This is a genomic window from Chryseobacterium pyrolae (assembly GCF_025153485.1).
GTDB lineage: Bacteria > Bacteroidota > Bacteroidia > Flavobacteriales > Weeksellaceae > Chryseobacterium > Chryseobacterium antibioticum.
Window position 1 is genome coordinate 1 of sequence record NZ_JANZQH010000008.1, and the last position, 115,343, is coordinate 115,343.

Sequence of the window (115,343 nt, forward strand, 5' to 3'; positions counted from 1 at the left end):
TTCCAATGATTAATATTTCAAAGATATTTTAACTATTTCAAATGATTTATTCTATTTCACAAACTTATCACAAGGATGTTTTCCGGATACTTTGCCTCGGGGTATCAGGGTATAAAAAATTAATAAAACTGTCCTGCAGTTCTGCTTTCTGTCTCAATTAATTCCGAACTCAGATTACTTACTTTTAAAAGCAGGCTCCTTATCCTTTTCAATGTAGATATAGCGGCTTTTTATGCCGTTCTGAAGCATTGATTTCTTTTTGTTGAGCTCTTCAACAGATTCTATACTTTCGTTCTTAAAAGTAGCTTTCTGTCCGTTTTTTATATTTTCCGAAAACATTCTTGTTGGATTTTCATAAATGTCTTCAACATACTTATTGAATTTCTCGTTGGAAATAGGGATGGCTGCTTTTCCGTAGTGGGTTTCTACAAACTCTTTGGTGTCAAATTCGGTGTTCAGTTTTTTATTGCTGATCAGTTTATAGATAAAATTTTTATCCGTGTCTTCAAGAATGAAAATCAGGCCGGGAAGCCCTCTGAATTTATACGGACCTTCCTTAATGTTCACCTCATTGGAAAACCATGCATTCCACGTTCTGCCACCGAAATCGGTGGTGGCTTTTTGAAGCTTATAGCCATTGTATTCCTGGGTTTCCTGAAGCAATTTCCATTTCATTTCGTCATTTGTACTGACAACGAAATAATCAAAAAAGTCTCTGTACCATTTATTTTTAAAAGAATTGGGTGCCCTCTCAATCACCTGATCTGTTTTTGTACTGTACCTCGAAACAGATGCATTTGCATTTTTATTGATGGAATCATAGTCTGCAAATTTTTTATCATAAAACTTGACAGATTTCGGACTGATATCAAGATTCATAAGATTTTGTCTGTACTCTTCAGAAGCATCTTTCCGATACTGAAGTTCATAAATAAATCTGTTGGTCTGTGACTGGTAGAATGAACCAGCATACAAAGCGAGCAGGAATAGTATTTTTTTCATGGTTTTTATTGATTCTGTTTAATAGCGTGACCAAAAATATAAAAAGCTGCGCGAAGTCGAAGACTTCGCGCAGCTTTTTTAGCAAATTTTTAATGACGTCAGGAAGCCTGAAGATGGAAGAGGTAAGTTTTTAGGACTAAAGAACAACTAAAGTTTTGCTTTATTCATCTCGTAAATTTCTTTATCACATCATTTTAGCAAACTGTATGAAGTTGTAAGCCTGGTAGTAACTTCCAGCCTCCCTCTTCCAGCTTCCAACCCATTAATTCTGCTTAATTCTCTTTGCAGACATATTTAAAAATCGCTTCACAAGGAAAACCGCTGAAACGGTAAGTCCCAATCCTAAAGCGATCCACATTCCGAACGCGCCCATTTCTAAAGTGACACATAAGAAATATCCCAAAGGAATCGTAATCACCCAGTAAGCGATAAATGTATAGATGGATGGGATTTTCACATCCTGAAGGCCTCTCAGCATTCCTAAGGCCGTTACCTGAACTCCATCTGAAAGCTGAAATAAAGCAGCGATAATCATTAATTTGGAAGCCAGCATAATCACTTCAACTTCTTCTTTTTTAGTGAAGAAAGTAGGAAGTATATTTCGTCCCAAAATGAAGACCAACCCACAAATACACATGAAAATAAAGGCTATTTTCAGGTTGTTGATCCCCACTTTTCTTAATTCAACAAAATTCTGCTCACCAAGCTTTTTCCCGATCATGACCGTGGAAGCCACACTGAATCCTACACACAGGTTGAAGGTAAATGAAGCCATACTCAACGCGATCTGGTGAGAAGCAATATCATGAGCTGAGATCAGTCCACAAATAAATGCCGCTCCCGCAAAAGCAGTTACTTCAAAGAACATCTGTAAAGCGGTAGGCAGACCCAGTTTCACCATCTTATCGAACATACTTTTAGAGAAAACCTGAATTTTTAAAGAAAAATCTTTGATATAACGTCTTGTTTTTTTCTCTTTAACTAATACTACGTAAAGGAAAACCACCATGAATATTCTGGAGATCAGTGTTGCTAGAGCCGATCCTTTTACCCCCATCTCAGGGAAGATCCAAAGTCCTTTGATGAAGACATAGTTCAGGATAATATTGATGACATTGGCAATGATTGTAGCCTTGGTAACGCCTATGGTATAGGAAAGACCTTCAGAAACTTCACGAAGCGTCTGAAATGCCATAAACGGGATCATACTGATTGCCATGATACCCAGGAAGTCTACCGTATTGGGAATGATCTTCGCAGGCTGCCCGGACTGATAGAGTAGTGGCATCCCTAGAAGTAAAAGTGCCATTAAAATAATTCCTACAGACATATTGATGACAAACCCATGGCTGAATACAGAATTAATCGTTCCGTGATCCTGCTTGGATTGAGCTTCTGAAACCAATGGGGGGATTGCAAATGAGAATCCAAGAGCCAATACAAACACTGAGAAAAATACAGCATTTCCCAATGAAACGGAAGCAAGGGCATCCGCACCTAAAAGTTTTCCGACAATAATGTTGTCGAACAAATTCACCGAGACCTGCCCCACCTGCGTAAGCATTACAGGAAGAGCCAGAGTCAGGCACTCTTTCGTATAGTTTTTGTTTAAAAAGTTCATAATAGTTTATGATTCATATAAAATTTAATATTTAAAAATAAGGCAAAAAAAAAATTTGCAGTAGGGCTACTGCAAATTGTTATAATATATTTAATGTTCAATTAAATTATTTCCTTACAAAACTTGCAACATCCTCCTCGGAAACAGAATTTCCGCCAAGAATAATTAATCTTTCCACCACGTTTCTCAGTTCTCTGATATTTCCAGTCCATGAAAGAACTTTAAGCGCGTCAATCGCTTTATCATCAAATTTTTTCACGGCAGTACCATGTTCATCGGCAATCATACCGGAAAAATGATCTACTAATAATTTGATATCTTCTTTTCTGTCATCCAATGGCGGAACATAGATTTCAATCACAGAAAGCCTGTGGTAAAGGTCTTCCCTGAACTTTCCTTCTTCAATTTCCTTCTGCATGTTTTTATTCGTTGCTGCAATTACTCTTACATCAACTTTTATTTCTTTATCACTTCCCACAGGAGAAACTTTGCTTTCCTGCAATGCTCTCAAGACCTTAGCCTGAGCAATAAGGCTCATATCTCCGATCTCATCCAAAAAGATAGTACCTCCGTTGGCTTGCTCAAATTTCCCTTGCTTATCCTTAATAGCTCCTGTAAAAGAACCCTTTACGTGTCCGAAAAGCTCAGATTCAATAAGCTCAGATGGAATAGCCGCACAGTTGACTTCAATCATTGGACCTCTTGCACGCTCACTTTGGTTGTGAATCGCGTGGGCTACCAATTCTTTTCCTGCACCGTTTGGTCCTGTAATCAGAACTCTGGCATCAGAGACCGCTACTTTTTCGATCATATCCTGGATTTTTTTCAAAGCAGGAGAATCACCGATCATCTGGTATTTTTTGTTGACCTTTCTCTTTAAGGTCTTATTTTCAGTTTGAAGATTTTTATTTTCCTTTTTAAGACTTTCTTTCGCTAAAGCATTTTTTACACTTGTGATCAGCCTGTTGATGTCGATAGGTTTGGAAATAAAGTCATATGCACCTTCCCTTAAACAGGAAACAGCAGAATCAATATCCGCGTGACCTGAGATCATGATAAATGTGCTTTCAGGTTTCAACATGATACTTTGCTTTAAAAGCTCTGTTCCTGAAAGTTTAGGCATCTTGATATCAGAGATCACCAATGCGAAATCTTCTTTTTCTATCTGTTTGTAGCCTTCAAGGCCATCTTCAGCGATAACAAATTCGTATTCGGTAAGTTCATCAGAAAGGATACTGTGTAATACTCCCGAGATTGCTTTTTCGTCTTCTACAATAAGGATTTTTTGCATAGTTGCAAATTTAGATTTTTTGATTCAATTATTAGCAAAAACCATACCTAAATATACTATTTTGAGTAATCTCTTCTGCCAAAAATAGCAGATCCAACCCTCACAGAATTGGCACCACATTCAATGGCAGCAGGGAAATCATCACTCATTCCCATAGATAAAGTTTTAAGAGTTTTTAATTGATTTAATTCATCAAAAAGTCCTTTTAAAACTAAAAATTCTCTTTTTACCTGTTCTTCATCATCAGTAAAAGTAGCCATTCCCATTAATCCGGTTATCTCAACATTGGAAAGTTTTCCGTCAATATATTTTTGAAACAAGGCTTTCGCCTCATCAATCTCAAGTCCGAATTTTGTTTCCTCTGCTGCTATTTTTACCTGAAGCAGTACTTTAATGATTCTGTTGTTTTTACCCGCTTCTTTACTGATTTCGGCCAGAAGTTTTTCAGAGTCTACACTTTGGATCGTATCAATGAATGGGGCAATATATTTAACCTTATTCGTCTGTAAATGTCCGATCAGGTGCCATTCTATATCTTCAGGCAGGAGAGGATATTTCTCCATAAGCTCCTGAACTTTGTTCTCACCAAAGACTTTCTGTCCCAGATTATAAACCTCCTGAACCGCCTCAACCGGATGGGTTTTTGAAACTGCCACAAGCTGAACTCCCAATGGAAGCTGGTTTTTTATCGCTGTATAATTTTCTTTAATATCCATGAATGCAAATTTCTGAATTTTAAAAGCAAAAAACTAATGAATCTGTAAAATAGTTGCTGACTGTTGCCCTTTGCTGGTTTGCCCGTTGTTTGTTGTCAGTTTAGCGCTAATGTAATTTATCCCACACCTCATTAAATTGTTACATTGCTACATTGCTACACTGATACATTGTTACATTAATTAAGAATATCATTAATCTTCGGATACTGGGAAATTTTTCTGAACACAAACTTGTTGCTTTTCTGAAGCTTTTCGATAAACATATCCAGCTCGTTGATAGAATCTGCATCTCTCAGGTACTGATCATGCGTAAGAAAAACAAGGTGTCTGGATGTTTTTTCAAGATCATTCAGGAAGATGCTGTCTACTTTTTTGATCATGGCTTCGTGGCTGCCTTTCAGGGTCATTTTTTGGGAAGGTCTCCATTCAAGATCCCATCCGATGACTTTGTAACCCGCTTTTTGAAGACCATTGGCCGCGTTTGTAGAGCTTTTAATGTCGGTCACATTAATATTGTTTAGCCTCCAGATATTTCTGCCCGGAGTTCTTGCTATCTTATCATGAAGCTTAAGACTGTCTTTGGCAATATCAAAATCACGAACTACTGCATCAGCACTTTTGTAGAAATCTGTGTATTTGTTGTGGGCATGAGTAAAACTATGATTGGCTAGTTCGATCAATGGATTGCTTTTTAAAAGTTCCAGATCATCTTTCTGTCTCTTGCTTCCATAGGCGTGTTTTCCTACCAGAAATGCCGTGGCGCAAACGTTTCTTTTATTTAAAATTTTAAGAAGATTTTCCGTACCCTGGTTAGGGCCGTCGTCAAAAGTAAGATAGATAATTCTTTTATCGGTTTCTACGCTCTCATCATCTATTTTGGGGACCATTTGTGTGGTGGGATGTTCCTGTGAGGTTATTTTTTCAAATTCTTTCACATCGGTTTTGCCGTTACAGCTGTTGAATACAATTGAGGCCGCACTCATCAATGCAGTCATCCCAAGAAAAGTCATGTTTCCTGACTTTTCCCCAAATTTTTTTTTCATAAAGATAATGGAGATTTAAATAGTTAAAAATCGTTAAAATATTGCTGAAATGTTAACAAATTATATGCCATGATCTGTTAAATTTCTACTTTTTAATTTTATTTTAAGAACTTTATTTTAAAGCAAATTTTGAATAAAATAGCAGGTCAGTAGATTATGTTTTTGAATTCTTTTGTTTTAACATTTATAAATGTTAATTCCATTTACTTTATCTATTTGTGTTGGTATTTCCGTATTCTTCCTATATTCGGGAATTATTTTAATTAGATGAATCTTAAATGACTATTTGTTATTCTCAATATCTCCAATTGACCTGTACACAAGATTTCAGGAAGCATTGGTCTGAAAAACATCAAGCTATTAAAGAATTTATTTTGAAGAATGGAAAAAGTTCTCGGCAGGAGAACTATTAATGTAGATACTTTAATAGAGAAATAAATACTTACTCTAAAATTTTCTTGAGATACAGTGCGTTTTTAATCGCAGCAGTTCCCCAGGTATTATTGAAAAATATAAATGCTTTTCTTTCGGAATGTTTGATTTTTTCCGCTAGAGTATCTATAAACTCTGAACTGTACTCAGATTTATAAAGAACAGGTTTTCCGTGGAGCCTGTAGTACAAAATATCAGGATGATTGATGATTATATCTTCAGGAAGATTTCCCGGAAAGCTTACTCCTGAAAACACAATGTTATTTTCTTTTAAAAGACTGAAAATTTCCTCTGTCCACCAGGATTCATGACGAAATTCAATGACGTTGGGATAATTAAAATCGAGACTGGCCAAAATCAGATCTATATTTTCCTGGGATTTTTTGAAAGATGGCGGAAACTGATACAGAAACCCGGCAAGCTTTTCTTTTAAGTGAGTCTGAATATGCGCACAAAATTCTGAAATGTCTTCTTTAGACTCTTTCAGACGTTTTTCATGGGAAATGGCTTTCGGAATTTTGATGAAGAATTTAAAATCATCGGGCGTTTCATCATGCCATTTCAAAAGTGTTTTGGCGGTAGGTTTTCTGTAAAAGGTAGAATTGATCTCCACCGTATTGAAAACCTGAGAATATAAGGTAAGAAAGTCTTTACTTTGGGCATTTTCAGGATATAGCGACCCTTTCCAGTCGTTATTATAAAATCCCGAGCATCCAATGTAAAGACTTTCTTTTTTCATGATTTTTATTTTATATCCGCATCCAGATTGACAGAGTTTAAACGCAATGAATTCAGAATGACAGAGAGTGAACTGACACTCATTGCTGCTGCTGCAATCATGGGTGATAATAATATTCCAAAGAAAGGATACAATAATCCTGCCGCTACCGGAATCCCCAGCACATTATAGATAAATGCAAAAAACAGGTTTTCTTTAATGTTTTTAAGGAGTTTTTCACTTAGTAATTTAGCTTTAGCGACCCCTAAAATATCGCCTTTCAATAATGTAATTTCGGCACTTTCCATGGCCACATCAGTTCCGGTTCCCATTGCAATTCCTACATTAGACTGGGCGAGAGCAGGGGAGTCATTGATACCGTCTCCGGTCATCGCTACGATTTTTCCTTGCTGCTGAAGTTTTTTAACCTCATTCAATTTATCTTCCGGAAGGCAGCCTGCTTTATAATGTTTGATTCCTAATTCATCAGCAACCGCTTTAGCAGTATGTTCATTGTCTCCGGTCATCATGATGACATCAATTCCTTCACTCATCAGGCGCTGAACCGCTTTTTTGGAAGTATCTTTAATTTTATCTGTAAAACTGATGAAGCCTAATACTGCTTTGTCCTGCGCAACATAAGAGATCGTATGTGCTTTTGACTGTATTTCAATAGCTTTTTCTTTTAATGTCTGTGGAATAGATAGGTTGCTGGAAATCAGAAGACTTTCATTTCCCAGATACACCGTTTTTCCACTGATGTTTCCCTGAACTCCTTTTCCTGAAATATTTTCAAACTGATCTACCTTTTCAGGGGTCAAATTTTCTTCTTTTGCTCTTTTGATCACCGCATTAGACAGTGGATGTTCTGAGTTTTGGTTAAGGGAAAAAGCAAGCTTTAAAATTTCGTTTTTATCTCCGTTTCCTGAAGTTTCAATATATTCTACAGAGGGTTTTCCTTCTGTTAAAGTTCCTGTTTTGTCAGTGATCAGAACATTCACTTTATGCATTTGTTCCAGCGCTTCTGCATTTTTGATCAGGATGCCGCTTTTGGCCCCTTTCCCGATTCCTACCATCAGGGACATGGGTGTGGCTAAGCCTAGTGCACAGGGACAGGCAACAATTAACACCGCAACTGCATTCACAAAAGCAAATAAACTTCTCTTTCCTTCCGGTCCGAAAAACTGCCATAAAACGAAGGTAAGAATAGCAATAAGGATCACTACCGGAACAAAAACTTTGGAAACCTTGTCTGTTAGTTTCTGTATGGGAGCTCTGCTTCGGCTGGCTTCATTCACCATTTTAATGATTTGCGAAAGAAGAGTTTCATCACCTACTTTTTCAGCTTTCATGATGAAAACTTTATTCCCGTTGATCGTTCCTGAAGAAACCCTGTCATCGATACTTTTCTCTACGGGTACGGGTTCTCCTGTGATCATACTTTCATCCACCAGAGAGGTTCCTTCTGTGATCTTTCCGTCAACAGGGATTTTTTCACCTGGTTTTACTTTCAGCTGATCTCCGATTTTCACTTGGGAAAGCAATACTCTTTTTTCTTCACCATTCACGATGAGATTGGCTTCATCAGGAGAAAGATTCATCAGTTCCTTGATGGCATTTCCCGTTTTTTTATGAGCAGCAGCTTCCATCAATTGTCCTAATATTACAAGTGTCAAAATCACACAGACCGCCTCAAAATAAAGCGGGATTTCATGATTGTGTCCCCTGATTTCATGAGGAATGATATCCGGAAAAGCCAGTGCAACAATACTAAATATAAATGCTGCAGCCACACCTAAAGCAATCAGACTGAACATATTTAGATTCCATGTTTTGAATGAAACCCAGCCTCTTTTCAGCAGGAACCACCCGGAATAAAACATCACCGGAAGGGTAAGTGCAAGCTCAATAAATCCCTGTATTTGATGAGAAAATGGAAAATTGATAAACATTCCGCCCATCGAAAGGATAAACACAGGAATGGTGAAGGAAAGGGAAATAAAGAATTTCTTTTTTAAAATGTTATACGTTTCATCCTCTTCATCATCGCCGTTGTCGGGCATTCTTACAAGGTCCATTCCACAGATCGGGCAGTCTCCAGGCTCATCACGAATGATCTCCGGATGCATGGGACAGGTATATTTCGCCGTTTTCTTTTCAGGGTATTTTACCAGATCCATTCCGCAGACAGGGCATCCTACGTTGGAGTCATAGGTTTTATCTCCCTCGCAGTACATTGGGCAGTAGTATTTTCCAGCCATATCATCGGTCACTTTCGGGGCTTCATGATGATGATTGTGGGAATGACTATGCTGATGGCTGTGAGAAGCAGCATTTTTTGCAAGATCTTTCGTGATTTCCTCCAGATGCATATGGCAAACCGGGCAGTCACCTTTTTCGTCATATACTTTATCCCCTTCACAGAACATCGGACAGTAATATTTTCCAATGCTGTCTTTAAAATTTTGTGGAAGATGTGAAGAAGAGTAGGTGGGCTTATGATTGGGATCTTTAGCATGTTTTTCCTCGATGGGTACAAGGTACATATTGCAGTCCGGACATCTTTCGCCCTGTTTGAAATAAACTTTGTCTCCTTCGCATTCCATGGGACAATAATAGACTGAAGAGGGAGAAACTCTATCCTGAGGCTTTACAAATGCAGTGTCAGGTTTTTTAGGGTCTTCCAATTTGTATTTTTCTCCTAAAGCATTATTTAAAACTGAAAGTTCGATTTCTTGATCGGAAGTGATGGTTGCGGTATGGGTTTCTAAATTGACATCGGCCGTAACTCCTTCAACGCTGTTGAGCTTTTCAGAAATTTTTTTCTGACATCCGGAGCAGGTCATTCCGAGTATATTGTATTGTCTTTGCATGATCCTTGAATTTATAGTACAAATGTCCAAAATGAATGGATAAGACTGTTATAAATTTAAGGATAATAGTTATAGAATTTTGCCAGTGTGTGTTTGAGAGTATTAGAGTTTTAGGGTTTGAGAGTAGAAGAGTGTATATTAAGATGGGGGTTTTAAGAGTGATGTCTATATTGTAGTGATTGAATATTGCGACTTAAAACACGTTTGCGCTCAAACTCTAAAAACCTCCGACTCTAACTCAACTCAAAAACTATCCAATGTTTTCCTTTGATGATCCTTTAGTTTTTTGAATTCTGTAGGTGTAAACCCGGTAATGTTCCTGAATTGGGAGGAGAGGTGCTGAACGCTTTTATAGCCAAGCTTTCCAGCGATTTCGGTAAGGGTGAATTCATTATAAAGAAGCAGCTCTTTTACCTTTTCAATTTTGTGAAGGATAAAAAACTGTTCCAGTGTAATATTTTCGTTCTGAGAAAAGGTTTTAGAAAGAGAACTGTAGTCTTTGTGAATCTTTGAACTTAAAAATTCAGAAAGAAGAAAGTTTTCATCAATGTCCAATTCGCTGATCTTAATAATGATTATATTTTTGATCTTATCAACAAGCTGATGAGCAGAATCCATAATCCTTTCAAAGCCTGTTTCAAGAAGATTTTTTTCTATGGCCAAAATTTTTTCAGCCGGAATATCAGTTCCAGTTGCTACTTCTCCCAACGTGATAGAGTGGATGGCTACATCTGCATCAGCGAATATTTTTTCTACTGCGGAAATGCAACGGTTGCACACCATGTTTTTGATAAAGATTTTCATGGTTGATTCAGCCTGTCTTTTACAAATTCGATCTGTGTTTTTCCATGTGGGGCAGGGTTTCCTTCATTGTCCAGATTCACCATCACAATTTTGTCTACGGTGATAATGGTCTGGTGGGTCATTTTGTTTCGTACATTGCATTTCAATGTAATGGATGACGAACCGAACTGTGATGCTTCAATACCTATTTCTATAATATCTCCCTGTTTGGCTGAGCTTACAAAATTGATCTCTGAAATGAATTTCGTCACCACTTTTGTGTTTTCCAACTGAATGATGGCGTAAAGGGCTGCCTCCTCATCGATCCACTGCAAAAGTCTTCCTCCGAAAAGAGAATGGTTAGGATTTAGATCTTCGGGCTTTACCCATTTTCTGGTATGGTAGTTCATGTTTTAATAATTTACTTCACAAATTTAGTGTTAAAAACCGGGTTTATCAAGGAAAGACTATGTACTGATCCAAAGTGAATGATTCATTTTCTCAATCATATTTTCTTGGAGCGCATGGCTTTTACTTTTTTTATCGTGTCATCACTTAAAAACTTTTGATATTCTTTACTGTCGGCTGGGAAAATAGCCACTTTTCCTTCTTCATTATGATGGATCCCGAATCCATAGCGTTTGGCCAAAGGAGAAGACCGCAGGCAAGGTTGTCCTTTAGAGAAAAACCGGATTCTTTCCTGTTCCTTTTCACTAGCTGAAATATCATTTTTTATTGCATAACATGTAAACACGATCTCATCGGAAGAATATCGGTAAGGATTTTTTATGATCTGCTCATACTGGAGACTGGCTAATGTTTTTATTTTCTTTTCTGGTGGTGCCTCAGCATGGGAAACAGGGCAGTCATCGGCAATCTCAATAAAGGTGTTGATGTAATTGGTGGTGTGCTTCATATATATTATGTTAAGAAGATTGAGTATTTAAATATAAAAATCGAATAGACCATATCTTCACTTCACATTATTCCCGGAATTCCAGAATGTCTCCGGGTTGGCAGTCCAGGGCTTTGCATATGGCATCAAGTGTACTGAAGCGAATCGCTTTTGCTTTGCCTGTTTTTAGGTTGGATATATTAGACAAGGTCAAATTTATTCTCTCAGAGAGCTCGTTCAGGGACATTTTTCTCCTGGCCATCATGACATCAAGGTTTATTATAATAGGCATAGTGGTATAATTATCGTTGTAATGCCTTTCTAAAGGCTTAATTGGATCGTTTTCTTTATTTGTTAACTAACTTTAACTTTACACAAATTTCAATAAAAATTTTGTTAATAACAATATTTATTTGTTGTTTAACAATAAAAATAAGGTGTTGATTCGGGACACTGTCGCAAATACTTTAAAAAAAGCTTTGATTTAAAATTTTAAATTGTATCTTGCATACGTTTATATTTGGAATCAATATTTGTTCATTAATTTATGTTGCTTTTCTTTTATATACCAAATTTTTATTAATTTTTAATTTTTATTTAAAATGAACATTTTTGTTTCAAACATCAATTACGCAACTAAAGAATATGAGTTGCACGATCTATTCGCAGAATTTGGTGATGTATCATCAGCTAAAATCGTTACAGACAGAGAAACTGGCCGTTCTAGAGGTTTCGGTTTTGTAGAAATGGGAGATGAAGAAGGAAAGCAAGCTATCGAAGCTCTTAATCAGAAAGAATTTAACGGAAAAGAGTTAAACGTATCTGAAGCTAAGCCAAGAGAAGAAAAGCCAAGAAGAAGCTTTGACAACAACAGAGGAGGTGGTTACGGAGGAAACAACAATAGAGGCGGCGGTAGCGGCTACGGAGGTGGAAACAGCCGTGGTGGTAACGGTGGCGGAAATCGTTGGTAAAAATATAAGGCGGCTTTTTTAGCCGCTTTTTTTATACATTATTTTGTCTCTTTTTAAAATACGTTGTTTTGCAGCCTATTTTAGAAAGGGACTTTTTTATTGATAGTATTCAGAGTAATTTGTTTAAACATCTAGGAAGTGGATGTATAGGTGTTTTTGTCTTTACAGCTTTTCTCTAAAGGATCAGAGAAGGGATGTTAAAAAGAATATTTTCATAAGTGGTGGAAACAGCCTTTGATTTATTTCTCTTTGATTAGCAGAACTGCATCATCATAGACGATATTGGATTGTTTACTATAGGGTGCCCTATCTCTTGAAATGTTTGAAAAAACTATTTTGATATGGTATTTTCCCAGGTCACTTTCCATAGAGATCTCTTTCAATTGTACGGTTTGTGTGGTGCCTGTGTTGTTTTCGAACAGTTTATTCATTGCTGAACTAAAATCTACTGCTTCTTTTGAATTAAGGATAACTTTTATGGTCCCTTTATTATTGATTTCCGTCTGGTTGTCTATCTGGAATGTATCTCCATTAATAGTTCTTAACTCCTGATCATAACTGTTGAAATTAATTAAGTATTCGTACCCTTTAATTGAGGCTACCTTCGTTTGGGATTTTAATATCAGACGTTCATAATCAGATTCGTTTGAAGTCTTATCTACGAGGGTAAATCCATTTCTCAGGGTATTATTAATCATTGAAGAACGTGGCTGCTCGAAGTCTCCTGCTAAAAGATCATGGGTTTTACCGTCAACAAGATTCAGTAAAAAATCCTTTTGTTTTCTTTCAGCCAGGAATTCAAATTTATTGGAAATTTCATCAACTAAAGTATCAGATATTTTCTTTTGAAAGTCTATTTTTTTGTTTAGCAAAAGTTTATTCTTGTCCAGTAGCATGATTAATTGATTTTGCTGACTTCTTTTCGCTACACTGAATGCATTTAAATAAGGAAAGATCAATGAGAAAACTCCAAACGCAAATAAGCTTATCGGAATGAATTTTATGCTTGCTTTTTTATTCAATACAAAATAAATGACCACAGCCAGCAACCATAAAGCCAATAGCAACACAAAGTATCTGGGTTCTGTATAACCATACTCTAAGATCCTCGTAAATATGGCCGTAAATAACAGGACAATTAAAGGAATTATAGTATAGTAAAACAGTTTTGAAAATATTTTGACCCATGATTTTGCCTTTTCTTCTTTAAGCGGATATACAAGAAGCAGGGCAAGGATTCCCACAATGCTGTAGGCGAGTACCAGATAGGAAACCCAACCTCTGGGAAGTTCCCAGTTAATGACTATTTTAAATGAATAAATATAAAGGATCACCAAATAAATGAAAAGCAGCGGGATGAGTACAAACTGGGTGAAAAACTTTAATATTACCGGATAGGCACCCTCTTTTTCAAGATAGCTCAGACCTGTCTCATTGAACAGGAGAAAGATAAAACTGCTTCCGAAAATGGCTAAGACATAAAATATATCAGCGTACAGATCATCACTAAAGTTAAAATCAAATAATTTATCAACGGCCAGAATAGCAAGCTCTACACCACCGGTAAGTACGCCGGTGAACACGGCAGTAAGAAAGATGTTGATGAAAAGATTTTTATTGTACTGCCAGAAATTGAGTTGTTTATCCTTTTCCAAAAAGGCAGCAAAAGAAACCAGTAAATGGGACAGCAGAAGGGTAATGGCAATGATGAAGCCATGGACTTCCGTGAAGTCTTTCTCTTTTGCAGGTAAGATGAAATAAAAGCCAATCAGGAATGCTGTTCCCAATATTTCCAGCAACAATCTTTTTCCAATCCTTTGTGAAAGGATTTTTAAAGCGAACATCAAAGAAATCCCCAGGCAGCAGCAAATGGTAAATTTGGCATGGATGAATAAAAAGTCATGGTCATATTTACTATCCAATATACGGATCGCTCCGATAGAGGAGAGTACTCCCATTAATAAAACCATCGGATAGCGAAGGATGACATCCTGCGCTTTTCCGGCTATTTCCTGGAATTTTGTTTTCATGACCTGTGTGTTTTATGTTTAGTCTTTTTTCTTCTTTTTCTTCTTGTCTTTATCCTTGTCCTTTGATTTTACTTTTTTGATTTTTTTAGGATTTAAGACCTCTTCTGCATACTCAAATTTAGGTTCTTCAATTTTTGCAGGAACAATCTCTATTTTAAGATCAAAGTAATTTTTCAGATCGTTCTGGGATATTAATTTCTCGTTATATAAAAAGTCAAGAATCTCCTTCCCTGAATTATTGAAAAAATTATGGGAAAGCTCTTTCAGTAGAAATTTTCTGTATTCCTCAGAAGGAACGACTACGGTATATTTAAAGATTCTACCTTCTTTTTGAGTGGTGATATATCCCTTTTCCACTAAAATTTTCAGGTAAGTAGAAACGGTATTCTGATGCGGCTTCGGTTCAGGATGCTGCTCCATGATGTCTTTAAGATAAAAAGATTCAAGCTTCCAAAACAGCTTCATAAAATTTTCCTCAGCAGCGGTAAGATGATTTATTTTCATAGAATTCTTAATGTTGAAATTGTATATTGCAATAAAGATAGATAAAAGATACCAAAAATGCTATTCCGGCGCCCATAAATACTTCCTTTACGGTATGTCTTTTTAAAATAATTCTTGTAATTCCCACTAAAGCAGCAATTCCCAGCCATATCAATCCGGCTTTCCAGTTCAGTGTGAAAAACAAGGCGGCAACAAATACATTAAAGGCTGTATGCATCGAACTTTTAATAAAAAAATTACTGATCTGCATCGTGAAAATTAAAATAAGAATAAAAAGCATTACAAGATCTATAGATCCGTTTCTGAAATAGCTGAAAATCAGATAAACGATGACACAGGCGGCAATAAAGATATATAAAGTCTTCCGTTGAACACGGTCAGAGACATCCATATTGGTGTATCTTCCGGTCTTTACGTTCCATACCAGCCAGATGACTACCGGAGCAATGATTATTAAAAATAGAGGAGCAAAGTAAAGAATAGAGTCTTTCAGTGAATATTCCCTTACACTCATATAAATGAAGAAAATAAATAAAGAAACAAGTGGATTAAAAAAATCTGAGATAATTTTTGAAATTTTATGTACCAGTAAAGGCTGTTTTTCTTCCATGTTCAAGTTTAAAATTCAAATATAACACTATAAGCAAAAAAACAATTAGTATGTATACGATAAAAACAAAGTTTTTTTTATAATTTTGCTCAAATATTCATCATAAAAAAGCAAGAGCTAGCACATGAAAGAATTTTCTAAAGAGGTATACCTGAAGTGGTATGAAGATATGACAATGTGGAGAAGGTTTGAAGACAAATGCCGTTCTCTTTATCTAAAACAAAAGATCAGAGGTTTTTTACATTTGTATAACGGTCAGGAGGCTATCCCTGCCGGCTTCACGCATGCAATGGATTTAACGAAGGATAGTATGATTACTGCTTACAGATGCCACATCCATCCAATGGCGATGGGAGTAGATCCTAAGAGAATCATGGCTGAACTTTGCGGTAAAGCTACCGGAACGTCCGGAGGTATGGGTGGTTCTATGCACATTTTCAGCAAAGAACACCGTTTCTATGGTGGACACGGTATCGTAGGAGGACAGATTCCTTTGGGAGCTGGAATTGCTTTTGCAGATAAGTATTTTGACAGAAAAGCGGTAAACATCTGTTTCTTCGGAGACGGAGCAGCAAGACAGGGATCGCTTCACGAAACATTCAATATGGCGATGAACTGGAAACTTCCTGTCGTATTTGTTGTTGAAAACAACCAGTATGCAATGGGAACTTCTGTGAAAAGAACAGCCAACCATGAAGATATCTATAAATTAGGATTAGGCTATGAAATGCCTTGTCTTGCAGTAGATGCAATGGATCCGGAGAAAGTAGCGGAAGCTGCTTACGAAGCGATTGAAAGAGCAAGAAGAGGAGATGGGCCTACTTTCATTGAAGCCAGAACATACCGTTACAGAGGACACTCTATGTCTGATGCTGAACCTTACAGAAGCAAGGAAGAAGTAGCTATTCATAAGAATAATGATCCTATGGAACTTGTAAAACATAGAATTTTGGAAAACGGATGGGCTACAGAAGCTGAATTGGAAGCGGTAGACAACAAATCAAGAGATTATGTGGATGAGTGCATCGAATTCATGGAAAACTCTCCATATCCGGACACAGACAAAATCTATGAATACGTGTATGCTCAGGAAAATTACCCATTCTTAGATAAATTAGAAAACTAAAATAATTTGCTGATCAGATGATAGATGATGTGTTAATTCAATATTCACTGTTCTTATCATCACATCATCACATTAACAAATTAATACAATAAATTATGGCAGAAGTAATTACGATGCCCCGCCTTTCCGACACTATGACGGAAGGTAAAGTGGCGAAATGGCATAAAAACGTAGGAGATAAAGTAAAAGAAGGAGATATTTTAGCCGAAATTGAGACAGATAAAGCTGTTCAGGATTTCGAATCTGAAATAAACGGAACTCTTTTATACATTGGTGTAGACGAAGGATCTGCTGCTGCTGTAGACTCTGTTTTAGCGATTATCGGAAATGAAGGGGAAGATATTTCAGGATTAACCGGTGGAGCTGCTGCTCCTGCTGCAGGTGGTTCTGAAGAAAAAAAATCTGAAGAAGAATCGAAAACAGAGAATAAGGCTACCAGTGTAGAACAAACTACTGCAGAAGTTCCTGCAGGCGTAGAAATTATTACAATGCCGAGACTTTCTGATACTATGACAGAAGGTAAGGTAGCGAAATGGCATAAAAATGTAGGCGATACCGTAAAAGAAGGTGATCTTCTTGCTGAAATCGAAACAGATAAAGCAGTTCAGGACTTTGAATCTGAATTCAATGGAGTCCTATTGAAGCAGGGTGTAGAAGAAGGTGGTGCAGCTCCGGTAGATTCAGTATTGGCGATTATCGGACCGGAAGGAACAGACGTTTCTGCGGTAGGTGCTCCAAAAGCAGCAGCTCAGTCCACTGAAAAACCTGCTGAACAGAAAACTGAAGCTAAAGCAGAAGAAAAGGCAGCACCAGCTGTAAGTTCTTCTTCTTCAGATAGAGTAGCAATTTCTCCATTAGCTAAAAAAATGGCTCAGGACAAAGGTGTTGATATCAACAGCGTTAATGGGTCAGGAGAAAACGGAAGAATCGTTAAAAAAGATATTGAAAACTATCAGCCTTCCCAGGCACAGGCTCAGCCTTCTGTTTCTGCTCCGGCAGCAGCTCAGGTTGCATTGAGCTTTGTTCAGGGTGAAGACACCGAAACGCCAAACTCTCAGGTAAGAAATATTATTGCAAAACGTCTTGCTGAGAGTAAATTCTCTGCTCCTCACTATTATCTGATGGTGGAGATTAATATGGATAAAGCGATTGAGGCCAGAAAAGAAATCAATTCTTTACCAGACACTAAAATCTCTTTCAATGATATGATCATTAAGGCGACTGCTGTTGCTTTAAGAAAACATCCGCAGGTGAATTCAAGCTGGGCAGGAGATAAGGTGATCCACAGAGGAAATATCAATGTGGGTGTAGCAGTAGCTATTCCTGATGGATTAGTAGTTCCTGTACTTAAAAATACAGATCAGATGAACTACACTCAGATTTCTGCAGCGGTAAAAGATATGGCTACAAGAGCTAAAAATAAAGGCCTTAAAGCGAATGAAATGGAAGGTTCTACATTCTCAGTTTCAAATCTGGGTATGTTCGGAATCGAAACATTTACAAGTATCATCAACCAGCCGAACTCTGCGATCCTTTCAGTAGGAGCCATCATTGAAAAACCGATTGTTAAGGAGGGTCAGATCGTAGTAGGAAATATCATGAAGCTTTCATTAGCATGCGACCACAGAGTGGTAGACGGTGCTACCGGAGCTCAGTTCTTACAGACTTTAAAAACATATCTGGAAAGTCCATTAACTTTGTTACTGTAACATCCCAGATTGTAAAATAACAAAACCTCTCACTTCGAGAGGTTTTTTTTGTTTGTATTGCAAAAATCAGGTTTTGATTCATTTTTGTTTTCCGGAAGTTTCTGCAGGAATGAAAACTGCTTTTGGCAAAGGTAGGAGACTACTTGCCGCCCTCTGCTTTATTTTTCCAGTAATCTAGTTGGTCCTTTAGTTCTTTGATGCGTTCTTCATACTGCTCAATAAGTTTTTCGGGAGTATTATAATTAATTGTTTGGCTTTGGATTATACCGCTTGCATTATCATTTGAAGAATTTGAAGAATCAGTATTGTTGTTAACCTGTACATATCCTTCTTCCGGTTTCAGAATGTCTTCCATGTTTACATCCAGGGAAGTGCAGATATTTTCGATGTGGTTCACCCAAGAATTGGTTTCCCCGTTTTCAATCCTTTGGTAGGTAGAGCGTGAAATATGCAGCTTTTCTGCCAGTTCTTCCTGGGAGATTCCCTTTTCCTCTCTATACTTTCTGATTCTCTTCCCGATGGTGGTATTCATAGCTCAATATATTTTGAATAGAACAAATATAATTTTTTTCCAAAAATAATCATGCATCAAAAACAGGGCATTGTTGTTTTATTTTTTTTCACATCTTTGGGATTATAAAATTTATTATATTTAACAACTTAAAAACAAACAAATGATTATGAGAAAAAAAATTATTCTCAGGCTGCTCTTACTGACAGCCTTTATGGCCCTGCTGTGGTCTTGCCAGCAGGAGCTCCAGCAAGCTGAACAGGAATATGATGCACAGCTTCAAAAAAACACTGTAGAATGGCTGTCACGTGCGCAGTTAGAGAAAAATCATCCTCAGGTACTGGATAAAATTAACCAGATATCTCCAAACACTGCCTCTGAAAATAACAAAATCTATACAGACGCAGAAAACGAATTTTCTATAGATACTGACGAGGCATACCTTGTGAAGGATGGCAATGGTACAACAACCTATACCTTTAAAATAAAAAGAGATTCTGAAAAAGATGAAGGATCTTTGGAAAACCTTATCTTAAAAGATATAGGAGACGGTAATTTCTTTGCCTATTTCATTACATACGATGCCGCTGCCCTTAGCAACAGCAGGGAAAAGCCCCTGTCTTCCGAAGAGCTTTCCCGCCATATTTCTTTATATGCGGTAGGGAAAAAGACTTCTGCCGAAATCTTTGGAAAGCTAAATTCCTGTCCTATGGTTTTTTATCCTGTAGGAACCTATGTATATGTTTCGGGGCATCAATGCATAGAAGGTTTGCATGATTATGGAGAGCCGTGCGCTTATTTGGGAACTTCCAATGCTGCCACACAGGGTGGCTACGAAGTAGTGTACAACATGACGGTACAGGAAACTCCCGGAAGCTGTGGCGGCTCTGGCTCTGGTGGGGGTATGGGAACTACTCCTGTGTATGGCGGTGGAGGCGGAAATATTAATCTGCCGGAGCTGAATGATCCTTGTGAGAAAACAAAAGCAATTGTTACTAAGCCTCAAATAAAGGATTCTCTTACTGCCTTGAAAGCTCATGCTCAAACTAATACAAAAAAAGAAAGAGGTTTTCAGGAGTTTAAAAGTGGTAGTTTAGTAAAAGGAAATGTACATGGAGATAATCTATTAGAATTTGGGATAGGATCAAATTCCTTAGGTACTGTACATACTCATCAGCCAAAGACAATTGGTATACTTGCCCCACAAGATGTCATGACATTTTTACATATTGTAAGACAGCAAGATCCTAGTAGTCTTGGAAATGCCTATAGTGGAACAGTTTCTTCCAGTGGTACTTATTTTATTAATTTTACAGGAACGGTATCTGATTTGCCTCCTGCTATGACGGAAGCACAAGAAAAAGCTTATGTTGCTGATTTGGTTAAAGCATACAAAGAATGGGAAGATGTTTTATCAGAAGATGACAGATATTCAATTGATTACTTAAAAGTAAATAAACCACAAGGTCTTGAAATTTTGTTTTTTAAATTATTAAAAAAAATGAATTTAAACGATAAGGTTCAATTAATTAAAGAAGAGAATGGAAATACTGCCACTATAAAAGAGAATACGAATGGAACAACAACACCTAATCCTTGTTAAAAAATATTTTATGAAAGCAAACTATTTAAAAACTTTGATTGCTATGCTTTGTATAGCTTCAACATATGCCTGTCAAGCACAACAAACGATATATCCTTTATTAACAGATACTTCAAATATACCTAATAATTCTTATATTAAAGATTTAGATAATGAATATGATTCATTTGTGGGAACTTGGAAAACAAATTTAAATAATAAGATTGTGATACTAAAAATTACTAAAGTTTTGCAAAAGTCACTACAAAAGCTAGATATATCATATTATTCGGATGTTTTAATTGTACAATATTCTATTCAGGATAATAACGGAAATATAATTGAAAATAATATAAGTTCAAATTTGAATGACTATAAAATTATATCAACATTATATAGTAAAAAAGCACATGTTGTCAAACTTTATTATCAAGGTGGTCAATGTCAAGTTGGTTGGGGAGGTATCAATTTAAAAATGATTGATCCCACTCATTTTAAATGGAATTATCAGCCTGAATCAACAGTTATTACAAATAAAAACTGTTCAGATTATCCAGCTGGTGGTATAAAAATAAATCTGCCATATGAACCTTCTGATATAATTTTCACTAAACAGTAATGAAAAATTTGGGACTATGTTTGGGAATTCTTGCTGTATTTTCATGTAAAGCACAGCAAGAATATCCTCTAAAGACGGATTATACAGAAATTCCTAATAACTCCTACTTAAAAAATTTTAACAACGAACTGAATGTATTTGTAGGGAATTATACTGCTAATTTCCAAGACAAAAAAATCACGCTATTTATTACAAAACAAAACTATCAGTTTTTTGATAGAGGTAAATATAAGTATTACAAAGATGTACTATCCATAAAATTCATTATTAAAAATTCATCAGGAACTATTCTTCAAGATACTCAAAATATTACTTTCCAGCCAAACCAATTGAAAAATACTATATATAGCAGATGGATGGAATCTAATAATAAATTACTATTATATTATGGAGGGACTAATTGTAGTGTAGGTTGGGGTGATATTTATCTACAAAAAATAAGTTCTACACAAATTTCATGGGAATACCTTCCAAATGATATTGTACTAGATGAGAATAGATGTCCAACTGGTACAGATATAAACATTTATCTACCTGAAGCGAAAGATTTAATCTTTACTAAACAATAGTGAAAGGTTTAATTATATCTTTAGGAATGTTTGTTGTGTTTTCTTGCAAAGCACAACAAACTTATCCTCTTAATACAGATTTTGAAGGAATACCGCAAGGTTCTTATTTAAAAGATTTAAATAATGAATTAACACCATATACAGGAGAATATAAAGCTAATTTTAAAGGAAATGAAATTATTTTATATATTACTAAAGAGGAGAATAGACTAATAGATAGAGTTGATAAAAAATTTTATAGAGATGTCTTATCTATAAAATACATAATAAAAAATTCCAGTGGAAATATTTTGCAAAATACTCAAAATATGAGTTTTCAGCCTAGTCAGGTCAGACATACTATTTATAGTATGAGAACCAGACCCAACTTAGGAAATATAACTTTTAGTTATGGAGGAACAAATTGTAGTGTGGGTAATGGAAAAATTATTTTGAAGAAAATAAATTCTACACAAATTTCATGGGAATATCGCCCTAATGATATTATCCTTGACGACAGCAAATGTCCTCCGGGAACAGATATTAATATTTATCTTCCTGAAACGAAGGACTTAATTTTTACTAAGCAATAAAATAAATTTTCAAATAATAAGATATGAAAAATTTATTTTTTCAAATATTTCTATTAATATTATTAGTGACCAGTATTTTTTATTCTGCTCAAAAAAGAATACTTCCATTAGATACAACTCCGAAAGACAGTATAAAAGCTGGTGATTATTTGAAAGATATTGATAATGATTATAAACCTTTTGTCGGAGATTGGAAGGCTGGTTTTGATAATATGACAATTCTTCTTAGAATACGAAAAGTTTCTAAGATGCTTTCAGAAGAAGGCTTTAGGGAAGATAAGAGAGAATATTTTGAAGATGTACTTGTCATGCAGCATGTCATTTTAGATTCAGCAGGAAATGTTATTGAAGATTATTTTTCACCTAATCTTAAAGTATATAAAATTTTATCTCAAAGATATAGTAAAGTTAGAAAAACGGCATTTTTTTACTATTCAGGAGCAAACTGCGGGTCAGGAGCCGGCGGAGTAGATCTAAGTATGGTAGATTCAACACACTTTACATGGAGCTATACAGGAATCTGCGGAGTTTGGGGCGGCTGTCCGAAGAACACAGATCTTACAGTACATATACCTACGAAAAGAGGATTAATATTTACAAAAATGTAAAGCAACTCTTTATTGAAAATAAAATCAAGATAAGGCTAGGAGAAAATAATTAATTTTCACAAAACAATAAAATAAAAAACCGCTGAAAGCGGTTTTTTATTTGCAGGTAAATCACTATTTTTGAATCATGATTAAAGCGAGTAATATCCATAAATCTTATGGGAATTTAGAAGTACTGAAAGGAGTTGATATTCACATTAAAACGGGTGAAGTGGTTTCTATTGTAGGCGAATCCGGAGCCGGTAAGTCTACGTTGCTTCAAATCTTGGGAACTCTGGATCATCCAAGCAATTCCAATAAGTACAATACGGAAATTAGCATTGCAGGAGAGTCTTTCATCAATATGAATGATAAGCAGCTTTCCAAATTCAGAAACCAGAATATTGGTTTTGTATTTCAGTTTCACCAACTTCTTCCGGAATTTACGGCTTTAGAAAATGTACTGCTTCCTACAAAAATAGGAGGAGCAAACGAAAAAGAGGCTTTAGACAAAGCATATGCTTTATTTGAAGATCTTAGAATAGAGCAGAGGCTGAATCATAAGCCCAACCAATTATCTGGAGGAGAAGCACAGAGGGTTGCGGTAGCAAGAGCTCTGATCAATTCTCCAAAAATTATTTTTGCTGATGAACCTACGGGTAACTTAGATTCGAAAAATGCTGATGATCTTCACAGATTATTTTTTGATCTGAGGGATAAATATAACCAGACTTTTGTCATTGTAACTCACAATCCAAACCTTGCTGAAATCACTGACCGGAAATTGGTGATGAAAGATGGAATGATCATCGAATAAATTCCTATTACTCTTAATGAAAAAGTTTATTTTCCTGTTCCTTTTTATTATATCCTGCTCCAAAGCTGAGTCTCAGGAAAATAATACGTCTGAGATCCTTCCGGCGGAAAAAGTTTTGGAAATTAAGAACTTTGTAAAAGGAAGAAATTATAATCAGGATATAGCTGTTTTTATTAATTTTAAAACCTATTCCGGGAAATACCGTTACTTTGTTTACGATTTAAAAAACAATAAAATATTGCAGAAAGCAGTTGTTTCCCATGGTTCAGGCTCAGTTGTCAAGAACTCAGATGCTTTAAAATTCAGCAACACAGAAGGATCATATCAATCCTCGCTTGGAAAATATGAAATTCTCAACAGCTATATCGGGAAATTCGGAAAAGCTTACAGATTGAATGGCCTGGATGATGGCAACAGCAATGCGATGCAGCGGGCAATCGTGCTGCATTCATTAGGATGTGTTCCGGATCAGGAATCCCAAAACCCAGCCTGTCTGAGTTTAGGATGTCCTATGCTTTCTCAAAATGCACTGATTCAAACGGCTAAGTATATTGATCATTCAAAACAGCCTGTTATCATGTATGCATTTTATTAAATTTATCCAAATGATTTAAAGGCTATAATTTGTAACTTCATCTCTAATCTCTAATCTCTAATCTCTAATCTCTAAAAGATGACCATAAAATTACTTGCTAAAGACGACAGACCCCGGGAGAAATTTTTACAGAAAGGTAAAAGTTCGCTTTCTGATTCTGAACTTTTAGCGATTATTATGGGAAGCGGAAGCAGGGATGAGAGTGCATTGGAACTGGCGAGAAAAATTCTATCATCGGTAAATAACAGTTGGCACCAGCTGAGTCTTCTTTCCAGTAAAGAACTGATGAAATTCAAAGGAATAGGGGAAGTAAAAGCACTTTCCATTATTGCAGCATTAGAAATAGGAAAAAGAAGAGCGGTTCAGGAAATTCCTGACAAGCCGGTGATTTCCAACAGTAAGGATGCCTATTTTATCCTTAAAAACCAATTATCAGACTTAAGAACTGAAGAATTTTGGGCTTTATTTCTGAATCAGAGCAATAAAGTTGTTCATACTTCACAGCTGACCCAAGGGGGAATAAGCCAGTCGATTGTAGATGTGAGGGTTTTGTTTAAAACTGCTCTGGATCACTTCTCTACAGGAATTATTATTGCCCACAATCATCCGTCAGGAAGTTTAAAACCCAGTAAAGAAGATATTAGCATTACCCAAAAAATAAAAGAAGCCGGAAAAACATTAAGCATCCAGCTTTTAGACCATATTATTATCACACAGGATACGTATTTTAGTTTCTCAGATGAAGGATTATTATGATTAGAAGAGTGAAATATAAAGAGATTGATTTTAAAAAATATACTGATTGTCTCGAAAATTCAGAGCAGAGAAAATACTCAGCATCGAAAGATTACTTAGATGTGACGACCAACAAACTGTGGGAGATTTTAGTTTATAATAACTATGAGGCTGTCATGCCTGTTCCTTTTGTCCTCAAAAATGGAATCAAAATAGTACATAATCCATTAATGTGCCAGCAACTCGGGATTTTTTCGGCCAAAGATGATAGGAAAATCAATGAAAAGTTTTTGCATTTTCTTCAAAAGAATTATCTCATAAAAGTTTATTATTTTAACGAAACCAATACTTTTGATTCAAAATTAGATACAAAGAAAAATTTCCTTTTATATCCTGGTAATTACACTGAAGTTTTTGCTAAATATTCGCCCAAAAGAAAGAGAAAATTGCGATTGGATGATGAAGTAGTACAAAATTCAGAGATCAAAGAGATCAGTTATCCGGAAGCGAAAAAATTTATAGAGGCTCATGTGGTAGGGCTGGATAAGGAAAATGATTCAGTCGCTTTACTGAATACCCTTGAAGCGTTTTATTCATTAAAACATTTAAAATTTCTGGCTTTTTACTATCACCATGAGATCACGAATATGATCGCTACCTATTCAGACTATGATACGATTGCTCTTTTAGGAACTTTTAATAACAAGAAATACATTAAAATGGCTGGAGCATCTACCTTAATAGACCAAGTGATCAAAGAAAATATAGAGCACTGTATTTTTGACTTTGAAGGAGGAAATCTTCCCAGTATTGAAGAATTCTTCCGCGGCTTCAGACCGGAATTGAAACCTTATTCCGTGATAGAGAATTCACAGAAAACTCTTGTCAGGAATTTTGCTTCATTAATGATGAGAGGGAAGTTTTTTTAGGATTATTATCATGTATTAATGGTTATTTAGAATGGTTTTAATTAGATATTATTTGTTACCTTTATCAAGTATTTACAACTAATAATTCAGCTATGCTTAAGCAGATCCGTTACTATAAACTGCCCTATGTCATTTATAATTTTTTTAATAAGAAAAAATTACAGCATAATATTTCCTTATACAAGAAATACGGCATCAATAAAAGTTATTTTTCCAGCATTTCCAGTGCAGATTTTGCCCATCTTCCAGCTGCAGAAAGAACGATTGTTCAGGAAAAACTGATCAACACTGAATTTTTCAAAAATTTGTCTTCCGAAAATAAGGAAAGTGCCTTACAGTATGATGATAACGGATATATGATCTTAAGAAATTTCATTAGCACAAATGACGCAGACAGGATCAACACTGAAATTGAAAAACTGATGGAAAACGGCACGCTGAAATTTATTTACGGTGGAAAACTGATGTTTGCCATCCACCATTCTGAGATTATTAAAAATATTGGTAGTAATAAAAACCTGATGGACTTTCTGTCCGTACTTTTAGATGGTAAGGCCAAGCTTTTTCAGAGTATTAATTTTATCAACGGCAGTCAGCAAAAAACACACTCAGATAGTATTCATATGACGACCTATCCACTCGGAGGGCTTTTAGGAGTATGGATCGCGCTGGAGGATGTAGATGAAACCAATGGGGCACTGCATTATATTCCCAAAAGCCATAAACTTCCTTATTTCCTGAATTCTGATTATGAAAATGAAGGGGATGCTGTACGTCTTGGCAAAAAAAGCTATAAGGCTTATGAAGAATTTTTAGCAGATAAAGTCAATGAATTAGGGTTAAAAAAGGAAATTTTTAAAGCGAAAAAAGGAGATATGCTCATATGGCATGCCAATATTCTTCATGGTGGAGAGCCGCATACCGATAAGAACAGGACCAGAAAAAGCCTTGTGTATCACTTTTTTGACGAAAACAGCGTGTGCTATCATGAAGTAACACAGAGACCGGCTTTATTTGAATTATAATCTAATTTTTTTTCTAGAAAATAATAAAACAGTTGAATAATAACCGTTGAACGAATAGTTTTTTTACTTTTGCATTCTTAGTCAGAAAACAAAAATGTAAATGAAAAAAAACGGAAATATTCTTGTTTTTATTTTTTCAATCTATTTATGCCTCATGTCATACTATCTGTATACCCATCAGTATTACAATGTAGATCTGGAGGCTTATGCTGGACTTATTTACAAAGCAGAATATCCTGATATGAAAATAGAGGATATCCATAAAAAGGTATATACGGAATTAAAAGGAACCAACCCTAAGCTTTTCGGAATTACTCCTCAGGATGAAGAAATTGCAAAAGGAGAGAACACCTATTATAAAGTCCTTTCGGAAAATCCTAAAGCCTACGGAGAGGAACTGCAATTGTTTTCAGTAAAGCCTTTTTATAATTTTGTGAACTTGATGTTCTTTAAATTAGGTTTTAAAATGACAACCTCTGTATTTTTAACCTCTATACTTTCTTATGTGTTGATATTGATTGTCATATTTTGTTATCTGATTAGAATTCTAAGAAATTATCCTTTAGCATTTATCATAACCATCCTAATATCTTTGTTCAAACCGCTTTTGGAAGCCAGCAGACATGCCTCGGCCGACAGCCTATCCTGTTTATTGCTTTTGTTGAGCCTGTATGCTTTTACAGTGAGGAAGAGTCATCTTGCGGCTACGATTTTTGCGATGCTTTGTGTTTTAACAAGACCGGAATATTTTATTTTGTATTCCTTCCTTTATATTGTGGCTTATTTGTATAAAAATATGCTTCAGATCAAAGCGACGCATCTGTTTTTGTCTTATGGCTACATCTTTCTTTCCTTCTTTCTGATCCAATATTTTAACCAGATTTCCTGGTCTACTTTATTCATGAATCAGTTTACGAAAGTTCAGATTTACCCAATATCCAACCCGGATTCTTTTTATTTTCCGGATTATTTAAACTTTATCAAGAAGTCAATGCCATTGGAGTTTAACGGTTCGTATTTTCCGCTGTTGCTTATATTCATTGTCGTAATTATGGCGAATAAATTTTCATTGAGCAGTAAGAAAAGTTGGGCACAGTGTTTATTTTTCGGGGCTATCTATCTCTCCGTATTTCTAAGGTTCCTGGTTTTTCCAAGTTTGGCAAACAGGATGATGATCGGTTTTTATCTCATCATTATACTGTCTCTGATCTATATTCAGAATTCTAAGACCGATATATTTAAAAACTCTTTAGAAGCCGGAAAATAATTAGTAATTTTGCGGTCTAAAATTATGGCTAGTTTTTCAGGATATTTACCGTATGCTTTTGCATTGATTATCGCAATCCCTTTTCTGGTTTTGCTGAGACAATTTGTACATTCGTACATTACCCTTAAAAATCAGGAGATCAAGCTTCTTTCTGTAAAATCAAATGCTGAAAATAAAGCGCATTCCTATGAAAGGATGACACTTTTTTTAGAGAGGATAAAACCATCAAACATGATCCAGAAATTTGATAAAGATCTGGCAGTGCATGAGTTCATATTTCTGACTGAAAAGACCATTAATGATGAGTTTGAATACAATTCTTCACAGCAGCTGTATATTACAAAAGCTTCTTGGAAGAACATTGTAGACTCTAAGAATGCTTTGATAGATTTACTTCACAAAACCTATGACGGACTGAATGGAAATGCAGATCTTGAAGAATTCAAAACCATTTTCATCATGAACTATATGGAAAGCGATGATTATATTGCTGCCACAATAGAAGACCTTAGAAGAGAAATTTTAATTATAACTTAAAAAATAACAAATAAATAATGATTCCAAATTTTAAAGCACATCCATGGCATGGGGTTTCTGCAGGAGAAGATGCGCCAAATGTTGTAAACGTATTCGTGGAAATCGTTCCTTCAGATACAATTAAATATGAAGTAGATAAAGAAACAGGATTTTTAAAGGTAGACAGACCTCAGAAATTTTCTAATATTATTCCCGCTTTGTATGGGTTTGTTCCAAGAACATATTGTCACAATGAAGTCATGAAACTGGCTGTAGAAGCTGGAGCTGATGATGTAACGGAAGGAGATCATGACCCGCTTGATATTTGTGTATTAAGCTCTCACAATATTCATTCCGGAGGATTATTAATGGAAGCTATTCCAATCGGTGGATTCAAAATGATCGATGGAGGTGAAGCAGATGATAAAATCGTAGCAGTAATGATCGGTGACCATGCTTTCGGACATTTCAGAGATATTGCTGAGCTTCCTGAAGCAGAAGTTAAAAGATTGATGCACTATTTCTTAACGTACAAGAACTTACCGGATGAGCCTGCAAAATGCAGAATTCATGAGGTTTACGGAGCTGAGCACGCTAGAAAAGTGATCATCGCTTCTCAAAAAGATTACGCAGAAAAATTCGGAGGCTAGACAACAGCATTCCAAAATATAATAAAGGCAGATGAATTTTCATCTGCCTTTTTGTTTTCAAAATAGAAGGCTTCTGGATTATATCCTTGCCAGATTAGTAAATGCTGAAAAGATTAAGTAAATTAATGCTTTCATCATATATTCTGTTTTGTGATGTTCTTTAAATCTACGAAAATATATTATAAGGCAAGGTTTAATAAAACCATAGAATTTTTATTATATTTATAAAACTAATTACTATTTATTAATATAAAAATAATAAACTATGGATTTGTTCTATTTAATTCCGGTTTTTGGCGTTGTCGCCTTATTGTATACTTTCCTGCAGAGTAACTGGGTAAGTAAGCAGAATGCCGGAAATGAGAAAATGAAAATAATCAGCGGACATATCGCTGACGGTGCCATGGCCTTTCTAAAGGCTGAGTACAAGATTTTAACCTATTTCGTAGTGGTAGTTTCTATACTGCTTGCTGTGATGGGATCCAGTAATGCCAATTCTCACTGGAGTATTGGGGTTGCTTTTGCCGTTGGAGCCGTATTTTCTGCTCTCGCAGGTTTTATCGGAATGAAAATCGCTACCAAAGCCAATGTGAGAACCGCAGAAGCTGCAAGAACTTCACTTTCCAAAGCTTTGAAGGTTTCCTTTACCGGAGGTTCGGTGATGGGAATGGGAGTGGCCGGACTGGCAGTTCTGGGTTTAGGATCTCTTTTTCTGATCATTAAACAGATCTTTGCTCCGGAGGCAACAGTTGATTCGCATGAAATGGAAAAAACGATTGAAATTCTTACCGGATTTTCTCTGGGTGCAGAATCCATTGCGCTTTTTGCAAGAGTAGGTGGCGGTATCTACACAAAAGCTGCCGATGTAGGAGCGGACTTGGTAGGAAAAGTGGAAGCAGGCATTCCCGAAGATGATCCTAGAAACCCCGCTACGATTGCTGACAACGTAGGTGATAATGTAGGAGATGTGGCAGGTATGGGAGCCGATTTATTCGGTTCGTATGTCGCAACGGTATTGGCAACAATGGTTTTGGGTAGAGAAACAATGTCTGATGATTCGTTCGGAGGATTTGCACCTATTCTCCTTCCGATGCTTATTGCAGGAACAGGGATTATTTTCTCTATGGTTGGAACTTTATTTGTAAGAATCAATGATAATGAAGGTTCGTCTACTTCTAGTGTACAGAATGCCCTGAATCTGGGGAACTGGGGAAGTATCGTGATTACAGCTATATCCTCTTATTTTCTGGTGAACTATCTTCTTCCTGAAAAAATGACGCTCAGAGGTCACGAGTTTACTAAAATGGGGGTTTTTGGAGCTATAATGGTGGGACTTGTCGTAGGAACCTTGATGAGTATCATCACAGAATATTATACCGCGATGGGTAAAAGACCCGTTGCCAGTATTGTAAGACAGTCTTCTACAGGACATGCAACAAATATTATCGGTGGTCTGGCTGTAGGAATGGAATCTACATTGCTTCCGATCCTGGTACTGGCAGGCGGTATCTACGGATCTTATTTATGTGCCGGATTGTACGGAGTAGCCATTGCAGCAGCCGGAATGATGGCAACCACCGCCATGCAGCTTGCCATTGATGCTTTTGGGCCGATTGCAGATAATGCTGGAGGAATTGCTGAAATGAGTGAACTTCCAAAAGAAGTCCGTGAAAAAACAGATATCCTGGATGCTGTAGGAAACACCACAGCAGCCAGTGGGAAAGGATTTGCGATTGCTTCTGCAGCATTGACGGCGCTTGCCTTATTTGCAGCCTTTGTAGGCATTGCTGGCATAGACGGTATTGATATCTACAGAGCCGATGTTCTGGCAGGATTGTTCGTAGGAGGAATGATACCGTTCATATTCTCATCCCTTGCGATTACAGCAGTAGGGCAGGCAGCGATGGCTATGGTAGAAGAGGTAAGAAGACAGTTCCGTGAAATTCCGGGGATCCTGGAAGGAAAAGCCCAGCCTGAATACGAAAAATGTGTAGCGATCTCCACAGATGCATCCATCAGAAAAATGATGCTTCCGGGAGCGATTACCATTATTTCACCAATTTTAGTCGGTTTTATTTTCGGACCTGAAGTTTTGGGTGGATTTTTGGCTGGTGCTACCGTATGTGGCGTTCTGATGGGAATGTTCCAGAATAATGCCGGAGGTGCCTGGGATAATGCTAAAAAGTCATTTGAAAAAGGTGTTGATATTAATGGTCAGACGTATTACAAAGGTTCAGAACCTCATAAAGCTTCCGTTACGGGAGATACAGTAGGAGATCCGTTTAAAGATACTTCAGGACCATCAATGAATATCCTGATCAAGTTGATGTCTATTGTTTCATTGGTGATTGCACCAACATTGGCAGTGATACATAAAGATAAAATTGAAGCCAATAGAAAGGCTAAACTAGAAAGTCTGACAAAAGCGTATAATGCCAGTTCATCCACAGCATATGCAGGGATTCAGGCAACACCTGTGTCTCCAAAAGAGGTTAAAGGACAACTTAATGAAAACGGAGATTTTGTCTATGAGACCGGAACCATCCAGGAAATAAAACTGAAAGGAGGAAAAACCATTACCTTGGGAGAAGGAAGCAGACTATTTCAATTGTATAATGCGGTGAATCAGAAAGATAAAACTGTCGTAGATCCTAATAACTGGTACACATTAGAAAATCTTTATTTTCAAACGGGATCAAGCGACCTGAAAGCCGGCTCAGAATTACAGCTGAATAATCTTGCCGAAATTCTAAATGCCTATCCTGATTTGAAAATAAAATTGGGTGGGTATACTGATAATACCGGAAATGAAGAAAGCAATCAGAAATTATCAAATCTAAGAGCTCAGACGGCAAAACTGAAACTTCTGGAATTGGGAATTTCATCAGACAGGGTAGAAGCGGAAGGCTATGGCTCGCAGCATCCTGTTTGTGAAGCAAATGATACCGATGAGTGTAAAGCCAAAAACAGAAGAATTGATGTAAGAGTACTTGCTCTTTAAAATCAAATCAACCTATATCCAAAGCACCGCCTCAGGCGGTGCTTTTTTTATGAATATCAAAACTTTGTCAATCAAATAAAGGTAGATATAGATAATCTGTGAAATCTAAGGAGTAAAAACAGAATGCTTTTTATGCTTAAAGATTTTTTTGCAGATGTTCCAGAGCATGGATGATCAATTCATCTTTTTTAGCAAAACTGAATCGTACATAATCTGAGTTCTGGCGTGAATTATAAAATGCAGAAAGAGGCAGGCAAGCTGTTTTTTTCTCTACCGTCAGCCATTTTGCAAACTCTACATCCGTCATTGTTTTAGAAACATTTCTGAAATTAACGATTTGAAACACGCTTCCTTCGGCTTTTCTTGTGGCTTCCAATGGCGTGGATGCAATCATTTCGTTAAATATATTCCTTTTGTGCTGCATTATGGCCCTGTTTTCGGATGAATCAAATACTTCCAGATATCTGGCAAGGGCATACTGAGCGGGAGCACTGGCGCTGTAAGAAATATACTGCTGATGGCATCTGAATTTTGCGGTCAGATCTTCAGAAGCCAGCAGATAACTGACTTTCCAGCCGGATGTATGGAACATTTTTCCAAAAGAGAAAATACAGAACGTCCTGTTTTTCAGCTCAGGATGGAGAAAAGAACTGTAATGTTCAAGTCCGTCATAGCAATAGGTATCGTAAATTTCCTCTGAAAGCAGATAAATTTCCTGATGCTTTATCAATTCATACAGCTGATTCCAGTCACTTTGTTTCAGAATTGTACCCGTGGGATTTTGCGGGGAATTCACAATGACTGCTTTTGTTTTTTCAGAAATACAGCCTTTAAATTTTTCCCAGTTGATGGTAAAATCATGTTCAAGATCATAATAGACAGGAGTGCCACCGTTTAATACAACAGAAGGTCCGTAAGTATAATAGGAGGGTTGAATAATAATTACTTCATCTCCCTGATTTAAAATACATTTAAGGGCGGTATATAAAGCAAAAGTTGCACATGGAATGATGGTGACCTCATTTTCCTTAAGCGCAATGCTGTTGGCTCTTGCCGCATTGTAGGTAATAATATTTTTTATCAACAAAGGATTTCCTGCAAGCGGCTCATATTGATGACACTGATGATCTGCAGCTTCTTTTAAAAATACTTTAAGACGGCTGTCAATCTCAAAATCGGGGAGTCCCAGAGAAAGATCAAAACTATTATGTTTTGTGGCAAGTTCAGACATTTCCGTGAAAAAAGAATAATGTGTAAATCCGTAAATTTTTTCCATCTATTTTGCAATTGTATCAAATATAAGGAAAATAAGTATTCATTAAATCTGATAAATTATAGATTGCAAAGTGTTATCTTTAAATGTATTCTGATATACTTTCTCATTAAAAAAATTGAGGAACTATACATCAATATGTATTTCTCCTTTTAAAAAAATAACTGCATTGCTTTTGATTATTGTTTTTTTATCTTTCAATTCAACCTCCATACTTCCCGTACGTGAAGAACTTTGAAAAGCTTTCAGAATTGTTTTATTAAGTTTTAATGCCCAGTATCTGCATAAAAAACTCTGTACACCACCGGTTGCAGGATCTTCATCTGAACCTGACCAGGGCCAGAAATAGCGGTATTCAAAATCATAACCAGGCTTTGATGAAAGGGAAGTAACAAGAACCCCACTAAAGGAACTTTTGATACTTCTTAAGACATTAAAATCAGGAGTCAGACGCTGCAATTCATCACTGCTTTCTATTTCTGCCATCAGGATATTATGTTCCTTGTTATATTCACAGTTAATAATATCCTTAATGCCGATAGCGGTTTTTATTTCTTCAGAAAGAACTGCTTTTTCAGTTTCATGCACCGGGAAAAACATTTCAATGTGCGAAAGTCTTTTAAATACTTCAAGAACTTGCCCAAAATGAGTGTGAAAAATAACCTTGTTCAGCTCAGGAAATTCGTTAAACAAAGCTTTTGCTGATGCTAAAGTAGCATGTCCACATAAAGGAATTTCAGTAACAGGAGAAAAGTAACGTATTGAGTAGACATCGGTTTGTTGATGGACGACAAAGGCTGTTTCCGAAAAGCCAAATTCCTTTGCCATATTAATCATATTATTTTCACTGATTGGATGTTCCAGAATGCAGACCCCTGCCTGATTTCCTTTAAATAAGGTATCTGTAAATGCATCCACGATAAATGACTTGATCCTCATAACTTTTAACATTTAAACCTACAAAGTAAGCTTAATTAGAAATTGAAACTGATTTGTTTATTCTATGATTGCAATTTGTATTTTTATGTTAATAAGTTCTTTCAAAATGACTTATCGAGATCAGATAATTTTAAAATTGCAATGTTTTTTATATTGTGATTTCATAGGAATAACGTTACCAGAGCATCCATATTCAATAAAATTTGCTATTTTTAAGCAAATTATTATCATATGAAAAAAATGCTTATTCCGTTGTTGGGTCTGGCTGTAGTGGTCAGTTGCGGAACAACGAAAACTTCCGAAGGAGCTTCAGCTCAGTCGTCATCTGTGGCAAATGCTGACAAAGCATTTCTGTCTGCATATAAGACGATTAAGGCTGATGAATTAAAGAAAAACTTATATGTTATCGCTTCCGACGAAATGGAAGGAAGAGATACTGGAAGTCCGGGGCAAAAGAAAGCGGGTGAGTATATGATTAATTATTATAAAAACTTAGGAATTACTCCTCCAAAGGCATTAGGATCCTATTACCAGAAGGTTCCTGCTGAATTTATGAAAAAAAGAGGCGGCGGAAATCTTCCTGATTCTGAAAATATACTTGCTTTCATTGAAGGAAGTGAAAAGCCTGAAGAAATAGTAGTGGTTTCTGCACATTACGACCACGTAGGAACTAAAAATGGAGTAGTGTACAACGGAGCTGATGATGACGGAAGCGGAACTGTAGCGGTTATGCAGATCGCAAAAGCCTTTCAGGAAGCTAAAAAGGCTGGAAAAGGACCAAAAAGATCCATTCTCTTCCTTCATGTAACAGGAGAGGAGCATGGTCTGTTTGGGTCCGAATACTACACCAGCAACCCCATATTTCCGCTTGCGAATACAGTAGTTGACCTGAATATTGATATGATTGGCCGTGATGATGTTGAAAACAGAGGAAAACAGTACGTTTATGTGATCGGTTCTGAAATGCTGAGCTCACAACTGAAGGTAATCAATGAAGCTGCCAATAAGAAAACGAACAATTTGGAATTGAACTATAAATATGATGATCCGGCAGATCCGGAGCAGCTGTATTACCGTTCAGATCATTATAACTTTGCTAAAAACAATGTTCCGGTAGCCTTTTTCTTCGATGGTATTCATGAAGATTATCACAAGCCGACAGATGATCCTGAGAAAATAGATTATCCGTTATTGGAGAAAAGAACACAGCTTGTTTTCGCAACAGCCTGGGAGATTGCCAACAGGACGGAAAGAATTGTAGTAGACAAGAAATAATTTAGGGTGTTGGATCATCGTAAAAGTGCAAATAAATTACTTTAGATAATGAGTGTTAATGTTTTTAAAATCAATTGTTTTCAATAAGTTTTAGCAGTATGCCGATTTATCGAAGGTAAAATTCTTGCGCCTTAAAAGCATCAGATAAATTAAAAATTGCGCCTTTGCGTTGACCAATATACACGATATTCAATAAAAACGGGCTTTAGCCCGTTTTTATAAAAAAAAATAAAAAAACCATACGGCTTTAGCCCAATATATCAATGAACATCATGATCCGTGAAGCCAGACCAGAAGACATTCCACAAATCCAGGTCGTAAGAAACTCAGTGAAAGAAAATATGCTTTCCGATCCTGCACTGGTAACCGATGAAGACTGTGAAGAATTCCTGTTTGAAAGAGGAAAAGGCTGGGTATGCGAAATAGAATCCCAAATTGTAGGTTTCTCCATTGTAGACCTGAAAGAAAACAATATCTGGGCACTTTTTTTACATCCTGACTTTGAAAAACTCGGGATTGGAAGGAAACTTCACGACATCATGCTCGACTGGTACTTTGAACAAACCCAAGAAGATGTCTGGCTGGGAACTGCACCAGGAACAAGAGCAGCAACGTTCTATCAAAAATCCGGATGGCAGGAAACAGGAACCCATGGAAAAGAGATCAGGTTTGAAATGACATTTAATAACTGGAAAAAAGACAATCGTGAAACAAGGGGTAAAATCTATCAGACCGTTTATTGGAGCTGAAAATTTTGAGATAAGCAGAAGTTTTTATAAAGACCTGGGATTCGAGGAAGTGATTTTGGAACCCAAATTATCGCTGTTTAAAAGACAGGAAACCGGTTTTTATCTTCAGGATTATTATGCTAAAGATTGGGTTGACAATACCATGATCTTTATGGAGGTTGACAATACAGATGATTTCTGGAAAGAACTTCAGACTTTACATCTTCCCGAAAAATATGAAGGCGTGAGACTTACGCCCGTAAGAACCATGGAGTGGGGAAAAGAATGCTTTGTACATGATCCGTCTGGAATTTTATGGCATTTTGGTGAATTTTTTTAATGAAGAAGGACATATGATTTACGCTTTTGATACTTATTATGAGGATTATGCGAACACTGTTTGCATTGCATTTGAAGACTGGACTTCCGAAAAAGAATCTGAAATTTTTATTGAAAAAACAGACATCACCTCCGACTATGAGAGTGGTGCATTCTATAAAAGGGAATTACCTTGCATTTTGAGTTTACTGAAGAAGATCGAACTAAAAGAAGGAGATCTTATTATAGTAGATGGCTATGTTACCCTTGACAACGACGGGAAAATGGGACTTGGAGGCTATTTGTACGAAGCTTTGGACAACAAATATCCAGTCATCGGGATTGCAAAGAACGAATTTGCATCACCCGACTCCCAAAGAAGAAGTGTTTTGAGAGGTGAAAGCAAAACTCCGCTGTTTCTTACAGCAAAAGGCGCAGAGGCTGATGAAATACTTCCTAAAATAGAGCAAATGTCCGGCTCTTATCGCATGCCAGCTCTTCTCAAAAAGCTGGATCAACTCTCCAGAACATAATCATTTTCATAAAATTAGATATAATTTCAATGGTGTTGGTCATTACACTTTGATAGCAGAAGTTTCAATTAGCATATTATCAATGTATTAGCGTTAATTATTTGCATGGGTTTTAAATTATTCCGCAAAAGGTGACAAATATCATTCGTTTCTTATTTTTATTAATTCTAAATAAATATAAATTTGTCTCAAGAAAATAAGGAATAAATGAAGAAATTATCTACTCTATCTGCTGTGGTATTCTATATGATGATGAATGCACAGTATTGTACTCCGGCATTTCAATATGGAGCCGACAGCAACATGATTACCAATGTTAGTTTTGGGACCATCAATAATACATCATCTTCTCAGTCCGGAAGCGCACAGGTATATGAAGATTTTACTTCCATGTCTACAGACCTTCAGGCAGGAAATACGTATCAGATCTCTGTAAAAGGACCATCAAGTACTTTTCCAAGTGATGTTGTTGTATTTATTGATTTTAACAGAAACGGGAATTTTGATGATGTAGGAGAAAGCTTCAATATCGGAAGGCTGGGAGCAGCTAATCCTTTCAATGCTATGACAATAACCGGTACTATTCTGGTTCCATCTAATGCTGCATCCGGTACCACTAGAATGAGAGTGCTTAAAAATACGAATACCGCCGCTTATTCTGATCCCAATGCTGCAAATTCAATCAATACAGCTTGTGATACGGGTTTAAGGGCAGGACAGACAGAAGATTATACCGTTAATATGGCAGGGAGTAATGTGGTTTTTCCTTCTCCATACTGCGGAGCTGAGAATGTAACAACCCTGACTGTAAGTGAAATTACAAAGGTAGAATTTGTAGGGATTTCCAGAGAAAGCCACATAGACGGAAACTCAGACGTGATTGAGAACTTTACAGGTACTGTTTTCAATGTGAACAGAGGAAGCTCTTACCCCATAACCATTACAGGAGGAACTCAGGGGCAGACGACCATCTCGGCTTATGCTTACATAGATCTTAATCATAATAATGTATTTGACGCGAATGAAGTATTTAATCTGGGCTACTTAGATAATTCTGACCCAATTCCCGGCAAACAGTCCGGAGTAACGTCCGGAACGATCGACATTCCTGCTGATGCCCTGCTTGGACAGACCCGTTTCAGAATTGTAAAAGCTTATGAATCCAGCTCATGGATGGGAACACTGCAAAATCTTCCGTGTCCTTCCGGATGGTTCATCGGACAGGTTGAAGATTATACTTTAAACATAAAGGCATCAAATCTGGCGACATCGGAAGTAGCAAAGAAATCGTCTGCCAAAATATATCCTAATCCTACATCAGGTTCTTTAACAGTGAAAACTGAGGCTGGATTGGAGAAATACGAAATTTACAATCTGGCAGGTCAAAAGCTGACAGAAGGCACATCTGACGTAATCAATATGGAAAGTCTTACCTCAGGAACTTATCTGATTAAGATCTACACCAGAGATAAAAAAAGCATCACCGAAAAGATCATCAAAAAATAAGAACACTTATCTAATCATATCCATATCAATTTTTGTTTTTTTAGACCGGCAGACTTTATCTGTCGGTTTTCTTTTTTTGGAGGAATAAGCTTTCTATAACGGTTTGGATTCCAGGAGGCCCAGCAAATCATGTTTTGACAATTTCTGGATACCAGTTCCTTCAGTCTGGAGCAGGTTTTGAGCCAATTCGCTTTTCTTTTTCTGAAGACTTAGAATCTTCTCTTCCACCGTATTCGAGCAGATCAGCCGTACAGCGATCACATTTTTAGTCTGTCCGATACGGTAGCTTCGGTCGATCGCCTGATTTTCTGCTGCAGGATTCCACCATGGATCTACCAGGTAAATATAATCTGCCTGGGTAAGATTAAGGCCCACACCACCGGCTTTTAAACTGATCAGAAATACCCTGACCTCTTCATTCTCCTGGAAATTATTAACGGCTTTACCTCTGTTTTTGGTTTGCCCGGTAAGGTATTCAAAAGGAATCTTTTTACGTTCAAGTTCAGCTTTAAGTAAATCCAGCATCTCTACAAATTGTGAGAAGACTAGGATTTTATGATCCTTCGATTTACTTTGTATCTGTTCCATCAATATTTCTATTTTCACGGCATGCTCATTGGAGTATCCTTCTTTTAAAAGTACTGGAGAATTACAGATCTGTCGGAGCCTGGTAAGTCCCGTCAGAACATGCATGCTGTTTTTATTCAGATCATCGTCATCATTGGCGGCAATAAATTCACGAAGTTCCTTTTCGTAAGCGTCATAAATCTTACGCTGCTCAGCATCCATTTCACAATAAATTACCATTTCTGTTTTTTCAGGAAGCTCTTTGGCAACTTGTTTCTTGGTTCTGCGAAGAATAAAAGGCTTTATTTTCTGCTGAAGTTCCTGTGCCCGTTTTCCATATTCAAATTTATCAATAGGAACCGCATAGATGTCTTTAAAATACTGTTTACTTCCCAAAAGTCCTGGACACGCAAAAGAAAGCTGGCTGTAAAGGTCGAACGTATTATTTTCAATAGGAGTTCCGGTAAGAACGATCCTGTTTCTCGACTGTAACAGACGAGCTGCTTTATATCTCTCTGAATTTGGGTTTTTAATGGTCTGCGATTCATCAAGGAAAACATAATTGAAGCGGAAATCTTTCAGAAAACGAATATCCGAAAGCAACATTCCGTAGCTGGTAAGCACGATTTCATACTCGGACAAATGCTCTGAGGCTTTTAGTCTGTCTGCTCCATAATGTGTCATCACCTTTACCGAAGGCGCAAATTTGCTGATTTCTTCTTGCCAGTTGAAGAGAAGGGAAGTAGGAACCACAACGAGATTGGTCGTATGTCCCCGTTTCTCCCTCTGAGACAGGATGAATGCAATGACTTGAAGCGTTTTTCCAAGTCCCATATCATCGGCCAGACAACCTCCAAAATTGAAACCATCCAAAAAGTCGAGCCAGTTCAGTCCGTCATGCTGATAATCCCTTAATACTGCATTTAATCCTTTAGGAACAGCTATTTGAGGAATATCTTTAACAGATGAGAACTGAAGCGAGTAGGAAGAAAGTTCCTGCTGCATTTCCTCACTTAAAACTTCTTTCTCAAACAGAGTGGAGACTTCCGTAAAATTGATCTTCGGAATTTTAAGGTTTTCAGCATCGATTTCCCCAATCCGGAAAAACTCATTCATTCTGTTGATCCATTCCTCCGGAAGAACACCAAGTGTACCATCATCAAGCTGTACAAACTTGCTTCTGTTGCGGATAGCACGGTGAAGCTGTTTTAAAGCAGCATCTTTCTGCCCAAAACTAACCTTAAGTTTAGCATTGAACCAGTCCAGTCCGCTGGTGATCTGAATATTGATTTTGGCCTGGTGTCCGTTAAGTTTATTGTTTTTGAGTTCGTTGAATCCCAGTATGATCACGCCTTCACTCCTCCAGGTTTCAAAAGCGTGCAAAAACCAATCCTCATCCAGAAACTTATCTTTGTGCAGATAAAAATAATCATAACCGTCCATCTGTGCTTCAAAATCCGGGTGCTGTTTCATAAGGAGAGACGTAAAACGGGCTTCTTCAGCATCACTTCGGCCAATTTTAAACACATTGCCATTCTGATCTGTACCGAAAAGCTGTTTTCTGGAATATACGGCAACTTCTGCCTGACCATACTTCATGACCGGAGTTATAGCAATATAATTTCCCTGCTGGCGAAGATAAATGATCCTTTCATTCCTGTGTTTTTTTTCTTCAAGCTGTACTGGAGTTGCTGTCTGTATATAGCTATAATTAATATGGATACGTTGTTCAAGTGAAGCGAGTACATTCTGCATAAATGCTTCGTATTTTGAGGAGTGGACGAGCAGGATCTCATTGTTGGCTTTAAAAAATTTAATGATCCTCAGCATATCCGGATCATCTACAAAACTGAAGGTATTCCGGCTGTAGACAAAATATTCATTCCTGATCATGACATTTTTAAACGGAATGGAAATATCATTGAACTCCAATTCACCTGTCACTTCATAAAAAGGATCTTTTTTGAATACAGAAAGCTGTATTTCTGCCTGTAAAACTTCAAGATGTACAGAGACCAGAGATTTTGCCGAAACGGTTTCCGACAGTTCCCGGTCATGATAATACGTTTCCAGGCCAAGCGGATTTTGTACGATAAGTTTTAAAGCCTCAAGTTCTGCCGGATTGTAATCTTCATTATAATTGTTCTGAAAAGCAGAGACAGCAGTGTAGAATTTAATATGTTGGGGTTCTTCGGCTTTCCAGATCAGCTGCATAGCATCAACGGGATTCACAGGATTCTTGATCTTTCCGCTCTGTGTGGTTTCAGATTCCATCAGCGAAAAGTTCAGATGACTGTAGTAACGATGTCTACCAATCACCAGTATCTTTCTTTTACCGTTTTCCTGTAAAGCCAGTTCCTCGATCACTGAAGAGCGTTGGGGAAGCAGATGTTGTTTAAAAACATCCTCATCTATTGGCAACATCTCTTTGATCTTAGGACGCACTTCAACTTTTCCTTCGGTGTATTCCAGCTCGAAATAAGCATCCAGATCAGGTTCATTTTCTAAGCCATAACTTTTAGCTTTAGTCATAAACAGCTTCTTGCGAAGAAAAGGATCAAAAAAAGTCCTGAAATTTTTATCTTCCAGAATACAGTGGATAATTTCTGTCTGATGCGCACAAAGTTTATCCTTGGGGCTGCTGCAGCTACAGGTACTTACTATAGAACTACCTATCTGGCTTATCGAAACATCTGGAAAATCCTTTAATGGAGAGGTCTTGGTGAAAATTGCATGATTATTTTCAATGACAGTAGGGTGTATTTCATGAAAATCTCTGATCTCCAGAAATGCACTCCCTGAGGTGTGTTTCAGAAGATCATAAACAGAAAGCGTAGTGATGCTTTTATTTTCAAGAATATATGCTGCCATAAGCACGCGAATTTACGAAAAAGCATGACAAAAATAGAAGGTATTGAGGATGAAGTGAAAAACCAATGATAGAGGTCGGTTCAACAGATATTAAAGGCTTATTCTATGCTTTGAATACCAATATAAATATTCAATTCTATTTTATCATACGATTAATAGATATTTTATCGTTATTATTGTACAATATTTGAATTCATGAAAAACACGAAATGAATTTAAGAAGATTATAATTTTTTTTTAATGACAAGCAAGATTATAGGGGTCGGCAATTATATCCCGCCGGAAACAATTACAAATTTATTTTTTGACCAGCATCATTTTATTAATAAAAACGGAGAGTCATTAAAGGAAGCGAATGATATTATTGCCAGAAAACTCAAGGAAATTACCGGCATCGAAGAAAGAAGGTATGCATCTGAACATCAGGTGACCTCTGATCTGGGACTGATCGCAGCACAGAGAGCGATAGAAAATTCTAAAATAGATCCTGAAACATTGGATTATATCATATTTGCGCACAATTTTGGAGACGTTCGATTTGGTACCGTCCAGTCGGATAGTGTTCCAAGTCTTGCCTCAAGAGTAAAACATCTGCTAAAGATCAAAAATAATTTCTGTGTGGCCTACGATGTCCTGTTTGGATGTCCCGGCTGGATTGAAGGGATTATACAGGCCAATGCCTTCATTAAATCCGGTATTGCAAAACGTTGTCTGGTTATTGGTGCAGAAACACTTTCCAGGGTTGTTGATGCTCATGACAGAGACAGTATGATCTACGCCGATGGAGCAGGAGCAGCCATTCTGGAAGCCAGCGAAGATAACAGTGGAATACAATCTCACTTATCTGCCTCATATACTTTAAATGAAAAAGACTTCCTGTTTTTTGGAAAGTCATACAATAACGAAAGCTGTCCTGATACCAAATACATCAAGATGGATGGTCGTAAGATCTATGAATTTGCCCTGGTTAATGTAGCGGATGCCATGAAGAAATGTATGGATGCCAGCGGATATTCTATAGATCAGTTGGATAAAATTATTATTCATCAGGCTAATGAAAAAATGGATGAGGCTATCGTAAAACGCTTTTATCAGCTTTACGACCTTCCCATGCCGGAAAACATTATGCCCATGGTGATTTCTAAATTAGGAAACAGCAGTGTAGCTACCATTCCGACTTTGCTTACCATGATCTTAAATGGAGAACTTCCTTCCCACGAAATAAAAGAAGGCAATGTTGTTTTGTTTGCCTCTGTTGGAGCAGGGATGAATATCAACTCATTTGTTTATAAATTTTAACTTATTATATCAGACAGGGAAGTAGTGATGTAAATCATCATGCTGTCCCATCTCTTATTTGAAAAAGGCTCAGATTTTTATGATCTGAGCCTTTTTTATTGGTCTTTCATTTATTCAAATCCGTTTTGGCTACACGTTAATCCAATTTGGCAACTCCAACCTTTATTCTAATGCTGACCTTTGTCCTGTTAATTTAATACAGAACAAAATGAAAACAATTTTTATAACAGGTGCTTCAACAGGATTAGGAAAAGCGGCTGCCCAATTATTCCAAAGCAGAGGATGGAACGTTATTGCAACCATGAGAAACCCGGAAGCAGATACGGAACTTAGCGGTTTGGACAATATAACCGTGCTTCCACTAGATGTTACCAACCTTGAACAGATCAAATCAACGGTTAACAAAGCTCTTGAACTGGGTACTGTAGACGTAGTATTCAATAATGCAGGATACGGTCTTATCGGACCTTTGGAAGCTTTGTCAGATGAGCAGATCTTAAAACAGCTTGACACCAATCTTTTAGGAGTAATTCGAGTGACACAGACATTCATTCCCTATTTCAGAGAGAGAAAAAGCGGAATGTTTATTTCTACCACATCAATAGGTGGACTGATTGCATTTCCTTTAGGGTCTACCTATCATGCCACCAAATGGGCACTGGAAGGTTGGAGCGAAAGTTTAGCTTTTGAACTGAACAAATTCGGAATTGATATCAAAACAGTGTCTCCGGGAGGAATTAAAACAGATTTTGTAAGCCGTTCATTAGATGCTGCAACAAGTCCCGCTTATGAAGAAATGACCAATTCTCTATTCTCCAAAATGGAAGGAATGATGGAAGCGGCTTCTGAACCCATACAGATTGCTGAAGTGGTTTATGAAGCTGCTACAGACGGTAAAAAACAATTGAGATATGTAGCAGGACAAGATGCCAAAGCATTATATGCACAACGTCTTGAGCTGGGAGATGAGCTTTTCAGAGAGCAGTTCGGAAAGCAGTTTATCTAAAGTACTTTAAATTTTGAGACGGCATAAGTAGGCTTTATTTATGCTGTCTTTTAAGCTAAATATTTAATACTTTTATATCATGGAAAAGAAAGACCATACCCCTTTGAAAATTTCGTCCATATCGGAACTTCACAATCTGCTGAAGCTCCCTAAACCACTTCATCCACTGGTGAGCTTAGTCGATAATACCAAAATGATTGTTAATAAAGAGTTGCTGAACAGAAGTTTTCATTTTAATTTCTATAAGATTTCCTATAAATTTTCTGAGCATGGAAAAATGGCGTACGGACAGGGATATTATGACTTTAATGAAGGAGGTATGATGTTTACGTCACCGGGACAGATCCTTTCTACCGATGTGGATGCAGAATACTGCGGCTATACTCTGCTGGTACATCCTGATTTAATACGGAGCTATCCTTTAGCTAAGAATATTAAGAAATTTGGTTTCTTTTCCTATGATACCAATGAAGCACTGCATTTGTCTGATCAGGAGAAAAGAATCATCATTGGATTGCTGGACAATATCAAAAATGAATTGAATACAGCTATTGATGAAGTCAGCCAGGATGTGATTGTTTCTTATATTGAGGTTCTGCTGAATTACAGCAACCGTTTTTATAAACGACAGTTTATCACAAGGAAAGCGGTGAATAGTGACCTGCTGTCCAAAATGGATATGGTTCTGGAAAACTATTTCAATAAACAGGAAACATTGAACAAAGGTCTTCCCACAGTAGAATTTCTGGCTTCTGAGCTTAATCTGTCTCCGCATTATCTAAGTGATATGCTTCGGAATCTTACCGGGCAGAATGCACAGCAGCACATTCATGAAAAACTCATTGAAAAGGCTAAAGAATATCTTACAGCAACCCGTTTTTCAGTATCTGAAGTAGCTTATGCATTAGGTTTTGAACATCCACAGTCTTTTAATAAACTGTTTAAAAAGAAAACCGATAAAACACCTTTAAGTTACAGAAAGTCATTTAATTAAATTCCCTGGTCTGAAAATGAAAGAGGAGTAGATTGTGGTGACCGCGTTTTAATTTTAATAATGATCCCACAATAGATTGTGACCTCACCAGGGATCGAACCTGGATCTAAAGTTTAGGAAACTTCTATTCTATCCGTTGAACTATGAGGCCTTTGACAGGAATAAAATTACTAATTAATTGAAATAAAAAAGACTTTGCTGATGCAAAGTCTTTTCCTTCTATAACCAATCTGACTATTTCTGGTTTAGTCTTTCATTATTTTAACTTTTTCAGAACGCTCATCTTTAAAATAAATCTGATGAAATAGAAAGCTATTATTCCTTAATCCATTGGGTGGCCGCAGCCACTTCAGCATCAGTATTGGCTTTTTCTGAAGGTGCTACAGAGATATCAGGCTGGATTTTTTCTTTATATTCTTTTCCTGTTCTGTCCATTTCATAAGAAACGGCTAAAAGTAAATTTCTTCCGTCGCTCAGCTTAAAACCTCTGTTAGCACTTGTATATCCTGCCGAAGGCTGTCCGAATGTTTTTACATTATCTTTTCCAATAAAGGAAATCGCTGTGGCTTCACCGCTGCTTGCAGTCCGGGAACCCATTAAAACGGCAATTTTTGCTTTAGGGTTTTGAAGCACATACGGGTTGAGAACAATGATGGCACCGCAGGTTCCATTGGCGTATTTCCATGGTGTTTTTTTCTTGCTGTCTACAAAATAGCCCAATACACCTTCACCAGTCAGTGGGCCCAGACCTGCAATCATTGGGTGCATATTGCCTCCCATATTCGTTCTGAGGTCTACGATCCAGCCTTTAATAGGGTAGTCTGTATCCAGTTTTCTGATCATGCTCTGAATCTTTCCTGCAAATGAACTTCCCATTTCCTTATTTAGAGATGAAAATGGCGGAACCATTACGTAACCGATATTTTGATCCAGCAATTGGGATTCAGGTTCTATCGCTGTGGGATTTGAGGTGCTTTTCTTATCAAAACTTTCTTTGGAATCTATAAAAGAATGATTGTCTCCGGCTTGTTTCAGATTCTTCATGATGTATTGGATTGCCAGAGCTGTATCATCTACAGTTTCCATGCCTTTTGAAATGATTTGCAGATGATTTTCAAGGGACGACCAGTTTATTTTATCTTTAAAAATTGAGTTTTTCTTAATGATATTTTTAAATTCATCAATATAGGTTAAAGCCTCTTTAGAAGCTATTTTTTCTGAAAAAGGAACTTCTGAAACTGAAAAATCATCAAACCATACCTTGCCATTACCTGATAAAAAGCCTCCAAAAAGAAAATTCTTTGCGTTGTCATCTACTACAAATTCTAAAGAATATTCTTTCCAGTCTTTGTTGGCTGTTATTTTATGATTCTGTGTCTCAGAATTTCCCTGATCGATCGTGATTTTTTCTCCATTTTTTACATACGCATACAATGCAATACTCCCCGTAATGTTTTCAGAACGAACATAACCACTGAGGCGTACTTTTCTAAATCCACTTCCCTGAATAGGAAGCATCTGTGAAAAAGTCTGCATACTGGCCGATGCATCTGCTGTATTTGAGATTTGGAGAGAATTTTTCCCAGAATATTTAACGACGTCATCTGTTTTCACCAGATAAAGATCATTGGGTTCAATTTTCCATGCTGAAGGAAGGCTGTTTTCAGTCTGTTCGAAATCAGGGTTTTGTAATTGGGCCTGTGTCCAAATTCCTGTTGTCAGAACAGCAATGCTCAATATGATTTTTTTCATTGGTTAATTTGCGACTAAAAATATAAAAGTCACTGTAAATACAATAGCTTGTTATGAAACTTTAACGCGACTCAACCCAAAATAGGATATTGAATATAGAGTACCTATATCATTATTAATAAAAGAATCCGCTCTTTAGGAGCGGATCCAGTAGATAAAAACATCTCATTTTTTTAATTAGACAACAATAAAAAGCACAGCCGACAATGCTGTGCTTAAATTTTTATTTCAAATTTAATTGCAATTTCAAAGCTGAAAAAAGCAAAAAATGATTTCATTTCAGTTGTATTACATAGTAAATGTAGCACTATTTTTAATACGAAACATGAATTTAATGTTAAAATTCACAAGTTATCCACATTTTATTGTGGATAAGTATGTAAGTTACTGTTCTTCAATGTACTTTAGTATCGTGTTTTTCAATGTAGCCTTCTCTTCATCACTGCCTTTGTCATCCATATGCCCGTGGTTGATTTGGGTGGGCAGTATAGTAATATGATATTTTTTCTGCTCTTCAGAGGATGGGAGAACGCCTTCATCAGCGGGATAATCATTAGACCGGAGGGTGTATACTTTTGGAAGTGAGGTTCTGGGAAGATACATCCTCCGGTTGTCCATGGCAATTATTTTATACACAAGAGATGGATGTTTATTGGCGAACAAGGCGGTCATATCTCCGCCGTTGGAATGGCCTATGAGCGTCAGGTGTTTATAGTCAAGATCCGGTCTGCTTTTTTTAAGTTCATTCAGAACAAATAAAATATTTTCTGCACCCCGTTCCCAGAAAGGCATTCTCACAATTTGTGGTTTTCCTTCCATAGGAATCAGTTCATCCGTTGGAAGCTCATGCTGGATGCTTACCGTGAAATATCCTTTTGAAGCGAGCATTTGGGTTAAATATGAGTAGACAAAATAATCACCTCCTTTATTGGCTCCGTAGCCATGACTGAAAATAACGACCTGTTGTCCGGAAATTTTCTGATTGGTTTTCGGGCTGTAGAATGCAACCGGAATTTTACGGTTTCGGCTTTGGTCAAAAAAAGTCAGTGTGTCCAGTTTGACTTCGAACGTTTTGTCTGAACTGATGTTCTTCCTGGACGTGCAGTTAGAGAGTGATAAAATAATGAAAGAAGTGAAGAGGATTTTATAGCTCATGTTTTTCATGTTAAAAGGATAGAGAAGTATTCAGATAATGGTAAATGATTGTTTTTTCGAAGATAAAAAAATGGGTTTAAAAATAGGCTTTAATCATCCACTTTTATTTCTTAATAATGTATTCATTGTCCTTTAAACCTACAGTAAGCAGAGTCCGTTTTTGTATAATGCCCCGGATTAGAAATTTATCATTTAAGTAAAAAAATAGAGAGCCATTTGGCTCTCTATTGATATTTAGTTGTCAAGTTTTTCCTTGATGTATTTCGCGGTGTGCGATTTTTTATCCTTCGCCAGATCTTCCGGTGTTCCGGCAAAAACCACTTCTCCTCCATATTTTCCAGCCTCAGGGCCAATGTCTATAATGTAATCCGCACTTTTAATAATATCCGGCTGATGTTCGATAACGATAACGGAATGTCCAAGATCGATCAAAGCCTGCAATGATTTCAATAACTTCTGGATATCATGGAAATGCAATCCTGTAGAAGGTTCATCAAAGATAAACAGCGTTTTGTCTGTGGTCACTCCTTTGACAAGGAATGAAGCCAGTTTCACACGCTGCGCTTCACCTCCGGAAAGGGTAGAAGAGCTCTGTCCCAACTGGAGATAACCTAATCCTACTTCCTGAAGTGGTCTCAGTTTCGTAACGATTTTATCTTCGTTATTATCTTTAAAGAATTCTAAAGACTCATCAACCGTCATATGAAGGATATCGGAAATGCTTTTTTCATCGAATTTCACTTCCAGGATCTCGCTTTTGAAACGGGTCCCTTTACATACTTCGCATTCCAGCTCGATATCTGCCATGAACTGCATGGAAACATTAATCACGCCTTCTCCTTTACATTCGTCACATCTCCCGCCGTCTACGTTGAAAGAGAAATGTTTCGGTTTGTAACCCATCATTTTTGAAACTTTCTGCTTCGCAAAAAGATCTCTGATGTCGTCATATGCCTTCAGATAAGTAACCGGATTGGATCTGGATGATTTCCCGATAGGATTCTGGTCAATCAGCTCAATATTTTTAATCAGCTTCTTTGGAAATTCTACAGAGTCGTAATCTCCCTTTTTGCCACCCATTCCAAGCTGGATCTGGATATCATTGGTTAGAATTTCCTTCATTAGCGTAGACTTTCCGCTTCCGGAAACTCCCGAGATCACCGTAAGGCTTTCCAGAGGGACATCTACGTCTATATTTTTAAGATTATTTTGTCTTGCTCCTTTGATGTGGATCCATTCCTTCGCTTTTCTTCGCTTTTTAGGAACCTCGATTTCCATTCTTCCGGTTAAGTATTTTGAGGTAAGGGTATCTGCATTTTTAAGATCATGATAATCCCCCGCAAACACCAGTTCACCTCCCAGATAACCTGCTTCCGGACCGATATCAATAATATAGTCTGCAGCTTTCATAACGTCTTCGTCATGCTCAACAACAATTACAGTATTTCCGAGATCGCGGAGATTCTTTAAAACTCCGATCAGGTTTTCTGTATCTCTGGAGTGAAGACCAATGGAAGGCTCATCCAGAATATAAATAGATCCTACCAGTGAACTTCCCAAGCTTGTTGCAAGATTGATTCTCTGACTTTCACCACCGGAAAGCGTATTGGATGTTCTGTTGATCGTTAAATATCCTAAACCTACTTTTAATAAAAATTCAATACGGGTTTTGATTTCGTACAGTAATCTTTTGGCAACATCCTGATCATGTTCAGAAAGTTTCAGTCCATCTATTAGAGGATACAATTCATCCAGAGGAAGCTCGATCATGGACTGGATATTGTGCCCGTCTATCTTTACCCAGCTTGTTTCCTCGCGTAGTCTCAGGCCTTCGCAGGTAGAGCAGAGTGTTTTTCCTCTGTATCGGGAAAGCATAACGCGGTACTGGATTTTGTATAAGTTTTCTTCAAGCATTTTGAAGAAATTGTTGATCGAAGGGAAACTGCTTTTTCCGTCACCTTTCCAAAGGAAATTTTTCTGTTCTTTGGTCAGCTGATGATAAGGTTTGTGGATAGGGAAGTCTTCTGCTTTTTTGATGAATGACTTTTTCCATTCGCTCATGGTTTCGCCTCTCCAGGAAACGACAGCATCTTCGTAAACAGATAAAGTTTTATTGGGAATAACAAGATCTTCATCTATACCGATTACTTTTCCATAACCTTCACATGCCGGACATGCTCCGTAAGGATTGTTGAAACTGAAAAAATGAACGTTCGGTTCAAGAAACTCCATACCGTCCAGCTCAAATTTATTGGAGAATTCTTTTACTTTTCCCGTATCTGCATTCTTCAGGGCACAGTAGCCGTGTCCTTCGTAAAATGCCATCTGAATAGAGTCTGCCAGCCTTTGAAGGAAGTTTTCATCTTCCTCATAAGAAAAACGGTCGATGACAAGATTGATGATCATTCCTTTTTCCGGAGTAAAACCGAAGCTTTCCAGATCTTCAATGCCTGCCAGGTTACCATTGATTTCAAGTCTGGTGAAACCGGCCAGCTTTAAAACTTTCAGTGCTTCTTTAAAATTATCTGCATCATATTCCAGAGGAGCTGTCAGTAAAAATGAAGTATCCTTTTTGGAAGCCTTGATAAAATCAATCACATCAGAAACGGAATCTTTTTTTACTTCTTCTCCTGAAACCGGAGAAAATGTTTTCCCGATTCTTGCAAAAAGAAGTTTCATATAATCATAGATCTCCGTAGAAGTTCCTACTGTAGATCGTGGATTGGATGAAATTACTTTCTGCTGGATAGCAATAGAAGGCGCAAGTCCTTTGATATCGTCTACTTTCGGTTTTTCTAATTTACCCAAAAACTGACGTGCATAGGAACTCAAACTCTCTACATATCTTCGCTGTCCTTCCGCATAAATCGTATCGAATGCCAGGGAAGATTTTCCGCTTCCGGAAACTCCTGTAATCACGATCAGTTTATTTTTGGGGATCAGAACGTCTATATGCTTCAGATTGTTAAGATGTGCATTCTTAACGAAGATCTGTTTTTTTATATCTATTTCTATTGTTTTAGCCATTTTTTATCTTTGAAAAAGATTGTTCGCCTCTTAAAAAATTAAGACCCACAAAATTACGAATTTTTAGTGAAAATAATACGTTTAATATATTTAGTCAACACAAATATATTATCCCGATTGAGACCTCAAAAAGAAGACTTATATATGGTGAACCGGAGCAATAATGGGGAATGGGTGATTGTTAACTATAAGGTTATATGAGTACCGCATTGCCATGAAGTTTTACACTAATCTATGATTTTCGTTATGTTTTCTATTTTCCTCTTGTTTTGTGTTTTAAAATTATTTAAAATTGTATTCATAAATATGTAATAAAGAAATGAGAAAGTTATTCAGAGATCTTGTTACACATTTAATGAGAAAAAGATAAAAAGTTACTTCCCACAAAAGATGCAGTATAAGCCATACTGCATCTTTTTTTTATGATAACTATCATTTGCCTGTCTTCGGGAACTCCCTTACTTTTGAAGCCATTATTAAAGAAACTGATTAAGAACAAAACTAGGACAACTATGATCAAGAAGATTGGAAGCATATTTTTATTGGGATCAATGCTCTGCGCTTATGCACAGGAAAAGACAACAGATATTGAAAGCATTGAATTTCAGGGAAAATTTATCTCTACCCCTTATAAAAGTGCCAATCAGAATATTACAGTGATTACCAAAGAAGATATCGCAAACTCCCCTGCAAAAAGCATTGACGAGGTTCTTCAGCAGGTTCCGGGAATGGATGTCAGAAGGAGAGGAGCCAATGGGGTGCAGAGTGATATAGGTTTCAGAGGAAGTTCTTTTGAACAGGTATTGCTGCTTCTGAACGGAATCAGAATGAATGACTCTCAAACGGGACACAATTCTATGAATATACCTGTAGATATGGATGATGTGGAGAGGATAGAGATCATCAAAGGTCCGGCCGCCAGAAGATTTGGGCAGAATGCCTATGCAGGAGTCATTAATATTATTACAAAAACGACACCCGGGAAACGGGTAAAAATAAGTGCTGAAGGCGGAGATTATGAAACGTATGGATTTGGCTTCAATGCACAGTTGGGAAATGAGAAATTCTCTAATGCTCTTCAGGCTAATTCAGCTTCATCACAAGGGTATATGTACAATACGGACTATGAGATCCGAAATGTTTTCTACCAGAGCAAACTGAATATTAAAAACGGGGATCTTAAGCTGCAGGCCGGTTTTTCTGAAAAGAAATTCGGAGCCAATGGCTTTTATGCGTCTAAAGATGCAAAAGAACAATATGAGGAAACACAGGCTTCTATTGTAAGTCTGGCACACCAGCAGACCTTTGGGGCTTTAAAACTGAGTTCTAATGTATACTGGAGAAGAGGTGAAGATATATATGTTTATACAAGAAGCAATCCTGGTTTTTACAGAAATATGCATATCGGGAATAATGTGGGGGGAGAAGTGAATTCCAGCTATCAGTGGGGATTAGGGACTACAGGTATAGGTGTGGAACTGAGAAAGGAATTTCTGGCGAGTAATAATTTAGGCGAGCGAAATCGTTTTGTTTCGCAGGTTTTCTTTGAGCATCATTTTTCATTATTAGATAAAAAACTGAACATCAGTCCGGGCATTTCATGGGCCAATTATTCCAAGGAAGGAAATTTTTTCTACCCGGGTTTAGATGTAGGGTATAATTTCAATCAGAATAATAAGATCTACGGAAATATTGCGAGAGTCCACAGGGTTCCGACATTTACAGATCTTTATTACGTAAGCAAAACGGAGCAGGGAAATCCCGATCTTCTTCCTGAAAATGCGGTTTCTTCGGAAGTGGGCTACCAATATCAAAACAGCAGAATTCTGGCAAAAGTGAGCGGGTTTATGAGAAACTCAAACAATTCTATAGACTGGGTTAAAAAAAGCCTCACTGATCCGGTGTGGTACGCTCAGAATGTAGGGAAAATTGACACAAAAGGAATTGAAGTAGAGTTGAGTCACAGAGCCTTTGACTGGTTGAAATACACTGCCGGATATACGTATCTGGACAGTAAAATGAAAGAATCTAATGAATTTGTTTCTAGATATATTCTCGACAATCTGAAGCATCAGGTCGTCGCAAAACTCGAAACCAGATTCCTGAAATATTTCACGAATGAACTGGTGTACCGATATAATGAAAGAATGAATCTGGGAACGTATAATCTCCTTGATGAGAAACTGAGTTTTGCTAAAAAAGACTTCTCCGTATATGTACTGATCAATAACCTTACGAATACAAAATATACGGAAGCTTTTGGAGTGGCTATGCCTCAGCGATGGTTTCATTTAGGCTTCTCATATACGATCAATATTAAGTAAATGTTAATTTGAAATGAATGAAAGTTAATATTAACAAATTGTTAAATAATTTATTTTTGCAAAAATTTTTTATGAAACTTTTTTTAAGTCTGAGTTTACTTTTGAGTATGACCTTTTTAAAAGCACAGGAACACATTTCCAGCTTCAATGCAGTGACTCTAACCTATAAGTTTCATCCGAAATTTTTCCTTTACGCAGAAGGACAGCTTAGAGGTAACGAAGATTATACCTACCCGGATTATTACGAGATCAAAGGGGGAGTGGGATACAATCTTACCAAGAATCACAAACCTTTCGTAGGTCTCGGTAGATATGTGAATTATAAAGAACACAGTCTGAGCAGAGAAGAATTCAGGGTATGGCTTCAGGACGTGATCGATTTGAAAAAAGGAATCGTGAAGTTTGAAAACCGTTTTCGCGCAGAGAAAAGCTGGTTCTACGAGCCAGCTACAGATAAAAGCTCACAAAGAATGCGTTACAGATACCGTCTTAACGTAAGTGTTCCCCTGAATGCAAAAACCGTTAAGAAAGGGACTGTTTTCGCGAATGCCTATGACGAAATCTTCCTGGTAAGTCCTATGAAGCCTACTTTCGCACGAAATAGAGTATACGGTGGTTTCGGCTATCAGATCGATGACCATTTCGGAATCCTGACGGGTTATCTTTGGCAGCGTGAATTTGAAGCGAAAGGCAATAAAAACCTTCACTTTATCTATCTTGCCCTAAACATCAATATCGACGGTACAAATCATCCTACAAAAACGTATGATTTCCCCGGAGCGGATTAATATTTCTCTATCAGATAATGGTAGGCCTTTAAATATTTATTGAACCTTTTGATGTCTTTAGGAGTAAGTTCGCGGTTTACCCTTCTTAGATCCATATTGTCACGAAGATCATTAAGCTTTACAGCCACAGCCAGGGGAGACCTTTCTGTTCTTTTAATAAATTCATCGTAATCTTCCTCAGGGTCAAATTTGGTCAGGCAGCTTACGGCAAAAATAATGTATTCGGGAAAGCCTTCAGCTCTTAAATACTCGAGGCTAAATTCTGTCGGATGATCTTCCACCACGTCATGCAGTACGCCTACAATCTTTTCATCCAGTGTCTTACCGTATCCCATGACACGCATCACGTGAGCAATGTACGGAGCATGGTATTTGTCGGTTTGTCCTTTGTGTGCCTTATCGGCTATTTTGATGGCTCTATTGAGCATTTCTTCTTTTGTCATTTCAAATAGAAAATAGAATACAAAAATAAAAAATGCCTTAAAAAATAAGACATTTTTATTGAGATTATTTTAGATATTATTAAAGATCGGTTTCATCCTCTACAGAAGCCCCTGACGCATTGTTTTTTACGGATTCTATGCCGTTGTCCATCCCGTTTTCGGATTCGTACATCTGGCTGGTTCCTATAATCTGCCCGTTTCCGGCTTTTAAATTGAAATAGCAGCGGTCGTCCTTTGCTGTATTTCTTTCAAATTTCGAATCATCCTGCGAATTGGTTCGTACAGATTCTATTCCGTTTTCACAGGACGATTTTGAACCATATCCCTGGCTTGTTAAAATCACTTGTCCGTTTCCTGCTTTGAGATTGAATTGAAATTCTTCGTTGGCTCTTTTAGAAATAATAAATTTTCCCATAGTAATTAATGTTTGTGGATTGATTTGTTTGTTTTTTTTGTTATTTGGAAGGCGTTGCCTTTTTTGGATCTGTGGCTGTTTTTTCCGGAGCAGCGGTGTTGAGTATTCTGTATTTTGAATAATCTTTCTTTGCTTCTTTTAGGGCCATATAGGCTGAAGTATCCTTTGGTATTACGGTCAATATTTTATATTGTTGCTTCTGATCTGCAGGGGTGTTGGCCGGTATTTCTTTTTTTAAATCTCTCAGGTGGCTCATCTTTGTGGTATCCATCTTTGGCAGAACCAGTTTTTTATCTCTTTTCTGCTGCGCGAAAACGGTTGTACACAATAATATCAGTGAGCATGATAATAATGACTTCATTTCTAGTTTTTATTTAGGATTATGATTACATGAAATTCCATTCAGGATTTTTAAACACTTTGTATTCATCTTTATTAATTAAAAGTAACAAAAAAATAAAAAACAGCAAAAAAAAGCTTCGCGAAGTCGAAGACTTCGCGAAGCTTTTCCAATCTGGTCAACCCAATGAATGCTTGATATTTATAAAAATTTCAGCCTTTAAAAATAATAAATTTTTAAATGTTTATAGAAATGAAGTACTTTTATATGGCCTGTCTGATCAGGTTTTAATGATTATTCTTTAAAGTTTTAACTAAAAAAATAGATGTTGCTGAATATGGAAATTAAGAATTTAGAAGGTGTTACAATAGAAGAACTGGTTGCTGTTTTCAATCTGTCATTTTCCGATTATATAGTGCCTTTTCAATTGACTTTGGAGCAGTTGAAGTCTAAAATTGAGGCAGAGGATATCAAACCTGATTTGTCTCTGGGTGTTTTTGATTCCGGTAAGATCGTAGGATTTATGCTTCATGGTTTAAGGATTGATGATTCTGGATCAACAGTATATAATGCCGGGACGGGAGTCATACCGGACTATAGAGGTCAAGGCCTTGTTGGTAAAATGTATGAAGAACTGATTCCTCAACTAAAAGCTCTTCATGTCAGGAAAATGGTTCTTGAAGTGATAAAGGAAAACCAACCTGCTGTTAGGGCATATGAGAAAATGGGATATGCTGTTTCCCGAAAACTGGATTGTTTTTCTGGTACACTTGATATTTTGAAAGAGAATAAAGAGGTTGTTATAAAGCAAACCTCTGAATTGAAGTGGAATGAATTTGTTCCTTCCTGGGAAATAGAACCCACTTGGCAAAATGCTGTTCCTACGTTAGAAAATATCAAAGAGCTTTGTAGCATTGCCATAGCTTATAAGCATAATGTACAGGTGGGATATGTGATATTCAATGCAGCTTCAGGAAAGGTTCATCAGTTTTCAGTATCTCCCGATTACCGGAATATGGGAATTGGAAGCAGTTTATTTTCATATATCAATGATACGGTCAAAGGCCGTGATGTGTATGTTTATAATGTAGATGATCGCTCCGTTTCCACTGTTTGCTTCCTGAAAAAAATCGGACTTTCTAAAAAGGTCGTACAGTTTGAAATGATCAGAGAAGTTTAAAGCATAACATAAAAAAGCGTCTTAAATCAAATTTATTTATAAAAAAACTAATAAGCTCTTTTAGCAATATAATGTGCTATTACGTTTTCAGTTAAAACTACTACATTCGGGTGATTAGTATACTTCGTGCAGGGTTTCAATAAACAAAAAAATATATTGAGTTATTTCAGTTTTTGATAACTGATGTGTTTGGGTGATTTTTTTTTTTAGAGAACAAAATTTTTAGTTATACTAAATAAAAATAAAAAATAGTTGGGAATCTGGAAAAAATCTTTATTTTTGGCTGCAATTAAAAAAAACAAAAACTATGAAATGGTACTTAAAAGTATTAAAACAGTATGCTGATTTTAAAGGGAGAGCCAGAAGAACCGAATACTGGATGTACATATTGTTTAATATGATCTTCGCAATTATAGCCGCAGTATTAGACAATCTTTTAGGATTGAAATTTAATCAGGAAATCCCTTATGGATTTATTTATTTGATTTACGCGTTGGCTACTTTTATTCCGGGATTAGCGGTTATGGTTAGAAGATTACATGATGTTGATAAAAGCGGGTGGTGGGTTTTTATATCTTTGATCCCAATTGTTGGAACTATTTGGCTACTTGTACTTCTGGCAACAGACGGAACTCCGGGAGCTAATCAGTATGGCGTAAATCCTAAAGAAAATTTCAATGAAATAAATGAAATTGGACAAAAACAGATGTAATTTTAAAAAAATTACAACCCATATTAATATAAGAAACGCTCCAAAAACTTGGAGCGTTTACTATTATATTTCAAACTGATATTTAGTAATGTCCTTTAGCGATATAGTTTGCTGCTACTTTTTCAGTTAAAGCCACTACATTAGGATGGTTTGTATATTTCGTGAACCTTCTTAATCCTGAAAGCATCATTCTCTGCTCATCACCTTCTGCGAAAGAAATAATTCCTTCTTTAGCCGCTGCGATGATTTTTTCAACAGCTTTATAAAGGTTAAGCTGTGCCATTGCTGCTTCTACAGAATCAGGAGAGAAGTGTTTCTCAGCTCTTAGAATGGCAGATTCTGCCATATAAAGTTGGTTCAGGATCTCAGAAGCATTCAATAATAGGTGCTGCTGTTTTTCAATATCCATCATATATTTTTGAAGGGCAGCTCCGGAAACCATTAGGAATACTTTCTTAAGGTTGGCAATGATTGCTTTCTCTTCAGCCATAAATGCAGAGTAATCAGGAACGTCAAATGAAGGAATTCCCATTAATTCTTTGCTGATAGCCATTGCCGGAGAAAGTAGATCCAGCTCTCCTTTCATCGCTTTTTTAATCAACATTCCAACCGCTAAAAGACGGTTGATCTCGTTGGTTCCTTCATAGATTCTTGCAATTCTGGAATCTCTCCAGGCTGCTTCCATTGGCATATCTTCAGAGAATCCCATTCCACCATATACCTGAATTCCCTCGTCAGCAGTATGTTGTGTTAAATCTGAAACGAAAACCTTCAAAATAGAAGCTTCCACAGCAAATTCTTCAACCCCTTTTAATTCAGCCTGTTGGTGATTCATTCCACCAGCAACCAATTCATTGATTTTATCTTCAACATCTTTTGCTGCTCTGTAAGAACCCGCTTCAGCAACGAAAATTCCGGTTGCCATTTCTGCTAGTTTCTTTCTGATTGCTCCAAAAGTGGAGATAGAAACGCCAAACTGCTTTCTTTCATTAGAATACTGAAGAGAGTGGTTTAAGATTCTTCTCTGTCCGTCAAGGTTAGCAGCTGCCAATTTGATTCTTCCAACATTCAATGCATTCAGAGCGATTTTGAAACCGTTGTTTCTCTCACCTAAAAGATTTTCAACAGGAACCTTCATATCATTAAAGAAAACCTGTCTTGTAGAAGATGAACGGATTCCCAGTTTGTGCTCTTCCTCACCGAAAGTAAGCCCTTCTGTTCCTTCTTTTTCTACGATGAAACCTGTAATATTTTTGTCATCATCAATTTTAGCAAACACAATGAAGATTTCTGCAAAACCTGCATTGGAAATCCACATTTTTTGCCCATTGATGATATAATGTTTTCCGTCTTCGGAAAGTTTTGCTCTTGTTTTTCCAGAGTTGGCATCAGAACCTGCATCCGGCTCAGTCAAGCAATACGCTCCGAATTTTGTACCTGTAGCCAAATCCGGAAGGTACTTTTTCTTTTGCTCTTCCGTACCATACAATAGGATAGGAAGGGTTCCGATTCCCGTATGAGCGCCGTAAGCTGTTGCCAAAGAACCATTCGCTCCCGAGCAGTAGTCACAAGCTAACATAGTATTAACGAAGCCCATTCCAAGGCCACCATATTCCTCAGGAACGGCAACTCCCAAAAGACCCATTTCACCCAACTGACGCATCTTTTCTTCAGTTAAAGCATAATCTTTTTTCTCAAATCTTTCTTTTTGAGGAATTACTTCTCTGTCGATAAATTCTTTTGCAGAATCACGAAGCATTTTTTGTTCTTCACTCAGTTCTTCAAGAGTGAAAATATCATGTGCAGGAATTTCCTTGATGAGGAATTCTCCTCCCTTCAGTGTTTTATTAAGTGTATTACTCATTATTTTATGATTTTAAATTTTAGATTATAAATTTTAAATTATTGATTCTCTGTTATAAATTTTCGGATGAAGTTTTGATGATTTTGGTCAAAATATTAATAATACTTTCAATTTCTTTCAAATAAGAGTCTATTTCAATTTGAACTAAATTTGAAGATTGATAAAGTCTTAGCCAATACTTTGTCTCTCTTGCTTCTCTATTGGCTATAGAAAGTTTTGAGATAAAATCTTTTTTAGATTGTGCAGCAATTGCTTCTTCTACATTTGCGCCAATTGAAGTTCCACAGCGAAGAATTTGTTTAGATAAAATGAATTCATTCTGAGATTTACATTGAGTATAAAATTTAATTATCCTTAAAGCAAAGTCAAAAGTTTTTGTCTGAATCAGATTGTCTTCTTTGAAACTCATTTCATCTAAAATTTATAATTTAAAATCTATAATTAATTAAAGAAGCTCAAAAATACTTGCTGCTCCCTGTCCGGTACCCACACACATAGAGACCATTCCGTACTTGTTGCCGCGTCTTCTCATTTCGTCAAGAAGCTGAACGGTCAATTTGGTTCCGGTACATCCAAGCGGGTGACCAAGAGCAATCGCTCCTCCGTTGACATTAAGAATATCTGGATTTAGGCCTAATTCTTTTTTGATCGCAACAGACTGTGATGCAAATGCTTCATTCAGTTCGATAAGTTCAATATCTTTTAATTGTAAACCTGCCTGTTTTAGAGCTTTTGGAATAGCATAAATAGGACCCATCCCCATAATTCTCGGTTCAAGACCTGCTGCAGCATACGCTACTAATCTTGCTTCAGGTTCAAGACCTAGTTCTTTTACCATTTCTTCACTCATCACTATTACGAAAGCGGCTCCGTCACTCATCTGAGAAGAGTTTCCGGCTGTTACACTTCCTCCGTTTTTAAATACAGGTCTTAGTTTAGCTAAACCTTGTAAAGAAGTATCAGCTCTTGGACCTTCATCAACAGAGAAATCAAACTTTTTAGTCTGCATTTTCTGATTGTCGTCCAAGAAATTATATTCCACAGGAATAGAAACAATCTGGTTGGCAAATTTCCCTTCCTGATTAGCTTTTAAAGCTTTCATGTGAGATTCAAAAGCGAATTGATCCTGTTCTTCTCTTGTAATATTATATTGTTTAGCCACTTCTTCTGCCGTATAACCCATTCCCCAGTAATAATCAGGGTTTGTTTTGGCAATTTCTGTTTCAGGCACCGGTTTGTAACCACCCATCGGAATATAAGACATCGATTCTGTACCTCCTGCGATGATACAATCTGCCATTCCTGCCTGGATTTTTGCTGAAGCAATAGCAATCGCTTCACTTCCTGATGCACAATATCTGTTTACGGTAACTCCGGGAACTTTATCGGTATTCAATCCCATTAAAGAAATTAAACGGGCAACGTTAAGGCCTTGTTCGGCTTCCGGCATTGCATTTCCTACGATAAGGTCATCGATTCTGTTTTTGTCTAATTGGGGAAGCTCAGCCATTAATTTTTCAATAACTGTAGCCGCCATCACGTCGGGTCTTGTGAATCTTAAACTTCCTTTTGGAGCTTTTCCAACGGCAGTTCTGAAACCCTTTACTATATATGCTTGTTTCATAAATTGTATAATGTATTAATGTATAATGTACAATGTATTTTAAAGTGTTAACTTGAATAAACTTGTTTCAGTTTAATAATCATATTTTGTATATACTGTATTTCAGTAAGTGTTTTTTGAAATCTGTCTTCCGGAAGAAATTCACATTCTTTTGCAATTATAATTTGAGTTTCAAATTCAAATGAAGAGCCCAATGCAATATTCAGAAAATGTGAAAATTGAGGCTTGGTATCTCTTCCTGCGCCTTCCGCTATGTTAGAAGGAATAGAATATAAACATCTTCTCGATTGGGAAGTAAGCCCAAATAATTCATCTTTTGGAAATTCTTTTGAAAAGAAATAATACGTTTTGCAAAGTTGAATTGATTTTTTCCAAACTTCGAGCTGTCTGAAATCGTGCATGTTAAAAATACTTTTTACGTTAATACTTTTTACATTTTACAGAAAAATTAGTTTCTCAACGGTTTTCCATTCTGCAACATATACTGAATTCTCTCCAGGGTCTTTCTTTCACCGCAAAGCTGTAAGAATGTTTCTCTTTCAAGATTCAATAAGTATTGTTCGGTAACGACTGTTGGTTCGGAAAGATTTCCTCCAACCATTACGTTGGCTAGTTTGTCTGCAATTTTCTTGTCGTGTGCTGAGATGAAATTTCCGGTCAGCATCTGGTCTGTTCCTACATAGAACATACCTAAGGCATCTTTACCCAGCACTTTCACTTTTTGCTCGATAGGTTGAGTATATCCCTGTTCTGCCAATAGTTTTGCTACTTTCTTAGCTTCTGCAATCTGTCTGTTTTTGCTAACGGAAACGATGTCTTTTCCTTTTTCAAGAATTCCCATATCGTAAGCTTCGTAAGCGGAAGTGGCCACTTTACCCATTGCGATATTCATGAAAGCTTCACGAAGTCTGTTATTTTTAACATCATCACTGTGGAATTCTCTTGAAGTTCTTAAGGTTAATTCTTTTGTTCCACCACCACCAGGAATTACACCAACTCCGGTTTCTACCAATCCGATATACGTTTCAGCTGCTGCAACCACTCTGTCTGCGTGCATGGTCATTTCGCAACCACCACCAAGGGTCATTCCGTGAGGTGCAACCACTACAGGGATAGAAGAGTAGCGAACTCTCATCATCGATTTCTGGAAATAAGCAATGGCCATATTCAAATCATCCCAGTCTTGCTCGATAGCCATCATCAGGATCATGGCAAGGTTGGCGCCCACAGAGAAATTGGTTCCCTGGTTTCCAACAACCAATCCGTCGTATTCTTTTTCAGCTAAATCAATGGCTCTGTTCAATCCGTCAAGGACTTCGCCTCCAAGAGAGTTCATTTTAGAACGGATCTCAAAGTTGATAATTCCGTCGCCCAGATATTCAATAGCCGCTCCGGAATTGCTCCAAAGTGTTTTGTTTTTTCTGATATTATCTAAAATAATAAAGGCATCCTGACCTGGAATTTTGTTGTATTCTCCTGAATTTTTATCAACGAAAATACTCTGACCTTCTTCATTTACTTTATAGAAAGTTTCTACATTTTTAACCCAGTCTGAAACTTCATAACCTGCGTCTTTTGCCAGTTCAATACCTTTTTGAACCCCAACCGCATCCCAGATTTCAAATGGACCGTTTTCCCATCCGAAACCTGCTCTCATAGCGTCGTCTATTTTGTAGACTTCGTCAGAAATTTCAGGAACTTTATGAGAAACGTAAGCGAATAATGCCCCTAACGATTTTCTGTATAATTCTCCTGCTTTATCTTTTCCACCAATTAAAACTTTGAATCTGTCAATTGGTTTATCAATATTTTTAGTTAATTCTAATGTAGGGAACGATGATTTTCCCTGAAGCTCATATTCTAAAGTATCAAGATTTAAAGCATGAATTTCAGATTTTCCTTCTGCATTTTTCACCTTTTTGTAGAAACCTTGTTCTGTTTTAGAACCCAGCCATTTATTATCCATCATGGTCTGGATATAGCTTGGAAGTGCAAAAACATCATTGAAATTATTGGCTTCGGTACCGCTTTGGCGAACGCCATTAGCAACCATCACCAAAGTATCAAGACCTACAACATCCGCTGTTCTGAATGTTGCTGATTTTGGACGCCCGATAACAGGACCTGTTAATTTATCAACTTCAGAAACGGTTAATCCTAATTTCTGTACGTTGTGAAGAAGATCCATCATGGAGAAAACTCCGATTCTGTTGGCAATAAATGCTGGAGTATCTTTAGCTAAAACTGTAGTTTTACCTAAGAATTTAGCTCCGTAAGTCATGTAGAAATCTACAATTTCCGGATCTGTATCATTGGTTGGAATAATCTCTAAAAGAGGAAGGTATCTTACCGGATTGAAGAAATGCGTTCCCGCAAAATATTTTTTGAAATCATCGCTTCTTCCTTCCGTTAAGAAATGGATAGGAATTCCTGATGTATTAGAAGATATTAATGTTCCCGGTTTTCTGAACTGTTCAATTTTTTCATAAACAGATTTCTTAATGTCAAGTCTTTCAACGACAACTTCAATGATCCAGTCTGTATTTTTGATCTTCTGAAGATCATCATCAAAGTTTCCTACTTTAATTCTATCTGCAAATTTTGGAGAATAGAGAAGAGCAGGACTCGCTTTTTTCAGTTTTTCAAAGTTTTCAGAAGCAATTCTGTTTCTTACCACTTTGTCATCTTTGGTCAAACCTTTTTTCTGTTCAGCTTCCGTCAGTTCAAAAGGAACGATATCCAATAGAGACACTTCCACACCAATGTTGGCGAAATGTGCCGCAATACCGCTACCCATAATTCCTGAACCAAGAACCGTTACATGTTTGATTCTTCTTTTCATTATAATTTATTTTCTGTTATTTAATAATTCGTTTGCAATTTTCATGATCTCGGACATGACCTCCTTAAAGGTTTCAATTTTCTCAGGAGCAATCTTCTCCATCACCTTCTTGTTGAAATTAACGACCACTTCTTTTGACATGTTTCTTGAATTCAGGCCTTTATCTGTAAGCTTGATGATCACCTCCCTTTTATCGGCAGTGGTCTTTTCCTTATAAATATATCCGTTGTCTTCCAGAAGCTTGATGATTCTGGTTAAAGAGGTGGGTTCAATCGCCATTTTAGGACCTAAGTTTGTACTTCGGGTACCTTCCTTGGGATCAATTTTAAGAAGGGTGAGGGCTTGTACAGCTGTAGAATCATGCTCTTGAGCAAGTTCTGTATACATTTTAGAAACAGCCAACCAGGTCTGTTTTAAAACTAAATCTACGTTTTCTATTTTTTCTCTATTATTATCCATCATTTATGTACGAATGGTGTTACCCAAATTTAGTAAATATTATGCATGCATAGTATTTATTAACGTTAAATTTTGTTAATAAGCTGATAGTAAGTAGGTTAAATTGTATGATTAGCATAATACTATGCATGCATAGTATGTGAAATATTTAGTAAAAATGAAGTATTAATGAATGTTTCTAACGAAATTAACTATTTTCTCGAAAGATTCGTATTGTTGCTTCGTGGTGCCACTGAGGATTTCCCAAAAACCATCTTTGTACTCAAAATGCAGTGATGAAAGGTCTTTTTCGAAGTTTTTCTGCAGCAAAGAATAGAGCATTTCCTTGTGGACCTGCGGAGCGGTAATGGAAGGAGGTATGAAATTCTCATTCACCTGAAATAAAGAAACATTGGTGAGTTCATCATGCTGAAGTAATACGTCTTCTACGAGCCCGGAAAAAAGCTGGTTATCCTTTACATACCATATTTTGTCTGCAAACTCTTTGGCCAGTCTCCAGTCGTGGGAAGAAAACAAAATAATTTTATTCTGCTCTTTGGCCAGTCTGCGAAGTGTTTTTAAGATGATAAGCTTGTTTTTTTCATCCAGATGCGTTGTGGGTTCATCCAGTATGATGACAGGAGAGCTTTGGGTAATAGCACGTCCGATAAATGCTTTCTGCAGATTTCCGTCTGAAAGGTTTTTAAGAAGAGTATGTTTGTACCGTGCAAGATCCAGCTCCTCTATAATATGCGAAACCTCTTCTCTATCCTCTTTTTTAAGTTCGAAATAAAAAGGATAATAGATGTATTTGCCTAATGAAATAAGGTCTTCAACCGTATAATGTTGCGGAACAGTAGATTTTGAAAAAACGACGGCAATATTTTCGGCAATTTCTTTAACGGAAAGGGTTTTAATATTTTTTTGATGAATTAAAATTTCTCCGCTCAACAGGGAAACCTGATGTAAAATAGATTTGATAAGCGTTGTTTTTCCTACACCATTATTTCCAATCAGAAGGCATACGTCGCCCAGTTTCAGATCCGCATTTGCATTTGAAATTAAGGTGGTGTCGTAGCCAATATTGGCGTTTCTGATTTCTAGGTGCATTGGCTTGTTGGTTATTGCGAAGGCGTAATTCTTTTTACAAAAATACTGTTTTTAAGACGCAAGAAATTCGACTCTGTCAAATTTTATGCTGTTATAATTTATAAATGATTGACCATTCTGGTGACACCGTTTTTAAAAACATCAGATTGGAAGTTTAATAGCAAACCTAATTTGCAATCTGTCATTTTTAAATAGGTCAAAAGCTGAGCTTTATGAGTTGAGTTGATATAGTCTACCGTTTTTATTTCTAATATTAATTTATTCTCAATGATAATATCTAACCTGAAGGCATTTTCAATTTTTAAATCTTCATATATAATAGGGAAGAGCTTTTGCCTATCGATCCGTAAACCTGTCTTTGATAGTTCATAAAAAAGACATTCTTCGTAAACGTGTTCAAATAATCCGGCTCCAAGTTTTTTGTGGATCTTTAAACCTGCATCAAAAACTACTTTTGATAATTCATTTTCTGTCATTGTGCTGTTTTTTTATATTAATAAAGGGATTGTTGGTAAATTACAAAGGCGCAAAGTTTTTAATTTTTATGCTGTTTTAAGGCGCAAGAAAATCAAAGATTTTTAGCAAGTATACCATTATAAATATCCAGTTACAATTTTATCGAAGATAAAATTCTTGCGCCTTAAAACATAATCCATATCAATTTCTTAGCGTCTTTGCGATACACCAACATATCAGATCTTTTTCGGAATTTCAGATAGATCAATTATTCTTAATTCTTTTAAAAATCTTTCATCTATAAAATCAGCGAGCGTAATTTTATTTCCCCACATATTTTACAAATCTTTCAGATCTTATTAACAGTTTAAAAATTAAAAATTCACTCATTCACTTTTATACCTTATTCTGTTTCAAAAGCATCAATAAAATCACAGGAATTCCAAATACAGAACTGATCACATTCAGAGGAATCTGTGTTTTTTCTGCTATTACAGAAAACAGCATCATGACCAGCATTCCGAGAAACATATTCAGGATCCACTGTTGCCATAATTTGGATGGATTATAGATTAGTCTGCAGAAATGCGGAACAATGATCCCTATAAATAATATAGGGCCCAGAAAGGCAGTTATAGAAGCCGAAAGTAGGGAAGAGGCTGCAATGATCAGGATCTTTAGCTGATTGAGATTGACTCCCAAACTCTGCGCATAAGAAGTTCCCAATGAATTTCCAATCAAGGGCTTTATTGTTTTAAAACAGAAAAACATTCCTACAAAAACCAGAACAGATAATACATAGATCTGGTTTCTGGTTACCATATTATTGGCTCCGAAAGACCATAAAATATAGTTTTTAAGACTTTGATTTTCTGCATAGAACTGCAATAAAGAAACGACTGCACCGGCAAATGCTGAAACAAGGAATCCAAAAATGATCAGATAGGATTTATCCTGAAATTTATTCGACATCGAAAGCAGGACAAGCATCAGCACAAGACTTCCTGCAATGGCTGAAAGACTGAGAAAACTGTTCTGCAGAAATTCGGGAATCAGGAAATCATGGGAAAAGAAAATGTAAAATGCTACGGATAAACTGGCTATAGACGTGATTCCCAATATATCGGGTCCCGCCAGCGGATTTTGAAAGTATTCCTGCATCAGAAAACCTGAAGTGGGAATTGAAATACCTGCCAGAAGCATCACAAGAACACGGTTAATCCGGATTTCAGCAATCTGACTTTGCGCAGAATCCTGAAAGAAATCCTGTAGGTTTAAACTTAAAAATCCTGTGTTCAGGTTGATGACCGCAGTAAAAATAATGGCGGCTGTCAGTAGTAAACACAGGATTTTAAATTTTTTTGACATTATTCAGAAAGAATCTGGATATTTTATTTTAAAAGGGCTTCGACTTTAGAATTCAATGTTTCTTCAGTCATCATGCCTAAGTACTCATCAGTTTTATCTCCTTTTCTCAAATAGGTAAAAGGAATTGAACCGCCGTCCCACTGCTTGAAATTAGCTTTAAAAAAAGTCTGATCTAATTTCTGACCATCTAAAAGAATGATGTTGGCAGCAAGATTATTTTCCTGTGCAAATTTTTTCACAGAAGTGTTCCACTCAGATTTATCATCAAGATTGATAAAAGTAAATTTTACCGGTTTGCCTTTCAGTTCCTCCATTTTGTTCTTAAAATGAGGGATTTCTCTCATACATGGTCCACACCATGTAGCGAAAAAGTTGGTCACATACAAAGTGTCATTCTTTTGCGCTAAATATTTCCCAAGATTCTCCGGAGAAAGTTCTTTTGCAGTATAGGCACCCGTTGCAGAAGCCGTATTTTCTGTTACCGAAACTGAATCTGCCACAGCCGTATCCTCCATTTTATGACCTTCTTTTTTACAGCTGTAAAGAGCGGTGAGAATAAGCGTGGATAAAATTATCTTCTTCATAAATTATTTTTTGACTATTTTTGAATTGAAGTATGGAACAACAAATCTATAAAGGGAAACTGATACAGTTTCATCCGTTAAAAGTAACGAAAAAGGAACAACTGACCAAAAATACTTTTTCTCTGGAATTCGATATTCCCGGGAATTTACAGGAGAATTTCAAGTTTGAAGCTGGACAGTATGTAAGCATAAAATTTATGGCGAACGGAGAGGAAGTCATCAATGATTATTCAATGACTTCAGCTCCCTATGAAAAAAAGATATGCCTTGGCATCAAGGTGAATTCATCAAAAGGAGCTACTTCAGAATTATTCAGGAATTATAAGGTTGGGGACGAATTGATGGTGGGAGAACCTTCCGGAAGATTTACCCTTGTTTCTAAGCCCAGCGAGTTCAGAACAATTGTCGCTTTTGCGGCAGGTATTGGAATTACTCCGATTTTAAGTCATTTTAAAAATATTCTTCATACAGAACCACGTACCAGACTTTTTTTGTTCTTTGGAAATAAAAGTTCGGAGGAGCTTATCTATAGAGAACAATTGGATCATCTTGCGAAAACCTGGGGAGAAAGACTACAAATTTTTTACTTTTTTTCACAGGAGAAAACGGCCGACCAGTTTTTCTTTGGAAGGCTGGATGAAAAAAAACTCAACCTGATCATTAACCAGATTCTGCATCTGGATGATACCGACGAGGAATCTACCATCTGGGATGCAGTAGATGAAGTGTTGATCTGTGGTAAAGGAGAGATGATAAAATCGTTGGCTAATGCATGCTATCATCACGGGATTCCGAAAAAGAATATCCATTTTGAGCTTTTTGAAGAATATAATGACGATATTTATCCTGTAGAAAAGGAATTTCCTTTGATTGAAGATGTAGAAGTAGCGTTTAAGATTTTTGGAAAAGCCTACGAAACACATCTTCCTGATAACAGGGAGAAAATCCTGCAACAGCTTTTGATCCAGAAATTTCCGGTTCCTTATTCATGTAAATCAGGGATCTGCGGAAGTTGTGAATGTTATCTTGAAGAAGGAGAAGTGGAACTTCTTGAAAATGAATATCTGACGGAAAAGGAAGAGGCACAGGGGAAAATACTAGCGTGTATGTCGATTGTAAAAAGTAAGAAAATAAAGCTTAACTTTGACCTTAGTTGAGAATTATTAGGAACATATTTAACTTAACTTTTGTATCAGCAGAAATAGGAATTCTGGTGATATGTCTGTGTAATGCCTGGGTTTTCGGGTTGACGAACGGGCGTACCTATACCAAAATATCAAAAATTCCTCCACGTGAAATTGCATTAGTTCTCGGAACTTCTCCCAAAATGAGATCAGGACTTTCTAATCCGTATTTTACGAAAAGAATGGATGCTGCTGCACTATTGTATCATCACGGGAAAATCAAGAAAATCATTGTAAGCGGAGAGAAAAGTAAGGGGTATAATGAGCCTGCTGCGATGAAGAATTATCTGGTCAATCAGGAAGGAGTTCCCGGTGATATCATTGTAGAAGATCCGAAAGGATTTAATACCTACAAAAGTATTCTGCGTTGTAAAGACGTTTACAAAAAGAAAGATGTGATCATTGTTTCACAGGGTTTTCATAACCTTCGTGCGTTGTTTTTTGCAAGGAATAACAATATGAATGCGTTGGGATTTGACGCGCAGGATGTTACAAAACCTGAAAGTTACTACAGAAACCAAGCCAGAGAAGTACTCGCTAGAGTGATTGCTGTAGTCTATTTCATATTGGGAATTTCTCCTGATTAGAAAGGATATCCGAATGCAATGTTCAGGGTAGGCTTGAAAGGCTGGAAATTCTTAAACCTCCATCGGTCTCCCTCAGGTTTGTTTGGGTCATAGATCTTATAAGCTAAGTCAAGTCTGAATGTGATATAGGCCACGTTTACCCTTAAACCCAATCCGCTTCCTATTCCCATCTGTCCTAAGAATTTATTGAATTTAAATTCATCCCCATAGCTGCCGCTTTCACCAGCTTTTCTAATACTCCAGGTGTTTCCTATATCGGTAAATACAGCCCCTTCATACATTTCATTAAATGGAATTCTGTATTCTATATTGGTAGTTAGCTTTACGTTGTTTGTCATATAAGTACGAACTCTTTCATCGATCTGAGAGTCGGAAGGACCAAGTCCCCCAAATGCTACCCACGCTCTGATATCATTCGATCCACCATTGAAATAAGACTTAATAACAGGCATATCTTTAGAGTTCCCGTAAGGAATACCCACTCCAATGAATTGACGTAAAACTAACGTCTGATTGCCATTAAATTTAAAATATTTTCTGGTATCAATATCAAATTTTACAAACTGGGCATAAGGAATTCCGAAGATCGTTCTCTGCGGGCTTGCTACAACACCTCCGGCATCTCTTTTTTGATTGAATATGCTTAAAATATTACCTGCAAGCTCTACTTTTCCATTAAAATAGAAGGCGTTCGGATAATCTTTTTTACCGATCTCACTATACACAAAATTATAGATCATAGAAGAAATAAGAATATCCTGAGTTTGTCTGTCTTTATTAACAAGAGTACCTTTGAATGCTGTAAGAAGATCCTGTCCTTTCTGATCAAGTGTTCCCTCATACTCAGTGTCTTCAACGATCTGTTTTGAAATATTATCTATGCTTAGCTGCCCTGAAAGGAACTGTTGTTCAAGCTGTGGTGGTTTAGTGGCAAAATAGCTTGCAAACATATCTTTTCTAATAAGCTCGTCATTGGCAAAATAATCATAATAAGCATCTTTGTTTTTCGTAAGACTGACCTGCGTATTGAAAAGAGTAAGTCTGTGTGATACCTGATCATTAACAGTGGCCTGATAATTCAATCCTGTATTAAAGTTAACTCTTCCCAAGCCGATGTTATTCTGTATGGATGCTCCCAAAAGAATGGAAGAGGTAGGTGTATATCTTTTCGGAAGAATCTTATAATAATTAAACGGCAGAAGAAGTCTTGGGAAATTCAGGGAAGCCTGCGCTGAAATTTCGTAAGCAAGATCTCTTTTATCAATATTTTTAGTACTTCTTATAGAACCGAATGTTCCGGAAATGCTGGTCGAAAGGTTTTCTGCCCCTCTGAAAACATTTCTCGTCGTAAGATCTACAGAAGGTGATACCCCAAGATTCAGGAGCTGGGAGTAGTTGATATCTGTTCCCAGTTTAAGTTCATATTTCGGAAGGGGTTTCAATAGATAAAGAACATCAACGATACTGTCATTAGGTGAAGTACCTCCGCCTCTTCTTAAAGAATCTCTGGCTTTCAGAATACTGAAGTTATTCATCGCAATGAAATTTCTTTTTGTAAGATCGAGGTTTTTTTGGTCGTAAACTTTCTTACTGTCCACAATGACTGCTCTCCACAAGGAGGATGTTTTGTAGCTGTTGTCCATTTTATGGAATCTGATTCTTCTTAAGCTGTCTTTGACTGTATTTTTAGGAAAATCACCCGCTTCATTAACGATGGCTACATCTATATTTCCTATTGTCGCTACTTTGTAAGGATGATCTGCTGAATCTTTATGGATCTCCAGCGTAAGGGGAACCTGTTTTTTACTTTTCAGGGAATCTGCTACAAAATAAATCTCTTCATTGGAGCTGTTAAATCTATAATATCCGTTTTCACGCATCAGATCAGTAATTCTTGTCACTTCTTTTTCAAGAACAGTCTGATCAAGCCTCTGTCCGGATCTGATAAGGCTTTTGTCGAGTTTCTGCCAGTAAAGACCTTTAACAGTAGGATCGGTAATATTATAATAGTAATCCTTAATATAGGTAGGATCGTTATGTTTAATAATGTAATTAACGGTTGCTTTCCTGGATGCAGAATCGAGAGAATGTTTTAAATGTACGTCAGCATCCCAAAAACCTCTGTAGGTAAGCCTTTTTTCGATAGATTCTGTGCTTTTTTCACTTCTGGTCTGATCCAGAATCACGGGTGGAGTTCCCCAACTGTGAAGTAAACGGTCTAAAAACAACGTTTTTCCCACACTGCTTTTCATATTATATTTAAGGAAAAGAGAATCTCTCAGTTTTTGATTTCTCATTTCGCTGGGATAGGTCATGTACTCATTAAGCAATGTATCATATTTAGGATTAGCCATATTATAAAATCCTAAACTCAGCGGAGCGAACAAAAGTTGCTTTTTATTGGGCTTTTGCTGTACGTAATCTTTCAGTTCATCATCGATGGATTCTCTCTTATCTTCAAACTCAAAGTTGTTCTTAGTAAGCAAATATTCACCTTCCGGAACTTTTTTTGTTGTACTACAGGCATAAAGGAGACCAACAAATGTTGCGAATGAAATAATTTTATAATATTTTTGAGGAGAATACTTATAATGCTTACAGCTCATACAATAAAAATTTTACAGTCTTTAGATAAAAAGAAGTTCAGACAAAAATACAATTTGTTTTTGGTTGAAGGTAATAAAATCATTAGTGAACTTCCTGAATCTAATTTTAAAGTTAAAGAAATATTTTCTACCGATCCGCAAAAACTGGACCGGAAAGATATTCCTGTTATCCAGATCACTGAAAACGAGCTGAAAAAAATCAGCTTTCTTAAAACGCCTAAAGATTCAGTAGCCGTATGTTATCTGTCGGAAGAAGAAAAGAAGGAGGATAAAAATGTTCAGTTAGTTTTGGATGGAATCCAGGATCCGGGGAATCTGGGAACCATTATCCGTTTGGCAGATTGGTTCGGAATAGAGCAGATTATCTGCAGCGAGGATACGGTTGATTTTTACAATCCAAAAGTGATCCAGGCTACTATGGGCTCTTTTACCAGAGTCAATATAGTGTATACAGATCTTGTTGAATATCTTTCGAAAACGGAGAATATGAATATAGGAACGGATATGGAAGGAGAAAATATTTATACTTTTGAAAGACCTGAAAAAATAAACCTGATCCTTGGTAATGAAGGAAACGGGATGCGACCGGAAACGGAGAAACTTCTGCAGAAATGCATCACCATTCCAAGGTTTGGAAAATCCCAGTCTACAGAAAGCCTGAATGTTTCTATGGCAGCGGGAATTATTTTGGGACAGTTGTTTAGTAAGTAGATGTCAGACGTGAGATATCAGATACCAGATTTTAATACGGGGTGATATATTGATCACCGACTTGTACATCTGAAATCTGATATCTGGCATCTAATGTCTTATAAATTTCTATATTAACTGTTCCAAACTGGAAACGCTTTTATTTTTCTGATACACCTCTAATTTCTTTCTGACATATTTCAGGGCAATAGGAGCGAGGTAGATCATTGCAGCACCCAGAAGTTTTTTCTTCCAGTTCGGGCTTTTCATGTTCTTTTTGGCATAATTGCCCACTACTGCAGTGATGCCTAATTTGATCAGGCTATCCGTGACATTACCACCCAATGCGGTGCTTGCAATACCTACAGCAGTTTCTTTATTGATGAACATATCCTTTACTTCAGAGGTCAGGTGTCTGGCAATAACATCTTTACGAAGAACTACTTTTTCATCGCCGTCTTCATCTACTTTTTCCTGCAGATACTGGTCTGTAAGGCCATTGGTGAATGCACTCAGACTCTCTTTTGTATTTTTAAAGGTAAGTAGGTTTTCAAGATCATTAACCTCAGCCTGGAGCAGCTTTTTCTTTCTTCTCAGTTCTTCAATGCTTTCGTATTTTCTGCTCATAGCTTAATGATTTAAAAATTTAATAACCTGATCTGCGACCATATTGACAAGCTTATTTTTAAAAGCAATAATAAACGCCATTACTATAACATAAAATCCAGCGACAATCAGGAATCCGTAAGACGTATTATCAAGTGCCTTACCGATAAGAAATGCCATTCCAAAATTAAAAAGGATAATAAAAAAAGTAAAAGCAACTAGCAGCACTACAAAGTAGGTAATGAGCCCTGCAGAAAGAGAGGATTTTTCGGTAGCTTCAATTTTCAGAAGATCTATTCTCTTTGATGCATATTCTTTAATAGTCTCTATCATTGTTTTTTTTTAAAGTTACAAAAAAAGGAACTTTCGTGCCAAAAGTTCCTTCCCATAATTTACTTAAAAAATAAATAGTTTATTTTTTAAGATCATTCAGTTCCGCTTCTACATCCTTTACTACGTCTGCAGTTTTTGAAACAATTTGATCTTTGTATTTGTCATATCCATCTTTGACCGTGTGGGCTACACTACTTGCTGTTTCCTTGAAAGTAGAAGAGATGTTACCATACTGATCTTTTACTTTTTCAGAAACTTCACCGTACTTGTTTTTAGCCTGGTCTTTTAGGTCTTCTGCTTTATCTTTGATTTTTTTTCTGGTTTCTTTACCTTCTTCTGGCGCATAAAGCATTCCTAAGATTACACCCGCTGCAGCACCTGCAAGAAGTCCTGCTAATATACCTGCTGTATTTTTTCCGTTTTTAGACATTTTAAGCTTTTTTAATAGTTAATAAATATTAGTTTTTTACTGCCATGAAATGTACAATTTGTATACCAAAGGAGGGCGTGTACCTATTAAAAATTGTTAAATCTTTTTGATGTGAGATAAAATCAGATCTATCGTTTCCTCTTTTGTAAGCTCTGTATTGTCAATAACAATAGCATCTTCAGCCTGCTTTAAAGGGGCGATTTCCCTTTCACTGTCGATCTTATCACGATCTATAAGGTTTTGCTTTACCTGATCTCTGTCTGCCTGAATTCCTAAGCTTGCCAGTTCAAAATATCTTCTGTTGGTTCTTTCGTCTATACTGGCAGTAAGGAAAAATTTATAGTCCGCATTTGGCAGAACTACTGTCCCTATGTCACGTCCGTCCATAATAATGCCACCTTTTTCTGCCAGCGAACGTTGTGAATGCAGCAGGAAATCGCGTACTTCTTTTTGTTTGGCAACAACGCTAACATTGTCTGAAACTGCATTGGTACGAATTTGTTTGGAAATATCAATATGATTGAGATAAAGAACCAGCTCGCCGTCATTATTTCTGAATTCAAGTTCTATCTGGTCTAATGAAGAGAACAGTTCCTGAAGATTGATGGAGCCATTCTCATCCATACAGTTTTGTAAGGCAAACCATGTAATTCCCCTGTAAAGCGCACCGGTATCCAGATGTATAAGACCCAGTTTATCGGCAATGACTTTAGAAATTGAACTTTTTCCGGTAGACGAGTACCCATCGATAGCTATTACAGGTTTTTTCATACCGCAAATTTCAAGAATTTTTTTAAAAAATCAAGACAACGCAGAAAAAAATATTTATTATTCTAAAAATTTTTTATTGAAAGCTATTCTCCTGCGTGACTGCTAAGGTCCATAGAGATGCCTATTTGGTTCACATTGGAAGAGTTATGATAGCGAACATGAGCGTAGTCTATACGGAATCTTCTCAGCTTAATTCCAAATCCCCCTGAAAGTCCTGAGAAGTTTCTCTGATCTGCTACGGCAAGCTCATTTCCTCTTTTTGCATTATAACCCAGTCTGATATTAAATGCTTTTTCCGGAAAAAGTTCTGCTCCGATAGAAAAGTGATCTGCCAGTTTTCTTCCGAAACCAACTTCCTGTCCGTTTACATTAAATTCCGAAGAAATATCAAACTGCTGAAGATCGTGGGCGGTAATGGTAACAGCCAAAGGAATGGCTTTAAGGATTCTTGTATATCCCATATCTACCCTGAACGGAAGATTTTCTCTTGTTCCGTTAAAAGATTTCAGTTGAAAACCAAAATTTCTCATAACAAGGGAAAGTACTTCTTTATTCTTTTTATTATGGTAGGTAACTCCTGCTGTCCCTGAAACTGCAGAAGAAGTATAGTTGTCGATTTTTGAAGTGATGAAATTGATGCCCCCACCAATGGTCCAGTCTTCTTCGAACTGATAGGCATAACCAGCGCCAATGGCTACGTCTGAAGCTTTGAATTCTCCATTTTCGTAACCGCTTTCATCGGTTCTGGGAATACTTCCGTAAGTCATGTATCTGGCATTGATGGTAGCCATATGCCCGTTATCGAAATCTCTGGCATAGGAGACTGTACCGTATTTAGAGTCAGCAAGGTAAGCTGCGGCGTTCACTGAAAGCTGTTTGTCTGAATCTTTATTTAATAGAGCCGGGTTTGCAATAGCAAAGGAAACATCATGGTCTCTGATAGAAATTGCATCACCGCCCAGGGCAGCCTGTCGGGCAGATACAGGGATGTTTAAGAAAGGATAAACATTTGTTCCTGTTTGTGCATAAGAAACAATTCCTGACAGAAATAATGAAAAAATGACAATTTTCTTCAATTCAATTTATAATTAATGCAAAAATAATCCTTTTTCGTACTTATCAAAATATTTCTGACATTATTTCTACGTAAATATTTTTCTTTTTTCAATATTTTTAATGATTATATTTGCAAAATCAAATTTCGGAGAAAATTACTCCGGTAAAGTTTATTAAAAATTAAAGATGAAATATAAAAGAATCCTTCTAAAACTGAGTGGCGAGGCCTTAATGGGGAACAGACAATATGGTATAGACAATGAAAGACTGCAGGAATACGCTGCTGAAATCAAAACCGTAGTAGACAAAGGCTGCGAAGTTGCGATCGTCATTGGAGGAGGAAATATTTTCCGTGGAGTAGCAGGAGCTGCAAAAGGAATGGATAGAGTGCAGGGCGATTATATGGGAATGCTGGCAACAGTAATCAACGGAATGGCGCTTCAGGGTGCTCTTGAAGATGCAGGAATCAAAACAAGACTTCAGTCTGCCATCGAAATGGATAAAGTAGCTGAGCCTTTCATCAAAAGAAAAGCAGTAAGACACCTTGAGAAAGGGAGAGTAGTGATCTTTGGTGCCGGAACAGGAAATCCTTATTTTACTACAGATACAGCTGCAACATTAAGAGCTATCGAAATCGGGGCTGATGTGATCTTAAAAGGGACAAGAGTAGACGGAATTTATGACATGGATCCTGAAAAGAACGCAGATGCTGTAAAATACAACTCCTTATCATTTGACGAAGTATATGCTAAAAACCTTAAAGTAATGGATATGACTGCCTTCACTTTAAGCCACGAAAATAAATTGCCGATTATTGTATTCGATATGAATAAAGACGGGAATTTAGAGAAGATTGTTGATGGTGAAAATGTAGGAACTTTAGTTGATTTATAGGTAGTCAGGTAACAGATAGTAGGTTACAGGTAATTTGAAGATTTAGAAATTACGGATTACTTATTATTCATTACTGATCATTTATATTTATCAATCATCATTTATAAAAATGTGTAATTTATCAAATTTTAACTATATAATGGAAGAATTAGATCTTATATTAGAATCTGTAAAGCACGACATGGATGGGGCTGTAAAGCACCTGGATCATGCATTTCAAAGAATTAGAGCAGGACGTGCTTCTACGTCTATGGTTCAGGATGTCATGGTAGAATATTACGGAGCTCCGACTCCGATTAACCAGGTTGCTAACGTTTCTGTGCCTGATGCGATGACGATTTCTATCCAGCCTTGGGACAGAACGGCTATCGGTGCTATTGAAAAAGCGATTATCAATTCAAATTTAGGTTTTGCACCTTCTAATAACGGGGAAAATATTATCCTTAACGTTCCGCCTTTAACAGAAGAAAGAAGAAGGGAATTGGCAAAACAGGCTAAAGTAGAAGCAGAAAATACAAAAATAACGGTAAGAAATGCAAGACAGGATGGTTTGAAAGAACTTAAAAAGCTGGAAGGTGTTTCTGAAGATATTCTAAAAGGCGTGGAAGACGAAATCCAGGGTTTTACTGACAAGTATGTGAAGCTTTGCGATGAGCATCTTAAGACCAAGGAAGCTGAAATTATGAAAGTATAATTTTCAAGCTTGCAAAAATATATAAAGCACCTTTTTACAGGTGCTTTTTTTATGTTACAACAGGGTGGTTTTGAAAATAGCAACGGCATTTCCTTTAATTTTTACCAGTTCCGGCTTTCCATTGTTTACCGTTACTTTTACATTCACCATTCCCAGACGATTAATCTGTTCACCTTGTCTGCCATTAAACTCGAAATAATCTTTCTGATAGTTTACCAGTTGATTCTGTACCAGATATCCTCCTAACGGGCCATTTGCATTTCCGGTTACGGGATCTTCTGTAATTCCTATGGCGGGGGCAAACATTCTTCCGTAGGTCAGGATATCCTCATGATCGGAATCGAATGTAAATACAAAATAGCCATTACATCCTATTTCCTTACTTAATGCAGTCAGAGCGGTCATATCTGGCTGAAGTCCGTTCAGTTTTTCTCTGCTTTTTATGCCAATCATCACTTTAGAATGGCCGGTAGAAGCGATCTGGATGGGACAGTTTTCTTCAAGGTCGGAAGAGTTCAGTTGTAGCGCGGAAAGCAGTTTTTGAGTGGTTTTATCATCGAATTCCGGGCTTAATGTAAAAGATCCCTGTGTCATGGTGATTTGATAATCATCATCTATTTTTTCGACTTCAACGGGAAGGATTCCAATTTTAGTACGGATCCGTAAAGTACAAGAGCAAAGATTATCCTCCAGGGCTTTGGCATAAAGTGCTGCAATCGTAGCATGTCCACATGACGGAACTTCTATAGATGGAGTGAAATACCGGATCATATAATCACTTTCGTCGTCTGCAGGCGAAAAAATAAAAGCTGTTTCTGAGTTATTAAGCTCCTTTGCTATTGCCTGCATGTTTTCATCACTCAGTCCATCTGCATTAAGGACAACACCGGCTGGGTTTCCTTTAAACTTTTCCGTAGTAAAAGAGTCTATCTGATAAATTAGGGTGTTCTTCATATCTAGAGTACTATTGAACTGTAAATATACTGAGTGTTTTTATTGAATAAGTTGTCAATTGATAATTATATTTTAAAAAAAAGTTTTTGACATCCGGATTCCTGGCAATGGGCATGATGAAGAAATTCAGGAATACTTGCAGGTAAAAAAAGAGACTTTCAATGGAAAGCCTCTCGGTATATTTTTATTTACAGTTTTCGTTGTAGTCGGTGATAACCTCTTCTACGATTTCCGGAACGTTGGACATTACATCATCGATCTGGCTTTTGATTAGTCTCCCAAGCCCTGATCTTTTCTTTTCATCATTTTTAAGAGAAGCATAAGAGCCGCTTGTCAGTTTGCCTTTGGCATAGCTGCAGTCCGCAATGATTATTTTAGCTTTGGCTAAAGTGAGTTCCTCAATTTTCCCTCCTTTTTTAGAGTAGATATAAGATGGGGAGTTTCTCATTCTTTCTGTTTCCTTTTCGGCGACTTCGATCTGGCCCCCGGCAGAGAATGTAGTAGGGTAGCCGTATAATTTATAGACTTTGATCTTACCGTTCTGTACCACTTCCGCAAATTGATTAGTCTTTGTCAGGTTATTGAATGCTTTGATATTTCCGCTTAAACCTCCGGTTGCCGTATTGAAGCCTTCTTTGGTATTGGTGTATTTAATCATTTCAAAATGCCTTTCCTCATTGTTTTCATCAAAGGCAACATATTCTTTAATGTCATCCGGATCAAGTGTCTTGAACTTCTGTTTCTTTTTAGACTTGTCGATATCAGATACGGCAACAAATTTCACCTTTTTCTGATTGCTCCACGGGTTCATGGCATCTCCGTTCAGTCTTACAATGCCTTCAACCTTTTTTCCTCCTTTATCAATGATATAGCCATATTTTTCATCAGTTCTCAGTTCATAATCCGTGTTGTCTTCCTGGGCATAAGCATTGAAAGATGTCAACGTGAACAGGCTCAATAGTAATACTTTCTTCATAATTATCGTTTTTAACAATTTTTTGTAAATATAGCTTTTTATCGCTGAGTAAAGAATGGAAGAAGATACCCCATCTATCAATAAAAAGACCCGAAAAAATCCGGGCCTATTTATAATCTTTAAATTATTAAATCTTTCAATAATTATTATTATTGATATCTCTTGTGTTCTTTATTCTTCGTAAACCTCTTCGTGATTGGTTTAAATAAAGCTTTGTACTTTTCAGCATCGAATAGCTGTGAGTCTGTAAGCGCTTTATACGTCATCCATATTCCGAATGGCAGTAAGATCAGATTAGGCAGCCAGGCTGCTAAATAAGGGCTCATTCCTCCTCCCCATGCGATATTCTCGATACCAAGATTCATCACGTAGAAAATAATGAATATGATGATGGCAATAATCACCGGAAGTCCCATTCCTCCTTTTCTGATGATTGATCCTAAACTGGCTCCGATCAGGAAGAAGATAATACACGTTACAGAATAGGAAACAATTCTCTGCTGGTAAATGACTACTTTACTGAAGTATTTTATATTAGAGCTGAACTCGTTCTTTTTACCTGCAGCTGTTGATTTAAGGTTTTCAAGTCTGCTGTAAGAATTGTAGAGGATCTCCAGCTTTTTTTCTCCTTTTATGGTGTCCAGCTTTATCTGTTGTTTGGCCACTGCTTTGGATTTGGTTTTATCCATATAGCTGATCACAGAATTGGTTTGACTAAGCACGTCAGAGCTGATATTTGAAAAGAATGCCAGATTCTCTTTTTTGTTTTTAGCAACGGTTGCATTAAGCTGGCCATAGGTCTGAAAACGGTAGTCATCCGTAATCTGTTCTTTTTCGATGGCTTTGTTAATGATTTCACCGATATCAAAATGCGAAACCAGGGTGTCAAATTTAATGGCCTGATCCGGTTGCTTCAGTCGTACATTCTCACTTTTTCCAGCGAAATTATCTTCAAATATATAACCGTTGTAAAGTTCTAGCTTCAAGAAATTTTTGTTGGCAGCTGGAACAAATTTTCCTTTTTCTGCTACAATAGACTGCTGATTTTCGTAGGTACTGGCTTTTCTGTGTACAAAAACCCCTTCGATCTTTTCTTCATTTTCCCCATAGATCTTATCGAACTTTACCATGTATCCAGGAATCTGGTCGATAAACTGCCCCGGTGTAAAATTAAGTGCAGGCTTGGTTTGGGCAATATTGAAAAGCATATTCTTTGCTTTCTTCTGGAAATCCGGAATGATATTATTGGAGAAAAAGAAAAGCATGACTGCCAGTACGGTTGCTACTCCCATGAGAGGCGCCATGACCCGAGTCAGGGAAATTCCTGCAGCTTTCATCGCTGCAAGTTCATATCGTTCCCCAAATTCACCGAAGGACATAATGCTCGCCAACAGAATCGTAAGCGGAAGTACCAAACTTACCACACTGATCCCAAGATAAAAAAGGAGTTTCAGGATCTGCCAGTAGCTTAACCCTTTTCCCATGAACTGCCCCAGCTGAACCCAGATAATGTTTACAATAAAGATGAAAAACAAAACGCTGAATATAAAGAAAAACGGTCCAAAGAAGGTTTTTATGATATATCGGTCTAGTATTTTTAACATGCGCCAAAATTAATCAAAAAGCCACAAAGTTTACTTGTGGCTCCTATAATTTTTATTACTTTTTATTTTATCGTCAAAAGATGAAAAGGTGAATCCGTTAATTTTTAAATTAACGCCTCTTCGATTTCATTTTTTAAAGTTCCGTGATCACGTAATTTTTAAACTTGTTCTTATCAAAAACAAACATATTCGCGTCCAGAGTTTGGTTTTCCTTGTATTCTTTGATCGCAATTACAGCTACGTCTTTATTGTTTCCGTGTTGTTCAAGTTTTACAATCTGTTTTTTCACTGAGTCTACAAAAATATAAACGTACTGTATGCCATTGGATTTTACAGGGGTCAGTTTAATGAAATCTGCATTGACGCCGTTTACAGTCTTTTTACCGTTATACGTTACATTATAATCATTTCTGTAGGTCGTAAGATAATTGATAGGGGAGAACATGCTGCTGCTTCCGTTAGGTTTTGCAACCGTTACTTCCATATCATCTGCATTGATATTGTAGATTTTGTTTCCGTCAAAGATCTGTTCCGTATCCATGATCTTCAACTTATATTTCTCTCCTGCAGAATAATAAATTCCAGGTTCTGTCTTGGTAACCTGACCATTCAGGCCTGTTCCAAAAGAAAACTTGAAGTAAGAATTCTTTTTAGATTTGTAGTTGGCGGTGATGTCGTCCAGAATCTTTTTAGCTTTCGCATCAATTTTCTGTGCCTCAGCAAATCCTACAGCACCAATGACTAAACTTCCGACTATAACTTTTGAAATAATATTTCTCATTTTTTTATTTAATAAACTTTAAACATTCTCATGCTTCCCGGTTAAACGTAGAAAGCATTTTTCCCTTTAACTACGCAAATCTTCCAAAAACTGTTCCAAAGAATGAAGGTCACTGATAATCACTTCTCTAGCTTTTGCTCCGTTAAATCCTCCTACAATCCCTGTCGCCTCAAGCTGATCCATAATTCTTCCCGCTCTGTTGTAACCCAATTTCAATTGTCTCTGTAACATGGAAGTAGATCCCTGCTGAGTAGAAACAATGATTCTTGCCGCTTCTTCAAACAAGGCATCTTTTTCATTCGGGTCAAAGGTTCCCACTGTACTTGTAGAATCCTCAGATACAAATTCAGGAAGTAAAAATGCTGATGAATAGCCTTTCTGTTCGCCGATGTATTCTGCAAGTCTTTCCACTTCCGGAGTGTCTACAAAAGCACACTGAAGCCTTAAGATCTCATTTCCGTTGAAATAAAGCATATCTCCCTTACCGATCAATTGATCTGCTCCCGGAGAATCCAGAATTGTTCTTGAATCCACACTTGAAATTACCCTGAAGGCTGCCCTTGCAGGGAAGTTGGCCTTGATCATACCTGTAATTACGTTGACAGAAGGTCTCTGTGTTGCAACAATCAGGTGAATTCCTACGGCTCTTGCAAGCTGTGCCAGTCTGGCAATAGGAAGTTCAACCTCTTTTCCTGCTGTCATGATAAGGTCGGCAAATTCGTCTACCACCAATACAATATAAGGTAGATAACGGTGTCCGTTCTCAGGGTTTAATTTTCGCTCTGTAAACTTTTTGTTGTATTCCTTTAAGTTTTTACAGAATGCATTTTTAAGTAAATCATATCTCGTGTCCATCTCTATACAAAGAGAGTTCAGAGTATTGATCACTTTATTCGTATCCGTAATGATCGCTTCTTCAGAATCCGGTAATTTAGCCAGATAATGTCTTTCAATTTTTGAATATAATGAAAGTTCAACCTTCTTAGGGTCTACCATCACGAATTTAAGTTCGCTAGGGTGTTTTTTATAAAGAAGAGAAGTAAGGATGGCATTAATCCCTACAGATTTACCCTGTCCTGTAGCACCTGCCATCAGTAAGTGCGGCATTTTTGCAAGGTCGGCCATAAAGACCTCGTTAGAAATCGTTTTTCCGAACACTACCGGAAGATCCATATCCGTATTCTGGAATTTGTGTGAAGCGATCACAGAACGCATCGATACCATCGTAGGATTTTTTCTTGGAACCTCAATTCCGATGGTTCCTTTTCCTGGCATTGGGGCAATGATTCTGATTCCCAGGGCAGAAAGATTCAGGGCAATATCATCCTGAAGTTTTTTAATGGCAGATACTCTGATCCCGGCTTCCGGAACAATTTCATATAAAGTAACGGTAGGTCCTATCGTGGCTTTAATTTCAGAAATACCAACGTTGAAGTTCTTCAACAGTCCTACAATTTTATTTTTGTTTTCTTCTAATTCTTCCTGGTTGATGGAGATTTCTTCGTTCCCGTAATCCTTAAGTAATTCTACCGTCGGCATCTGGAAACCTGCCAGATCAAGTTTATGATCATACAGCCCATGTTTTTCTACAAGTTCCTGTGATTTTCTGTCCGAATCATCCAGCACATCAATAACAGGCGCTACCTCTACATTGAATTTAATATGATCCTGAGGCGGGGTGGAAATGGGTGGAACCGGACTAATAGCCGGACTGATTGGCGTCAGGTCAAAAGCCTGTTCCGGAGATGAAGTAGGAACGGCGGGTTTTGTATTTAGATTTAAGCTGATCGGTTTTTCCTCTTCTTCGAAAGACGTATGATTAGGGGTTACGATAGTTTCTATATCTGTTGTAGGCTGAACTTCAGGAAATCCTTTAGGGACATTTACTGGTGTTTGTTCCTTCGCTTTTGTTTTATTGGAAACATCGGTAATGGTAACGTTGGGTGCGGTCTCCTGAACTTCCTCTTCAAGTTCCGCATCTGCTTCAAAATTTTCCTCTGAACTTGGCATCATAGATTTAACCTTACCGATTGTATTATCGTTAATCTTGTCCAGTTTAGCTTTAATAGAGCTTGGGCGGAGATTGAATTCCAAAATGAAATACAAAAGAATACTTGCAGCCAGAACCAGCCAAAGTCCTACAGATCCTATAATGGCATTAAGATAATCCATGATCTGGTATCCGTAAACACCTCCCAAAACACCCTGTCCTTTCGTCACAGCACCCATGAAAATAGGAAGCCAGCAGATGAAAAACAAAGAATGTCCGATGGTTTTCCATGGTTTAAAAGTTCTTTTTTTAAGGATAAGGGTTCCCACAACCAGAAATAGAAAGGCAATAATAAATGAGGCAATCCCTATACTTTCGAATATAAAAATATTGCCCAGCCAGTCACCAACCTTCCCAAATATATTTGAAGATTTAATTGTCTTGTCGGTCATAGTTCCTGCCTGGCTCTGGTCTGCCTTCCAGTTCATCAGATAAGAGACGAACGAAAATGTCAGAACGACAGAAAAAAGGATGAAGGTAAGCCCGAAAAATATACGAGGCTTAGATAATATTTTGCCTTTATCAGGCGATTCCGTCTGTTTTGTCTGTGTTTTTTTATCCATAATATTAATGTGGGCAAATTTAATGTTTTTTCAACATTAATAGAATCTTTTTTTTGTTCAAAAGATAGCGTAATTTAGGTTTATTTTTTAAAATTACATTGCGTTTTTTAGATATTTTTTTTCATTAAAACGTAATGCAACTGGTGTTTTTTGAACCAATTCAAATGCCAGTAACTGGAGCGCCACTAATTTTGTTCCAGAAAGTTTAAAAACTGTAAAAAAATGAAAAATATATTTAAAAGGATTCTGGCTTTATGTCTGATTTTAATTTCACAGGTAACCATCAAGGCACAACAAAAAGAAACATGGAAAACATAGTCTTGTTAATTAATTGACGTTCAAAATGCTGAAATAAAACCCAGCCTTTGAGATAGAAGCTTTCAATAACATGAATAGGTATATTGTATCTGGAATTTCATGATTTTAAAAATTGAATTTTCCCTAATAAAAATAACACTATTAAGAATGGTTCAAAATAACTTAAATAGGCTTCAAAGTGACAAAAAACAGCTTTTTTTATCCTCTTTGTTGTTTATCATCCTTATTTTTGCATGTCAAGTAAAATAAATCATGAAGAAGCTCCAAGATATTCTTATCTCAACCAGAACAATGGCTGTGCTGTTACTGGTGTATGCATTTGCGATGGCCTATGCAACGTTCTTAGAAAACGACTACGGAACTCCTACAGCTAAAGCTCTAATTTATGAAGCAAAATGGTTTGAACTCATCATGGTTCTGCTCATTCTCAATTTTGTAGGAAATATTGCAAGATATCGACTGTGGAAAAGGGAAAAATGGCCGGTCCTGGTGTTTCACCTTGCCTTTATCCTTATTTTTATAGGGGGTGCTATCACAAGATACATCAGTTTTGAAGGGACCATGCACATCAGGGAAGGTGAAACTTCCAACGAGATTGTGACGGATAAGAATTTCTTTAAGATCCAGATCGAGGATAAAGGAGATGTTCTTAATTATCAGGATGTTCCTTATCTGATGTCTCCTCTGCACAAAGACTTTAAAGCCACCTATGATTTCCACGGAAAGGAAGTAAAGGTTTTCACAAAAGACTACATCCAGAGAAAAAAAGACAGCTTAATTGCTGAACCGAATGGTACTGAATATCTTCACCTGGTTTCTACAGGAACCACCGGAAGACAGAATATTTACATCAAACCGGGAGAAACAAAATCTATTAACGGAACTTTGGTAACATTCAACAGAGCCATCGAAGGTGCTGTAGAGTTTAAAAAAGAAGGCGGAAAAATATTCATCAAAACACCTGTTGATGCCGCCTTTATGACCATGGCAACGCAGGCTACCGGAAGTACCAAGAAAGATGAATTCCAACCTTTGGTATTGAGAAGTTTATACACCATCAACGAATTGAAGCTGGTTGTTCCTGAAGGTCTTAAAAAAGGAAGACTGATGGCCTTTGAAGGGGACAAAAAGAAAGATGCTATGGTGCCAGATGTACTTAGAATAGAGCTTCAAGGACCTAAAACAAAACAACTGGTTGATCTTTCTGTGGAAAAAGGAAATCCAAACGCATTCAAGCAGGTAACCATGGATGGACTGAATATTATGGTGGGTTTCGGGCCTAAAGTGTATAATACACCTTTCGCATTGAAGCTTGATGATTTCGTAATGGAAACCTATCCGGGAAGTACCTCTCCAAGTGCTTATGAAAGCCACGTAAAGATCATTGAAGAAGGAAAAGAAACTCCATATAAAATTTACATGAACCACGTTCTTAACCATAAAGGATACCGTTTCTTCCAGTCAAGTTTTGATCCGGACAGAATGGGAACTGTACTTTCTGTAAACCACGATTTCTGGGGAACCATCATTTCGTATATAGGATACACACTTTTATTCCTGGGAATGTTTGTGATCTTCTTCTGGAAGGGAACTCACTTCTGGAAATTAAATAAAATGCTGACCGACGTTAATAAAAAGAAAACAGCAGCCGTGCTTTTAGTGTTATTAAGCTTAGGTTTAAATGCACAGAAAATTGAAACTCACGGAACCACTGACGGAAGCAGAGAACACGTACACGTAGAAGGTGACGGGCACACGCATGCACCAGCTCCGGAAGCTGCTCAGCCTACTCAGGGGACAGCTCCGAAACAGAACTCACTGGCTGCTCCATTAACCAAAATGAAAAAGATCTCTGCAGACGAGATCATTGCCAGAAATAAAATCAGTGAAGAACATGCTGATAAATTCGGATATCTTTTGGTGCAGAATTTTGACGGAAGAATTGTTCCAATCAATACGGAAGCACTGGATGTTTTAAGAAAATTATATAAGAAAGACGCATTCAGAGGAACAGACGGAAAGTCTCTTACCGCCAACCAATGGTTCCTGTCGATCAATACAGATACCCCTAGCTGGACTATGGTTCCAATGATCAAAGTCGGTACAAAAGGAGGCGATGAATTAAAAAATAAAACAAAAGCAGATGAAGAAGGGTATACATCATTGATGAATCTTTTCCCTGCCGATGCCAATGGTAATCTTACCTACATCCTGGAACATGATTACAATACGGCTTTCCGTAAAAAACCTTCTGAACAAACCAATTATGATAAAGAAGTAATTTCTGTGAACGAAAGAGTACAGATCTTCAACGAGTTCTTCAGCGGTCAGTTTATGAGAATCGTTCCTGTGAAAAATGATGCCAATCATACATGGCACTCATGGCTTGACCAGAAATTTGAACCGGATATGGAATCTCAGCAGGTAATGGGACCTTATTTTGCAGAAGTTATTGCGGCACAGCAGACCGGAAACTGGAGCAAAGCAGATGCTGAATTAGCCAAGCTTTCAGAATATCAGCAGAAATGGGGGAAAGCAGTTGTTCCTGCAAAATCTAAAGTTGATCTTGAGGTTTTCATGAACACGGTGAACATCAACTTCAAATTATTGATTTTCTATACTATAATAGGTGGATTGTTATTGATCTTAGGATTTGTAGAATTATTCAAATCAAATAAACTTTTAAATAAAATCATCAAAATAATCATTGCTGTAGGTCTGGTTGGATATTTATGCCACTTCTTAGGCCTTGTAGCAAGATGGTATATTTCAGGACACGCTCCTTGGAGTAACGGGTATGAAGCCATTATCTTCATTTCCTGGGTGGGTATTACGGCAGGACTTGTTCTGTACAGAAATGCCAATGCACTGATTCCTGCTGCCGGATTTATGGTTGCTGTTATTATGATGGGATTTGCCCATGGAGGTTCAGCCCTTGATCCGCAGATTACACCGCTTGTTCCGGTATTGAAATCTTACTGGTTAATTGTTCACGTAGCAATTATCACATCAAGTTATGGTTTCTTTGCACTGTCAATGATCATTGCGGTGATCTCTCTGGTATTCTTTATTATTTCAAATAAGGAAAATCATAAGCGTCACCACGATACGACATTAAAAGAATTGGCTATCGTCTCTGAAATGTCACTGACAATAGGTCTTTTTGCATTAACAGTAGGTAACTTCTTAGGAGGTATCTGGGCCAATGAATCCTGGGGAAGATACTGGAGCTGGGATCCAAAAGAAACATGGGCTTTCATCTCCATCATGGTATATGCTTTTGTATTACACATGAGATTGGTTCCGGGATTAAGAAGCAGATGGGCATTCCACGTAGCAACAATGTTTGCATTCTGTTCAATGGTAATGACTTACTTTGGGGTTAATTATTACCTAAGCGGACTTCACTCCTATGCGGCAGGAGATCCTGTTCCGGTTCCGGCCTGGGTATACATCGGATTAGGAACTATGCTTCTTTTATCCGCTGTTTCTTACTTCAAGTTTAAAACATTAACGAAGAAATAGAACGTTTACAATATAACAACTGAAATCCCGGATTTATTTTCCGGGATTTTTTTGTGCAGTATCACAGAGTTTGCATCCGGCACCCTAAAAAAAACTCATCACGAATCATCCAGGATTCAAAACTTATTTATATCTTTATGATATCAAAATAATATCAAATTAAAATTGCAATTATGGAAAAAGTATTAAAGCCTATGTCGGGCTATCTGGCGCTGGTATTCTGTCTGGTTTTATTTGCCGGAGCTGTTTATTTTTTTATTTCCGGAGTTGAGCAGAGCATCACATTTGTGATCATAGCGATGCTGTGTTTTCTGCTGTTCTGTTTCTTCCTGAAGGGACTGATGATCATTCAGCCAAACCATTCAAGAGTATTGAACTTCTTTGGAAAGTATGTAGGAAGTGTAAAGGATAACGGACTCTTTTTTATCAATCCTTTGTACACATCGCAAAAAATGTCATTACGTTCTGAGAACCTTCAGGGGCAGACGTTGAAAGTAAACGACAAAATGGGTAACCCCATTGAAATCGCAGTGGTAATGGTTTGGAAAGTAGGCGATACCTATAAGGCGGCTTTTGACGTTGAACGTTATTCAGACTTTGTAAAAATGCAGAGTGAAGCAGCGGTTCGTCATTTGGCGATGAGTTTTCCTTATGATAATTTAGAGGACGATCATGCACCCATTACTTTAAGAGAAGGGGGTGATAAGATCAATTCTATTTTGGAGCAGGAGCTTACCGACCGTCTTTCAAAAGCGGGAATTATCATTCAGGAAGCGAGAATTTCTCACCTGGCTTATGCTTCAGAGATTGCAGGAGCGATGCTTCAGAGACAGCAGGCAACCGCAATTGTAGCAGCAAGAACCAAGATTGTGGAAGGAGCAGTAGGAATGGTAGATCTGGCATTGAAAAAACTTTCTGCAGAGAATATTGTAGAGCTTGATGATGAAAGAAAAGCGGCTATGGTAAGCAATTTAATGGTGGTTCTTTGCGGTGAAAAAGCAGCTCAGCCGATCTTAAATGCAGGAACTCTTTATTAAAATGAAGAACGCAAAGTGAGGAATGAAAAATGAATACTTAGATTTCATAACAAACTTAGCTGAGTAAAACGCTTTTGCGAACTGGGATAAAAGTTTATTTAAACGAAATCTTTGCGTCTTTTGCGCGATTAAAAAAGTAGGACTAAACAGGTAACGAGAAAAAATGAAATCGGAAAAAACTCCAAAACCCTCCGAAAACAAAGGCAAGAAATCCTTTGTCATCAGGATCGATGAATCTACCTACAAGCAGGTGGAGAAGTGGGCCAATGACGAATTCAGGAGCGTAAACGGGCAGATTGAATACCTGTTGCATCAAAGCCTTGTCAATTCGGGGAGGAAAAAGAAAGACGAAGAAGGATTAGGGTAAAGTAAAAAGTCTAAATAGCAAGTTTGCATATAATTAACCCGATAACAGAATAATAACTATTCCATTGATCATATTAAAAAAGAAAAGCAGAGAAAATTTCTCTGCTTTTTTTATGCTTAAAATATCAGGTATTTATTCAAATAGTCTTGTGAAGTAATTACTGATTATGGTCCAGAAATTTTTCCCCAGAAAATAAATAAGGGTAGAGGTAATGATTCCCTTTACGGTGAAGAATATGATGCCACCAATGCCAAACTTCTTAACCAAGCTTTTCCATTTGGAGCTCTTCTTTTCCTCTACGGTATTACTATCCTCTACTGGATTATTATTTTCCATTCCTGAAATTCAAAAGATTACATCACAAAGATAAGCATGTTTATAATTAGTCCAAATAAAAAGCATGTTAAAAATTAAAATTTTGAGGTTCGCATAATATTTCTATCTTTAGAGGAAACGAAAAGTAAACATTTTATGTCTAAAAAAGTAAAGGATTTCGGAATCGAAAAAACACTCAAAAACCTTGGTATTAAAGAAGAAAATAAGGGGACTTCGGTGGGCGGAAAATATTTTGCTTCAGGGAAAACGATAGAAAGTTTTTCTCCCGTAGATGGCAGATTAATCGCTAAAATTAAGACTTCCGGAGAAAGTGATTATGACAAAGTAATTGAGACGGCTCAGAAGGCGTTTCAGGAGTTTAGATCTATCCCTGCTCCTAAAAGAGGTGAGATCGTTAGGCAGCTAGGCCAGAAATTAAGAACATATAAAGACGACCTTGGAAAACTGGTTTCTTATGAAATGGGTAAATCCCTTCAGGAAGGTCTTGGAGAAGTTCAGGAAATGATTGATATCTGCGATTTTGCAGTAGGGGTTTCAAGACAGCTTCACGGTTACACGATGCATTCAGAAAGACCTGGTCACAGAATGTACGAGCAGTACCATCCGCTTGGGGTTGTAGGTATCATTACCGCTTTCAACTTCCCGGTTGCCGTATGGGCGTGGAATACAGCTTTAGCTTGGATCTGCGGAAACGTTACCATCTGGAAGCCATCAGAAAAAACACCATTATGTGCTATCGCATGTCAGAACATTATGGCTGAAGTAGTGAAGGAAAACAATCTTCCTGAAGGTATTTCAAGCGTATTGGTTGCTGACCATGAGATCGGGCAGAAACTGGTTGATGATAAAAGAGTTTCATTAGTATCTTTTACGGGTTCTACAAGAGTAGGAAGAATGGTTTCTTCTAAAGTAGCAGAAAGATTCGGAAAATCTATCCTTGAATTAGGAGGAAACAACGCGATTATCATCTCTAAAGACGCAGATATAGACATGTCTATCATCGGAGCTGTTTTTGGAGCTGTAGGTACGGCCGGACAAAGATGTACGTCTACAAGAAGACTGATCATCCATGAAAGCGTATACAACGAAGTGAAGACCAGATTGGTAAAAGCTTACGGACAGTTGAAAATAGGAAATCCATTAGATGAAAATAACCACGTAGGACCGCTTATCGATGTAGATGCAGTGAATCAGTATGAAGCGGCTATCAAGAAATGTAAGAAAGAAGGTGGAAAATTTGCAGTTGAGGGTGGTGTTTTAAGTGGAAAAGAATACGAATCAGGATGTTATGTTAAGCCATGCATCGCAGAGGTTAAAAACTCTTACGAGATCGTTCAGCACGAAACTTTCGCGCCGATCCTGTATCTGATCAAATATAAAACATTGGAGGAAGCTATTGCTATCCAGAACGATGTTCCTCAGGGATTGTCATCTGCTATCATGACCCAGAATCTTAGAGAAGCAGAATTATTCCTTTCTCATGCAGGTTCAGACTGTGGTATTGCGAACGTAAACATCGGAACTTCAGGTGCTGAAATTGGTGGCGCTTTCGGTGGTGAAAAAGAAACCGGAGGCGGAAGAGAATCCGGCTCAGATGTTTGGAAATACTATATGAGAAGACAAACCAATACAATCAATTATACGGCTCAACTTCCTTTGGCACAAGGGATTAAATTCGACCTGTAAAAATTTTAATTTAAATCATTTAACGATTTAAAAATTTAAAAATTAATAACCTGGAATGTTTAATCTTTTAAGCGTTCAATTTTTAAATCAAACACAGTTAATTATGGAACAAACAATTGATATAAAAGCAAATAAAGTAAAAGAAACAGTAGGAAGACACGTTTTGGCAGACGGCTTTGATTTTGTGATGGATATTGAAAGATCCCACGGTTCATGGCTATATGATAAGCTTACAGATAAAGAATACCTTGATATGTTCTCGATGTTTGCATCAGCATCTGTAGGGTACAACCACCCATATCTTGTAGAAAGATCAGAATGGCTGGGAAGAATGGCGGTCAACAAGCCAACTTTGGCAGACGTGTACTCAGAGGAATATGCTCACTTTCTGGAAGTTTTTGAAAGAGTAGTGATTCCTGAAGAACTGCAGTATGCTTTCTTTATTGAAGGTGGAAGTTTAGGGGTAGAAAATGCAATGAAGGCGTGCTTCGACTGGAAAACGCGTAAGAATTTTGAAAAAGGACTTCAGACGGAAGCCGGAATCTGTATCCATTTCAGACAGGCATTCCACGGAAGAAGTGGCTATACATTAAGCTTAACCAATACTTCTGACCCAAGAAAATATCAGTATTTCCCGATGTTTGACTGGCCAAGAATTCTAAATCCTAAATTATCTTTCCCAATCACGGAAGAAAATTTAGAGGAAACCATCAAGAACGAAAATTTAGCTCTTCTTCAGATTGAGGAAGCTATTCTGATGAACCCTGATAAAGTAGCATGCATCATCATCGAGCCTATTCAGGCTGAAGGTGGTGACAATCACTTCAGAGACGAGTTCTTGCTAGGATTGAGAAAATTGTGTGATCAGAATGAGATCTTACTGATCTTTGATGAAGTTCAGACGGGTATTGCCATTACAGGGAAAATGTGGGCGTTCCAGCATTTTACTGCAAAACCGGATATTATTGCTTTCGGGAAAAAAGCACAGGTTTGCGGTGTTTTAGCCAATAAAGAAAAATTTGATGAAATCCCGAACAACGTTTTCAGAGAAAGTTCAAGAATCAATTCTACTTTCGGAGGGAACTTTATCGATATGCTTCGTTTCCAGCTGGTGATGGAAGTGATCGAAAAAGAAAACCTGGTTGAAAATGCAAGAGTGGTGGGTGATTACCTTTTAGAAAGATTAAAAGAACTGGCTCAAAAATATCCTGAGAAAATTTCAAATGCAAGAGGAAGAGGCCTGATGTGTGCTATAGATCTGCCTTCAGCACAAGATAGAAACCACTTAATGAACGAACTTTTCAAAGACGGATTGATCATTCTTTCGTGTGGGGATCAGTCCCTTCGTTTCAGACCACACCTTAATGTGACCAGGGAAGAAATTCAATTGGCGATAGATAAAATCGAGCAGAATCTTAACAAAATTTAAAACCAAAGATTTGTAATTTTAAAAAAAACGTTGTACATTTAGATACTCAAACGATATAGAAATATGGAAAGAAGTACGAGAGTGTCGGTTTTTGAAAGTGATAAACCTTCAGAAATCCAGTTAATAAAGTCTAAATTGGATGATGCAAAAATTACAAACAGCGTCGAAAACAGCTATCTTACCTTTACGACAACGCCCACAGCAACGTCGTTAAAAATCATGGTAGATCTTCAAGACGAGAAGAATGCATTTCAGGTAATAGATGCTTATCTTCAACAAAGTGAAAATCAATAAAACAATTTCATAATTTTAAATTTTACTACTTCGAACCGAAAATTAATTTTAATTAGTTTTCGGTTTTTTGATTCAAATAATAAAAATTATTCAAAGATTTAAAAATTTAAGAATTAAAAGATTATGGGATTAAGAAATTATCAACTTTTGTTTTATTGAGTTAGATATTCAATAGTGGTGGGCTTTAGCCCGCCTTAAGAATAAAAATATTTCAAATCCGGCTTTAGCCAAAACAAAAAAACAACGAATCTCTTTATTTTTCAATCTTTTGATTCTTAAATCTCTATTTAAAAATAAACCAATAATGAATTTAGAAACTAAGCTTAGGAAAGCTGAAATTGAAGACAGGCATGAGATTTGGGCGATTATTCAACAGTCCATTGAAAGAAGAAAACAGGACGGAAGTACCCAGTGGCAAAATGGATATCCTAATATGGGAACAGTAGAAAGTGACATTGCAAAAGGCTTTGGGTATGTGATGACGGTAGACGGAGAAATTGCTGTATACGCAGCTTTGATCTTAAATGACGAGCCTGCTTACAGTACCATTGAAGGAGCCTGGCTAAGCGATGGCGAATTCGTGGTGGTGCACAGAGTAGCCGTTGACGGAAAATTTGCAGGACAGGGAATGGTGAAAAAATTGTTTGACCATATTGAAGATTTTACAAAATCCCAGGGAATTCAAAGTGTAAAAGTAGATACGAATTATGATAATATGGCCATGCTGAAGATCCTTGAAAGTAAAGGTTATTCCTACTGTGGTGAAGTTCTTTTGGCAGACGGAATGCGTAAAGCCTATGAGAAGATTATAATTTAAGCCAAAAGTTAAATCATCTTTCATTGAATTTTTAAAAGAGTCTGTATTTATAAACTCTATCATGTTTGTTCGTTTAGTTCTGAACTAATTTCTACTTTTGTCAAAATTTTTATATTATGCACCAAAGTATAGAAGTTGATGAAAAAATATTTCAGGATGCTGTAAAGTTTTATGGCACCGTTTTTAATCTACCCCCTTTAGCTTCAAAAATTTACTCCTACCTTCTTTTCGATTACGAGAAAGCAGGAATTACTTTTGATGAATTTGTCGAGGTGCTTTCCGCAAGCAAAAGCTCTGTTTCTACCAGTATCTCATTACTGCTGAATGCACAGTTGATCATCGACCATAACAAAATGGATGAGCGAAAACGCTATTTTTTCATCAATGATGAATACAAGAAGATCAGATTTGAAAAAATTGTTCAAAAAATGGAGGACGAACTCAAACTGCTGGATGACCTGAACAACTTTAAAAAAAATCATGACAATCAATACAACGAACGAATAGAAGCTTACAAAGCACTCTTACACAAAAACATAGAAAATATTCAGGAATCTCTTAATAAACTTTAAAATGAATAATAAGCTAGTTATACTTTCTATTGCAGCGTTTTCACTGACAGCCTGCAAAAAAGAAGCTCCAAAACAGGACGGCGCAAAACCCTATCCTGTAATTAATGTGGAGGCGAAAAATATCGTAGGTTATCAGACATTTCCAGCTACCATACAAGGAAGGGTCAATAATGATGTACGTGCGAAAATACAGGGATATATCACTCAGGTTTTAGTGGATGAAGGGCAATATGTGACCAAAGGACAGCCTTTGTTCCGTCTTGAAACCAATATCCTGTCAGAAAATGCAGCAGCAGCAAAAGCAGGAATCGGTGCCGCTGAATCTACTATTGCAGCTGCACAGGCAGGTGTAAATGCAGCTCAGGTGGAAGTCAATAAATTAAAACCTTTGGTGGCTAAAAATATCATCAGTGATGTTCAGCTGCAGACTGCACAGGCTAATTTAGCTCAGGCAAAAGCTCAGTTGCAACAGTCAATGGCCGCAAAACAACAGGCTTCTGCAAACTATAAAGGAGTAGCTGCCAACATTGAATATTCTATCATTCGTGCGCCTATTTCCGGAGTTATTGGTAAACTTCCTTTAAAAGTAGGGAGTTTAGTGGGTCCAACAGATCAAACTGCTTTAACAACCATTTCAGATACTTCTGAATTGTTTGCCTATTTTTCTATGAATGAAAAAGAATATTTTGATTTCCTTGAAAAATCTCCGGGAGCTACCATGCCTGAGAAGATCAAAAACCTTCCAATGGTTGAGCTACAATTGGCGAACGGAAGTATTTATTCTGAAAAAGGTAGAATTGAAGCCATTACAGGGCAAATTGATGCGACAACAGGAACCATACAATTCAGAGTTGCCTTCACAAATCCTCAGAAATTATTGAGTAACGGTAACAGTGGATCTATCAGACTTCCAAAAACATATGATAACGTATTGGTTGTCCCTGAAAGCGCAACGTATGAACAACAAGGTATCGTTTACGTTTATAAAGTAGAGAAAGATACTGCTAAAAATGTTGTGATTAATGTGATCGACAGAATTGACAACATGGCTTTAATAAAATCTGGCGTAAATAAAGGTGAAATGATCGTTGCCGCAGGAATCGGAGGTTTAAAACCGGGAACTGCTGTAAAGCCGAAACCTATAAAAATGGATAGCCTTGTACAATCTATAAAACCGAAATTCTAAAATGATTAAAAATTTTATAAACCGACCGGTTTTATCCACCGTAATCTCAATTCTGATTGTGATTCTCGGTGTTTTGGGATTAATTTCCCTGCCTGTCACACAGTATCCCGATATTGCACCTCCCACAGTAAGCGTTTCAGCCAACTACACAGGAGCCAATGCGGAAACTGTTATGAAAAGTGTAGTAGTACCTTTGGAAGAACAGATCAATGGGGTGGAAGGAATGGACTACATTACTTCCAGTGCAGGAAATGATGGTTCAGCACAGATTCAGGTGTTCTTTAAACAAGGAATTGATCCGGATATTGCTGCGGTAAACGTACAAAACCGTGTGACCAGAGCAACGCCGTTACTTCCAAGTGAGGTAACGCGTTCAGGAGTTGTTACACAGAAACAGCAGACGAGTGCCCTGATGTATATGTCTTTCTATTCTGAAAATAAAGACTTAGACGATGTATATCTTCAAAACTTTTTGAATATCAATGTTATTCCGAACTTAAAAAGAATTAATGGAGTAGGTGATGCCAACGTTTTCGGGGGTAAAAATTACTCCATGAGAGTTTGGCTGGATCCTTCAAAAATGGCAGCTTATGGGCTAGCTCCGGATGATGTTACGGCTGCGATCAATGAGCAGAGTAGAGAAGCGGCAGCCGGTTCTATCGGACAAAACAGCGGGAGTTCTTTTGAATACATCATCAAGTATGTCGGAAAATTCAACGAAAAAGACCAATATGACAATATCATCATCAAAGCTCTTCCGGACGGACAGAACTTAATGCTGAAAGATGTAGCTAAAGTTGAACTGGCAGGACAGTCTTATACAGGAGTCGGGGAAAACGGGAACAACCCATCCATCAGTATGGGGATCTTCCAGACACCGGGTTCCAATGCCCAGGATATCATCAGAAATATTAAAACGTACCTGAAATCAGCAGAAGGAAGCTTCCCTGAAGGCGTAAAATATACCTTTAACTTTGATACCAACGAATTCCTTGAAGCATCGATTGAAAAGGTCGTTCATACCTTAATTGAGGCCTTTATTCTGGTATTTATTGTGGTGTATATCTTCTTACAGGATTTTAGATCTACCTTAATTCCGGCCATTGCGGTTCCGGTATCTATTGTGGGTGCGTTCTTCTTCCTGAATTTATTTGGGTATTCATTAAACCTATTAACCTTATTCGCACTGGTTCTTGCGATCGGTATTGTGGTGGATGATGCGATTGTCGTCGTCGAGGCCGTTCACGCCAAAATGGAACACGGTATTTCCGATGCTAAAAAAGCGACCGTAGAGGCGATGGATGAGATCACAGGAGCTATTATCTCCATTACATTGGTAATGGCAGCGGTATTCGTTCCGGTAACATTTATTACAGGTCCGACGGGGGTTTTCTATCAGCAGTTTGGTATTACCTTAATTATTGCGATCATTATTTCTGCAATTAATGCATTAACGTTGAGTCCGGTTTTATGTTCATTATTCTTAAAACCTCACGATGCACACCACGCAGAATATAAAAACTTAAACTTTTTACAGAAGTTTTTCTATAAATTTAATATCGCTTTCAAAACGACAACCGATCGTTACGGAAGAGGATTTGTGTTCTTATTGAGACATAAATGGGTGACGCTGATCATTTTTGCCGTGACAGGAGGTATTTTATTCTGGGCGAGTTCAACAATGAAAAAAGGTTTCGTCCCTACAGAAGACAGAGGGATCATCTTTACGGATGTACAGCTTCCTCCGGGTGCTTCAATGGAAAGAACTTACAATGCGTTGAAAACACTTCAGGCGAATGCCATGAAAGTTCCGGGAGTACAAAACGTTACGATTTCTACAGGTAGAGGTTTCTTATCAGGAAACGGAAGTAACAACGGTCTTGCTTTCATTAAGTTGAAACCATTTGACGAAAGGAAAAAAGGCGGGCAGACTTCCGAAGATATTACTAAAAAACTATTCGGTATCTCAGGAAAAGTGCCGGATGCGAAAGTAGTATTCTTCCAGCCGCCAAGTGTACCTGGTTTTGGTAACAGTGCCGGTTTTGAAATGGTATTGCTGGATAAATCAGGTGGAGATTATGCCGATCTTGATAACAAAACCAACGAGTTCATCGGCAAACTGATGCAAAGACCTGAGATTGAATTTGCTCAATCATCATTTAATACAAAATATCCTCAGTATCAAATGGACATCAATGTTCCTTTGGCCAAACAGGTTGGCGTTTCTGTAAGTACGATTTTAAGTACCATGCAGGGATATATCGGAGGAGTTTACACCGCCGACTTTACAAAATACGGAAAGCAGTTCAGAGTAATGGTTCAGGCACTTCCTGAAAACAGACAGAACATCAATAATCTAAATGAATTGTATGTAAGAACAGCTTCCGGAGTAATGTCCCCGATTTCTCAGTTTGTAACGCTGAAAAAAGCATACGGTCCACAATCGGTAAGTAGATACAACCTGTTTACTTCCGTGAAGATTACAGGGGCCAACTCTGCAGGATTCAGTTCCGGAGATGCCATTACGGCGGTTCAGGATGTTGCGAAAGAAACTTTAAATCAAAATTATGATGTAGAGTTTACAGGGTTAACAAGAGAAGAATTGAATTCAGGATCGCAGACCTTATTGATCTTCGGATTAAGTTTGGTTTTCGTGTACTTCATCCTTTCTGCTCAGTATGAAAGTTATATCCTTCCGTTGGTGGTGGTAATTTCTCTTCCTCTTGGGGTAATGGGAGCTTATTTTGGGCAAAAAATAATGGGCTTGGAAAATAATATCTATTTCCAGATCGCTTTGATTATGTTGGTTGGATTGCTCGCGAAAAATGCCATTCTGATCATCGAGTTCGCGGTCCAGAGAAGACATCATGGTGAAACCATTGTCATGTCTGCCATCAATGCGGCAAAAGCCAGATTAAGACCTATTCTAATGACATCATTTGCTTTCATCTTCGGTTTATTACCATTGGTTTTAGCGAGTGGAATTGGTGCGGTAGGTAACAGATCTATTGCAACAGGTGCCGCGATTGGATTACTAATAGGTACAATCTTAGGACTTTTCGTAATTCCTGTCTTGTATGTGATTTTCCAGACTTTACAAGAAAAAGTGAAACCGCTTAAAAAAGAAGAGATCAATTTAGCAGAATAATTTAATTAGAGAAGTTAGAGGTTAGATTTTAGAAATTAGTTTTTAAATCTAGCTTCTAACCTCTAGTTTCTAACTTCTAATTACAAAAAATGAAGAGTTTATTAAACATCATAAAAGGAATAACTTTTTCAGTCGCAATTTTGGCAGCCGTTTCATCTTGTATGGCGAGAAAAGAATATGAAAGGCCGAAAAATGTTGTAGACGAAAAGCTTTTCCGTACAGATATGCTTCCTACAGACAGTACCAGTATCGCGAACGTTTCCTGGAAAGAAATTTTCACCGATCCGATACTTCAGGGGCATATTTCTAAAGCTTTAGAAAATAATTTAGATATAAGAATTGCCTTACAGAGCATTACTTCTGCAGAGGCTTATTTAAAGCAAAGTAAAGCAGCGTACGAACCGACAATAAGTGTTGGTCCTGGCTATTCTTTCCAGACTCAGTCTTTGAATACCCAAACCGGACAGTTGTTCGGAGACAGAAGATATATCAACCAGCTTGATATTACAGCAAGTCTTGGTTGGGAAGCTGATATCTGGGGAAAATTAAAGGCTCAGGAAAAAGCTCAGCTTGCCACTTATTTAGGAACTGTTGCAGCTCACAAAGCCGTAAAAAGTGATTTGGTTGCCTCTGTTGCTTCAGCGTATTATCAGCTGTTAACGTATGATTTTCAGAAAAAGATCATCACAGAAACCATTGCTGTTCGTGAGAAAAATTTAGAAACAACTAAGGCTTTAAAGATATCAGGAACGGTTACAGAAGTTGCCGTTCAGCAAAGTGAGGCATTGGTTTTCAATGCAAAGTCTTTATTGATTGATATTGATACTCAGATCCAGTTATTGGAGAATACCATGAGTTTATTGATGGGAGAGCCTTCTCATGCGATTGAAAGATCAACCTTGGAAACGCAAAAAATTCCAATCGATCTGAAATTAGGATATCCTGCTCAATTGCTTGCCAACCGTCCGGATGTGATGAGAGCGGAGTATACGCTGATGAATGCTTTTGAATTGACCAATTCTGCAAAAGCTCAGTTTTATCCTACCTTGAAGATTACGGGAAGCGGAGGGATTCAGTCTCTTGATATTGATCATTTATTCAGTGTGAATTCTTTATTTGCAAGTGTAGTAGGAGGATTAGCGCAACCTATTTTAAATAAGAGAGCGATAAGAACCAACTATGATGTAAGTGTAGCGAATCAGGAAACGGCTTATCTGAACTTCAGAAAGACTGTTCTTACAGCCGGAAAAGAAGTTTCTGATGCCATTAGAGTTTTCTCCGTTCAGGATTCTTTTATTGAATTGAAAGAAAAAGAATTGGAAGCCTACAAAAAATCGGTTAACTATTCTCAGGAGCTTGTGAACTATGGTATGGCCAACTATCTTGAAGTATTGAATGCCAGTGTGAATTCGTTAAACGCAGAATTAAATATCTCTAATGCAGAATACAGTAAAATGAAAGCAGCTGTAGAGCTTTATCAGGCTCTCGGTGGTGGATGGAAATAATTATTTTCAACCGATAAATAGTAAAACGTATGTCAGTAACGGCATGCGTTTTTTTATTTCTGATTCTATTTTATAGCTGCTATCAATCTCTTATTTTAGATTAAATAATGCTTCTAACAGGAATAATAGTGTTAAAAGTAATATTTTGTTTGTATATATGTAGTAGACTACGTAGTTTTGTACTATTAATCTTAAAACAAATGAAAATACATATCCAACAGCTAGACAATACCTATTCTGATCAGTTAATTGATCTGATCCTAACGATTCAGCAGAAAGAATTTAACGTACCGATAACGATAGAAGACCAGCCGGACCTGAAGCAGATTGAAAGTTTTTATATGAAACCCGGTGGAAACTTTTGGGGAGCTTTTATAGATGGTGAACTGGTAGGCTCGATAGCGCTGGTTAAATTTGATGAAAGGGCAGGAGCGGTGAGAAAAATGTTTGTCAAAAAAGAATTCAGAGGAAAAGAGCTGAATATTGCACAGGAACTGCTGGAAGTTTTGGTCTCTTTCTGTCAGGAAAATGGCATAGACTCGATATACTTGGGAACCGTTATTATACTGAAAGCAGCTATACGCTTTTATGAAAGGAATCATTTTGTAGAGGTTGAAAAAGAAAATCTTCCTGCTTTTTTTCCATTGATGAGTGCAGATAATGTTTTTTATTATTTAAATTTAAAGCAAAACCATACGGTATGAATATCATAGATGAATCAGGGATTCTGGCCATATCTACAAGGCTTCAGCGTCTGAGTGAGCAGCTCAGAAAAGATGGTGCTATGATCTATAAATCTTTTGATATTGATTTTGAGCCTAAATATTTTCCGGTCATCTTTACCCTGCATCACAAAAAAATGCTGAGTGTTGTAGAGATCGCCAATGAAATAGGGTATACCCATCCTTCCACCATAAGTCTGCTTAAGGAACTGGAAAAACAAAAGCTGATTCAATCGAAAAAAGATAAACAGGATGAGCGTAGAAGACTCATCGTATTATCTCCAAAAGGCATTGAACTGATCGAAAAAATGAAACCGGTTTGGGAACTGGTATCAAAAGTATTGGGCGAAATTGGGGACAATAAAAACAACCTTCTGGCCGCTATCAATGAAGCGGAAGAGAAGATTGCGGAACAGTCTTTTTATCAAAGGGCTTTGCAGCAAAAAAAAGAAAAATAAATGGACTGATTGCCAGTTGAATGGTATATCAAAATCTCATTGTAAATGTTTAAAAAACCCTGTAATTATCCATAATTACAGGGTTTTTTATTTTTAGATCGAATCTTGTTTTTTTGAAAATCATCTTTAATTTTTATCAAATATGCATAAATGAATAGTATTTAAATGAAGTTATCTATAATAATTAATAAAAACATTATGGATGTAAAAAAAACACTAATTTTGCATAACAACACTGAGGATTGAAAATTTATGAACTTATATTACTATTTTAATAAGAGATTCCATCTTTTATTTCTGATTTTTGCTATACAACTTACTGCACAAACTTATACTATTGCTGAGATCGACAGTTTACAAAGAAACGAATCAAGAAGACTTAAAAAAGTTGGGCAGCATAAAGAAAGTATTTTATTAGATAAAGAGCTGATAAAAGCATCACAAAAGTTGCATCATAAAGGAGGAGTTATCCTGGGATACATTAATATCGCAAATACTTTATGCACACTCAATAAGTATCAGGAAAGTTTATTTTATCTTTCTCTTGCCGAAAAAATGATGATAGAATATGAAGATAATACGCTAAAGTCACATCTATTTAATGAATACGGGAGAAATTATTTTCAGCTGGGTTTGTATAGACAGTCTAATATCAATTTTAATAAAGCCATTAAATTTGCCGGGCAAATTGATGATCAGAAAGAGAAAGAAGGACAATTGTATTTTTCATATGCCTGGAAATTAGACAATTTTGAGAAGTTGAATATGACAGATTCTATTAACGAGATGCAAGGGAAATGTATGAGTTTATCCCCTGAACCGCTGCTGTTTGTTGCCATTTCGGAACGTCATTTAAAAAACAAAAAGCTTGATTCTGCTGAATATTATCTTAAAAAAGCTTTTTTATTGAGTGAAAAATATCCCATATACCAAAAATCAATGATTTTGCAGTCTTATGGCAAATTATGTACAGAAAAAAAGGAATATGAAAAATCCCTGACCTATTACTTTAAGTCTTTAGCCATTTCACAAAAAATAAACCGGCAGCAAGATATTCGGGACACTTATAAACTGATTTACAATACATATAGCCTACTCAACAATACAGATAAGAAAAATGAATATTTAGAAAAATATACTATAATTAATGATAGCCTTAGTATTGCAGAAAAAGAAGCTATCAATATACCGCTGGAAAAAATATTAAATGAAAAGGATGAAGCAGAGAAAAGTAAGAATAATCTTTATTACATTTTAGCAGGTATTATTTTTATCATTGTATTGTTTATCATTTTACGTAACAGATATGTAGCCAAACAAAAGAAACATTTCACCAGTAAAAAAGAAGAAGAAATTCTTAATCTCAACAAAAAACCTGATACGACATTTGAAGAAGTTGTACAACTTGCCATTCATTCAGCTCCTTTATTTTTAACGAAGTTTAAAGAATTATATCCGGAATTTTACAATAACCTGGCCTTACAGTATCCACAACTGACGTCTAATGATATCAGGTTTTGTGCGCTGATAAAACTTAACTTTTCCAATAAAGAAATTGCACAGTATGATCATATATCTATTCGTACTGTAGAATCAAAGAAATATAGGCTACGTAAAAAATTAGGACTTCCTGCTGACTTAGATTTTAATAAATGGATCATAAAACTGTAGTTACTATCAATTATATTGAAGCAATTCTTTTCATTTTTTATTTCGAAACCTGGGCATAAAATAGATAATTTCGAAAATAACTCTTATAATTCAATCAATTTTTTACTGAATTCGCACTGCATTTGCACTGCATTCGTACTGTATTTGTACTTCATTAGATATTTTAGTTGCTTTAAATCAATTAATTACGTTTTTGGAGTACTGATGCAGTATCATCTTTTTATATCTCATCTGTAAATTTGTACCATAAATTTTACTTAAAAAAAAATGTCTCTGTTGCATTCATATTACAAATTTATTATTCATAGCATACTCAAGTTGGTATTGATACAACATAATTTTCTTCGTAAAATTAAATAAAGCACAAACTCTAACTAAGGATATAAAATATACACATAATGATGAAAAAAAGATTATACTTATTGGGCTTTTTTCGGAAGCCGTTTTTTTGCACGAACTAGTAAAGTTGGTATTGATATAAATCGATCGACTGCATCTGGAAGTCTCACGGCATACCCTAATTTTTATTCCATAAGAACACACCAAAATCTTCTGGCAAGTATTGAAAAATTCTTACCCAATACAACTGTAATAGAAAGCAGAAACCTTCCAACGCTTGGATAGTCTATAATATACCAAACCCTAAAAAAAATTAAAACTCAATAACACATTTATGAAAAAAAAGATCTTCTATTTTTCTGCTTTATTCTTTTTATCCGGGTTACTCTTTATTCTTACTCCGAATTTTTTTTTCTCTCAAACAGGATCTACTTATTCTGATTCTCGAACAAAATATACGAAGAGTGAGATTGATAGCTTACAAGATAAGGTAACCAATGTATTAAGAGATAAAGGAGAGTTTCAGAAATTAATCCTATTAAATCAGAAAGTGATTAAGGCGTCTAAAAAGATAGGGTATGGGAAAGGAATTGGGAAAGGCTACATAAAGATGGCCAATACTTTACTTTTAGTAGGGAATAATAAAGAAAGCCTGCAGTTTCTGAAACTGGCTGAAAAAGAAGATTATGTAAAGCAGGATGACAGGTTATTATCTGAACTTTATGTAGAATATGGCAGAAATTATGAGATATTAGGGTTTTATAAAAAAGCGAACCAATGCTTTGACAAAGGCATATATTATGGGTGCAGAGTAAAAGATGCTCCAAATTATCTTAGCTATGCCTACAGCTATAAAGCAATTTCAAATAATGTAGTGACTAAGTTTCCGGATTCTGTTATTTATTATCTTCATAAAGCATACAAAATTAAACCAAGCCCTCTAAATGCTGGAAAAATATCCTTTTGGCACATCAATAATAACAGACTTGATTCTGCAGAATATTACATAAAGGAAGCATGGAATAAAGCCATTACCCAACCGAATCATAAGTATCAAAAAGGATCTGTTCTGTGGGGAATGGGGAATGTTTATTTTGTAAAAAAGGACTATGGAAAAGCCGTAGAATATTATCAGCAATCGCTTGACATTTATACAAAAATGAAAAGAAAGGAAGACATGAGGACATTGTACCAAATGATTTCCAATTCTTATGATAGTATGGGTGAACCTAAGAAAGCTAAAGAATATCTTGCCAAATATGTCCCCCTCAATGACAGCCTGAATGCAATTCAAAAACAGGTATTAGATATTTCCTTAGTTCAATTCTTGGAAGAGGAGGAACAGCAAAACCAATCATCCAGACAAAACTTATATTATATCATCGGTGGAATTTTTATAATCAGTATTGCTGTTTCTTCATTAGGGTTCTTTTATTACAGGAAAAATAAGAAGAAAGGCTTTTTACTCAAAGAGAAGAAAATAATGATTGTGCAGAAAGATAAAGAAGTGGAGGTATTAAAACAAAAAATAAATGAATCATTTGAGGAGATCATCCAATTGGTCAAAGAAAATAGTCCTGAGTTCTGGGGTCGGTTTCAGGAAATCTATCCGGAATTTCGTGAAAAAATACTGAAAATTAATCCTAACCTTAGAACTTCAGAACTCATCCTATGTGCTTATATCTATTTAGGATTTAATACAAAAGATATATCAGAATATACTTTTAAAGCAGTTCAAACTATAAAAAATAATAAGTATAATCTGAGAAAAAGGCTTTTTGTTCCTGCAAAAGATGATATGATGCTGTGGTTTCGGAATAATATTGACGATTGATTAATAGGTGGTTACGCATTGAAGTACTTCGTTGGTACCCCTTATTTTTGCTTTCACTGGAATATTTCTATTGATTTACAACTGAGATATTGATGAAAGAGGTTTGAAGCTTTATGGAAACCAGGTTTTATACCCTATGAAATTTCAGGTTTACTTTCTTTAAAATTTTGATAGCCTCATAAGAAACACAACACTAAAATGAAAAAAAATTAACACTTACCCATACCTATACCTATACTTATACAGATATATATGATCCAAATCAGTCATAAGTTGGGACTGGTATATCTTATCTATTCCTTCTTATTTTTTGATTAAACACACATTCTAAAAACACACACAATGAAAAAAAATGTAATTTCTTTAGGAATTTTCCTGATTTCAACCTTCTCATTTGCTCAGATTGGCATAAACACGCCAACGCCCAATATGGATGCAGCATTGGATGTTGTGTCTACCAATAAAGGGATTCTCAATACCCGTATAGCTTTGAGTTCTACAGCAAGTCCTTCGCCTCTCAGTACCCATGTAGCAGGAATGATGGTATACAATACGGCTACAGTATCTGATGTTACTCCCGGCTTATACTACAATGACGGATCAAAATGGATAAAAACAGGAGATTCTGCAGGAACCGTGGCGATTACCAATTCCCTGACCAGTACAGCAAATACCATTACCTCTACAGTCAATGGAATAGCTTCATCTACTACAGCCGTGAAAACGGTGAGCAATACGGTGTCAGGAAATACATTGACAACTACAGTGAATGGAATATCCTCAAGTGCCATTACCCTTCCTCAGGGAGTCAATATTTATAATTCTGATGGTACTCTTACAGGTAACAGAACGGTTTCAACCAATAATAAAATGCTGTGGTTCCAGAATGGGATCAGTAATGTAAATAATCATATAGCATTTGATATTAACGTTGCAGTGCCGGGTAGCACAAGGATTATCAGCAGAGGAAGTAGCAGCTCATTAATAAGAGCGTTGATTGGTTCCAGCCGGACATTGGATATGGAACTTTTAACAGATGGTACTTCCAGACTATTGTCTACAGGAAGTAGTGAGCTTTTCATCGGGACCAATTCATCGTCGGGACCTTTAATCTTCGGAGCGAATAACAACAGAGCAATATTGGCAACCAACGGTAACTTTGGGATCGGAACAACCACTCCTTCTCAAAAACTACATGTAATTGGTAACATTTTAGCCTCAGGAACAATTACCCCGGATTATGTATTTGAAAAACATTTTGAAGGAGTATCAAAATTAAACCCTTCTTATAAGATGATGAGTTTAGACGAAGTGGAAGAATTCACGCATCAAAATAAACATCTACCGGGAGTTCCGTCTGCTTCTGATGTGGAAAGTCAGGGAGGTATAATTCTAAACAGAGCCTCAGAAATAAATCTTGAAAAAATAGAAGAACTGTATCTGTATGTATTTGAGCTCAGTAAAGAAGTGAAAATATTAAGGCAAAAGAACGAGCAATTAGAAAAAATTATAAATAGACACTAGGATATTCAAAAAGACAATTTTTTTATTCCTCGTGAATAAAGCGTGACTTTTTTACTAAAAACATAAGTACAAAAAACAACGAAAAGCCGTCATATCAATCACAGACATTAAGTAATAAAAATAGCATATCCAATAAGTAAGAATAATGAAAAAACTAAAACTTTTAATTAATTTTTTTACTATATGTTTATTCCTATCCATAGGAACACATATAGTAAAAGCTCAGGATTCAGATAGTGATGGCATTACGGATGTCAGTGACTTGGATGATGATAATGATGGTGTTCCGGATGCAGAAGAATCACCGGACTGTTTTTATACGGTATATGAAGCCAATAGAATAGCTTCTGTCATCTCTCCTTTAAATGGGGGCATCGGAGATCCTGCTGCCGGTACTAATATTCCATTGCTATATAATGATAACACCAATGATGGAACTACAATTACTGCGTATAATTTTGCAGCATTACAGACCATCACTTCAGGGTCGGCTATATTTACGGTGCAATATCCAACTCCGGTCATTCTAAAATCGATGGCCGTAACTCAAGCCGCTAATGGGATGGCGGCTAGTGGTTTTGCAAAATTATACGGCTCCAATGACGGTATTGGCTATACGCTTCTTACAACAGGCATTGGAATAAGCATATCCGGTACAAATCCCACCTTTAATACTACTTCTACAACGCCTTACCTATATTATCAGATCAGGTATATAGGAACTGTTTCCGGAGGCAATGCAACCTCTGTAACTGCGGGTACCACAGCAATACACGAGATTGCATCCCTGCTTTCAACAACTGTAGCCTATATCCCTTCAGCACATCCGAAACCTGGAATTTGCAGCGTGGATACGGATGGAGATGGAACCCCCAATCATTTGGATACGGACAGTGATAATGATGGTTGTTCAGATGCGTATGAAGCCCATGCAACCACCAATAAGACACTAAGTACTTTACCAGGACCATACGGAATCAATGGTTTGGCGAATGCTGTGGAAACCAGTGCAGACAGCGGACAGGTTTCTTACGTATCCACCTATGCAAAATATGCCAATAATAACAATCAAAACCTGTGTATTGATACAGACAACGATGGTGTTCCCAACCCCATTGATATAGATGATGATAATGATGGAGTCTTAGATACTTCCGAAGGAGATTTTTGTGGAAAAATTAACAGGAATATCAGAGTAGGATATTTAGCCAGTGGTGTAGGAGACGATGGTTTAGCAACCAATTTATTATTAAATCTAAATAATTTTGGACCCCATGGTATTTATAATAAAACTACAGGGATTACCCTGGTTCCTTTTGCCACTGAAGCAAGCATTACTGAAGCAAGTTTACTTGCCAATACTATAGACGTGTTTTTTGTTGGATCTTCAGCTAATGATGCCACTACCAGTGCAGATAAGGTATCTACAGCTCTCAACACCAGATTAATCACCTGGGCCCAGAATAACAGCAAATCAATATTTGCCCTTCAGAATAATGCTATTGATTACGGGTATACCATTACCAATAATAATGTGAATCCCAACACGCCTTCGGGAACAATAGGGACGAATACCTACACCAACGGATATTGGCCAACGTCTTCCCTGAATCAGTCAGGAGCAATTCAGATGACCATTCAGTCCAGTACCAGACCATTCGATATTCTGATGACAGATGCGAATCTGAGACCTGTAGTGATCACAGACCGGGGATATAACTTGCTGATCTTCCCTGATGCTACCATATATAATGCTGAATCAGGTATGATTACTCCCACCACAAATGACCAAAAGGCAATTGCAGATACCTGGACCTACTTCTTTGACAGGTTTGTTGCTCCTCAATGCACGACATTAGATACAGATGGAGATGGTACCCCAAATCATTTGGATCTCGATTCAGATGGGGACGGTTGCAGTGATGCTTTGGAATCGGGGGCAACGACTTCCTTAACCTCAAACTTTGCCTTTATTTCAACTGCTGGTACGGCAACAGATACCAATAGCGATGGTTTGGCAGATATTGTGGATGCCAATACAAACAAGATTCCGGATTATCTAAGTACGTACGATCCCCATGCATTGGATAATACAATCAGGAAATGTCTGGACAGTGACGGGGATATTCTGCCTGATGCTGCAGATATGGATGATGATAATGATGGTATTTTGGATACGAATGAAGGGAATACCTGTAGCGGATTGGGAAGAAATTTAAGAATAGGGTATTTAAATACTACCGTGGGAACAACCGGATTAATGATGAATATGCTAAGCAATACGGTTAATTTTAGTTCCACAGGGACTTATAACAAATTTTCAGGGATTACGTTTGTGCCGTTTGCTACCGAAGCAGCTATTACTGAGGCCCAGTTGCTGGCCAATACTATAGATGTATTCTATGTAGGATCTTCAGCGACTGATGCCCAAACTTCGGCAGACAAGCTTTCAACGGCAGTGAATACCAGAATATTGTCATGGTCTGACAACAACAATAAAGGAGTGATTGTAATGCAGAATAATGCAACCGATTACGGGTATCAGATCACGAATAACAATTTAAATACAGATGTTCCTTATGGATCTATCGGGGACGCTGTTTTTACTAACGGTTATTGGCCGGAAAATACTTTCAACCAGTCCGGGACTGTACAAATGACGATTGCTTCTTTAACCAGAACATATGAAACAGCAATGGTGGATGCTAACGGTAAAGCAGTTTTTGCCCGGGATGCAGATAGGAAGATTGTATTTATTCCGGATGCAACTTCTTTTAGTGGTGCAAATCAAACCGCTTCAACAATTACAAATGCTGAATTAAGAATAGCAGCAGATGTCTGGGCTTATGGTTTTGATGTGTTTTTAGATGGACAGCAAACATGTACCACGGTAGATACCGATGGAGATGGTATTCCAAATCATCTTGACCTGGATTCAGATAATGATGGATGTCTGGATGCTTTAGAAGGAACAGCCAATATTACATCATCCCAATTAGTTAATGCGGGAGGTAGTCTTTCTGTAGGAACAGGTTCTTCGGCTTCTAATCAAAATTTATGTGCAGGTTCTGTATGTGTTGATGCCAATGGTATCCCTACAATTGTTGGAAATACAGGACAAGGAATAGGAGATTCTCAGAATGCTTCCGTAAGCTCAGGATGTTTCTGCTACAAACCGGCCACATTGACTGGAACTGTATTAGACACAAAGTATGGTATCACAGCATTAGGAAGAGCAGGTGTAAACAGCGGCAACTGGCCAATGGTTAGAAAAGGAGCATGGACGGCTTTGGAAGCTAAGGCCAAAGGGCTTGTGGTCAACAGAATACCTACGACAGCACAGGTTAATGCTATTGCTATTCCTGTTGAAGGAATGATGGTTTACGATGAAGAAGCCGATTGTCTAAAAATTTATACGACAGTGGATAATGGGATGACATTTAGTTGGCAGTGCTTTAATACACAAGCCTGCCCTGATTATTAATACTATTTTAACTCATAATAATCTCAAAAATGAAAAAAACGTTTATATCAATATTTGTCATTATTTCCGCCTGTGTTTTTGCACAGGTGGCAATAGGCAAAAATTCAGTGACCAATTCTTCAGTTTCATTGGAATTCGGGATGGGCAATAGGGGGCTATTATTGCCTTGGGTAACTTCTACAGGATCAGTAACAGGTGCTGTAGACGGTACAATGATTTATGACATTACCGATAAAAAAGTAAAATATAGAAAAAACGGAAGTTGGTTTGACCTGAGTGTAGATAATACAGGTATCGTAGATACCACATTACAAGATGCTCTTGTGGAGCAAACTTCTGCGAAAACAGCAGTCGGCGTAAATGCTGCTACAGATGGCACCTCAGGGATTTTGGTATTAACAGATACCAATAAAGCAATGATACTCCCAAAAGTAGATAGTCCGCATTTGAATATCATCAATCCTGCAGCTGGGATGATCGTGTATGATACTGTGAAACATCAGCTGGCTATTTTTAATGGAACGGTATGGTCCTTCTGGAAACCCTAGTGAAAATTTTAAATTATTTTACATGAAAGATTTATTATTTGCGACTTTACTGATATTGTCAAACGTGATGTATTCCCAAGCCTGGAATGCAGGGGTTAATACAGTATTACCTGGTAGTACTTTTACTGTAAACGGTTCTAAAGTATAATAAATAATCCCATGCACCTCAACAAAAGGGAAATAAGAAATTTTATTTTAGAGTTAATTGATACTAAACAAAAAAGCATTTCACAAATTTCCAAAGAAAGTAATGTTCCCAAGAAAACTATTTATAAATGGATGGTTTACAGGTGGATAGAAAAGCATGTTAAAAAAACTAATCTTCAATAATATGAATATAGATTTTAAAGACATACATATAGGAAACTGTTTAAAAGAACAGGTAAGGGAGCAGGAAATATCTATTGATCGTATTTGTAAATATTTCAAGGTGCACGAAGATGAGATCATCAAAATGTATGATCAAAAAAGTTTAGACACGGCTATTCTTCTTAAATGGTGCAAACTGGCAGAATATGACTTCTTTAGGTTATATGTGACTCATCTTTTGTTATATGACAGTATCTCCCATACCAAAAGGAATAAAGAGACAAAAAAAGTTAATGGACAGATAATATTTAGAAAAAATATTTACACTAAAGAGATCAAGGAGTTTTTGGTAAGCTTAGTTTCTACCAATCAAAAGTCTGTATCAGAAATTATGGAAGAATATAACATTCCAAGGACCACAATTTACAAATGGTTAAGAAAACATTAAATACTTATGATATGAAAACACCTAATTATCAGAAAATATATGAGGATCTTATCAAGTTTAAAGGTTTAGAAGATCATATGACAGTTCCAAAACTGGAAAGGAGTATTGACATCATCAAATTCAATAAATTAATTTCAAAACAAACAGTAAACGAGATCGTTACACAGCAAGGGAGATCGTATGATGAAGATTCTATTCTTGAATTACTTCATTATCAGATAAAATATGAGATGAGTAATACACAATTGGCTTTGGAGTTTAAGCTCAGTAGAAATACAGTGGCAAGATGGAAGAAAATTTATAATATTAAATAATTCTGCGAGTCTCTATACCAAAAACAGGTTCAAGTTTTTTAACAAAACAGGATATGATCTATTATTTAAAGTTTGACAGGCATTTGTGGTTACTTCTTGAAAAAATACCTGCATATAATTAAAATAGCCTTTAATTCATATGGCATTGATTTCAAAAACGATTGAAAAGCATTTAAACCCTTTAATTTTAAATAATTACAGGGTTTTTATTTTGGGAGTAAGTATCTTTTTAACTATATCGAATGTTTTGGATCTTAGATCAGCTGTGATTGTTATGAGCAAGGGAAGATGTACAGAATTTCTATTTATTGTGAATAGAATCTGGAGATTTCAATATTTATATCACATTGCGCATGCTCAGATGCACACAGATTTTATCTTGGGATTTTCGAAGTGTATAGTACTTTTATATAACTTAGTATACTAATTTTTAACACTAAATACGAATGAAAAAAAAGATTTTTTTCTCAATCATTTTACCAATCATTTTATTGGTACTTATTGTAAACCCTGTCATAGGTATAACAGCACAAAGTATCAACCATTCTGCTGATTTTGCCAGATATAAAATACTTAAAGTAAGACCTAGCGAAGCAGATCCCACCGTACGGAACTGGGACAGTGTGCATGTCGTTTATTACGACAGGGCTATTAAAAATAATAAGGTGTTGCTATGGCTTACGGGTACTAATGGATCGACTAATAATGTTCCAATAAGCTTTTTCAAAACAGCTTTGGATCAGGGATATAGGATTATTGCACTTTCTTTTATTAGCACTCCCGGTGTTTCACAGGTATGTGTGGGAAACAAATTAAGTAAAGACATTGATTGTGCTGCTGAATTTCGTAGAAAACGTATATATGGTGATACTGTTTTCTCATCTATTCCGGATGAGTATCAAGATGCTATTGTACCTCGTTTGATAAAGTTGTTACAGTATTTGTCGAAAAATGATAAAGAAGGTTTCTGGTCTCAATACTTAAATCAAAGTACTGGCAAACCTGTTTGGAGCGATATAGCCTTAGCTGGTCAATCGCAAGGTGGAGGAATGGCTGAATTTATTGCGCAGCATGAATCGGTAGCGAGAGTTATAAGCTTTTCCGGCGGTTGGGATTACAGCGATTCAAAAACGAAAAAGATTGCAGGCTGGTATTTTAAAAAATTAATAACACGCCCGGAAAATGTTTTTGCAACTTATCATGTACAGGAAGTTGCTGCTAAACAGCTGGATAAAATAAACAAAACATTACATATACCTGCCGATAATGTCTTTGCGCTAGACCAACCACTTTTGAAACAAAAGAAGAGTAATAATAACCCGTACCATACAGAAGGAATTAAGAATCCTGTTTATAAACCTATTTGGATAAAAATGCTTGGTTCCGGACTATAGAATTTTTTGCAGCGGGTTATGTATAAATAGTTAAAGTAATGTATGCTTATCGGCTTAAACCTAAATAAGAAATTCTCCCAGCTAATTAAAAAAAATAGACACCAAAACAACAGTCAAAAAAAATTTGACCATTGAAACTTTTAGACCTATTTTTGGAAGGGTTACATTTGATAATTTGGGGTCGCAAAAAGTTTTAGAAAAAAATGGTTTCATTAAAATCGGAACGGACCAATTTTTCGCCAATGCACGACAAATGGAAATAGAAGAATTTATCTATAAACTAACAGAAAAAACGGAGTAAGTTTAATCTAAAAAAAATAAAATTATGGCAACAAGTACCGTAAGTTTCCACAGAGTAATAAAAGCCCCTGTTAGCAAGGTTTTTAGAGCATTCTCAGATTCTAATGCAATGGCGTTTTGGCTACCGCCTTATGGATTTTTGTGTACCGTACACGAAATGGATTTCAAAGTGGGCGGAGGCTATAGGATGTCATTTAATAATTTTACTACTGAAAAGAGTCATTATTTTGGAGGGCAGTATCTGGAAATAAAACCCAACGAATTGCTGAAATATTCAGACAAATTTGAAGATCCGAATCTTCCCGGCGAAATGACGACCACCGTTTGGCTGAAAGAGGTATTGTGTGGCACAGAAATCAAGATCACACAGGAAGGAATCCCGGAACAGATTCCTGCAGAATTTTGTTATTTAGGTTGGCAGGAATCACTGGAAAAGCTGATGAAGCTGGTGGAACCGGTCATTAATGAGTAGTTCATCCTATTTAAAATAAAAATCAGGATATGAAAACAACACCTGAACACGATCAGCGTATTGCAAAAATGATATTTGGATCCGTTTATCCGCACTACATCAAGAAAGTGGAAAGCAAGGGCCGGACTATAGAAGAACTGCATCAGGTTATAGAATGGCTGACCGGATTTGATAACAAAAAACTACAGGAGCTTATCGACGAGAAAGTGACTTTTGAAACATTTTTTGAAAGAGCTGCATTGAATCCCAACGCACATTTAATAACCGGAGTTATTTGCGGCTACCGCATTGAGGAAATTGAAACCCCGCTAACCAAACAGGCAAGGTATCTGGATAAATTAATTGATGAATTGGCGAAAGGTAAAAAAATGGAAAAGATTTTAAGACAATAATCAAAAAACCTGAGCTATGGCAAAGACCAAAACGAACCATACAGGAGTAGATGTAGTGGATTTTATCAATTCATACGTTGATAATGAGCAGAAGAGAAATGACAG

General features: G+C 36.9%; 104 protein-coding genes and 1 tRNA gene (1 of these 105 running past the window's edge). 58 read left to right on the forward strand and 47 right to left on the reverse strand.

Translation table 11 applies throughout. The features are described 5' to 3' along the window. Positions 1–174: 174 nt before the first annotated feature. From NZD88_RS15900 to NZD88_RS15950, 11 genes are all read right to left on the reverse strand, one after another. Entirely contained in the window at positions 175–1,002 is an 828-nt protein-coding gene (locus NZD88_RS15900; protein ID WP_259830432.1) for a GLPGLI family protein, read from the reverse strand. A 262-nt stretch (positions 1,003–1,264) separates the two neighbouring features. After that, positions 1,265–2,623 carry an MATE family efflux transporter gene (locus tag NZD88_RS15905; protein WP_259830433.1) on the reverse strand — a complete coding sequence of 453 codons (1,359 nt, stop codon included), beginning with the start codon at positions 2,621–2,623 and terminating at the stop codon, positions 1,265–1,267. A gap of 106 nt (positions 2,624–2,729) precedes the next feature. Continuing rightward, the gene (locus NZD88_RS15910; RefSeq protein WP_169234227.1) at positions 2,730–3,914 is read right to left on the reverse strand and encodes a sigma-54-dependent transcriptional regulator; all 1,185 of its coding nucleotides are present in this window, start codon (positions 3,912–3,914) and stop codon (positions 2,730–2,732) included. A 56-nt stretch (positions 3,915–3,970) separates the two neighbouring features. Continuing rightward, a complete protein-coding gene (locus tag NZD88_RS15915; RefSeq protein WP_259830434.1) occupies positions 3,971–4,630 on the reverse strand; it encodes a YggS family pyridoxal phosphate-dependent enzyme in 660 nt (219 codons plus the stop codon). Positions 4,631–4,806: 176 nt separating this feature from the next. Then, complete coding sequence (locus tag NZD88_RS15920) at positions 4,807–5,673, reverse strand: polysaccharide deacetylase family protein (protein ID WP_259830435.1); 867 nt, start codon at positions 5,671–5,673, stop codon at positions 4,807–4,809. A 442-nt stretch (positions 5,674–6,115) separates the two neighbouring features. After that, a complete protein-coding gene (locus NZD88_RS15925) occupies positions 6,116–6,844 on the reverse strand; it encodes a DUF72 domain-containing protein (protein ID WP_259830437.1) in 729 nt (242 codons plus the stop codon). A 5-nt stretch (positions 6,845–6,849) separates the two neighbouring features. Beyond that, entirely contained in the window at positions 6,850–9,696 is a 2,847-nt protein-coding gene (locus NZD88_RS15930) for a heavy metal translocating P-type ATPase (protein WP_259830439.1), read from the reverse strand. Between the two features lie 243 nt (positions 9,697–9,939). Next, positions 9,940–10,500 carry a helix-turn-helix domain-containing protein gene (locus tag NZD88_RS15935; RefSeq protein ID WP_259830440.1) on the reverse strand — a complete coding sequence of 187 codons (561 nt, stop codon included), beginning with the start codon at positions 10,498–10,500 and terminating at the stop codon, positions 9,940–9,942. Next, positions 10,497–10,889: an acyl-CoA thioesterase gene (locus NZD88_RS15940; protein WP_169234234.1), complete on the reverse strand. Its 393-nt coding sequence runs from the start codon at positions 10,887–10,889 to the stop codon at positions 10,497–10,499. Before NZD88_RS15940 ends, NZD88_RS15935 begins: the two co-directional genes overlap by 4 nt. A 95-nt stretch (positions 10,890–10,984) precedes the next feature. Next, entirely contained in the window at positions 10,985–11,395 is a 411-nt protein-coding gene (locus NZD88_RS15945; protein WP_259830441.1) for a DUF6157 family protein, read from the reverse strand. A gap of 67 nt (positions 11,396–11,462) precedes the next feature. Further along, entirely contained in the window at positions 11,463–11,666 is a 204-nt protein-coding gene (locus NZD88_RS15950; RefSeq protein ID WP_047453408.1) for a helix-turn-helix domain-containing protein, read from the reverse strand. Positions 11,667–11,976: 310 nt separating this feature from the next. Here NZD88_RS15950 and NZD88_RS15955 point away from each other — a divergent pair, with 310 nt between their 5' ends. After that, positions 11,977–12,345, forward strand: a complete 369-nt coding sequence (locus NZD88_RS15955) for an RNA recognition motif domain-containing protein (RefSeq protein WP_076510160.1) — start codon at positions 11,977–11,979, stop codon at positions 12,343–12,345. A 239-nt stretch (positions 12,346–12,584) separates the two neighbouring features. On the opposite strand, the gene NZD88_RS15960 is transcribed toward NZD88_RS15955, so the two are convergent. The 3 genes from NZD88_RS15960 to NZD88_RS15970 are packed head-to-tail and all read right to left on the reverse strand — an operon-like array spanning position 12,585 to position 15,489. Beyond that, complete coding sequence (locus NZD88_RS15960) at positions 12,585–14,375, reverse strand: DUF4153 domain-containing protein (protein WP_259830442.1); 1,791 nt, start codon at positions 14,373–14,375, stop codon at positions 12,585–12,587. Positions 14,376–14,393: 18 nt separating this feature from the next. Then, positions 14,394–14,879: a BlaI/MecI/CopY family transcriptional regulator gene (locus NZD88_RS15965; RefSeq protein WP_259830443.1), complete on the reverse strand. Its 486-nt coding sequence runs from the start codon at positions 14,877–14,879 to the stop codon at positions 14,394–14,396. Positions 14,880–14,886: 7 nt separating this feature from the next. Further along, entirely contained in the window at positions 14,887–15,489 is a 603-nt protein-coding gene (locus tag NZD88_RS15970) for a phosphatase PAP2 family protein (RefSeq protein ID WP_259830445.1), read from the reverse strand. Positions 15,490–15,613: 124 nt separating this feature from the next. On the opposite strand from NZD88_RS15970, the gene pdhA reads away from it, so the two are divergent. Continuing rightward, on the forward strand, positions 15,614–16,615 hold the full coding sequence (gene pdhA, locus NZD88_RS15975) for a pyruvate dehydrogenase (acetyl-transferring) E1 component subunit alpha (protein WP_259830447.1): 1,002 nt from the start codon (positions 15,614–15,616) through the stop codon (positions 16,613–16,615). Between the two features lie 95 nt (positions 16,616–16,710). Further along, positions 16,711–18,324, forward strand: a complete 1,614-nt coding sequence (locus NZD88_RS15980) for a 2-oxo acid dehydrogenase subunit E2 (RefSeq protein WP_259830448.1) — start codon at positions 16,711–16,713, stop codon at positions 18,322–18,324. Between the two features lie 139 nt (positions 18,325–18,463). Here the strand turns inward: NZD88_RS15980 and NZD88_RS15985 are convergent, their stop codons facing one another. Beyond that, entirely contained in the window at positions 18,464–18,856 is a 393-nt protein-coding gene (locus NZD88_RS15985; protein ID WP_259830449.1) for a helix-turn-helix transcriptional regulator, read from the reverse strand. Positions 18,857–19,004: 148 nt separating this feature from the next. On the opposite strand from NZD88_RS15985, the gene NZD88_RS15990 reads away from it, so the two are divergent. The 14 genes from NZD88_RS15990 (at position 19,005) to NZD88_RS16055 (ending at position 32,299) form a co-directional block, all read left to right on the forward strand. Then, positions 19,005–20,438 (forward strand): hypothetical protein, encoded by a 1,434-nt coding sequence (locus NZD88_RS15990; RefSeq protein WP_259830450.1) that lies wholly within the window; start codon positions 19,005–19,007, stop codon positions 20,436–20,438. Positions 20,439–20,448: 10 nt separating this feature from the next. Then, a complete protein-coding gene (locus tag NZD88_RS15995; RefSeq protein WP_259830451.1) occupies positions 20,449–21,036 on the forward strand; it encodes a DUF6705 family protein in 588 nt (195 codons plus the stop codon). Further along, positions 21,036–21,605 (forward strand): DUF6705 family protein, encoded by a 570-nt coding sequence (locus NZD88_RS16000; protein ID WP_259830452.1) that lies wholly within the window; start codon positions 21,036–21,038, stop codon positions 21,603–21,605. Before NZD88_RS15995 ends, NZD88_RS16000 begins: the two co-directional genes overlap by 1 nt. Continuing rightward, the gene (locus tag NZD88_RS16005; protein ID WP_259830454.1) at positions 21,605–22,177 is read left to right on the forward strand and encodes a hypothetical protein; all 573 of its coding nucleotides are present in this window, start codon (positions 21,605–21,607) and stop codon (positions 22,175–22,177) included. The genes NZD88_RS16000 and NZD88_RS16005 overlap by 1 nt, the downstream gene beginning before the upstream one ends. Before the next feature lie 23 nt (positions 22,178–22,200). Next, on the forward strand, positions 22,201–22,785 hold the full coding sequence (locus NZD88_RS16010) for a DUF6705 family protein (protein ID WP_259830456.1): 585 nt from the start codon (positions 22,201–22,203) through the stop codon (positions 22,783–22,785). A gap of 127 nt (positions 22,786–22,912) precedes the next feature. Continuing rightward, entirely contained in the window at positions 22,913–23,581 is a 669-nt protein-coding gene (locus tag NZD88_RS16015; RefSeq protein WP_259830457.1) for an ABC transporter ATP-binding protein, read from the forward strand. 16 nt (positions 23,582–23,597) lie between these two features. Next, positions 23,598–24,176: a murein L,D-transpeptidase catalytic domain family protein gene (locus tag NZD88_RS16020; RefSeq protein WP_259830459.1), complete on the forward strand. Its 579-nt coding sequence runs from the start codon at positions 23,598–23,600 to the stop codon at positions 24,174–24,176. 78 nt (positions 24,177–24,254) lie between these two features. Beyond that, positions 24,255–24,932, forward strand: coding sequence for a RadC family protein (gene radC, locus NZD88_RS16025; protein ID WP_169234243.1), 678 nt, complete (start codon positions 24,255–24,257; stop codon positions 24,930–24,932). Beyond that, positions 24,929–25,840 (forward strand): hypothetical protein, encoded by a 912-nt coding sequence (locus tag NZD88_RS16030; RefSeq protein WP_259830461.1) that lies wholly within the window; start codon positions 24,929–24,931, stop codon positions 25,838–25,840. Before radC ends, NZD88_RS16030 begins: the two co-directional genes overlap by 4 nt. Positions 25,841–25,932: 92 nt before the next feature. Further along, on the forward strand, positions 25,933–26,865 hold the full coding sequence (locus NZD88_RS16035; protein ID WP_259830463.1) for a phytanoyl-CoA dioxygenase family protein: 933 nt from the start codon (positions 25,933–25,935) through the stop codon (positions 26,863–26,865). Positions 26,866–26,965: 100 nt separating this feature from the next. Next, on the forward strand, positions 26,966–28,132 hold the full coding sequence (locus tag NZD88_RS16040) for a hypothetical protein (protein ID WP_259830464.1): 1,167 nt from the start codon (positions 26,966–26,968) through the stop codon (positions 28,130–28,132). Between the two features lie 24 nt (positions 28,133–28,156). Next, positions 28,157–28,669, forward strand: coding sequence for a DUF7935 family protein (locus tag NZD88_RS16045; protein ID WP_259830465.1), 513 nt, complete (start codon positions 28,157–28,159; stop codon positions 28,667–28,669). A gap of 17 nt (positions 28,670–28,686) precedes the next feature. Further along, positions 28,687–29,298, forward strand: coding sequence for an inorganic pyrophosphatase (locus tag NZD88_RS16050; RefSeq protein WP_076510188.1), 612 nt, complete (start codon positions 28,687–28,689; stop codon positions 29,296–29,298). Positions 29,299–29,563: 265 nt separating this feature from the next. Continuing rightward, on the forward strand, positions 29,564–32,299 hold the full coding sequence (locus tag NZD88_RS16055; protein ID WP_259830466.1) for a sodium-translocating pyrophosphatase: 2,736 nt from the start codon (positions 29,564–29,566) through the stop codon (positions 32,297–32,299). Between the two features lie 136 nt (positions 32,300–32,435). Here the strand turns inward: NZD88_RS16055 and NZD88_RS16060 are convergent, their stop codons facing one another. Both NZD88_RS16060 and NZD88_RS16065 read right to left on the reverse strand, forming a co-directional pair. Continuing rightward, the gene (locus NZD88_RS16060; protein ID WP_259830468.1) at positions 32,436–33,575 is read right to left on the reverse strand and encodes an aminotransferase class I/II-fold pyridoxal phosphate-dependent enzyme; all 1,140 of its coding nucleotides are present in this window, start codon (positions 33,573–33,575) and stop codon (positions 32,436–32,438) included. 123 nt (positions 33,576–33,698) lie between these two features. Then, positions 33,699–34,511 (reverse strand): PhzF family phenazine biosynthesis protein, encoded by an 813-nt coding sequence (locus NZD88_RS16065; protein ID WP_259830469.1) that lies wholly within the window; start codon positions 34,509–34,511, stop codon positions 33,699–33,701. A 231-nt stretch (positions 34,512–34,742) separates the two neighbouring features. Here NZD88_RS16065 and NZD88_RS16070 point away from each other — a divergent pair, with 231 nt between their 5' ends. From NZD88_RS16070 to NZD88_RS16090, 5 genes are all read left to right on the forward strand, one after another. Further along, positions 34,743–35,786 carry a M28 family metallopeptidase gene (locus NZD88_RS16070; protein WP_259830471.1) on the forward strand — a complete coding sequence of 348 codons (1,044 nt, stop codon included), beginning with the start codon at positions 34,743–34,745 and terminating at the stop codon, positions 35,784–35,786. A 263-nt stretch (positions 35,787–36,049) separates the two neighbouring features. Continuing rightward, a complete protein-coding gene (locus tag NZD88_RS16075) occupies positions 36,050–36,535 on the forward strand; it encodes a GNAT family N-acetyltransferase (RefSeq protein ID WP_259830473.1) in 486 nt (161 codons plus the stop codon). Beyond that, a complete protein-coding gene (locus NZD88_RS16080) occupies positions 36,492–36,854 on the forward strand; it encodes a VOC family protein (RefSeq protein WP_259830475.1) in 363 nt (120 codons plus the stop codon). The genes NZD88_RS16075 and NZD88_RS16080 overlap by 44 nt, the downstream gene beginning before the upstream one ends. Next, positions 36,811–37,365, forward strand: a complete 555-nt coding sequence (locus NZD88_RS16085) for an endonuclease V (protein ID WP_341483025.1) — start codon at positions 36,811–36,813, stop codon at positions 37,363–37,365. Before NZD88_RS16080 ends, NZD88_RS16085 begins: the two co-directional genes overlap by 44 nt. Before the next feature lie 207 nt (positions 37,366–37,572). After that, entirely contained in the window at positions 37,573–38,871 is a 1,299-nt protein-coding gene (locus NZD88_RS16090; protein WP_259830477.1) for a T9SS type A sorting domain-containing protein, read from the forward strand. 93 nt (positions 38,872–38,964) lie between these two features. Here the strand turns inward: NZD88_RS16090 and NZD88_RS16095 are convergent, their stop codons facing one another. Further along, positions 38,965–42,309: a DEAD/DEAH box helicase gene (locus NZD88_RS16095; RefSeq protein ID WP_259830478.1), complete on the reverse strand. Its 3,345-nt coding sequence runs from the start codon at positions 42,307–42,309 to the stop codon at positions 38,965–38,967. Positions 42,310–42,549: 240 nt separating this feature from the next. On the opposite strand from NZD88_RS16095, the gene NZD88_RS16100 reads away from it, so the two are divergent. The 3 genes from NZD88_RS16100 (at position 42,550) to NZD88_RS16110 (ending at position 45,608) form a co-directional block, all read left to right on the forward strand. Further along, positions 42,550–43,608, forward strand: a complete 1,059-nt coding sequence (locus tag NZD88_RS16100) for a 3-oxoacyl-ACP synthase III family protein (RefSeq protein WP_259830479.1) — start codon at positions 42,550–42,552, stop codon at positions 43,606–43,608. Positions 43,609–43,816: 208 nt separating this feature from the next. Then, positions 43,817–44,614 carry an SDR family oxidoreductase gene (locus NZD88_RS16105; protein ID WP_259830480.1) on the forward strand — a complete coding sequence of 266 codons (798 nt, stop codon included), beginning with the start codon at positions 43,817–43,819 and terminating at the stop codon, positions 44,612–44,614. A 79-nt stretch (positions 44,615–44,693) separates the two neighbouring features. Then, positions 44,694–45,608 (forward strand): helix-turn-helix domain-containing protein, encoded by a 915-nt coding sequence (locus NZD88_RS16110; protein ID WP_259830481.1) that lies wholly within the window; start codon positions 44,694–44,696, stop codon positions 45,606–45,608. A 79-nt stretch (positions 45,609–45,687) separates the two neighbouring features. Here the strand turns inward: NZD88_RS16110 and NZD88_RS16115 are convergent. From NZD88_RS16115 to uvrA, 4 genes are all read right to left on the reverse strand, one after another. Continuing rightward, a tRNA-Arg gene (locus NZD88_RS16115) sits at positions 45,688–45,759 on the reverse strand. A gap of 164 nt (positions 45,760–45,923) precedes the next feature. Next, on the reverse strand, positions 45,924–47,360 hold the full coding sequence (locus NZD88_RS16120) for a S41 family peptidase (RefSeq protein ID WP_259830483.1): 1,437 nt from the start codon (positions 47,358–47,360) through the stop codon (positions 45,924–45,926). A 384-nt stretch (positions 47,361–47,744) separates the two neighbouring features. Further along, complete coding sequence (locus tag NZD88_RS16125) at positions 47,745–48,515, reverse strand: S9 family peptidase (RefSeq protein ID WP_259830485.1); 771 nt, start codon at positions 48,513–48,515, stop codon at positions 47,745–47,747. Positions 48,516–48,749: 234 nt separating this feature from the next. Next, complete coding sequence (gene uvrA / locus NZD88_RS16130; RefSeq protein WP_259830486.1) at positions 48,750–51,542, reverse strand: excinuclease ABC subunit UvrA; 2,793 nt, start codon at positions 51,540–51,542, stop codon at positions 48,750–48,752. 512 nt (positions 51,543–52,054) lie between these two features. On the opposite strand from uvrA, the gene NZD88_RS16135 reads away from it, so the two are divergent. Continuing rightward, positions 52,055–53,866: a TonB-dependent receptor plug domain-containing protein gene (locus tag NZD88_RS16135; protein ID WP_259830487.1), complete on the forward strand. Its 1,812-nt coding sequence runs from the start codon at positions 52,055–52,057 to the stop codon at positions 53,864–53,866. A 71-nt stretch (positions 53,867–53,937) separates the two neighbouring features. After that, a complete protein-coding gene (locus tag NZD88_RS16140; protein WP_259830488.1) occupies positions 53,938–54,654 on the forward strand; it encodes a DUF2490 domain-containing protein in 717 nt (238 codons plus the stop codon). On the opposite strand, the gene NZD88_RS16145 is transcribed toward NZD88_RS16140, so the two are convergent. From NZD88_RS16145 to NZD88_RS16155, 3 genes are all read right to left on the reverse strand, one after another. After that, positions 54,651–55,097 carry a phosphohydrolase gene (locus NZD88_RS16145; RefSeq protein ID WP_185194861.1) on the reverse strand — a complete coding sequence of 149 codons (447 nt, stop codon included), beginning with the start codon at positions 55,095–55,097 and terminating at the stop codon, positions 54,651–54,653. The two genes, NZD88_RS16140 and NZD88_RS16145, sit on opposite strands and share 4 nt — an antisense overlap. Before the next feature lie 79 nt (positions 55,098–55,176). After that, a complete protein-coding gene (locus NZD88_RS16150; protein ID WP_259830489.1) occupies positions 55,177–55,512 on the reverse strand; it encodes a YegP family protein in 336 nt (111 codons plus the stop codon). 40 nt (positions 55,513–55,552) lie between these two features. After that, entirely contained in the window at positions 55,553–55,873 is a 321-nt protein-coding gene (locus NZD88_RS16155; RefSeq protein WP_259830490.1) for a hypothetical protein, read from the reverse strand. Positions 55,874–56,189: 316 nt separating this feature from the next. Here NZD88_RS16155 and NZD88_RS16160 point away from each other — a divergent pair, with 316 nt between their 5' ends. Beyond that, complete coding sequence (locus tag NZD88_RS16160) at positions 56,190–57,032, forward strand: GNAT family N-acetyltransferase (RefSeq protein WP_259830492.1); 843 nt, start codon at positions 56,190–56,192, stop codon at positions 57,030–57,032. A 307-nt stretch (positions 57,033–57,339) separates the two neighbouring features. Then, complete coding sequence (locus NZD88_RS16165; protein ID WP_259830493.1) at positions 57,340–57,744, forward strand: DUF805 domain-containing protein; 405 nt, start codon at positions 57,340–57,342, stop codon at positions 57,742–57,744. 82 nt (positions 57,745–57,826) lie between these two features. Here the strand turns inward: NZD88_RS16165 and NZD88_RS16170 are convergent, their stop codons facing one another. The 10 genes from NZD88_RS16170 to NZD88_RS16215 form a co-directional block, all read right to left on the reverse strand. Next, entirely contained in the window at positions 57,827–59,608 is a 1,782-nt protein-coding gene (locus NZD88_RS16170; protein WP_169234269.1) for an acyl-CoA dehydrogenase family protein, read from the reverse strand. Positions 59,609–59,660: 52 nt separating this feature from the next. Next, positions 59,661–60,017, reverse strand: coding sequence for a four helix bundle protein (locus NZD88_RS16175; protein WP_259830496.1), 357 nt, complete (start codon positions 60,015–60,017; stop codon positions 59,661–59,663). A gap of 36 nt (positions 60,018–60,053) precedes the next feature. Then, positions 60,054–61,232, reverse strand: coding sequence for a thiolase family protein (locus tag NZD88_RS16180; protein WP_259830498.1), 1,179 nt, complete (start codon positions 61,230–61,232; stop codon positions 60,054–60,056). 47 nt (positions 61,233–61,279) lie between these two features. Beyond that, positions 61,280–61,633, reverse strand: coding sequence for a four helix bundle protein (locus tag NZD88_RS16185; protein WP_223559629.1), 354 nt, complete (start codon positions 61,631–61,633; stop codon positions 61,280–61,282). A 47-nt stretch (positions 61,634–61,680) separates the two neighbouring features. After that, positions 61,681–64,074 carry a 3-hydroxyacyl-CoA dehydrogenase/enoyl-CoA hydratase family protein gene (locus NZD88_RS16190; RefSeq protein ID WP_259830500.1) on the reverse strand — a complete coding sequence of 798 codons (2,394 nt, stop codon included), beginning with the start codon at positions 64,072–64,074 and terminating at the stop codon, positions 61,681–61,683. Between the two features lie 6 nt (positions 64,075–64,080). Next, the gene (locus NZD88_RS16195) at positions 64,081–64,533 is read right to left on the reverse strand and encodes a MarR family winged helix-turn-helix transcriptional regulator (RefSeq protein WP_034751372.1); all 453 of its coding nucleotides are present in this window, start codon (positions 64,531–64,533) and stop codon (positions 64,081–64,083) included. A gap of 165 nt (positions 64,534–64,698) precedes the next feature. Next, positions 64,699–65,622: an ABC transporter ATP-binding protein gene (locus NZD88_RS16200; protein WP_259830501.1), complete on the reverse strand. Its 924-nt coding sequence runs from the start codon at positions 65,620–65,622 to the stop codon at positions 64,699–64,701. Positions 65,623–65,720: 98 nt separating this feature from the next. Continuing rightward, the gene (locus NZD88_RS16205; RefSeq protein ID WP_259830503.1) at positions 65,721–66,098 is read right to left on the reverse strand and encodes a GxxExxY protein; all 378 of its coding nucleotides are present in this window, start codon (positions 66,096–66,098) and stop codon (positions 65,721–65,723) included. A gap of 376 nt (positions 66,099–66,474) precedes the next feature. Further along, complete coding sequence (locus NZD88_RS16210) at positions 66,475–67,446, reverse strand: iron ABC transporter permease (RefSeq protein WP_259830504.1); 972 nt, start codon at positions 67,444–67,446, stop codon at positions 66,475–66,477. Between the two features lie 23 nt (positions 67,447–67,469). After that, positions 67,470–68,030, reverse strand: coding sequence for a TlpA family protein disulfide reductase (locus NZD88_RS16215; protein WP_259830505.1), 561 nt, complete (start codon positions 68,028–68,030; stop codon positions 67,470–67,472). A gap of 32 nt (positions 68,031–68,062) precedes the next feature. On the opposite strand from NZD88_RS16215, the gene NZD88_RS16220 reads away from it, so the two are divergent. Both NZD88_RS16220 and NZD88_RS16225 read left to right on the forward strand, forming a co-directional pair. Beyond that, positions 68,063–69,187 carry a ferredoxin--NADP reductase gene (locus tag NZD88_RS16220; RefSeq protein ID WP_259830507.1) on the forward strand — a complete coding sequence of 375 codons (1,125 nt, stop codon included), beginning with the start codon at positions 68,063–68,065 and terminating at the stop codon, positions 69,185–69,187. 5 nt (positions 69,188–69,192) lie between these two features. After that, positions 69,193–69,801, forward strand: coding sequence for a SanA/YdcF family protein (locus NZD88_RS16225; RefSeq protein WP_423738668.1), 609 nt, complete (start codon positions 69,193–69,195; stop codon positions 69,799–69,801). Here NZD88_RS16225 and tamL read toward each other — a convergent pair. Beyond that, positions 69,798–72,407 (reverse strand): translocation and assembly module lipoprotein TamL, encoded by a 2,610-nt coding sequence (gene tamL / locus NZD88_RS16230; RefSeq protein ID WP_259830511.1) that lies wholly within the window; start codon positions 72,405–72,407, stop codon positions 69,798–69,800. The genes NZD88_RS16225 and tamL overlap by 4 nt on opposite strands. Between tamL and NZD88_RS16235 the strand changes: the two genes are divergently transcribed. Continuing rightward, on the forward strand, positions 72,393–73,118 hold the full coding sequence (locus NZD88_RS16235; RefSeq protein WP_259830512.1) for a TrmH family RNA methyltransferase: 726 nt from the start codon (positions 72,393–72,395) through the stop codon (positions 73,116–73,118). The genes tamL and NZD88_RS16235 overlap by 15 nt on opposite strands. Positions 73,119–73,226: 108 nt before the next feature. Here the strand turns inward: NZD88_RS16235 and NZD88_RS16240 are convergent, their stop codons facing one another. The 5 genes from NZD88_RS16240 to porQ all read right to left on the reverse strand — a co-directional run bounded on the left by NZD88_RS16240 (position 73,227) and on the right by porQ (position 76,313). Beyond that, positions 73,227–73,724, reverse strand: coding sequence for a phosphoribosyl-ATP pyrophosphatase (locus NZD88_RS16240; RefSeq protein WP_169234280.1), 498 nt, complete (start codon positions 73,722–73,724; stop codon positions 73,227–73,229). Between the two features lie 3 nt (positions 73,725–73,727). Next, positions 73,728–74,036 carry a phage holin family protein gene (locus NZD88_RS16245; RefSeq protein ID WP_169234281.1) on the reverse strand — a complete coding sequence of 103 codons (309 nt, stop codon included), beginning with the start codon at positions 74,034–74,036 and terminating at the stop codon, positions 73,728–73,730. Between the two features lie 79 nt (positions 74,037–74,115). Then, positions 74,116–74,466: a YtxH domain-containing protein gene (locus NZD88_RS16250; RefSeq protein ID WP_169234282.1), complete on the reverse strand. Its 351-nt coding sequence runs from the start codon at positions 74,464–74,466 to the stop codon at positions 74,116–74,118. A 96-nt stretch (positions 74,467–74,562) separates the two neighbouring features. Then, entirely contained in the window at positions 74,563–75,237 is a 675-nt protein-coding gene (gene cmk / locus NZD88_RS16255; protein WP_259830513.1) for a (d)CMP kinase, read from the reverse strand. A gap of 83 nt (positions 75,238–75,320) precedes the next feature. Next, a complete protein-coding gene (gene porQ / locus NZD88_RS16260; RefSeq protein WP_259830514.1) occupies positions 75,321–76,313 on the reverse strand; it encodes a type IX secretion system protein PorQ in 993 nt (330 codons plus the stop codon). Between the two features lie 166 nt (positions 76,314–76,479). Between porQ and pyrH the strand changes: the two genes are divergently transcribed. Beyond that, positions 76,480–77,187, forward strand: a complete 708-nt coding sequence (gene pyrH / locus NZD88_RS16265) for a UMP kinase (RefSeq protein ID WP_169234285.1) — start codon at positions 76,480–76,482, stop codon at positions 77,185–77,187. 139 nt (positions 77,188–77,326) lie between these two features. After that, entirely contained in the window at positions 77,327–77,881 is a 555-nt protein-coding gene (gene frr / locus NZD88_RS16270; RefSeq protein ID WP_169234286.1) for a ribosome recycling factor, read from the forward strand. A 54-nt stretch (positions 77,882–77,935) separates the two neighbouring features. On the opposite strand, the gene NZD88_RS16275 is transcribed toward frr, so the two are convergent. The 5 genes from NZD88_RS16275 to NZD88_RS16295 form a co-directional block, all read right to left on the reverse strand. Then, complete coding sequence (locus tag NZD88_RS16275) at positions 77,936–78,835, reverse strand: PhzF family isomerase (protein ID WP_259830515.1); 900 nt, start codon at positions 78,833–78,835, stop codon at positions 77,936–77,938. A 184-nt stretch (positions 78,836–79,019) separates the two neighbouring features. Next, a complete protein-coding gene (locus NZD88_RS16280) occupies positions 79,020–79,811 on the reverse strand; it encodes a hypothetical protein (RefSeq protein ID WP_259830517.1) in 792 nt (263 codons plus the stop codon). 149 nt (positions 79,812–79,960) lie between these two features. After that, a complete protein-coding gene (locus NZD88_RS16285; RefSeq protein ID WP_259830519.1) occupies positions 79,961–81,415 on the reverse strand; it encodes an LptF/LptG family permease in 1,455 nt (484 codons plus the stop codon). 133 nt (positions 81,416–81,548) lie between these two features. Further along, positions 81,549–82,196, reverse strand: coding sequence for an outer membrane lipoprotein periplasmic chaperone LolA1 (lolA1, locus tag NZD88_RS16290; RefSeq protein ID WP_259830523.1), 648 nt, complete (start codon positions 82,194–82,196; stop codon positions 81,549–81,551). A gap of 66 nt (positions 82,197–82,262) precedes the next feature. Then, positions 82,263–84,809, reverse strand: coding sequence for an FtsK/SpoIIIE family DNA translocase (locus NZD88_RS16295; RefSeq protein ID WP_259830524.1), 2,547 nt, complete (start codon positions 84,807–84,809; stop codon positions 82,263–82,265). 570 nt (positions 84,810–85,379) lie between these two features. Here NZD88_RS16295 and ccsB point away from each other — a divergent pair. The 3 genes from ccsB (at position 85,380) to NZD88_RS16310 (ending at position 90,056) form a co-directional block, all read left to right on the forward strand. Further along, positions 85,380–88,652 (forward strand): c-type cytochrome biogenesis protein CcsB, encoded by a 3,273-nt coding sequence (gene ccsB, locus NZD88_RS16300; RefSeq protein ID WP_259830525.1) that lies wholly within the window; start codon positions 85,380–85,382, stop codon positions 88,650–88,652. Between the two features lie 173 nt (positions 88,653–88,825). Next, entirely contained in the window at positions 88,826–89,689 is an 864-nt protein-coding gene (locus NZD88_RS16305) for an SPFH domain-containing protein (RefSeq protein ID WP_169236285.1), read from the forward strand. Positions 89,690–89,852: 163 nt separating this feature from the next. Beyond that, positions 89,853–90,056, forward strand: a complete 204-nt coding sequence (locus NZD88_RS16310; RefSeq protein WP_259830526.1) for a type II toxin-antitoxin system antitoxin — start codon at positions 89,853–89,855, stop codon at positions 90,054–90,056. A 132-nt stretch (positions 90,057–90,188) separates the two neighbouring features. On the opposite strand, the gene NZD88_RS16315 is transcribed toward NZD88_RS16310, so the two are convergent. Then, positions 90,189–90,392 (reverse strand): hypothetical protein, encoded by a 204-nt coding sequence (locus NZD88_RS16315; protein ID WP_259830527.1) that lies wholly within the window; start codon positions 90,390–90,392, stop codon positions 90,189–90,191. A 135-nt stretch (positions 90,393–90,527) separates the two neighbouring features. On the opposite strand from NZD88_RS16315, the gene amaB reads away from it, so the two are divergent. The 21 genes from amaB to NZD88_RS16420 all read left to right on the forward strand — a co-directional run. After that, entirely contained in the window at positions 90,528–92,078 is a 1,551-nt protein-coding gene (gene amaB, locus NZD88_RS16320; RefSeq protein WP_259830528.1) for an L-piperidine-6-carboxylate dehydrogenase, read from the forward strand. Between the two features lie 103 nt (positions 92,079–92,181). Then, positions 92,182–93,507: an L-lysine 6-transaminase gene (gene lat, locus NZD88_RS16325; RefSeq protein WP_259830529.1), complete on the forward strand. Its 1,326-nt coding sequence runs from the start codon at positions 92,182–92,184 to the stop codon at positions 93,505–93,507. A gap of 63 nt (positions 93,508–93,570) precedes the next feature. Next, positions 93,571–93,801 carry a DUF2007 domain-containing protein gene (locus NZD88_RS16330; protein ID WP_259830531.1) on the forward strand — a complete coding sequence of 77 codons (231 nt, stop codon included), beginning with the start codon at positions 93,571–93,573 and terminating at the stop codon, positions 93,799–93,801. Between the two features lie 304 nt (positions 93,802–94,105). Beyond that, on the forward strand, positions 94,106–94,618 hold the full coding sequence (locus NZD88_RS16335) for a GNAT family N-acetyltransferase (protein WP_259830533.1): 513 nt from the start codon (positions 94,106–94,108) through the stop codon (positions 94,616–94,618). Positions 94,619–94,734: 116 nt separating this feature from the next. After that, a complete protein-coding gene (locus NZD88_RS16340) occupies positions 94,735–95,190 on the forward strand; it encodes a transcriptional regulator (RefSeq protein WP_169236279.1) in 456 nt (151 codons plus the stop codon). Position 95,191: 1 nt separating this feature from the next. Then, entirely contained in the window at positions 95,192–96,376 is a 1,185-nt protein-coding gene (locus NZD88_RS16345) for an efflux RND transporter periplasmic adaptor subunit (protein WP_259830535.1), read from the forward strand. Position 96,377: 1 nt separating this feature from the next. Beyond that, complete coding sequence (locus tag NZD88_RS16350; protein WP_259830536.1) at positions 96,378–99,524, forward strand: efflux RND transporter permease subunit; 3,147 nt, start codon at positions 96,378–96,380, stop codon at positions 99,522–99,524. Positions 99,525–99,613: 89 nt separating this feature from the next. Continuing rightward, positions 99,614–101,029 carry a TolC family protein gene (locus tag NZD88_RS16355; RefSeq protein WP_259830538.1) on the forward strand — a complete coding sequence of 472 codons (1,416 nt, stop codon included), beginning with the start codon at positions 99,614–99,616 and terminating at the stop codon, positions 101,027–101,029. Positions 101,030–101,229: 200 nt separating this feature from the next. Continuing rightward, positions 101,230–101,733, forward strand: a complete 504-nt coding sequence (locus NZD88_RS16360) for a GNAT family N-acetyltransferase (protein WP_259830540.1) — start codon at positions 101,230–101,232, stop codon at positions 101,731–101,733. Beyond that, positions 101,730–102,209 (forward strand): MarR family winged helix-turn-helix transcriptional regulator, encoded by a 480-nt coding sequence (locus tag NZD88_RS16365; RefSeq protein WP_259830542.1) that lies wholly within the window; start codon positions 101,730–101,732, stop codon positions 102,207–102,209. Before NZD88_RS16360 ends, NZD88_RS16365 begins: the two co-directional genes overlap by 4 nt. 555 nt (positions 102,210–102,764) lie before the next feature. After that, positions 102,765–103,880, forward strand: coding sequence for a helix-turn-helix transcriptional regulator (locus NZD88_RS16370; protein WP_259830543.1), 1,116 nt, complete (start codon positions 102,765–102,767; stop codon positions 103,878–103,880). 673 nt (positions 103,881–104,553) lie between these two features. Next, positions 104,554–106,053, forward strand: coding sequence for a tetratricopeptide repeat protein (locus tag NZD88_RS16375; RefSeq protein WP_259830544.1), 1,500 nt, complete (start codon positions 104,554–104,556; stop codon positions 106,051–106,053). 342 nt (positions 106,054–106,395) lie between these two features. After that, positions 106,396–107,577: an autotransporter outer membrane beta-barrel domain-containing protein gene (locus tag NZD88_RS16380; protein ID WP_259830545.1), complete on the forward strand. Its 1,182-nt coding sequence runs from the start codon at positions 106,396–106,398 to the stop codon at positions 107,575–107,577. A 145-nt stretch (positions 107,578–107,722) separates the two neighbouring features. Further along, entirely contained in the window at positions 107,723–111,061 is a 3,339-nt protein-coding gene (locus NZD88_RS16385) for a hypothetical protein (RefSeq protein ID WP_259830546.1), read from the forward strand. 29 nt (positions 111,062–111,090) lie between these two features. Then, positions 111,091–111,609 carry a hypothetical protein gene (locus tag NZD88_RS16390; protein WP_259830548.1) on the forward strand — a complete coding sequence of 173 codons (519 nt, stop codon included), beginning with the start codon at positions 111,091–111,093 and terminating at the stop codon, positions 111,607–111,609. A gap of 331 nt (positions 111,610–111,940) precedes the next feature. Continuing rightward, positions 111,941–112,366 (forward strand): transposase, encoded by a 426-nt coding sequence (locus tag NZD88_RS16395; RefSeq protein ID WP_259830551.1) that lies wholly within the window; start codon positions 111,941–111,943, stop codon positions 112,364–112,366. Positions 112,367–112,377: 11 nt separating this feature from the next. Further along, the gene (locus NZD88_RS16400; protein ID WP_259830553.1) at positions 112,378–112,680 is read left to right on the forward strand and encodes a helix-turn-helix domain-containing protein; all 303 of its coding nucleotides are present in this window, start codon (positions 112,378–112,380) and stop codon (positions 112,678–112,680) included. 446 nt (positions 112,681–113,126) lie between these two features. Next, the gene (locus tag NZD88_RS16405; RefSeq protein ID WP_259830555.1) at positions 113,127–114,074 is read left to right on the forward strand and encodes a BPSS1187 family protein; all 948 of its coding nucleotides are present in this window, start codon (positions 113,127–113,129) and stop codon (positions 114,072–114,074) included. 325 nt (positions 114,075–114,399) lie between these two features. Continuing rightward, on the forward strand, positions 114,400–114,846 hold the full coding sequence (locus tag NZD88_RS16410; protein ID WP_259830557.1) for an SRPBCC family protein: 447 nt from the start codon (positions 114,400–114,402) through the stop codon (positions 114,844–114,846). A 29-nt stretch (positions 114,847–114,875) separates the two neighbouring features. Continuing rightward, the gene (locus NZD88_RS16415; RefSeq protein WP_259830558.1) at positions 114,876–115,238 is read left to right on the forward strand and encodes a DUF2200 domain-containing protein; all 363 of its coding nucleotides are present in this window, start codon (positions 114,876–114,878) and stop codon (positions 115,236–115,238) included. Between the two features lie 16 nt (positions 115,239–115,254). Then, positions 115,255–115,343, forward strand: the start of a protein-coding gene (locus NZD88_RS16420; protein ID WP_259830559.1) for a DUF1801 domain-containing protein. The gene runs 349 nt beyond the window's last position; only the first 89 of its 438 coding nucleotides appear in the window; its start codon is at positions 115,255–115,257; its stop codon lies beyond the right edge, outside the window.

What these genes read in the sequence shown, in the direction of transcription:
- NZD88_RS15900 (WP_259830432.1), bottom strand. Translation starts at nt 1,002, where the DNA reads ATGAAAAAAATACTATTCCTGCTCGCTTTGTATGCTGGTTCATTCTAC.
- NZD88_RS15905 (WP_259830433.1), bottom strand. Translation starts at nt 2,623, where the DNA reads ATGAACTTTTTAAACAAAAACTATACGAAAGAGTGCCTGACTCTGGCT.
- NZD88_RS15910 (WP_169234227.1), bottom strand. Translation starts at nt 3,914, where the DNA reads ATGCAAAAAATCCTTATTGTAGAAGACGAAAAAGCAATCTCGGGAGTA.
- NZD88_RS15915 (WP_259830434.1), bottom strand. Translation starts at nt 4,630, where the DNA reads ATGGATATTAAAGAAAATTATACAGCGATAAAAAACCAGCTTCCATTG.
- NZD88_RS15920 (WP_259830435.1), bottom strand. Translation starts at nt 5,673, where the DNA reads ATGAAAAAAAAATTTGGGGAAAAGTCAGGAAACATGACTTTTCTTGGG.
- NZD88_RS15925 (WP_259830437.1), bottom strand. Translation starts at nt 6,844, where the DNA reads ATGAAAAAAGAAAGTCTTTACATTGGATGCTCGGGATTTTATAATAAC.
- NZD88_RS15930 (WP_259830439.1), bottom strand. Translation starts at nt 9,696, where the DNA reads ATGCAAAGACAATACAATATACTCGGAATGACCTGCTCCGGATGTCAG.
- NZD88_RS15935 (WP_259830440.1), bottom strand. Translation starts at nt 10,500, where the DNA reads ATGAAAATCTTTATCAAAAACATGGTGTGCAACCGTTGCATTTCCGCA.
- NZD88_RS15940 (WP_169234234.1), bottom strand. Translation starts at nt 10,889, where the DNA reads ATGAACTACCATACCAGAAAATGGGTAAAGCCCGAAGATCTAAATCCT.
- NZD88_RS15945 (WP_259830441.1), bottom strand. Translation starts at nt 11,395, where the DNA reads ATGAAGCACACCACCAATTACATCAACACCTTTATTGAGATTGCCGAT.
- NZD88_RS15950 (WP_047453408.1), bottom strand. Translation starts at nt 11,666, where the DNA reads ATGCCTATTATAATAAACCTTGATGTCATGATGGCCAGGAGAAAAATG.
- NZD88_RS15955 (WP_076510160.1), top strand. Translation starts at nt 11,977, where the DNA reads ATGAACATTTTTGTTTCAAACATCAATTACGCAACTAAAGAATATGAG.
- NZD88_RS15960 (WP_259830442.1), bottom strand. Translation starts at nt 14,375, where the DNA reads ATGAAAACAAAATTCCAGGAAATAGCCGGAAAAGCGCAGGATGTCATC.
- NZD88_RS15965 (WP_259830443.1), bottom strand. Translation starts at nt 14,879, where the DNA reads ATGAAAATAAATCATCTTACCGCTGCTGAGGAAAATTTTATGAAGCTG.
- NZD88_RS15970 (WP_259830445.1), bottom strand. Translation starts at nt 15,489, where the DNA reads ATGGAAGAAAAACAGCCTTTACTGGTACATAAAATTTCAAAAATTATC.
- pdhA (WP_259830447.1), top strand. Translation starts at nt 15,614, where the DNA reads ATGAAAGAATTTTCTAAAGAGGTATACCTGAAGTGGTATGAAGATATG.
- NZD88_RS15980 (WP_259830448.1), top strand. Translation starts at nt 16,711, where the DNA reads ATGGCAGAAGTAATTACGATGCCCCGCCTTTCCGACACTATGACGGAA.
- NZD88_RS15985 (WP_259830449.1), bottom strand. Translation starts at nt 18,856, where the DNA reads ATGAATACCACCATCGGGAAGAGAATCAGAAAGTATAGAGAGGAAAAG.
- NZD88_RS15990 (WP_259830450.1), top strand. Translation starts at nt 19,005, where the DNA reads ATGAGAAAAAAAATTATTCTCAGGCTGCTCTTACTGACAGCCTTTATG.
- NZD88_RS15995 (WP_259830451.1), top strand. Translation starts at nt 20,449, where the DNA reads ATGAAAGCAAACTATTTAAAAACTTTGATTGCTATGCTTTGTATAGCT.
- NZD88_RS16000 (WP_259830452.1), top strand. Translation starts at nt 21,036, where the DNA reads ATGAAAAATTTGGGACTATGTTTGGGAATTCTTGCTGTATTTTCATGT.
- NZD88_RS16010 (WP_259830456.1), top strand. Translation starts at nt 22,201, where the DNA reads ATGAAAAATTTATTTTTTCAAATATTTCTATTAATATTATTAGTGACC.
- NZD88_RS16015 (WP_259830457.1), top strand. Translation starts at nt 22,913, where the DNA reads ATGATTAAAGCGAGTAATATCCATAAATCTTATGGGAATTTAGAAGTA.
- NZD88_RS16020 (WP_259830459.1), top strand. Translation starts at nt 23,598, where the DNA reads ATGAAAAAGTTTATTTTCCTGTTCCTTTTTATTATATCCTGCTCCAAA.
- radC (WP_169234243.1), top strand. Translation starts at nt 24,255, where the DNA reads ATGACCATAAAATTACTTGCTAAAGACGACAGACCCCGGGAGAAATTT.
- NZD88_RS16030 (WP_259830461.1), top strand. Translation starts at nt 24,929, where the DNA reads ATGATTAGAAGAGTGAAATATAAAGAGATTGATTTTAAAAAATATACT.
- NZD88_RS16035 (WP_259830463.1), top strand. Translation starts at nt 25,933, where the DNA reads ATGCTTAAGCAGATCCGTTACTATAAACTGCCCTATGTCATTTATAAT.
- NZD88_RS16040 (WP_259830464.1), top strand. Translation starts at nt 26,966, where the DNA reads ATGAAAAAAAACGGAAATATTCTTGTTTTTATTTTTTCAATCTATTTA.
- NZD88_RS16045 (WP_259830465.1), top strand. Translation starts at nt 28,157, where the DNA reads ATGGCTAGTTTTTCAGGATATTTACCGTATGCTTTTGCATTGATTATC.
- NZD88_RS16050 (WP_076510188.1), top strand. Translation starts at nt 28,687, where the DNA reads ATGATTCCAAATTTTAAAGCACATCCATGGCATGGGGTTTCTGCAGGA.
- NZD88_RS16055 (WP_259830466.1), top strand. Translation starts at nt 29,564, where the DNA reads ATGGATTTGTTCTATTTAATTCCGGTTTTTGGCGTTGTCGCCTTATTG.
- NZD88_RS16060 (WP_259830468.1), bottom strand. Translation starts at nt 33,575, where the DNA reads ATGGAAAAAATTTACGGATTTACACATTATTCTTTTTTCACGGAAATG.
- NZD88_RS16065 (WP_259830469.1), bottom strand. Translation starts at nt 34,511, where the DNA reads ATGAGGATCAAGTCATTTATCGTGGATGCATTTACAGATACCTTATTT.
- NZD88_RS16070 (WP_259830471.1), top strand. Translation starts at nt 34,743, where the DNA reads ATGAAAAAAATGCTTATTCCGTTGTTGGGTCTGGCTGTAGTGGTCAGT.
- NZD88_RS16075 (WP_259830473.1), top strand. Translation starts at nt 36,050, where the DNA reads ATGAACATCATGATCCGTGAAGCCAGACCAGAAGACATTCCACAAATC.
- NZD88_RS16085 (WP_341483025.1), top strand. Translation starts at nt 36,811, where the DNA reads ATGATCCGTCTGGAATTTTATGGCATTTTGGTGAATTTTTTTAATGAA.
- NZD88_RS16090 (WP_259830477.1), top strand. Translation starts at nt 37,573, where the DNA reads ATGAAGAAATTATCTACTCTATCTGCTGTGGTATTCTATATGATGATG.
- NZD88_RS16095 (WP_259830478.1), bottom strand. Translation starts at nt 42,309, where the DNA reads ATGGCAGCATATATTCTTGAAAATAAAAGCATCACTACGCTTTCTGTT.
- NZD88_RS16100 (WP_259830479.1), top strand. Translation starts at nt 42,550, where the DNA reads ATGACAAGCAAGATTATAGGGGTCGGCAATTATATCCCGCCGGAAACA.
- NZD88_RS16105 (WP_259830480.1), top strand. Translation starts at nt 43,817, where the DNA reads ATGAAAACAATTTTTATAACAGGTGCTTCAACAGGATTAGGAAAAGCG.
- NZD88_RS16110 (WP_259830481.1), top strand. Translation starts at nt 44,694, where the DNA reads ATGGAAAAGAAAGACCATACCCCTTTGAAAATTTCGTCCATATCGGAA.
- NZD88_RS16120 (WP_259830483.1), bottom strand. Translation starts at nt 47,360, where the DNA reads ATGAAAAAAATCATATTGAGCATTGCTGTTCTGACAACAGGAATTTGG.
- NZD88_RS16125 (WP_259830485.1), bottom strand. Translation starts at nt 48,515, where the DNA reads ATGAGCTATAAAATCCTCTTCACTTCTTTCATTATTTTATCACTCTCT.
- uvrA (WP_259830486.1), bottom strand. Translation starts at nt 51,542, where the DNA reads ATGGCTAAAACAATAGAAATAGATATAAAAAAACAGATCTTCGTTAAG.
- NZD88_RS16135 (WP_259830487.1), top strand. Translation starts at nt 52,055, where the DNA reads ATGATCAAGAAGATTGGAAGCATATTTTTATTGGGATCAATGCTCTGC.
- NZD88_RS16140 (WP_259830488.1), top strand. Translation starts at nt 53,938, where the DNA reads ATGAAACTTTTTTTAAGTCTGAGTTTACTTTTGAGTATGACCTTTTTA.
- NZD88_RS16145 (WP_185194861.1), bottom strand. Translation starts at nt 55,097, where the DNA reads ATGACAAAAGAAGAAATGCTCAATAGAGCCATCAAAATAGCCGATAAG.
- NZD88_RS16150 (WP_259830489.1), bottom strand. Translation starts at nt 55,512, where the DNA reads ATGGGAAAATTTATTATTTCTAAAAGAGCCAACGAAGAATTTCAATTC.
- NZD88_RS16155 (WP_259830490.1), bottom strand. Translation starts at nt 55,873, where the DNA reads ATGAAGTCATTATTATCATGCTCACTGATATTATTGTGTACAACCGTT.
- NZD88_RS16160 (WP_259830492.1), top strand. Translation starts at nt 56,190, where the DNA reads ATGGAAATTAAGAATTTAGAAGGTGTTACAATAGAAGAACTGGTTGCT.
- NZD88_RS16165 (WP_259830493.1), top strand. Translation starts at nt 57,340, where the DNA reads ATGAAATGGTACTTAAAAGTATTAAAACAGTATGCTGATTTTAAAGGG.
- NZD88_RS16170 (WP_169234269.1), bottom strand. Translation starts at nt 59,608, where the DNA reads ATGAGTAATACACTTAATAAAACACTGAAGGGAGGAGAATTCCTCATC.
- NZD88_RS16175 (WP_259830496.1), bottom strand. Translation starts at nt 60,017, where the DNA reads ATGAGTTTCAAAGAAGACAATCTGATTCAGACAAAAACTTTTGACTTT.
- NZD88_RS16180 (WP_259830498.1), bottom strand. Translation starts at nt 61,232, where the DNA reads ATGAAACAAGCATATATAGTAAAGGGTTTCAGAACTGCCGTTGGAAAA.
- NZD88_RS16185 (WP_223559629.1), bottom strand. Translation starts at nt 61,633, where the DNA reads ATGCACGATTTCAGACAGCTCGAAGTTTGGAAAAAATCAATTCAACTT.
- NZD88_RS16190 (WP_259830500.1), bottom strand. Translation starts at nt 64,074, where the DNA reads ATGAAAAGAAGAATCAAACATGTAACGGTTCTTGGTTCAGGAATTATG.
- NZD88_RS16195 (WP_034751372.1), bottom strand. Translation starts at nt 64,533, where the DNA reads ATGGATAATAATAGAGAAAAAATAGAAAACGTAGATTTAGTTTTAAAA.
- NZD88_RS16200 (WP_259830501.1), bottom strand. Translation starts at nt 65,622, where the DNA reads ATGCACCTAGAAATCAGAAACGCCAATATTGGCTACGACACCACCTTA.
- NZD88_RS16205 (WP_259830503.1), bottom strand. Translation starts at nt 66,098, where the DNA reads ATGACAGAAAATGAATTATCAAAAGTAGTTTTTGATGCAGGTTTAAAG.
- NZD88_RS16210 (WP_259830504.1), bottom strand. Translation starts at nt 67,446, where the DNA reads ATGTCAAAAAAATTTAAAATCCTGTGTTTACTACTGACAGCCGCCATT.
- NZD88_RS16215 (WP_259830505.1), bottom strand. Translation starts at nt 68,030, where the DNA reads ATGAAGAAGATAATTTTATCCACGCTTATTCTCACCGCTCTTTACAGC.
- NZD88_RS16220 (WP_259830507.1), top strand. Translation starts at nt 68,063, where the DNA reads ATGGAACAACAAATCTATAAAGGGAAACTGATACAGTTTCATCCGTTA.
- NZD88_RS16235 (WP_259830512.1), top strand. Translation starts at nt 72,393, where the DNA reads ATGCTTACAGCTCATACAATAAAAATTTTACAGTCTTTAGATAAAAAG.
- tamL (WP_259830511.1), bottom strand. Translation starts at nt 72,407, where the DNA reads ATGAGCTGTAAGCATTATAAGTATTCTCCTCAAAAATATTATAAAATT.
- NZD88_RS16240 (WP_169234280.1), bottom strand. Translation starts at nt 73,724, where the DNA reads ATGAGCAGAAAATACGAAAGCATTGAAGAACTGAGAAGAAAGAAAAAG.
- NZD88_RS16245 (WP_169234281.1), bottom strand. Translation starts at nt 74,036, where the DNA reads ATGATAGAGACTATTAAAGAATATGCATCAAAGAGAATAGATCTTCTG.
- NZD88_RS16250 (WP_169234282.1), bottom strand. Translation starts at nt 74,466, where the DNA reads ATGTCTAAAAACGGAAAAAATACAGCAGGTATATTAGCAGGACTTCTT.
- cmk (WP_259830513.1), bottom strand. Translation starts at nt 75,237, where the DNA reads ATGAAAAAACCTGTAATAGCTATCGATGGGTACTCGTCTACCGGAAAA.
- pyrH (WP_169234285.1), top strand. Translation starts at nt 76,480, where the DNA reads ATGAAATATAAAAGAATCCTTCTAAAACTGAGTGGCGAGGCCTTAATG.
- frr (WP_169234286.1), top strand. Translation starts at nt 77,327, where the DNA reads ATGGAAGAATTAGATCTTATATTAGAATCTGTAAAGCACGACATGGAT.
- NZD88_RS16275 (WP_259830515.1), bottom strand. Translation starts at nt 78,835, where the DNA reads ATGAAGAACACCCTAATTTATCAGATAGACTCTTTTACTACGGAAAAG.
- NZD88_RS16280 (WP_259830517.1), bottom strand. Translation starts at nt 79,811, where the DNA reads ATGAAGAAAGTATTACTATTGAGCCTGTTCACGTTGACATCTTTCAAT.
- NZD88_RS16285 (WP_259830519.1), bottom strand. Translation starts at nt 81,415, where the DNA reads ATGTTAAAAATACTAGACCGATATATCATAAAAACCTTCTTTGGACCG.
- lolA1 (WP_259830523.1), bottom strand. Translation starts at nt 82,196, where the DNA reads ATGAGAAATATTATTTCAAAAGTTATAGTCGGAAGTTTAGTCATTGGT.
- NZD88_RS16295 (WP_259830524.1), bottom strand. Translation starts at nt 84,809, where the DNA reads ATGGATAAAAAAACACAGACAAAACAGACGGAATCGCCTGATAAAGGC.
- ccsB (WP_259830525.1), top strand. Translation starts at nt 85,380, where the DNA reads ATGAAGAAGCTCCAAGATATTCTTATCTCAACCAGAACAATGGCTGTG.
- NZD88_RS16305 (WP_169236285.1), top strand. Translation starts at nt 88,826, where the DNA reads ATGGAAAAAGTATTAAAGCCTATGTCGGGCTATCTGGCGCTGGTATTC.
- NZD88_RS16310 (WP_259830526.1), top strand. Translation starts at nt 89,853, where the DNA reads ATGAAATCGGAAAAAACTCCAAAACCCTCCGAAAACAAAGGCAAGAAA.
- NZD88_RS16315 (WP_259830527.1), bottom strand. Translation starts at nt 90,392, where the DNA reads ATGGAAAATAATAATCCAGTAGAGGATAGTAATACCGTAGAGGAAAAG.
- amaB (WP_259830528.1), top strand. Translation starts at nt 90,528, where the DNA reads ATGTCTAAAAAAGTAAAGGATTTCGGAATCGAAAAAACACTCAAAAAC.
- lat (WP_259830529.1), top strand. Translation starts at nt 92,182, where the DNA reads ATGGAACAAACAATTGATATAAAAGCAAATAAAGTAAAAGAAACAGTA.
- NZD88_RS16330 (WP_259830531.1), top strand. Translation starts at nt 93,571, where the DNA reads ATGGAAAGAAGTACGAGAGTGTCGGTTTTTGAAAGTGATAAACCTTCA.
- NZD88_RS16335 (WP_259830533.1), top strand. Translation starts at nt 94,106, where the DNA reads ATGAATTTAGAAACTAAGCTTAGGAAAGCTGAAATTGAAGACAGGCAT.
- NZD88_RS16340 (WP_169236279.1), top strand. Translation starts at nt 94,735, where the DNA reads ATGCACCAAAGTATAGAAGTTGATGAAAAAATATTTCAGGATGCTGTA.
- NZD88_RS16345 (WP_259830535.1), top strand. Translation starts at nt 95,192, where the DNA reads ATGAATAATAAGCTAGTTATACTTTCTATTGCAGCGTTTTCACTGACA.
- NZD88_RS16350 (WP_259830536.1), top strand. Translation starts at nt 96,378, where the DNA reads ATGATTAAAAATTTTATAAACCGACCGGTTTTATCCACCGTAATCTCA.
- NZD88_RS16355 (WP_259830538.1), top strand. Translation starts at nt 99,614, where the DNA reads ATGAAGAGTTTATTAAACATCATAAAAGGAATAACTTTTTCAGTCGCA.
- NZD88_RS16360 (WP_259830540.1), top strand. Translation starts at nt 101,230, where the DNA reads ATGAAAATACATATCCAACAGCTAGACAATACCTATTCTGATCAGTTA.
- NZD88_RS16365 (WP_259830542.1), top strand. Translation starts at nt 101,730, where the DNA reads ATGAATATCATAGATGAATCAGGGATTCTGGCCATATCTACAAGGCTT.
- NZD88_RS16370 (WP_259830543.1), top strand. Translation starts at nt 102,765, where the DNA reads ATGATGATAGAATATGAAGATAATACGCTAAAGTCACATCTATTTAAT.
- NZD88_RS16375 (WP_259830544.1), top strand. Translation starts at nt 104,554, where the DNA reads ATGAAAAAAAAGATCTTCTATTTTTCTGCTTTATTCTTTTTATCCGGG.
- NZD88_RS16380 (WP_259830545.1), top strand. Translation starts at nt 106,396, where the DNA reads ATGAAAAAAAATGTAATTTCTTTAGGAATTTTCCTGATTTCAACCTTC.
- NZD88_RS16385 (WP_259830546.1), top strand. Translation starts at nt 107,723, where the DNA reads ATGAAAAAACTAAAACTTTTAATTAATTTTTTTACTATATGTTTATTC.
- NZD88_RS16390 (WP_259830548.1), top strand. Translation starts at nt 111,091, where the DNA reads ATGAAAAAAACGTTTATATCAATATTTGTCATTATTTCCGCCTGTGTT.
- NZD88_RS16395 (WP_259830551.1), top strand. Translation starts at nt 111,941, where the DNA reads ATGAATATAGATTTTAAAGACATACATATAGGAAACTGTTTAAAAGAA.
- NZD88_RS16400 (WP_259830553.1), top strand. Translation starts at nt 112,378, where the DNA reads ATGAAAACACCTAATTATCAGAAAATATATGAGGATCTTATCAAGTTT.
- NZD88_RS16405 (WP_259830555.1), top strand. Translation starts at nt 113,127, where the DNA reads ATGAAAAAAAAGATTTTTTTCTCAATCATTTTACCAATCATTTTATTG.
- NZD88_RS16410 (WP_259830557.1), top strand. Translation starts at nt 114,400, where the DNA reads ATGGCAACAAGTACCGTAAGTTTCCACAGAGTAATAAAAGCCCCTGTT.
- NZD88_RS16415 (WP_259830558.1), top strand. Translation starts at nt 114,876, where the DNA reads ATGAAAACAACACCTGAACACGATCAGCGTATTGCAAAAATGATATTT.